This is a genomic window from Clostridium sp. 2218st1_F5_2218SCRN_220325 (assembly GCF_039062665.1).
Lineage (GTDB): Bacteria > Bacillota > Clostridia > Peptostreptococcales > Peptostreptococcaceae > Intestinibacter.
This window is the reverse complement of sequence record NZ_JBCLNH010000004.1, coordinates 57,672-173,014: the sequence shown is the minus strand read 5'-3', so window position 1 is coordinate 173,014 and position 115,343 is coordinate 57,672. Positions and strand designations below refer to the sequence as shown.

103 protein-coding genes and 1 other annotated feature (2 of these 104 cut by a window edge) are annotated in these 115,343 nt (G+C 27.3%); of the genes, 85 read left to right on the top strand and 18 right to left on the bottom strand.

Annotation, left to right across the window (positions count from 1 at the left end):
• From ABCM86_RS04285 to ABCM86_RS04250, 8 genes are all read left to right on the top strand, one after another.
• Window positions 1-786 carry the final stretch of a DNA topoisomerase III gene (locus ABCM86_RS04285; RefSeq protein ID WP_343003546.1) on the top strand. 1,329 nt of this gene lie to the left of the window's left edge, so 786 of the gene's 2,115 nt are visible here — the last part of the coding sequence; its start codon lies off the left edge, out of view; its stop codon occupies window positions 784-786.
• A 56-nt stretch (window positions 787-842) separates the two neighbouring features.
• Window positions 843-2,615: a PTS sugar transporter subunit IIA gene (locus ABCM86_RS04280; protein ID WP_295733054.1), complete on the top strand. Its 1,773-nt coding sequence runs from the start codon at window positions 843-845 to the stop codon at window positions 2,613-2,615.
• Window positions 2,616-2,831: 216 nt separating this feature from the next.
• Window positions 2,832-3,752, top strand: a complete 921-nt coding sequence (pfkB, locus tag ABCM86_RS04275; RefSeq protein ID WP_295677423.1) for a 1-phosphofructokinase — start codon at window positions 2,832-2,834, stop codon at window positions 3,750-3,752.
• 98 nt (window positions 3,753-3,850) lie between these two features.
• Entirely contained in the window at window positions 3,851-5,818 is a 1,968-nt protein-coding gene (locus ABCM86_RS04270; RefSeq protein ID WP_295677424.1) for a fructose-specific PTS transporter subunit EIIC, read from the top strand.
• 163 nt (window positions 5,819-5,981) lie between these two features.
• Window positions 5,982-7,511, top strand: a complete 1,530-nt coding sequence (locus ABCM86_RS04265; protein WP_343003544.1) for an FAD-dependent oxidoreductase — start codon at window positions 5,982-5,984, stop codon at window positions 7,509-7,511.
• A gap of 281 nt (window positions 7,512-7,792) precedes the next feature.
• Entirely contained in the window at window positions 7,793-9,163 is a 1,371-nt protein-coding gene (locus ABCM86_RS04260) for a GntP family permease (RefSeq protein ID WP_295734484.1), read from the top strand.
• A 446-nt stretch (window positions 9,164-9,609) separates the two neighbouring features.
• Window positions 9,610-10,716, top strand: coding sequence for a peptidylprolyl isomerase (locus tag ABCM86_RS04255; RefSeq protein ID WP_343003543.1), 1,107 nt, complete (start codon window positions 9,610-9,612; stop codon window positions 10,714-10,716).
• Between the two features lie 117 nt (window positions 10,717-10,833).
• Window positions 10,834-11,175 carry a cupin domain-containing protein gene (locus ABCM86_RS04250; RefSeq protein ID WP_295734488.1) on the top strand — a complete coding sequence of 114 codons (342 nt, stop codon included), beginning with the start codon at window positions 10,834-10,836 and terminating at the stop codon, window positions 11,173-11,175.
• A gap of 233 nt (window positions 11,176-11,408) precedes the next feature.
• Here ABCM86_RS04250 and ABCM86_RS04245 read toward each other — a convergent pair whose 3' ends face one another.
• Complete coding sequence (locus ABCM86_RS04245) at window positions 11,409-12,968, bottom strand: nitrite/sulfite reductase (protein WP_343003542.1); 1,560 nt, start codon at window positions 12,966-12,968, stop codon at window positions 11,409-11,411.
• A gap of 198 nt (window positions 12,969-13,166) precedes the next feature.
• Here ABCM86_RS04245 and ABCM86_RS04240 point away from each other — a divergent pair, with 198 nt between their 5' ends.
• Window positions 13,167-13,472 (top strand): hypothetical protein, encoded by a 306-nt coding sequence (locus tag ABCM86_RS04240; RefSeq protein WP_195930236.1) that lies wholly within the window; start codon window positions 13,167-13,169, stop codon window positions 13,470-13,472.
• A 279-nt stretch (window positions 13,473-13,751) separates the two neighbouring features.
• Window positions 13,752-14,798, top strand: coding sequence for a DUF6398 domain-containing protein (locus tag ABCM86_RS04235; RefSeq protein WP_307993835.1), 1,047 nt, complete (start codon window positions 13,752-13,754; stop codon window positions 14,796-14,798).
• Window positions 14,799-14,902: 104 nt separating this feature from the next.
• Here the strand turns inward: ABCM86_RS04235 and ABCM86_RS04230 are convergent, their stop codons facing one another.
• Window positions 14,903-15,961 carry a PTS sugar transporter subunit IIC gene (locus tag ABCM86_RS04230; RefSeq protein ID WP_195930234.1) on the bottom strand — a complete coding sequence of 353 codons (1,059 nt, stop codon included), beginning with the start codon at window positions 15,959-15,961 and terminating at the stop codon, window positions 14,903-14,905.
• A gap of 311 nt (window positions 15,962-16,272) precedes the next feature.
• Between ABCM86_RS04230 and ABCM86_RS04225 the strand changes: the two genes are divergently transcribed.
• The 15 genes from ABCM86_RS04225 to ABCM86_RS04155 all read left to right on the top strand — a co-directional run bounded on the left by ABCM86_RS04225 (window position 16,273) and on the right by ABCM86_RS04155 (window position 36,695).
• Entirely contained in the window at window positions 16,273-17,592 is a 1,320-nt protein-coding gene (locus ABCM86_RS04225) for a hypothetical protein (RefSeq protein WP_295575303.1), read from the top strand.
• Window positions 17,593-17,788: 196 nt separating this feature from the next.
• Window positions 17,789-18,901, top strand: coding sequence for a HAMP domain-containing sensor histidine kinase (locus tag ABCM86_RS04220; RefSeq protein ID WP_343003539.1), 1,113 nt, complete (start codon window positions 17,789-17,791; stop codon window positions 18,899-18,901).
• Window positions 18,902-19,011: 110 nt separating this feature from the next.
• Window positions 19,012-19,221: a hypothetical protein gene (locus ABCM86_RS04215; RefSeq protein ID WP_195931371.1), complete on the top strand. Its 210-nt coding sequence runs from the start codon at window positions 19,012-19,014 to the stop codon at window positions 19,219-19,221.
• Between the two features lie 12 nt (window positions 19,222-19,233).
• Complete coding sequence (gene cspBA, locus ABCM86_RS04210; protein ID WP_343003538.1) at window positions 19,234-22,572, top strand: bifunctional germination protease/germinant receptor pseudoprotease CspBA; 3,339 nt, start codon at window positions 19,234-19,236, stop codon at window positions 22,570-22,572.
• A 44-nt stretch (window positions 22,573-22,616) separates the two neighbouring features.
• On the top strand, window positions 22,617-24,302 hold the full coding sequence (gene cspC, locus ABCM86_RS04205; protein ID WP_295571844.1) for a bile acid germinant receptor pseudoprotease CspC: 1,686 nt from the start codon (window positions 22,617-22,619) through the stop codon (window positions 24,300-24,302).
• A gap of 122 nt (window positions 24,303-24,424) precedes the next feature.
• Complete coding sequence (locus ABCM86_RS04200; protein ID WP_022072257.1) at window positions 24,425-24,649, top strand: DUF3787 domain-containing protein; 225 nt, start codon at window positions 24,425-24,427, stop codon at window positions 24,647-24,649.
• 632 nt (window positions 24,650-25,281) lie between these two features.
• Complete coding sequence (larA, locus tag ABCM86_RS04195; protein ID WP_343003537.1) at window positions 25,282-26,550, top strand: nickel-dependent lactate racemase; 1,269 nt, start codon at window positions 25,282-25,284, stop codon at window positions 26,548-26,550.
• A 140-nt stretch (window positions 26,551-26,690) separates the two neighbouring features.
• Complete coding sequence (locus ABCM86_RS04190) at window positions 26,691-28,124, top strand: sodium:solute symporter family protein (RefSeq protein ID WP_295733330.1); 1,434 nt, start codon at window positions 26,691-26,693, stop codon at window positions 28,122-28,124.
• A gap of 234 nt (window positions 28,125-28,358) precedes the next feature.
• Window positions 28,359-28,598, top strand: a binding site (T-box leader).
• A 178-nt stretch (window positions 28,599-28,776) separates the two neighbouring features.
• Complete coding sequence (gene asnS / locus ABCM86_RS04185) at window positions 28,777-30,174, top strand: asparagine--tRNA ligase (protein ID WP_295677600.1); 1,398 nt, start codon at window positions 28,777-28,779, stop codon at window positions 30,172-30,174.
• 205 nt (window positions 30,175-30,379) lie between these two features.
• The gene (locus tag ABCM86_RS04180) at window positions 30,380-31,120 is read left to right on the top strand and encodes an alpha/beta hydrolase-fold protein (RefSeq protein WP_295677599.1); all 741 of its coding nucleotides are present in this window, start codon (window positions 30,380-30,382) and stop codon (window positions 31,118-31,120) included.
• A gap of 54 nt (window positions 31,121-31,174) precedes the next feature.
• Window positions 31,175-32,383, top strand: coding sequence for an ATP-grasp domain-containing protein (locus ABCM86_RS04175; RefSeq protein WP_295733328.1), 1,209 nt, complete (start codon window positions 31,175-31,177; stop codon window positions 32,381-32,383).
• 142 nt (window positions 32,384-32,525) lie between these two features.
• A complete protein-coding gene (locus tag ABCM86_RS04170) occupies window positions 32,526-33,404 on the top strand; it encodes an MBL fold metallo-hydrolase (RefSeq protein ID WP_295733326.1) in 879 nt (292 codons plus the stop codon).
• A 167-nt stretch (window positions 33,405-33,571) separates the two neighbouring features.
• Window positions 33,572-34,924, top strand: coding sequence for a zinc ribbon domain-containing protein (locus tag ABCM86_RS04165; RefSeq protein WP_295677597.1), 1,353 nt, complete (start codon window positions 33,572-33,574; stop codon window positions 34,922-34,924).
• Window positions 34,925-34,944: 20 nt separating this feature from the next.
• On the top strand, window positions 34,945-35,583 hold the full coding sequence (locus ABCM86_RS04160) for a zinc ribbon domain-containing protein (protein WP_295677596.1): 639 nt from the start codon (window positions 34,945-34,947) through the stop codon (window positions 35,581-35,583).
• 242 nt (window positions 35,584-35,825) lie between these two features.
• Complete coding sequence (locus ABCM86_RS04155; RefSeq protein ID WP_295677595.1) at window positions 35,826-36,695, top strand: alpha/beta hydrolase; 870 nt, start codon at window positions 35,826-35,828, stop codon at window positions 36,693-36,695.
• 59 nt (window positions 36,696-36,754) lie between these two features.
• On the opposite strand, the gene ABCM86_RS04150 is transcribed toward ABCM86_RS04155, so the two are convergent.
• Window positions 36,755-38,326 carry a polysaccharide biosynthesis C-terminal domain-containing protein gene (locus ABCM86_RS04150; RefSeq protein WP_337814698.1) on the bottom strand — a complete coding sequence of 524 codons (1,572 nt, stop codon included), beginning with the start codon at window positions 38,324-38,326 and terminating at the stop codon, window positions 36,755-36,757.
• A 147-nt stretch (window positions 38,327-38,473) separates the two neighbouring features.
• On the opposite strand from ABCM86_RS04150, the gene ABCM86_RS04145 reads away from it, so the two are divergent.
• Both ABCM86_RS04145 and ABCM86_RS04140 read left to right on the top strand, forming a co-directional pair.
• A complete protein-coding gene (locus ABCM86_RS04145; protein WP_195929702.1) occupies window positions 38,474-38,959 on the top strand; it encodes a sigma-70 family RNA polymerase sigma factor in 486 nt (161 codons plus the stop codon).
• Window positions 38,960-39,703: a DUF6241 domain-containing protein gene (locus ABCM86_RS04140; protein WP_343003535.1), complete on the top strand. Its 744-nt coding sequence runs from the start codon at window positions 38,960-38,962 to the stop codon at window positions 39,701-39,703.
• 64 nt (window positions 39,704-39,767) lie between these two features.
• On the opposite strand, the gene ABCM86_RS04135 is transcribed toward ABCM86_RS04140, so the two are convergent.
• Together ABCM86_RS04135 and ABCM86_RS04130 are read right to left on the bottom strand one after the other, a co-directional pair.
• Window positions 39,768-40,352, bottom strand: coding sequence for a hypothetical protein (locus ABCM86_RS04135; protein ID WP_195929704.1), 585 nt, complete (start codon window positions 40,350-40,352; stop codon window positions 39,768-39,770).
• A gap of 210 nt (window positions 40,353-40,562) precedes the next feature.
• Window positions 40,563-41,057 (bottom strand): prolyl-tRNA synthetase associated domain-containing protein, encoded by a 495-nt coding sequence (locus ABCM86_RS04130; RefSeq protein WP_295777915.1) that lies wholly within the window; start codon window positions 41,055-41,057, stop codon window positions 40,563-40,565.
• Between the two features lie 292 nt (window positions 41,058-41,349).
• Between ABCM86_RS04130 and ABCM86_RS04125 the strand changes: the two genes are divergently transcribed.
• Window positions 41,350-42,486 (top strand): XRE family transcriptional regulator, encoded by a 1,137-nt coding sequence (locus ABCM86_RS04125; protein ID WP_295573817.1) that lies wholly within the window; start codon window positions 41,350-41,352, stop codon window positions 42,484-42,486.
• Window positions 42,487-42,677: 191 nt separating this feature from the next.
• Here the strand turns inward: ABCM86_RS04125 and ABCM86_RS04120 are convergent, their stop codons facing one another.
• Complete coding sequence (locus ABCM86_RS04120; protein WP_295777514.1) at window positions 42,678-43,493, bottom strand: carbon-nitrogen hydrolase family protein; 816 nt, start codon at window positions 43,491-43,493, stop codon at window positions 42,678-42,680.
• A 282-nt stretch (window positions 43,494-43,775) separates the two neighbouring features.
• Between ABCM86_RS04120 and ABCM86_RS04115 the strand changes: the two genes are divergently transcribed.
• The 4 genes from ABCM86_RS04115 to ABCM86_RS04100 all read left to right on the top strand — a co-directional run bounded on the left by ABCM86_RS04115 (window position 43,776) and on the right by ABCM86_RS04100 (window position 46,189).
• The gene (locus ABCM86_RS04115; RefSeq protein ID WP_330643937.1) at window positions 43,776-44,324 is read left to right on the top strand and encodes an XRE family transcriptional regulator; all 549 of its coding nucleotides are present in this window, start codon (window positions 43,776-43,778) and stop codon (window positions 44,322-44,324) included.
• A gap of 155 nt (window positions 44,325-44,479) precedes the next feature.
• On the top strand, window positions 44,480-44,995 hold the full coding sequence (locus ABCM86_RS04110) for a hypothetical protein (protein WP_195931729.1): 516 nt from the start codon (window positions 44,480-44,482) through the stop codon (window positions 44,993-44,995).
• Between the two features lie 25 nt (window positions 44,996-45,020).
• Window positions 45,021-45,551: a hypothetical protein gene (locus ABCM86_RS04105; protein ID WP_295675167.1), complete on the top strand. Its 531-nt coding sequence runs from the start codon at window positions 45,021-45,023 to the stop codon at window positions 45,549-45,551.
• Window positions 45,552-45,820: 269 nt separating this feature from the next.
• Window positions 45,821-46,189 (top strand): hypothetical protein, encoded by a 369-nt coding sequence (locus ABCM86_RS04100; RefSeq protein ID WP_295573823.1) that lies wholly within the window; start codon window positions 45,821-45,823, stop codon window positions 46,187-46,189.
• Between the two features lie 128 nt (window positions 46,190-46,317).
• On the opposite strand, the gene ABCM86_RS04095 is transcribed toward ABCM86_RS04100, so the two are convergent.
• Window positions 46,318-46,752, bottom strand: a complete 435-nt coding sequence (locus tag ABCM86_RS04095; protein ID WP_295675163.1) for a DUF2383 domain-containing protein — start codon at window positions 46,750-46,752, stop codon at window positions 46,318-46,320.
• A 111-nt stretch (window positions 46,753-46,863) separates the two neighbouring features.
• On the bottom strand, window positions 46,864-48,348 hold the full coding sequence (locus ABCM86_RS04090; RefSeq protein WP_343003534.1) for a hypothetical protein: 1,485 nt from the start codon (window positions 48,346-48,348) through the stop codon (window positions 46,864-46,866).
• A 323-nt stretch (window positions 48,349-48,671) separates the two neighbouring features.
• On the opposite strand from ABCM86_RS04090, the gene ABCM86_RS04085 reads away from it, so the two are divergent.
• The 11 genes from ABCM86_RS04085 to ABCM86_RS04035 all read left to right on the top strand — a co-directional run bounded on the left by ABCM86_RS04085 (window position 48,672) and on the right by ABCM86_RS04035 (window position 59,936).
• The gene (locus ABCM86_RS04085; RefSeq protein WP_295777517.1) at window positions 48,672-49,994 is read left to right on the top strand and encodes a nucleobase:cation symporter-2 family protein; all 1,323 of its coding nucleotides are present in this window, start codon (window positions 48,672-48,674) and stop codon (window positions 49,992-49,994) included.
• Window positions 49,995-50,211: 217 nt separating this feature from the next.
• Complete coding sequence (locus ABCM86_RS04080) at window positions 50,212-51,000, top strand: FAD binding domain-containing protein (protein ID WP_295675157.1); 789 nt, start codon at window positions 50,212-50,214, stop codon at window positions 50,998-51,000.
• A gap of 2 nt (window positions 51,001-51,002) precedes the next feature.
• Window positions 51,003-51,482 carry a 2Fe-2S iron-sulfur cluster-binding protein gene (locus tag ABCM86_RS04075; RefSeq protein WP_195930643.1) on the top strand — a complete coding sequence of 160 codons (480 nt, stop codon included), beginning with the start codon at window positions 51,003-51,005 and terminating at the stop codon, window positions 51,480-51,482.
• Window positions 51,466-53,757, top strand: a complete 2,292-nt coding sequence (locus ABCM86_RS04070) for a molybdopterin cofactor-binding domain-containing protein (RefSeq protein ID WP_343003533.1) — start codon at window positions 51,466-51,468, stop codon at window positions 53,755-53,757. The genes ABCM86_RS04075 and ABCM86_RS04070 overlap by 17 nt, the downstream gene beginning before the upstream one ends.
• Window positions 53,747-54,325 carry a nucleotidyltransferase family protein gene (locus ABCM86_RS04065; RefSeq protein WP_295777521.1) on the top strand — a complete coding sequence of 193 codons (579 nt, stop codon included), beginning with the start codon at window positions 53,747-53,749 and terminating at the stop codon, window positions 54,323-54,325. The genes ABCM86_RS04070 and ABCM86_RS04065 overlap by 11 nt, the downstream gene beginning before the upstream one ends.
• 13 nt (window positions 54,326-54,338) lie before the next feature.
• Window positions 54,339-55,079 (top strand): selenium cofactor biosynthesis protein YqeC, encoded by a 741-nt coding sequence (gene yqeC / locus ABCM86_RS04060; RefSeq protein WP_343003532.1) that lies wholly within the window; start codon window positions 54,339-54,341, stop codon window positions 55,077-55,079.
• Between the two features lie 42 nt (window positions 55,080-55,121).
• Complete coding sequence (gene yqeB / locus ABCM86_RS04055) at window positions 55,122-55,934, top strand: selenium-dependent molybdenum cofactor biosynthesis protein YqeB (RefSeq protein WP_195930636.1); 813 nt, start codon at window positions 55,122-55,124, stop codon at window positions 55,932-55,934.
• A 12-nt stretch (window positions 55,935-55,946) separates the two neighbouring features.
• A complete protein-coding gene (locus ABCM86_RS04050; RefSeq protein WP_195930634.1) occupies window positions 55,947-56,993 on the top strand; it encodes an XdhC family protein in 1,047 nt (348 codons plus the stop codon).
• A 406-nt stretch (window positions 56,994-57,399) separates the two neighbouring features.
• Window positions 57,400-58,461 carry an SH3 domain-containing protein gene (locus ABCM86_RS04045; protein ID WP_195930632.1) on the top strand — a complete coding sequence of 354 codons (1,062 nt, stop codon included), beginning with the start codon at window positions 57,400-57,402 and terminating at the stop codon, window positions 58,459-58,461.
• A 255-nt stretch (window positions 58,462-58,716) separates the two neighbouring features.
• Complete coding sequence (locus ABCM86_RS04040; protein ID WP_295761193.1) at window positions 58,717-59,646, top strand: hypothetical protein; 930 nt, start codon at window positions 58,717-58,719, stop codon at window positions 59,644-59,646.
• A gap of 92 nt (window positions 59,647-59,738) precedes the next feature.
• Window positions 59,739-59,936, top strand: a complete 198-nt coding sequence (locus tag ABCM86_RS04035; protein ID WP_195930628.1) for a hypothetical protein — start codon at window positions 59,739-59,741, stop codon at window positions 59,934-59,936.
• Between the two features lie 162 nt (window positions 59,937-60,098).
• Here the strand turns inward: ABCM86_RS04035 and ABCM86_RS04030 are convergent, their stop codons facing one another.
• Complete coding sequence (locus ABCM86_RS04030) at window positions 60,099-60,662, bottom strand: hypothetical protein (protein ID WP_295733311.1); 564 nt, start codon at window positions 60,660-60,662, stop codon at window positions 60,099-60,101.
• 329 nt (window positions 60,663-60,991) lie between these two features.
• Window positions 60,992-61,246 carry a TM1266 family iron-only hydrogenase system putative regulator gene (locus ABCM86_RS04025; protein WP_195930621.1) on the bottom strand — a complete coding sequence of 85 codons (255 nt, stop codon included), beginning with the start codon at window positions 61,244-61,246 and terminating at the stop codon, window positions 60,992-60,994.
• A 265-nt stretch (window positions 61,247-61,511) separates the two neighbouring features.
• Between ABCM86_RS04025 and ABCM86_RS04020 the strand changes: the two genes are divergently transcribed.
• The 25 genes from ABCM86_RS04020 (at window position 61,512) to ABCM86_RS03900 (ending at window position 86,488) form a co-directional block, all read left to right on the top strand.
• Complete coding sequence (locus ABCM86_RS04020) at window positions 61,512-61,676, top strand: hypothetical protein (RefSeq protein ID WP_195930619.1); 165 nt, start codon at window positions 61,512-61,514, stop codon at window positions 61,674-61,676.
• Between the two features lie 179 nt (window positions 61,677-61,855).
• The gene (locus tag ABCM86_RS04015; protein WP_295733309.1) at window positions 61,856-63,109 is read left to right on the top strand and encodes a VanW family protein; all 1,254 of its coding nucleotides are present in this window, start codon (window positions 61,856-61,858) and stop codon (window positions 63,107-63,109) included.
• Window positions 63,110-63,323: 214 nt separating this feature from the next.
• Complete coding sequence (locus ABCM86_RS04010; protein ID WP_343003530.1) at window positions 63,324-64,259, top strand: protein kinase; 936 nt, start codon at window positions 63,324-63,326, stop codon at window positions 64,257-64,259.
• A gap of 24 nt (window positions 64,260-64,283) precedes the next feature.
• A complete protein-coding gene (locus ABCM86_RS04005; protein WP_195931562.1) occupies window positions 64,284-65,450 on the top strand; it encodes an AI-2E family transporter in 1,167 nt (388 codons plus the stop codon).
• A 215-nt stretch (window positions 65,451-65,665) separates the two neighbouring features.
• Complete coding sequence (locus tag ABCM86_RS04000; protein WP_343003529.1) at window positions 65,666-66,883, top strand: VWA-like domain-containing protein; 1,218 nt, start codon at window positions 65,666-65,668, stop codon at window positions 66,881-66,883.
• A 55-nt stretch (window positions 66,884-66,938) separates the two neighbouring features.
• Window positions 66,939-68,039, top strand: a complete 1,101-nt coding sequence (locus ABCM86_RS03995) for a MoxR family ATPase (protein WP_195931560.1) — start codon at window positions 66,939-66,941, stop codon at window positions 68,037-68,039.
• Between the two features lie 14 nt (window positions 68,040-68,053).
• The gene (locus ABCM86_RS03990) at window positions 68,054-68,944 is read left to right on the top strand and encodes a hypothetical protein (protein ID WP_343003528.1); all 891 of its coding nucleotides are present in this window, start codon (window positions 68,054-68,056) and stop codon (window positions 68,942-68,944) included.
• A gap of 1 nt (window position 68,945) precedes the next feature.
• Window positions 68,946-69,626 (top strand): hypothetical protein, encoded by a 681-nt coding sequence (locus ABCM86_RS03985; protein WP_295573855.1) that lies wholly within the window; start codon window positions 68,946-68,948, stop codon window positions 69,624-69,626.
• Window positions 69,627-69,651: 25 nt separating this feature from the next.
• A complete protein-coding gene (locus tag ABCM86_RS03980; protein ID WP_195930322.1) occupies window positions 69,652-69,996 on the top strand; it encodes a hypothetical protein in 345 nt (114 codons plus the stop codon).
• Between the two features lie 340 nt (window positions 69,997-70,336).
• Window positions 70,337-71,371, top strand: coding sequence for a potassium channel family protein (locus ABCM86_RS03975; protein WP_195930324.1), 1,035 nt, complete (start codon window positions 70,337-70,339; stop codon window positions 71,369-71,371).
• 114 nt (window positions 71,372-71,485) lie between these two features.
• Window positions 71,486-72,679, top strand: coding sequence for a D-alanyl-D-alanine carboxypeptidase family protein (locus tag ABCM86_RS03970; protein WP_343003527.1), 1,194 nt, complete (start codon window positions 71,486-71,488; stop codon window positions 72,677-72,679).
• A gap of 259 nt (window positions 72,680-72,938) precedes the next feature.
• Complete coding sequence (gene rpsB / locus ABCM86_RS03965; protein WP_195930328.1) at window positions 72,939-73,664, top strand: 30S ribosomal protein S2; 726 nt, start codon at window positions 72,939-72,941, stop codon at window positions 73,662-73,664.
• Between the two features lie 129 nt (window positions 73,665-73,793).
• Window positions 73,794-74,705 carry a translation elongation factor Ts gene (tsf, locus tag ABCM86_RS03960; protein ID WP_195930330.1) on the top strand — a complete coding sequence of 304 codons (912 nt, stop codon included), beginning with the start codon at window positions 73,794-73,796 and terminating at the stop codon, window positions 74,703-74,705.
• Between the two features lie 95 nt (window positions 74,706-74,800).
• Window positions 74,801-75,505 carry a UMP kinase gene (pyrH, locus tag ABCM86_RS03955; protein WP_195930332.1) on the top strand — a complete coding sequence of 235 codons (705 nt, stop codon included), beginning with the start codon at window positions 74,801-74,803 and terminating at the stop codon, window positions 75,503-75,505.
• 26 nt (window positions 75,506-75,531) lie between these two features.
• Window positions 75,532-76,086, top strand: a complete 555-nt coding sequence (gene frr / locus ABCM86_RS03950; protein WP_195930334.1) for a ribosome recycling factor — start codon at window positions 75,532-75,534, stop codon at window positions 76,084-76,086.
• Between the two features lie 2 nt (window positions 76,087-76,088).
• Window positions 76,089-76,292, top strand: coding sequence for a hypothetical protein (locus tag ABCM86_RS03945; RefSeq protein ID WP_195930335.1), 204 nt, complete (start codon window positions 76,089-76,091; stop codon window positions 76,290-76,292).
• Window positions 76,293-76,320: 28 nt separating this feature from the next.
• Window positions 76,321-77,052 carry an isoprenyl transferase gene (locus ABCM86_RS03940; RefSeq protein ID WP_195930336.1) on the top strand — a complete coding sequence of 244 codons (732 nt, stop codon included), beginning with the start codon at window positions 76,321-76,323 and terminating at the stop codon, window positions 77,050-77,052.
• An 11-nt stretch (window positions 77,053-77,063) separates the two neighbouring features.
• Complete coding sequence (locus tag ABCM86_RS03935; RefSeq protein ID WP_295734690.1) at window positions 77,064-77,843, top strand: phosphatidate cytidylyltransferase; 780 nt, start codon at window positions 77,064-77,066, stop codon at window positions 77,841-77,843.
• 253 nt (window positions 77,844-78,096) lie between these two features.
• Window positions 78,097-79,248 (top strand): 1-deoxy-D-xylulose-5-phosphate reductoisomerase, encoded by a 1,152-nt coding sequence (locus ABCM86_RS03930; RefSeq protein ID WP_343003526.1) that lies wholly within the window; start codon window positions 78,097-78,099, stop codon window positions 79,246-79,248.
• A gap of 12 nt (window positions 79,249-79,260) precedes the next feature.
• Window positions 79,261-80,367: an RIP metalloprotease RseP gene (gene rseP / locus ABCM86_RS03925; RefSeq protein WP_195930339.1), complete on the top strand. Its 1,107-nt coding sequence runs from the start codon at window positions 79,261-79,263 to the stop codon at window positions 80,365-80,367.
• 44 nt (window positions 80,368-80,411) lie between these two features.
• Window positions 80,412-81,488: a flavodoxin-dependent (E)-4-hydroxy-3-methylbut-2-enyl-diphosphate synthase gene (gene ispG, locus ABCM86_RS03920; RefSeq protein ID WP_195930340.1), complete on the top strand. Its 1,077-nt coding sequence runs from the start codon at window positions 80,412-80,414 to the stop codon at window positions 81,486-81,488.
• Between the two features lie 40 nt (window positions 81,489-81,528).
• Window positions 81,529-82,194: an AIM24 family protein gene (locus ABCM86_RS03915; protein WP_295573874.1), complete on the top strand. Its 666-nt coding sequence runs from the start codon at window positions 81,529-81,531 to the stop codon at window positions 82,192-82,194.
• Between the two features lie 281 nt (window positions 82,195-82,475).
• Window positions 82,476-83,612 carry an ABC transporter ATP-binding protein gene (locus ABCM86_RS03910; protein WP_195930342.1) on the top strand — a complete coding sequence of 379 codons (1,137 nt, stop codon included), beginning with the start codon at window positions 82,476-82,478 and terminating at the stop codon, window positions 83,610-83,612.
• Complete coding sequence (locus ABCM86_RS03905; RefSeq protein WP_195930344.1) at window positions 83,605-85,209, top strand: glycine betaine ABC transporter substrate-binding protein; 1,605 nt, start codon at window positions 83,605-83,607, stop codon at window positions 85,207-85,209. The genes ABCM86_RS03910 and ABCM86_RS03905 overlap by 8 nt, the downstream gene beginning before the upstream one ends.
• A gap of 667 nt (window positions 85,210-85,876) precedes the next feature.
• Entirely contained in the window at window positions 85,877-86,488 is a 612-nt protein-coding gene (locus ABCM86_RS03900) for a hypothetical protein (protein ID WP_295734696.1), read from the top strand.
• Between the two features lie 41 nt (window positions 86,489-86,529).
• Here ABCM86_RS03900 and ABCM86_RS03895 read toward each other — a convergent pair whose 3' ends face one another.
• The gene (locus tag ABCM86_RS03895; RefSeq protein WP_295573881.1) at window positions 86,530-87,450 is read right to left on the bottom strand and encodes a hypothetical protein; all 921 of its coding nucleotides are present in this window, start codon (window positions 87,448-87,450) and stop codon (window positions 86,530-86,532) included.
• A 214-nt stretch (window positions 87,451-87,664) separates the two neighbouring features.
• Here ABCM86_RS03895 and proC point away from each other — a divergent pair, with 214 nt between their 5' ends.
• The 6 genes from proC (at window position 87,665) to ABCM86_RS03865 (ending at window position 93,987) form a co-directional block, all read left to right on the top strand.
• Window positions 87,665-88,468 (top strand): pyrroline-5-carboxylate reductase, encoded by an 804-nt coding sequence (gene proC / locus ABCM86_RS03890; RefSeq protein WP_343003525.1) that lies wholly within the window; start codon window positions 87,665-87,667, stop codon window positions 88,466-88,468.
• Window positions 88,469-88,833: 365 nt separating this feature from the next.
• Window positions 88,834-89,538, top strand: coding sequence for a LytTR family DNA-binding domain-containing protein (locus ABCM86_RS03885; protein WP_295573887.1), 705 nt, complete (start codon window positions 88,834-88,836; stop codon window positions 89,536-89,538).
• Window positions 89,525-90,853 (top strand): ATP-binding protein, encoded by a 1,329-nt coding sequence (locus ABCM86_RS03880; protein WP_216571647.1) that lies wholly within the window; start codon window positions 89,525-89,527, stop codon window positions 90,851-90,853. Before ABCM86_RS03885 ends, ABCM86_RS03880 begins: the two co-directional genes overlap by 14 nt.
• A 146-nt stretch (window positions 90,854-90,999) precedes the next feature.
• Window positions 91,000-91,794: an ABC transporter permease gene (locus ABCM86_RS03875; protein ID WP_216571650.1), complete on the top strand. Its 795-nt coding sequence runs from the start codon at window positions 91,000-91,002 to the stop codon at window positions 91,792-91,794.
• A 224-nt stretch (window positions 91,795-92,018) separates the two neighbouring features.
• A complete protein-coding gene (locus ABCM86_RS03870; protein WP_343003524.1) occupies window positions 92,019-93,299 on the top strand; it encodes a hypothetical protein in 1,281 nt (426 codons plus the stop codon).
• Window positions 93,300-93,315: 16 nt separating this feature from the next.
• Window positions 93,316-93,987 carry an ABC transporter ATP-binding protein gene (locus ABCM86_RS03865; RefSeq protein ID WP_295733493.1) on the top strand — a complete coding sequence of 224 codons (672 nt, stop codon included), beginning with the start codon at window positions 93,316-93,318 and terminating at the stop codon, window positions 93,985-93,987.
• Window positions 93,988-94,048: 61 nt separating this feature from the next.
• Here ABCM86_RS03865 and ABCM86_RS03860 read toward each other — a convergent pair whose 3' ends face one another.
• Window positions 94,049-94,930 carry a DUF1002 domain-containing protein gene (locus ABCM86_RS03860; protein WP_295573367.1) on the bottom strand — a complete coding sequence of 294 codons (882 nt, stop codon included), beginning with the start codon at window positions 94,928-94,930 and terminating at the stop codon, window positions 94,049-94,051.
• Window positions 94,931-95,091: 161 nt separating this feature from the next.
• Here ABCM86_RS03860 and ABCM86_RS03855 point away from each other — a divergent pair, with 161 nt between their 5' ends.
• The 7 genes from ABCM86_RS03855 (at window position 95,092) to ABCM86_RS03825 (ending at window position 105,685) form a co-directional block, all read left to right on the top strand.
• Window positions 95,092-96,432, top strand: a complete 1,341-nt coding sequence (locus ABCM86_RS03855; RefSeq protein ID WP_343003523.1) for a hypothetical protein — start codon at window positions 95,092-95,094, stop codon at window positions 96,430-96,432.
• Between the two features lie 5 nt (window positions 96,433-96,437).
• The gene (locus ABCM86_RS03850) at window positions 96,438-99,143 is read left to right on the top strand and encodes a hypothetical protein (protein ID WP_007286666.1); all 2,706 of its coding nucleotides are present in this window, start codon (window positions 96,438-96,440) and stop codon (window positions 99,141-99,143) included.
• Window positions 99,144-99,153: 10 nt separating this feature from the next.
• On the top strand, window positions 99,154-100,974 hold the full coding sequence (locus tag ABCM86_RS03845; protein WP_343003522.1) for a hypothetical protein: 1,821 nt from the start codon (window positions 99,154-99,156) through the stop codon (window positions 100,972-100,974).
• Window positions 100,974-101,678: a hypothetical protein gene (locus tag ABCM86_RS03840; protein ID WP_343003521.1), complete on the top strand. Its 705-nt coding sequence runs from the start codon at window positions 100,974-100,976 to the stop codon at window positions 101,676-101,678. Before ABCM86_RS03845 ends, ABCM86_RS03840 begins: the two co-directional genes overlap by 1 nt.
• Before the next feature lie 288 nt (window positions 101,679-101,966).
• Window positions 101,967-103,259 (top strand): MBOAT family O-acyltransferase, encoded by a 1,293-nt coding sequence (locus tag ABCM86_RS03835; RefSeq protein ID WP_330360344.1) that lies wholly within the window; start codon window positions 101,967-101,969, stop codon window positions 103,257-103,259.
• An 18-nt stretch (window positions 103,260-103,277) separates the two neighbouring features.
• Window positions 103,278-104,471, top strand: a complete 1,194-nt coding sequence (locus ABCM86_RS03830; RefSeq protein WP_007286670.1) for a hypothetical protein — start codon at window positions 103,278-103,280, stop codon at window positions 104,469-104,471.
• Window positions 104,472-104,581: 110 nt separating this feature from the next.
• Window positions 104,582-105,685: a hypothetical protein gene (locus tag ABCM86_RS03825; RefSeq protein ID WP_007286671.1), complete on the top strand. Its 1,104-nt coding sequence runs from the start codon at window positions 104,582-104,584 to the stop codon at window positions 105,683-105,685.
• Between the two features lie 190 nt (window positions 105,686-105,875).
• Here the strand turns inward: ABCM86_RS03825 and ABCM86_RS03820 are convergent, their stop codons facing one another.
• The 3 genes from ABCM86_RS03820 to ABCM86_RS03810 form a co-directional block, all read right to left on the bottom strand.
• On the bottom strand, window positions 105,876-106,736 hold the full coding sequence (locus ABCM86_RS03820; RefSeq protein ID WP_343003547.1) for a DUF1002 domain-containing protein: 861 nt from the start codon (window positions 106,734-106,736) through the stop codon (window positions 105,876-105,878).
• Between the two features lie 435 nt (window positions 106,737-107,171).
• Complete coding sequence (locus tag ABCM86_RS03815) at window positions 107,172-107,603, bottom strand: DUF1002 domain-containing protein (protein ID WP_007286673.1); 432 nt, start codon at window positions 107,601-107,603, stop codon at window positions 107,172-107,174.
• Window positions 107,604-107,914: 311 nt separating this feature from the next.
• Window positions 107,915-108,352: a DUF1002 domain-containing protein gene (locus ABCM86_RS03810; protein ID WP_195929846.1), complete on the bottom strand. Its 438-nt coding sequence runs from the start codon at window positions 108,350-108,352 to the stop codon at window positions 107,915-107,917.
• Between the two features lie 572 nt (window positions 108,353-108,924).
• On the opposite strand from ABCM86_RS03810, the gene ABCM86_RS03805 reads away from it, so the two are divergent.
• Window positions 108,925-109,443, top strand: a complete 519-nt coding sequence (locus ABCM86_RS03805) for a hypothetical protein (RefSeq protein ID WP_343003520.1) — start codon at window positions 108,925-108,927, stop codon at window positions 109,441-109,443.
• 238 nt (window positions 109,444-109,681) lie between these two features.
• Window positions 109,682-110,566: a sigma-70 family RNA polymerase sigma factor gene (locus tag ABCM86_RS03800; RefSeq protein WP_195929844.1), complete on the top strand. Its 885-nt coding sequence runs from the start codon at window positions 109,682-109,684 to the stop codon at window positions 110,564-110,566.
• 310 nt (window positions 110,567-110,876) lie between these two features.
• On the opposite strand, the gene ABCM86_RS03795 is transcribed toward ABCM86_RS03800, so the two are convergent.
• The 3 genes from ABCM86_RS03795 to ABCM86_RS03785 all read right to left on the bottom strand — a co-directional run bounded on the left by ABCM86_RS03795 (window position 110,877) and on the right by ABCM86_RS03785 (window position 113,749).
• A complete protein-coding gene (locus tag ABCM86_RS03795; protein WP_195929843.1) occupies window positions 110,877-111,098 on the bottom strand; it encodes a hypothetical protein in 222 nt (73 codons plus the stop codon).
• Window positions 111,099-111,385: 287 nt separating this feature from the next.
• Window positions 111,386-113,512: a ferrous iron transport protein B gene (gene feoB / locus ABCM86_RS03790; RefSeq protein ID WP_295574857.1), complete on the bottom strand. Its 2,127-nt coding sequence runs from the start codon at window positions 113,510-113,512 to the stop codon at window positions 111,386-111,388.
• Between the two features lie 15 nt (window positions 113,513-113,527).
• Window positions 113,528-113,749, bottom strand: a complete 222-nt coding sequence (locus ABCM86_RS03785; RefSeq protein ID WP_195929875.1) for a FeoA family protein — start codon at window positions 113,747-113,749, stop codon at window positions 113,528-113,530.
• 132 nt (window positions 113,750-113,881) lie between these two features.
• Here ABCM86_RS03785 and ABCM86_RS03780 point away from each other — a divergent pair, with 132 nt between their 5' ends.
• Together ABCM86_RS03780 and ABCM86_RS03775 are read left to right on the top strand one after the other, a co-directional pair.
• The gene (locus tag ABCM86_RS03780; protein ID WP_243269559.1) at window positions 113,882-114,340 is read left to right on the top strand and encodes an iron dependent repressor, metal binding and dimerization domain protein; all 459 of its coding nucleotides are present in this window, start codon (window positions 113,882-113,884) and stop codon (window positions 114,338-114,340) included.
• 64 nt (window positions 114,341-114,404) lie between these two features.
• Window positions 114,405-115,343 carry the 5' portion of a UDP-N-acetylmuramoyl-L-alanyl-D-glutamate--2,6-diaminopimelate ligase gene (locus ABCM86_RS03775; RefSeq protein WP_343003519.1) on the top strand. It continues 516 nt past the right edge of the window, so only the first 939 of its 1,455 coding nucleotides appear in the window; it begins with the start codon at window positions 114,405-114,407; its stop codon lies beyond the right edge, outside the window.

The following is a 115,343-nucleotide window of genomic DNA, read 5'->3' as shown; positions in this document are numbered from 1 at the left end:
GAAACATATGACGGTATAATTGATATAAATGTAGATGAAGTATTAAAAGTGGAAAGTGTAAAAATAGAAAACAAAAAAACTAATCCACCTTCATATTTAAATGAAGCTACTTTACTTACAGAAATGGAAAAACATAATTTAGGAACTGTTGCAACAAGAGCAGATATAATTGAAAAATTATTTAATTCTTTCTTTGTTGAGATGAAAAATAAAGAAATTCATATAACATCAAAAGGAAGACAACTTTTAGATTTAGCACCTAAGGATTTAAAAAGTCCAGAGTTAACTGCTAAATGGGAAAAAACTTTAAATGATATTTCAAAAGGTAAGAGTAAGAAAAATGAGTTTTTAAATGAAATGAAAAATTACTCAAAAACTATCGTAAAAGAAATAAAAAATAGTGAAAATAAATTCAAACACGACAATCTAACAAGAAATAAATGTCCAGAGTGTGGAAAATTCATGCTAGAAGTCAATGGAAAAAGAGGTAAGATGCTAGTTTGTGAAGATAGAGAATGTAATACTAGAAAATTAATTTCACAAACTACAAATGCAAGATGCCCAAATTGCCACAAAAGGCTTGAACTAAAAGGCCAAGGTGAAGGAAAAATATTTACATGTAGCTGTGGACATAGAGAAAAATTATCTTCATTTAATAAGAGAAAAGCCGAAGAAAAAGGAAAAGCATCTAAAAAAGATATAAATAAGTATCTAAAAAATCAAAATAAAGAGCAAGAAGCATTCAACAATCCTTTTGCTGCTCTTGCTAATTTAAAAAATAAATAATATAAGTTTAAAGGGAATGTAATAGGAAAATAAACAGAGTTTTTAAGGGGGAGATTTTGATTATCTATAGTGTAAGAGCCTTAAATATAATTGAAATATTAAAAAATTCTCATGATCCTGTCAGCAGTTTAGCTCTTAGTGAAGAAATTGGATGTTCTACAAAGACTATACAAAGTGAAATAAAAGACATCAATAAAAATGGCAAAGATGGGAAAATAATATCAATCCGAGGAATAGGTTATAAAATAGAAGGCTCATTTGACGATATTGCTATTCCTAGTCAGTATTTAGGGAATGTAGATAGGATTGATTATATTATAAAAAATTTGATAAACTTGACGACTAAGCCAGAAAATACTGTGAAATTAGAGGAATTAGCTGACTCTATGTATATAAGCGTCTCTACAGTAAAAAATGACTTAAAAGAAGTAAAATCTATTTTGAAAAAGTACAATATATCCGTTGTATCAAAACACAAGCAAGGTATAGCAATACAAGCGAGTGAAGATGATATAACGAGTTTTATATTAGATATATGTTCAAAAAAAGACAATGAACTTAATCTAAAAGACTTTTTAAGTGAAAAAGTATCAAATAATATATTCAACTTAAAAAATATTATTTTGAATATGTTGGGAAGAGAACATTTAGTGCTTAGTGATACAGAATTTAAAAATTTATGCAGTATTATCTTTATAAAGCTAAGTAGAAGTAATCAAGATGAAAGTGAATTTATACAAGCATATATAAAAGATTATATAATTCAAAGAGAATTAATAATGAATGATGATAAAAATAAAGAAAAAATAATACGAGCAATAAAGAAATTCTGTAAAAACTTAAAAATTGCAACATCTATAGACTTAAGCCAAGATGAAATATTTGAAACTTGTCTTTACAACCATATAAATAGTATATATAAAAAGATGAAGTTGGGAATAAATCAATATGGAGTTTTACCTATTGATATAAGAATAAAATATCCATATGCATATGAATTAGGTAAAATTGCGAAGAAAACAATAGAAGAAGAATTAGGCTTAAAACTAGATGATGAAGAAATATCTAATATAGCAGTACATGTCGGTGGTGCTATTGAAAGGTCAGAACATAATCAAAAGAAAAAAGTCTTTAAAGTAATAATCGTCTGTGTATCTGGGATAGGTACATCAATGCTAGTAAAAAATAAATTAGAATATTTATTTGAAGGAAAAATAGAAATAGTTAAAATAATACCGGCATATTTAATCGATTACATAAATGTTATGGAAGTCGACTTTATAATATCAACAGTAGATATTAAATGTGAGAGGGTACCAGTTATAACAGTTTCTCCTCTTTTAAATGACAATGAAGTAAAAATAATAGAAAAGTTTATGAAAACAGGAAAGATGTATAAAGAAGTTGAGACGAGAGATTTATTTGACAGAAATTTATTTTTTACAGACTTAGATTTTAATACAAAGGAAGAAGTTATAGAATATATGGGTAGCCAACTTGTAAATCAAGGGGTTATAGATGATGAGATGAAAAAATCATTCTTTGATAGAGAAAAAATAGCTACTACAGAAATTGGACATATGGTTGCACTGCCACATGGAGCTAATGGAAAAATATTAAAAAACAAAATTGCAGTTGGTATATTAAAAAATCCTATACATTGGACATTAGATGATGTAAGATTAGTTTTAATTTTAGCTATTGATAAAGATGAAATATTTGATTATGAAAAGTTATTTTCAACAATATACAAGCAAGTCGGTTCAGTATCAAAAGTAATCGGTATATGTGAAAATAAAAGCTACGAAAAATTTATGAAGATGTTTTAGTTTATAAATTTAATATAAAATAAATGTTTAGGGAGATAAATAAATAATTTATCTCCCTAAATTATTTATTTATAAAAATGATAAATTTCTCTTTTAATTAAGAGAAATTTATTGACTTTCTGAAAACGTATTTTTGAATTACTATAGAGTTATAAGATAAATAAACGTAATAAAAAAAATAAAAATGAGCACTAATAATATAAAGGAGGCTTATGGATGATATATACAGTAACTTTAAACCCATCGATAGACTATGTTATAAAAGTTAAAGAGCTAGTTAAGGGTCATATAAACAGAGTAAATGAAGAACATGTATATCCGGGTGGTAAGGGAATAAACGTGACAAGAATACTAAAAAACTTGGATAATGATAATATAGCCTTAGGATTTGTAAGTGGATTTACTGGAGATTATATAATAAATTCGTTAAAAGAATTAGGCTTAAAATCAAACTTTATAAAAGTAGAGCAAGGTTTTACTAGAATTAATGTAAAAATCAAAAGTGAAGAAGAAACGGAAATAAATGGTCAGGGACCAAATATAAAAAAAGAAGAATTAGATGAGTTTTATAAAGTAATAGATCAACTAGTAGATGGAGATATTTTAATATTATCTGGAAGTATTCCATCGTGTTTAGATGAAAAATTATATGAAGACATAATGAAAAGAGTAGAACATAAAAATATAAAAGTCGTTGTAGATGCGACAAAGAACTTACTTTTAAATGTTTTAAAATATAAACCATTTTTAATAAAACCAAATAATCATGAATTAGCAGAAATGTTTAATGTAGAGTTAAATACAACTCAAGATATAATTTTTTATGCTGAAAAATTAAAAGAAATGGGAGCTCAAAATGTATTAATATCTATGGGAAAAGACGGAGCCTTATTAGTATCAGAAGATAATCAAGTACTTATAAGTAGTGTTGCAAAAGGTGAAGTTGTAAATTCAGTAGGTGCAGGGGATTCAATGGTGGCAGGTTTTATAAGTGGATACTTAAAATCACAAAACTACGAAGATGCTCTTAGATTAGGTGCAGCAAGTGGGGGTGCAACAGCATTTTCTTCTGACTTAGCTATTAGAGAATTTATAGATAAACTAGTAAAAGAAATAAAAATACAAAAAATAAAATAATATATAGTCTGAAAAAGTCAAAAAAATTATAAAGAAAAATAATACAAATATATAAAGGCAATAATACTATTTAATAATTATGAAAAGGAGTAGGAGTTATGAGAATTACAGATTTATTATCAAAAGAATCTATCAAGTTAAACCTTTCATCTAAAACTAAACCAGATGTAATTGATGAAATGGTAGATTTAGTAGATGCAAGTGGAAATTTAAACAATAAAGCCGAGTATAAAGAAGCAATTTTAGCTCGTGAGGAATTGAGTACTACTGCAGTTGGCGAAGGAATAGCAATCCCTCATGCAAAGACAAAAGCAGTAAAAAAAGCTTGTCTAGCAGCAGGTATAACAAAAGATGGTATAGACTATGAAGCATTTGATGGAAGTTTATCTAATTTATTCTTTATGATAGCAGCTCCAGATGGTGCAAATAATACACATTTAGAGGTATTATCAAGATTATCTACAATACTTATGGATGAGGAATTTAAAAATAGTTTAATAAATTCAACAAGCGTAGATGAATTTTTATCATTAATAGACAAAAAAGAAACTGAAAAGTTCCCAGAAGAATCAAAAGAAGTTAAAACTCATAACGAATCTCAAAATATTAAAGAAAATAATAAATATCCTGAGGTCTTAGCTGTAACTGCTTGTCCAACAGGTATAGCGCATACATTTATGGCAGCAGAAAACTTAAATAATAAGGCTGAAGAAAAAGGAATAACAATAAAAGTTGAAACTAATGGTTCTGGTGGAGTAAAAAACGCTTTAACAAAAGAAGAAATAGAACATGCAAAATGCATAATTGTTGCAGCTGATAAAAAAGTTCAAATGAATAGATTTGATGGCAAAAAAGTTATAATAACTAAAGTTGCAGATGGAATACATAAAGCCGATGAATTATTAAATAGAGCAATAAAAGGTGATGCTCCTGTATATCATGCTGATGGAGTAAGTAATGATTCAGAAGAAAGTACGGATGAAAAAGAGAGTTTAGGAAGAAAATTTTATAAAGATTTGATGAATGGCGTATCTCACATGTTACCATTTGTTGTAGGTGGAGGTATATTAATAGCAATAGCATTTTTACTAGATGATTATAGCATAAATCCAGCTAACTTTGGTAAAAATACTCCGATTGCAGCATTCTTTAAAACTGTAGGTGAACAAGCATTTGGATTTATGTTACCTATATTAGCAGGTTATATTGCAATGAGTATAGCTGATAGACCAGGTTTAGCAGTAGGTTTCGTAGGTGGAGTTATAGCGAAAGATGGATATACTTTTACAAATGTAATGGATTTTGCAAATTCTAATCCAATAAGTTCAGGATTTTTAGGTGCTTTATTAGCAGGTTTTGTAGCAGGATATATAGTACTTTTGCTTAAAAAGATATTCTCTAAATTACCAGAATCACTAGAAGGTATAAAACCAGTATTACTTTATCCAGTCTTCGGTATATTATTAATGGCGATATTTATGATGGCTGTCAATCCAATAATGGGTGCAATAAATACAGGACTTAACAACTTCTTATCATCAATGAGTGGAAGTAGTAAGATATTATTAGGTGCTGTATTAGCTGGAATGATGGCTGTTGATATGGGTGGACCATTTAACAAAGCTGCATATGTATTTGGTACTGCACAACTTACAGTTGCAAATGCAGGACCTGAACAATTTGAAATAATGGCAGCAGTTATGATAGGCGGTATGGTACCTCCTATAGCAATAGCACTTGCAACTACATTCTTTAAAGATAGATTTACTGAAAGCGAAAGAAAATCAGGTATAGTAAATTATGTAATGGGATTATCATTTATAACAGAAGGTGCAATACCATTTGCAGCAGGAGACCCAGTAAGAGTAATACCATCTTGTGTAGTAGGTTCAGCAATAGCTGGTGCATTATCAATGGCATTTAGCTGTGGATCTAGAGCTCCTCATGGAGGAATATTTATATTACCAGTTATAAGTAATCCACTAATGTATTTTGTAGCATTAGTAATAGGTTCAGTATTTGGAGGATTAATACTAGGATTATTAAAAAAGAAAAAAGTAAGTTAATTAGGTTAAATTGATAAAATACAAATTAACTCATATATAAACACAACCCTTGATGCCACGAGTTTTACTCGTGGCAAATTTTATTTATACAAAATTAATAAATATATTTTCTAATATTGGAAACAATACAATAGTATAAAAAATTAAGGAAAAGGTGTTTAATATGGAAAATTCATTTTGGATAATAAATAATCAAGGTGAAAGTTATCCCACTTTAGATAAAGATATAGAAATAGACTACTTAATAGTAGGAGCAGGTCTTACAGGCCTTCATACAGCCTATATGTTAAGCAAAGAAAATAAACAAACAATAGTTATAGAGTCAGATAAAGTTGGATATGGTTCATCAGGAAGAAATACTGGAAAAATAACATCATCACATGGATTGATTTACGAAAATATAAGCAAAAAATATGGAAAAGAAAAGGCAAGACTTTACTATGAAGCTAATGAAGATGGACTTAAATTAATTAAAGATATAGTAAAAAAATACGATATAGATTGCAATTTTGAAAATTTGCCTAATTACATATTTACTGAAGACGAAGACTATTTAAATCAACTAAAAAATGAATATAAAATCTGTGAAAAACTACAAATACCATACGAATATTTAAATAGTATAGAAGACTTTCCCCTAGATATAAAAGGCGCCCTTAAATTAGACAATCAAGCTCAATTTAACTCTAAAAAATATATGGATAGTCTAGCAAAAGTTATTTCAGAAAAAGGTATTGAAATATATGAAAATACACCAGTAGTAGGACTTGAAAAACATAAAGATTTTTATATTGTAAAGACAAGAAACGATAAAACAATTAAGGCTAAATCAGTTGTAATAGCATCATCAAATATATGGCATGATGAATTAGGACTTTATTTTACAAAAGAGCAGGCATATAGATCATATTTAACTGTTTCAAAGCTAAATAAACCTATCGCAAAAGGCATGTTTATAAATATAGAAAAGCCATCAAAAACTGTAAGAACGTATACTGATGGAGATAAATCTTATTTAGTATGTGGAGGATTTGACCACAAAACTGGTAAATGCGATAATGAAAATGACATATTTAACGATATTGTAGAATTTGCAAAGAATAACTTCAAAATAGGAACATTAGAATATAAATGGTCTACACAAGATTATATAACAACTGACAATATACCTTATATAGGCCATATAAGCAAAGATGAGCCCGATATATATATTGCTACGGGATTTTGTAAGTGGGGCATAAGTACATCCGCTGTTGCAGGTATCGTTATAACCGATTTAATTTTAAATAATAAATCAAAATACCAAGAATTGTTTGACCCATCTAGAACAGGAAGTTATTTAAATTTAAACTACTTAAAAGAAAATACCATTATGGCTTATGACTATATAAAAGGCAAAATTAAAAAGGGAAGTATGGAGCTAAATATACAAAAAGAAGAGGGAAAAGTAGTAGTTATAGATGGGGATAAATATGGAGCATATAGAGACAAAAATGGAAAATTATTTGTTGTCGATATAACATGCACACATTTAGGATGTGAACTAAAGTTCAATAGTTTTGAAAAAAGCTGGGATTGTCCATGTCATGGGTCTAGGTTTAATTATGACGGAAGTATCTTAAATGGACCAGCGCTTAAACCATTGAAATTGATTGGAATCGGGGATAATGATATTGACCTTGATTTAGTATAAGATTATTAAAAAACTTAAACTTGACACCTATTTGTCACCAAAATTTAAAATAAGTCAGAGATTATTGGAATTTCACTAGCTTATTTTTATTTAATATTTATATCCATTTTCTATAAGTATAGTAGCAAGAGTATGCCTTAAATCACAGAATTTTATAGATAAATTTAAATCTTTACAGATTAAATCTGGAAAAATAGATTAAATATAAAAAATTGGGGAATTTATAAAATATAAAAGAAGTATGGAAGGAGTAGTGTTGTTACTACAACACTAAATAAAAAATGTTTAGCATTATAGGATTAATTTTATCACTTGTACTCATTATGCTTTTAGCATATAAAGGGTATTCAACAATAATCACTGCACCAATAGTAGCACTATTAACACTTATAGTAACTACTGGTTTTGATAGCCATCTGATGGCATCTTATACAGAAGTATATATGTCAGGCTTTTCGAGTTTTGTAAAAAATTACTTCCCGTTATTTATGACAGGAGCCATATTTGCTATATTAATGGAAAAAGCAAATTATGCAAAATCTATTTCTCATTTTATAACAAAAAAATTAGGTAGCGACAAGGCTATATTATCTATAGTTTTATCGGGAGCGCTACTTACATATGGAGGAGTTTCTTTATTTGTAGTTGCTTTTATATCATATCCTATAGCGAGGAGTTTATTTAAAGAAGCAGATATTCCAAAACGACTTATTCCTGGATGCATTGCATTAGGTTCATTTACTTTTACAATGACAGCAGCTCCAGGCTCACCAGAAATTCAAAATGTTATCCCAATGAAGTACTTTGGAACAGATGCTTTTGCAGCGCCTTTACTTGGTATAATTGCAAGTTTGTTAATGTTAGGATTAGGAATGATTTATTTAAGTAGAGAAGCTAAAAAAGCTAGAAATAATCATGAAGGATATGGAGATTATATAGAAAATGAAAAATTAACTGATGAAAAACTACCAAATATACTTGTGGCAATTGTACCTATTTTAATTATATTTGCATCAAACTTATTTTTCTCAAAAGCATATTATCCTTCAGTTGATGGAGCCTATTTAGAAAAGTTTAATACAACTTTAGGTAATGTATCTGGAACATGGAGTGTTATAATTTCAATAGTTATAGCAGACTTATTTTTAGTTATTACTAATTTTAAAAAAATCAAAAACATAAAAAGTGTTTTAGATGAAGGTGTTACTAATTCTTTTAGACCTTTATTAAATTCATCAGCAATTGTTGGGTATGGCAGTGTGATTAAATCATTGGCTATTTTTTCAGTAGTTCAAAATTTTGTATTTAATATTTCGTCAAATCCTATAATATCAGAAGCCTTATCTGTAAATTTAATTTGTGGACTTACAGCATCTGCTTCTGGAGGATTAACAATTACTTTAGATGCTTTAGCACCTACTTATCTGCAAATGGCGAGTGATTTAAATATTTCACCTGAAATTTTACATAGAATAGCTTCTCTAGCTTGTGGAGGTCTTGATACATTGCCTCATAATGGAGCAGTTATTACAACTCTAGCTATTTGTGGTCTTACTCACAAAGAATCATACAAGGATATATTTGTAACATCTGTATTAATTCCGATAATTGTAACAGCTATAATTGTAATAGGTGTGAGTATATATATTTAAAATAAATGTAAGCCAGAAATTTTTATAACTTTCCTGGCTTATTTTATTATCTTAAATATATCTTTTAACAATTTCCTCAAACAGAGGCTTAATTTCTTTTAAATCATCTATTTCATCAAAGTCATATTTGATAGTGTCTTTGTTTTCATTAGATAATAACAAACAAATAACTAAGAATAAATTAAGGTTTTTATTATAAGGTAAAAACGGACAAAATCGTTAGCGCCATGAACAAAGTGAATTTTAAGCAACGGACGAAGTCGTTGGCGCCATGAACAAAGTGAATTTTCGTTAAAACTTATTTTACTATTCAACAATTTGTAATATTTTTTTAAAAAAATCATGTAAAAATAATGATATAATACAAATGTTAAATTTTATTAAATAATTAAAATAAATCTGTCGATATTAGATTTTAAAATATATAAATTATTCAGGAGGATAGAATGTTCAATAAAAAGAAAAAGGTAGAAGATACTTCTAAAGAAATAAATAAAGATTTAGAAGATAATAATCAAGAAACTAAAGAAACACCAAATAAAGTTGTAATTATGACAGAAGATGAGAAAAAAGAGCGAAAAATAATGAAAAAAGTAGCGCTAGTATGTGCTTTAGTTGCTGTAGTTGGAGGAGCTTTCTATGGAGGTTTATCATATGGAAGAGTTTTACCTGCAAGCCATAGATATTATTCTAATAGCGAAGTTTATGCAAGTGTCGGTGATAGCAAAATAACAGGAAAAGATTTAAAAAGTGTTATGGATCCTATTTTTTATGCAAATGGGTTACAAAAACTGACTGAGTCACAAATTTCTACATATGAATCGACAATGTTGGAGTACTTAGTAAATATTGAGGTTTTATATAAAGAAGCTAAAGAAAACAAGGTTGAAATAACAGATGACCAAGTACAAGAAAATTATGATACTACTATAGCAAATATCAACTCTCAGTACAATTTAACAGAAGATGAGTACTTTGAAAAATTCAATCTTACAGAAGATAAATTAAAAGAGCGTATAAAAAAGGAATTAATGGGTGCTAAATATCTAGAAGAATATAGCGAGGTAAGTGAAGAAGAGGCAAAAAATTATTATGAAAAGAATCAAGATGATTTCCAACAAATTCGTGCATCACATATATTAATTTCAAATTATGACAGCAGTAATAAAAAACTGAGCGATGAACAAATAGAAGAAAACAAAAAAACTGCAGAAGCTGTTTTAAAAATGGCATTAGATGGAGACGACTTTGCAACATTGGCAAAAGAGTATTCTGATGACTCTAGTGCATCTAGTGGAGGGGATTTAGGATATTTTACAGAAGATGAAATGGTAAGTGCTTTTTCAAAAGCTGCATTTTCATTAAAAATAGACGAAATATACCCAGAGGTTGTAGAGACGAGTGCGGGATATCATATAATAAAGAAAACTGGTGAAAAAGTACAAGATTTTGATGATGTTAAAGATGACCTAATAAGTACATTAGAAAAGACAAAACAAACTACTTTAATGAAAGATTTATATACAAAATACGATGTTCAATTAAAAAGTTAATATAAAAACATAAAGCATTATCTTTAAATAATTTAAAATTTAGATAATGCTTTTATATTGTAAAATTGTGATGTATTATTTAATTAAATGGAAATAAAATTTAAGGGGGATATACAAATGATAAGAAGAAAAGATGAATTGACAAAGGTTGTTGGTCCTATAGAAGGGGGAAAAGGAAACATAACTCGTGAATTGTTGATAGAAGGGGATGAGCTAAAAAATAAAGCTAAAGTATTTGCAAAATTAAGTGTTCCAGTTGGCGGTTCAGTTGGATTACATGAACATAATAAGGACTATGAGGTTTACTATATATTAAGTGGCAAGGGAGAAGTTTTAGATGGTGATAAAATAGTAGAAGTAAATGAAGGAGATGTTGTATACGCCATTAATACTAAACACTATATCGAAAATATAGGAGATGAAGAATTAGTATTTTTAGCTGTTATAATAAATTTATAAAATAAATAAAACTGTAGAAATATATATTTTATTTCTACAGTTTTATTTATTCTAAAGAAATTATATATTATCTGGTTTATGGATAATGTATAATTTCTAATCTATTAACTAAAGCAACTGAATCTTTGATTCGTTGGCGCCATGAGCGAAGCGAATTTTAAGCAACGGAACGAAGTCGTTGGCGCTATGAGCGAAGCGAATTTTTTATAATATATATAAAGTTTTATAAGAATTTATATTTTGTATTTATTAATTATTTTAGAAAATTCTTTTTTATAATTATTTACGAAATTAATAAAATCAATATTATTTTCTATTAATTTTTCACTTATTTCATATAGCATAGGTGAAATATCAAAGCTTTTGAAACATCCTAATGATTTTATTTGGATGGATTTATTATCATTTAAAAGTTTATTTATATTCATTTCAAAACAATCTACATTAACTTTATTGATGCTTTTCATTGTTCCGACTAAAGTAATACATCCGATTTGTTGGAATCCACATACGTTTTTACAAGAAGATATATATAGTTGTGGCATAACTTTTAAATTTTCTCTATCTTTGCTATTTATTTTAAAATAAGTAATAATATCAGACAGTAATTTTTGACTATTGCAAATACCCATTTTACAAATAGGTGTACCGATACAACATATGCTGTTTTCTAATGCTGTACAGCCGTTTATACATTCTGTAGTATCTAATATTTTTTTAGCCTCTTGCCCATCTAAATTTAATATATATATTTCTTGGTTCATTCCTAAACGAATAATAGGATTTTTAATTTTATCTAGTTCTTTTAATAAACATTTGAAGTCTTTTAATTTGTACATACCTCCTAATGGATGGATATAGACTGAATATAATCCTTGTTGTTTTTGTTTAAATAATCTAGGGTTATCACATTTGATATCTATTCCTTGTTTATTATAATTGATAGGAGTTGGATTTATTTTTAAATTTATATTTTGCCTTTGTTTATCGATGTATAAGTACAGTCTTTTTAAAAATTCATCTTTTCCTAATTTATCAATCATATAACTTATTTTTGATTTATGTTTATTTTTATAATCTCCTTCTGATTTAAAAAATTCAATCATGCCTTCGATATAAAATAATGCATCGCTAGGATTTATTAGATGTGGAAGTTTTAACCCTACTTTAGGTTCTTTTCCCAATGAACCTCCAACATATACTTCAAAATAAGGCTTATTTTCTTTTAGAGTAGCTATAAATCCCATATCTTGAGTAATAGCATATGCATAGTCATTTTGTGAATTTGAATAATAAACTTTAAATTTTCGAGGAAGATTATAAGTATTTATTTTATTTAAAAAATATTTATCAGTAGCTAGAGCATATGGAGTAACATCAAAGCTCTCTTTAATATTTACTCCAGATAGGGGAGAAAGACCGACGTTTCTAGGAAAATTACCTCCGCTACCTTTAGTATAGATGTCATTTTCTATTAATTGTTTCATTATATTGACGGTACTATCCATGTCTAAGTCTTGAAATTGAATTGACTGTCTAGTAGTTATATGTATAGATTTTAAATTGTTTTTATTAGCGATTTGATAAATTGTATGAAGTTGCGATCTAGACATAATCCCACACGAAATTCTTAGTCTAATTAAAAATAATTTTTTGTTTAATTCAGAGTAAACTCCATAGCCTGCTGCAAATTCTTTATATTGCATTGTAGATATATTTCCATTTAAATAATTTAATGTATAATCTCTAAATTCGGGAATTTCATTTAATAGAGTTTTTTTGAAATTATTCATAAGTACACCGCCTATTTTAAAATCTGATTAATAGTATCTCCAATAAAGTGAGTTTTATCCTAATATAGAGATTTTATAAAAACTATATTGAAAATAAAAGAAAAATTGTTAGTAAACTTACTTTTGTATTACAATTAAAATATGTAGTATTTAATTATGTATGTCATAAGTAAAAATATAATAAATTGGAGGAATATAATGGAGGTATATGAATCTATAATAAATAAATTGGATAGTATGTTAGATGAAATTGAAAATAATATAATAATGCATAAAAAGAATAAGGTGTTAATTAATAAAGATTTGAATAAAATTATTAAAATTGCAATAGATACAAAGGATTTTTTTAAAACAATATATTATGATGAAAAACAAGAAATAGTACTAGAAGAGATAAAAGAAGACGAAGCTAATATAATCTTTTTAAGACTTACGGAATGTGTTGCAAGGGGAGCTTTTTTAAAATCAATTATTTACATGTCAGATTATACGAAAAATTGTTAATAATTGATGAAGATTTTGTATATAAATAAATAATATTCTGAATCAAAAAACACTTTTTAAAATTATATTTTAACAGTATACAGTTAAACTTTGACATAGGTATACAATATATGATAAATTATATAAAGTATGTTGAAAATAAACATAAGTTTATAACCTTAGGAATTTAGACTTAAATTTAATTTTAGGTAAAATATATATTTTATACTATTTAAATGAAGACTTTTTAAGAAAATGATATAATAATAGAGGTTAAAAATTTGATTCGGGAGGATATTGATGAAAGACAGAATAAATGAAATTAGAAATGCAATAGTAGAATATTGCAAAGAAAATCTAAACGAACAATACAAAGATATGAGTTTAGATCTTCTAGCAAAAATAGAGCAAAAAGACGGAGAACTATTAACTTCATCTAGATGTGATATATGGGTAGCGGCTATATTAAACATGGTATTAGAAGATGCTGAAATGTTTAAAAGATCACATCCTATGTATATCACAAAAAAAGCTTTCTCTGAAAAAACTGGTGTTAGTTCAAAAACAATAAAAAGTAAATCAGATGCATTAAGAGTTTTATTTGAAGGTGAAGAAACTGTAGTAGCTGAAGCAGCAGTAACTGCTGAAAACACAGTAGAAGTTGTACAAGCTGAAGAAGTAAAAGTTGAAGCTACAAAAGAATTAACAGAAGATGAAACTAAATCTGCAAAATACAAAGCTTTAATGGGACTTGCTCACGAAGATTTACCATTTGAAGATAGATTAGACTATTTAAGACAAGCTATGGCTGTTGCAGAAGAAATGATAGTTGATAGAGAAAATACAACTAACTACTGGAATAATGAGTCTGCTAGACCATACATGATAGCAGCTCAAGATTTAGCTACTTTATTAATGAACAACAAAAATCACAAAGAAGCTAGAGAAATGTTCGAGTTATTATTAAAAATGGACGAAAATGATACTCAAGGAAACAGATACAAATTAATAAACTTATTAATAGCAAAAAATGATAGAAAAGCAGTAAATGACTTATTCGCAAGATTCAAAAATGAAGACTCAGCTCAATGGGATTACTTCAAAGCATTATACTACTTTAAAAATGGAAACTTATACTTTGCTAAATCTGCAATAAAAGACGGAGTAGAAAAAAATAAATACATAGGATTATTCCTAATGCAATGGACAGCTGCTTTAAGAATGTCTGGTTCAGTAATAGATCCTGTGTTATATACAGAAGCTACTTACTACTACAATGAAAACTTCGCGTTATGGAAAAGTACTAAAGGCGCATTAAAATGGTTAGTTAATGCAGTAGTAAAATAAAAAAAGGCTATTAAATAGCCTTTTTTGGTTTGAATATATTGAGAAATTATATTTATTTCAACTATAGATAAGTATAATTTCTTTTTTTATTCTATAAAAAATATTTATATATCTAGTTTTAAATCGCCAGGTTTAATCCAATTTTTAGCTCTCATAAATTCTGATATTATTAATGTTACAATAGCAGGAAGAATAAAGTGAAGAAGTAATATTCCAACCCACATCATACTTGATGTATTTCCTGATTCAGTCATTGCAGTTATTGTACCAAATTGTCCTACTAAACCACATGTACCCATACCAGAACCAATTGCGATATTTTCCATTTTAAATACCATAGTTGATAGAGGACCTAAAATTGCTGAGGCTAATGTTGGAGGAATCCATATTTTCCAGTTTTTTATTATATTAGACATTTGTAACATAGATGTCCCCAAGCCTTGAGCAAATAAACCACCGACTCCATTTTCTCTATAACTCATAACAGCAAATCCAACCATTTGGCAACAGCAACCGACAGTAGCGGCACCTCCAGCAAGTCCACTAAGTCCAAGCATCATACATATAGCAGCACTACTTATTGGAAGTGTTAGAGCTATACCTACTAATACTGCGACAATCACGCCCATTAAAAGAGGTTGCATTTCAGTAGCACTCATTATAACATTACCAAATCCCGTCATAAATGCAGAAACAGCAGGTCCAACGGCTTCAGCAATTAACACACCTATTAATATAGTTACAGCAGGTGTAACTAATATATCTATTTTTGTTTCTTTTGAAACTAATTTACCAAATTCGCAGGCAAAAATAGTTGCAACAAATGCACCTACAGGTCCACCTAACTCATTACCACAAGCTCCGACCAATGCACAAGAAAACATTACTAGTGGTGGTGCTTGAAGCCCATATGCAATTGCTACAGCTATAGCAGGTCCTGTAACTTGTTTTGCAAGAGGGTTAATAACATCAGTAAATAATGATATATGAAGATTTTGACCTAGAGTATTAAATATTGTGCCTATTAATAAAGATGCAAATAAACCAGAGGCCATAAAACTAAGCGCATCTATTAAGTATCTTTGAACTGATATTTCAATATTTTTGTCTTTTGCAAATTCTAAAAAACTCCTTCTTTGTTTAGTTTGTCTTATTTGTTCCATTTAAAATAATTCCTTTCTATACCATTTAGGTAATATATTTCTAAAAATAATCCTAGGTAAATTATAGTATTTTTTAGCTGACATTACAAATGAAATTACAGTGAAGTTTACAACATATTTAAAAGAATTGTTAAAACAAATTATAGTATGTTTAAAATAAATAAATTTTGCCAATAATTTAATAAGTATAATTGAAACTATTGAGTAAAATAAAGGTATTTGCACTATTGATTTTGAATATATTTGAATATAAATAAAAATATATATAAGAAATAATTATTAGTTAATTAATTTGATGAGGGAGTGATTATATGAAAAACATAAAATTAAATAGAAACAAAAAAATAATAATAATCATATTACTTATTCCCCTTCTATTTATTTCACAATATTATTTTTTTAAGCTTGGAATATTTGAACCACAAATAAAAGGAATTGAGGTAAATGCAGTAAAAGGGAAGTACATAAAAGATATAGATAAGTATGTTATCAAATTGAATAAAGGAGTTGTATTTTCAGCTGGTGATTATGTGAAATTTCCATCATATGCAAAAGATCCAGTAGTTGAATTTAAAAGTCTAGACGAAGATAATAAAGTAGAAATAAGAGACAACTCTAAAAATATTAAAAATACTGTCAAAATAACAGGGAAAAAAGAAGGACTTACATCTATCGCAATAGTTCAAAATAATAAAATATTAAAGCGATTTAACATATTAGTAGTAAATCCTAAAGTTGTCAACTTAAATGCAGAAATAGATGGAGATTTAAAATATGTAGGTGATATGGCAAGTATAAAGGACTATGTAGAAGTAGACTTTGATAGATTCAACGAAGAATACAAAGTTGAATATAAAAGTTCTAATGAAGATGTATTAAAAGTAGATGATAATAAAATTTATGCTGTAGGTGTTGGAAATGCAACAATTACAGCAAGAGCAGATTTTAAAGAAGAATCATTTAAATATAATATAGTTGCAAAATTAAAAAGTATAAGTGTTAAGAAAAACATAAGTCTAGATATTGGAGAAACAACAACTATACAAGCATCTGTTACAACAGAGCCTCAAAATTTAAAAACACCAAAAGTAAAATATGCGTTTGCAGAAAATAAGCTACCAGTACAGAGAAAAATAAGATTAGATAGCAATGGTCAAATTGTAGGTATTAGAGAAGGCGTAGAAAAACTAGTAGTATCATGTGGAAGTGGTGAAAATAAAGTTAAAAAATATGTATATATCACAGTAAAAGAAATTAGCATAGAAGATAAGGCTGTCGAAGGATTTTATTTAAGTTATTATTTTATGGAAGATGATTTGGTACTAAATTTAGAATGGGATGAAATGAATGATGCACAAACATATGAAGTATATATAAAAGATAATAAATTAGAAAATAGTGACTATGAATTAGTAAAAACTATAGATAAAGACAATATTACAAAACGAGATGGCAAAATAAACGAAAAAATTACACTTGATTCTAAAAAATCGAAAGAATTTGACTATGATATATATGTAGTTGCACGTAATAAAAATCAAGTCTCACAAAAAAGTAAAATTTATAAAGTAGAAAACAGTGAAAATAGCGATGATTCAGAGAAGACTGATTCAGATAATGATTCAAATTAAATTTTAATTATTATAATAAAAAATATAATAGCAAAATAGAATTAACATATTTTGTAAAAAAACATAAAAAATACTTTTTTTGTGTTATAATCAGAATGAATAAGTAAACTTATATAAAACTAGTCTGTTTCAAAATATAAATATTTCATACATGGGGATTATGTAGGACATTATAACTAATAGGGGGATTTAGGTTGTGTGTAATTATAAAAATATATTATTAAAAAGTCCGACACCATTGGTAATAGTTGAATTCCAAAATAATCATGCGATTATAACGGAATCAAATGTAGCATATAAATCAGTTATAACAGAATCAGCTTCTTACATTATAGAAGAGATTATAACTGACTGTATAGTAAATTCTAACTCTAGACAAATAAAAATAGAGCAAAACTTCTATAATTTACAAATAGAAAAAATAGATGAATGTAAATTTAGTGTTTTGTTTTATAAGATAGAGTGTAACTCTAAAAATATAAATGAAAAGTCATCAACTGACATAACAAATATAAGGAATTATTATAATTGGGATAAGGGAGAAGTTATGTGTTTTATATCACATGAAATAAAAAATCCTTTAAATATGATATTGGCTACTATGCAACTTATAGAAAAGAAAGCTGAGAAAAATATATATCCAAAAGATATTTTACAGCATGTAGAATTAGTTAAAAGAAATTCATTTAGAATTATGAAGATAGTAAATGATTTATCATCAAAATCAAAAATAGAATTAGGATATGAAACATTTAATCCTACTAACCAGGACATTGTTTATTTTGTAGAGGATATATGTGAGTCTGTAAGAGATTTTGTAAATATAAATGAGATGAATATTATATTTGACACAGATATTGAAGAATTAGTGGTGGGATTTGATTCGGAAAAGATTGAAAAAATAGTACTAAATCTTATTTCTAACTCTCTAAAATTTAGAAAGAAAAAAGATGGTATAGTACTTGTTTCATTAAGTCATGATAAAGACTTTGTATATATAAAGGTTAAGGATAATGGCATAGGAATATCTAAAGAAAATGCAAAGAGAATATTCAAAATATTTGAAAGAGTCAATGATAAGAGAAGCATTGTCAAACAAGGCACAGGAGTTGGACTTTCTTTAGTAAAGACTTTTGCCAAATTACACAATGGCTCTGTATCTGTAAAAAGTAAACTAGGACAAGGGAGTGAATTTACCGTAAAAATAGCAAATACATTAACAAGTAAAGACGAAACGCAAGATGAATATGAATTGACAAAAGATGAAAGAATACAAAATATAAGAGTAGCTTTTTCAGATTTACATTAAATTTTAAATATTTAATATATAAACAACAAAACAGATTATTACCTAGATTAGGTATAATCTGTTTTTTTTACGAATAATATTAACAAAAAGATTAGATAGGGGTAATTTTTGTGATAAAAAGAGCAAAGAGAATTAATGAATTGAGTGTAAAGCTTGCTGAAGAAGCATATAAAGCATATACAGGAAAAAAAGATTACAAGAGAGCTTTAGAGATATATAGTATGCTCGCTACTTATGAGTGTATTCCAAAAAATATATCCAATTATTCTAAAAATATGATGTCTAGACTAGGGAAAAAGATAAAAGAAAACAACAAATAAAATTTGATTGGGGTGATTAATATAGAATACGAAATAATTGTGAAATACAATGGAGATATATTAAAACTAGAAGACGAATTGAATGTAAGTATCGAGATATTAAACGACAATTTTGCCATTATAATATCAACTGATCCAAATTTATTTGATCAACTTTTAGATTATACAGAGATAGAATATATAGAAAGACCATTTATACTTGAAACACAAGATGAACAGAGTTTTTCAACATCTGGAATAACATCTTTTAAAAATAGAACAGGTTTAAGCGGAAGAGGCACTTTGATTGGTCTTATAGATTCTGGAATAGATTATACACTACCAGTATTTAGAGATGTCTTGGGAAATTCCAAAATACTTTTTTATTGGGATCAATCTATTGGAAATAATCCGCCAGAGGGTTTTAAAGAAGGAACTTTATATACAAACTCTGATATAAATGAAGCTATAAATGGAAATAAAGATATTCCTGTATCAATAACTGCAATGCATGGGACACATGTAGGTTCTATATGTGCACAAATTGCTAACAATGCTGAATTTATAATTGTTAGAGTTGGCAATAGACAAACAGATATTTACTCAAGAAGTACTGAATTTATGAGAGCAATTAAATTTATATTGGAAAAAGCTTTAGAACTAGGTAAACCAATAGCTATTAATATGAGTTATGGAACAAATGAAGGTTCCCATACAGGATTATCATTATTTGAACAATACATAGATGATATGTGCTTATATTGGAAAAATAATATGGTAGTTGCGGCCGGCAATAATGGAAATAAGGGTGGACATAAAAGAGTGGATATTAAAAATTCTAATGAGCAGATAGTTGAATTTGTCGTTGGTCAATCAGAAACAGTACTTAATATAAATATTTGGCCTAATTTTGTAGATCAATTTACAATAACTTTAATAGATTCATCAAATAATAGAACTCAAGAACTTTCAGCTAATAATAATGAAATTTCCAATAATATAAGGGGAACAACAATTTTAGGTAGATTTTATGAAATAATGCCTTATTCACTTCAAAGAAGAATAACAATTAGACTTAGTTCTGATAATCAAATCACACCTGGAATCTGGAAGATTCAATTTTCACCAATAAATATCGTAGATGGAATAATAGATTTATATTTGCCTACATCAGAAGGTTTAAATCCAGATACCAGATTTTTATCTCCAAGTAATATTTTAACAGTAACAGTGCCAGGAACGGCAAGTAGAGTTATAACAGTTGGAAGTTATAATTCTAGAACAGATGTAGTATCAGCATTTTCTGGAAGAGGAGATACAATGCAAGGTATTTTTAAGCCAGATTTATTAGCACCTGGTGAAAATATAGTTTCTTATTTAGTTGGTGGAACGACAGGGGCGCTTACAGGAACTAGTATGGCAACTCCTCATGTAACGGGATGTTGTGCGTTATTGATGGAATGGGGAATAACTCAGAAAAATGACTTATATTTGTATTCACAAAAACTAAAGGCATTATTACTTCAAAATGCACGACGAAGTAGAAATGGAACATATCCATCTGATTCAAATGGATATGGTTTTTTAGATATGTCTTCAATTTATTTTAATAGAAGTGATAATGACTTATCTGTAAAAACAAAACAACAATATAAGAGATTAGAGTATATTAATAATTTCATAAAAAAAAATAGATTAAATTTTAAAAGACAAAATAATTCATATGTAAATTCTGCTTTTGTATATTTTAATAATCCAGAAGGATTTTTTAATAGTTTAAAAATATCTGAATTGGAAAGTAATTTTAGACGATTAAGTGAAAATAGTGGTATATTTTCAGAAACAGATACTGAAATAATACTTTCAGGAGAGTTTTCTAAGATTGAAGAAGTTGTAATTGTTGAAAGCTTATCAGAAATGAGTTTATTATCACAAGTATCTTCGGGGACATCAGGGGGATTTGCCATAAATGAAGATGAAAATATAAATTATATAAAAAATAATCCAAATTTAAATCTTACTGGTAGAAATGTCATAATAGCTATTGCAGATACAGGGATAGATTATCTACATCCAGATTTTATAAATGCAGATGGAACTAGTAAAATACTTTATTTATGGGATCAAACAAAAGAAGGAAATTCTCCCGAAGGATTTTATTTTGGAACAGAATATACAAGAGATGATATAAATAGAGCTATTAGTGAAAATGACAGTACATTATCTACTGATGAAGTTGGAAGTGGAACTTTATTAAGTGGTATTTGTGCTGGTCTTGGAGTAAGTAATTCCCTTTATGAAGGTGTCGCAAAAGATAGTGAGCTTATAGTAATAAAACTTGGAACAATAGATGGAAAATATAATAATGCATATTACTACGTAGCAAGAGATTATGCTAGAAAAAAAGCTAGAGAATTGGAAAGACCATTAATAATAAACACATCTGTTGGTACTAATAGTGATGTAGGATTTATAAATAGAGCAACACAATCTACAATATGGTATCAATATAGGGAATGTGAAATTGCGGGTATAGGAAATGAGGGAAATACACAGACACATGCAAGTGGAAAAATTTCATCTAAAGGTGAAACTCAAACTGTTGAAATTGAAATTGAGGAAGAAGAGGAGTTTTTAAGGATAGAATTATGGATTTGTCGTCCAGATAGAGTTAATATAAAAATTATCTCACCTACAGGAGAAGAAAGTAAAGATGTAGGTCTAGGTTATTATACAAATGAGAGTGGTATTTTTAATTTTGAAAATACTACCTATGCAGTTTTTTATGTATTCCCAACATCATACTCAGGTCAAGAATTTATAACTATAAATTTATATAATGCATCGCCTGGAATTTGGAAAATAAATTTAACAGGTGTTTATATTAATAGTGGGTGTTACAATGTATATCTTCCAAATAGAAGTTTAATAAATCAAAATACAAGGTTTTTAGAACCAGATCCTTTTTATACAGTAAATTTTCCAACTGTAGATAGAAATATATTTACAGTTGGGGCTTATGATATGATAAATAATTCTATGTGGCCACCATCTTCTAGGGGTCCAAATATACGAAATATCCAAAAGCCAAATATAGTAGCACCTGGTGTAAATATAATTTCAGCTTATCCACATAATAGATATGGAAATATTACAGGAACATCAGCCGCCGCCGCCGTTACATCTGGAGTAGCAGCATTATTTTTACAATATGTAACACAAAATAATCAATATAAACGTCAAGGATTCACACAAAGTATATATTCATTTTTCCAATTAGGGGCAGATAGAGAAGATAATATACAATACCCTAATTTCATTTATGGATATGGTCTTTTAAATGCTAGAAAAATTTTTGAAGAATTTAGATAAATTAAATATAAAAAAATCAAAAATAATTAATAAGGAGAGTAAAAATGCCAATATTAAATAGTGAAATAAGGTCGTATAATATAATTTTTACTGGAAAAAAAGAAAGGTTAATACAATCACTTCAAGAAAATAATTTAACACAGTATATTTTTTTAAATGATTTGTTAATGGTTTTATATGTGGAATCTAATTTTAACGAAAATATTTTTAATAATATAAATCAGATAGTATGGTGGGAAAGATCATATGCGATGAGTTCTCTAATAAATATAACAAATAATTTATTGCAAGGTGTTCCTGTGCGACAAGCTACAGATATGGCATATATGGGAAATAATTTGTACAATAGTTTGGAAGGAAGAGGAACTGTAATTGCGATTATAGATTCAGGAATAGACTATTTAAATCAAGATTTTTTAAATGAAGATGGAAGTAGCAAAATTTTATATTTATGGGACCAGGAAAGTAATTATAAATCTCCTCCAGAAGGTATGTTATTTGGTAGTGAATTTACTAGAGATGAAATAAATGAAGCTATATCAAATAATAATGGTGATTTAAGTAGAGATGAAATTGGAACGGGAACTGTGACGGCTAGTATAGCTGTTTCACAAGGTAAAAATAATATAAATTATAAAGGAATTGCACCAAAAGCTGAGTTAATTGTAGTGAAATTACGAAGTTATATTTCGCTATTCAAGGAAGGTAGAATAAATTATCAAAATACAGATTTTTTAGTAGCTATATCCTATATAATCAAAAAATTTAAAGAGATAAATCGACCTATAATATTAAATTTTACAGTCGGAACAACATCTGGAAGAGATATATCACAAGCTTTATTAAATACATTTGAAGAACTATATCAATCAGGATTTATATTAGTGAGTGGCGCTGGAAATCAAGGTAATACAGATATACATTATTCGGGAAATATATCAAATGGAGAATCTGTAGATATCGATTTTCAAGTTGGAGACGATAAAAATTTAAATATAATAATAGACGGATACAAAGTAGATAAGTTTGAAATAGCATTAATTTCTCCTTTTGGTGAGATTAGTCCAACTATAAGTTATGCGCCAAATTTTTCCTTATACGCAGGAAAATTTAATCTAGAAAATGTAACATATAGTATTTCCTATAGTTATCCTTGGATTTCAACAGGTTCTATGCAAGTATCTATAAATTTAAAAAATGTATATTCGGGAATATGGACACTTAGAATAACTGGCCAAAATGTTATAAATGGGGAGTTTAATGCATATCTTCCGAATAAAAATTTAATCTCTGACAACACTAGATTTATAGATAGTGATTCTAATTCAACAATAACGAGATATGGATTACTGAGAGAAGTTATAACTGTTGGAACATATAATACAAAATCAAATATTATATGGATTGGTTCATCAAAAGGACCTGCTGAAACATTAGATATGGTTGCACCAGGAGTGGATATAATATCCAATTATTTAGATAATACTTTTAATACAGCTACAGGAACGGGAGTAAGTAGCTCAGTAGTATGTGGTGTTATAGCATTGTTAATTGAATTTATAATAAATCAAACTGAATTTTATAGATTATCTATATATAGTGAACCTATAAAAACATATTTGATGCTAGGAGCTACACAAAAACCTATATATACATATCCAAATACATCATATGGATATGGGATTTTAAATTATCAAAATACTTTGCAACGTATATCTGAAAATTTATAAATGAATATAATTTTTACTGTGAAAATATGTTATTTTAAGACACAATTTTACAGCTTTCGATTCTATGAATTGATAATTAATTTTTGGATAAAATAATTGAAAAAGAATTGGGAGGTGTAATTGTGCATAAAAAAGGATATGATGAACATGAAAAACATCACGGTATAAGTAGACAATTAAGTGGAAAAAGGAATGCAAGGTTATATTCAAGTGTACCTGTAGAAAATAACTATACAGCTGCATGGACTGACCCTGGTTATATTTACCCAGAAACAAATGTAACTGCTCCATCTGAAGAAATGACAGAAGAAGCAAAAGATTGGGTAGATAATGGAAGTAAATTATAAAATATAAAGAATTTTTTTAGAGGTTACTTCAAAATTGTTTTGAAGTAACCTCTAAATTTTATAATGTATAGGAAATTATAATCAGCTTTATATTTTGGATAAATATAATTTACGTTAATGCATTTCAAAAAAATCTACAACTTTAAGGGGATTTAGAATAAAGATTTATTATTTATAATAAAATTTTATATAAAAATAAAACTATAAGTTGACAATTTATGGAAATGAATTACAATTAACAGTATAAAATATTTTTAAATGGAGGAAAATAATATGAAAGGAATGAGAAGAGAATTTACAAAATTATATAGCTATTTATATTTCATATTCTGGGGCTTTTATTTTAGCGCTGGCTATTTTTATTGCAAAAATATAAAAAGTAAATCTTTTCTAGGGAGTTCATATTTGACTTGCATTTAAATTTAATAAATTTTAAACTGGCCAAATAATATTAAATTATGATATTTAAGAGAACTCTGAGAGGGGTTCTCTTTTTTTATCTATATTATTTAGAAAAATAGGAATTATTAAAAATTTTAAAGGGTAATAGTGTATTTAGAATTAAATCAGTATAGATATAAATATTTGTTTTAAATTTACTATTTGGTTAAAGACAGTAAGGGGGAGACAAGATGTTAGAATTAAAGTATGGTGACTCAAAGGTTGATATAGACCTTTCGAAAGCTAAGTCAGTAAAAGTATTAAATGAAAATCCAATGGATGAAATTACAGATCTTAAGTCAGAATTTATTAAAGGTGTAACTACTAATATGATAAATTCAAAACCTTTAAGAGAAGTAATTTCAAAAGGGGACAAAGTAACAATAGTTATAAGTGACTTAACTAGATTTTGGCAGCGTCAGGACTTAATATGTGAACAATTAGTAGATTATTTAGTAGAAGAAATAGGCATAGATTATGATGATATAGCTATAGTCGTAGCTATAGGGACACACAGAATGCAGACAGAAGATGAACTTTGCCAATTAGCTTCTAAAAAAGTTTATGACAAAGTAAAAGTTGTAAATCATGATTGTGATGCAGATGATTTAGTTTATGTCGGCAAAACACAAATAGGCACAGAAGTATATGTAAATCCTCTAGTAGTTGGAAGAAAAGTAATAATGATAACAGGAACAGTTCACCATATAATGGCTGGATTTGGTGGTGGAAGAAAGAGCGTTATTCCTGGAGTTGCAGGAAGAGAAACTATAAAACAAAACCACATAAGATGTCTATCAAAAACAGAAAAGAAAACTGACCCAAGAGTAGCGAGTAGACTTTTAGAAAACAACCCAGTAAATGAAGATATGAATCAAGCTGCAGAATTAGTCGATGTAGCGTTTGGGATTAATATAGTCGTAAATACAAAATCAAAACATAGCAAATTATTCTGTGGAAATTTCCACGATACATGGCTTGCAAGTTGTAAATATGTAGATGATTGCTACGGTGTAAAAATAGAAAAGGAAGCAGATATTGTTATTGCAAGTTGTGGTGGATATCCAAAAGATATAAATCTATACCAATCTACAAAGAGTATATTTAATGCAGCAAGAGCAGTTAAAAAAGGTGGTACAGTTATATTTTTAGCAGAATGTAGAGAAGGAGGAGGTGCACCGGATTTCTTCAGTTGGATAGATCCGCTAAAAAGGGGAGTACTTGATGAAGAATTAAGAGCAAACTTCACAATTGGAGGATATATATTCTATGCATTATGTGAAGCTATTGCAAAATCAGATATGCTTATGTTGAGTGAAATCGATCCAAACTTTGTAAAAGATTTAAATATAGATTCTTATAAAAACATAGATGAATTATTAGAAAAAGTTGATTTTGAAGGAAAAGATGTATGTATATTGCCTTATGGAGGTAGTGTAGTTCCACTTCTTCAAAAATAAAAAAATAGAGAATAATTAAATTTAAGGGATAGAAATAAAAATATAAAGAAAATAGATTATCTAGAATTAAAAGATTATAAAAGTGGAAATTTTAAATTTTAATATTATAAATTTATCTATAAAGGAAAGGGGATTATATTATGAATACGCCATTAATAATAGTAATATTATACGTAGCATTCTTATTAGGTTTAGGAATATTTATGTCAAAGAAAGAAAAGAAAGATGGGGAAAATTTCTTATTATACAAAGGTAAAAATGGTACTTGGATTACAGCAGTTACAATTGCAGGATTAGCAATCGGTGGAGCATCAACCATAGGTATAGCTCAAAATGCATTCGTTGCAGGATTATCAGCTGGATGGTATAACGTAGCTTGGGCATTTGGTGCTATAGTAGCGAGTTTCTTAGTTGTTAAACGTTTCAGAAATAGCGGACATAATACAGTGACTGGACTTGTACAAGATTTATTTGATAAAAAAACTGGGGTAATGATGACAATAGCTATGATTTTAATTCAATGTACAATAATAGCACTTCAATATATTGCAGGTGGATCAATATTAGCTAGTTTGCTTCCAGATACATTTAATATAGCTACAGGAACATTTTTCAGTTTTTTAATATTCATGTTAGTAGCATTTGTTGGAGGAATGGGTTCAGTTAGTTTGAGTAATATTATAAATATATCATTAATTTATTTCGGAATTATAATAGCTTCAATTATGGTATTTTTCAACCAAGGTGGTTGGGATGCAGCAATGCAAATGGCAAGTACTTCAACTGATGTTCCATACTTAAGTTTCACAGATGGTATGGGAATTCCAGCAATAATAGCTTGGATGATAGTTATGTGTGGTAATACAAACTCAATTCAAGGTGTTATACAAATAGGTCTTACATCAAAAGACGACAAATCTGCAGTAAATGGATTTAGATTAGGTGCTTTAATGATGATACCAATAGGTTTCTTATGTGCGATGCTTGGTATATCTTCAAAAGCATTAATCCCAGGTGTAGATGCGACATTAGCACTACCAATGATAATATTATCATTGCCACCAGTAATTGCAGGTCTTACTTTATCAGCTTTATGGGCAGCAGATATGTCTACTGCTTGTAGTATGCTAATAGGTTGCTCAACAACAGTTAGTCAAGATATATTCTTTAAAACTAGTATGGGTAAAAAATACAAAGATAAAGCATTTATAATAAACAAAGCTATAATACTTGTAGTAGGTCTATTAACTTATATATTATCTTCTCAATTAGGCTCAATATTAAATGCTATGAAGGTTTGTTTATCTATGGCAATAGGAACATCAATTGTTGTATTAGGAGGATTATGTTTTTCTAAATTTGCTGGAAAAAATGCAGGATTCTTTACTATATTAGTATCAGTATTATCTGCTGGAGCATGGTTATTTGTACCGGGAATCCAAAATGTTTTCTCAGATGTAGGTTATTTAATGTTATTAACTACTGGAGTTACATTTGTAGTAGTTAGTATATTTGATAAAAATAAAGTCGAAAATAATAAAAGTTTAAATAAACAAAAAGTAGCTAATAATTAATAAATAGATAATAATTAATAAAAACAATGATTAAAATCACTCTGAATATATAAAATATTTGGAGTGATTTTATATTGCCTGCGCTACAAACACGCGAATCCTAAGCAACGGACGAAGCCGCCCGCGATGAATTTTTGTTTTTTATATTAAAATATAAAAATGTAATTAAAATTATTTATTGACAAAAATTATTTAATGAGTTAAAGTAATGTTAATGAGATTTAAAATATTATTAAAAAAGCTATGAAGGGAAGAGTAGTTATAAAACTGAGTTAGAGCGAGCTGGTTATGGTGGAAGTCCAGCACAAGGTCTATAATGAAGAACATCCTGGAGCTACTAACCGAAATCACAAAGAGAGTAGACTTAGTCGGAGCCAAACCGTTATAATTGGTGATGTATATTAGTACATTAAAGAGGTGAACTTTTTAGTTAAATTAGGTGGTACCGCGGAAGTACAGTCTTTCGTCCTATAGATGGATGAAGGGCTTTTTTTATTGCAAATTTTTATATTTTAAATTTACGAATTTAAATATTTTTAATTAGAATAGATTGTTAGAAATAGTATAAATAAGTAAATTTAAGTTATAATTATAATATATTTAAAAAATTAAAAAAATTAAAAAAACAGACGATATAATTAGGAGGTATTCTATGCAAAAGGAATTCATAGAAATTAAACAACTTTATAGAAATAAAGATGAGTACATAGATAAGAAAGTTAAAGTTGCTGGATGGATAAGAACATCTAGAATGTCTAAAAACTTTGGGTTTATAGAATTAAACGATGGTAGTTTCTTCAAAAACATGCAAATCGTTATCGATGAAAAATTAGAAAACTTCAAAGAAGTTGGTAAATTACCAATAAGTACTTCTCTATTAATAGAAGGTACATTAGTAGCTACTCAAAATGCAAAACAACCAGTTGAAATACAAGCTACAAAAATAGTTGTAGAAGGTGAATCAGATAATTCATACCCACTACAAAAGAAAAGACATACAGTTGAATACTTAAGAACAATAGCTCACTTAAGACCTAGAAGTAACCTGTTCTCTGCAGCTTTTAGAGTTAGAAGTGTTGCAGCATACGCTATACATAAATTCTTCCAAGACAGAAACTTCGTATATGCTCACTCTCCAATCATAACAGGAAGTGACTGTGAAGGTGCTGGAGAAATGTTCAAAATAACAACTTTAGACTTAAACAATGTACCAAAAACTGAAGATGGTAAAATAGATTATTCACAAGACTTCTTCGGAAAAGAAGCTAACTTAACAGTTAGTGGACAATTAAATGGAGAAATAATGGCATTAGCATTCAGAAATGTATATACATTCGGACCAACTTTCAGAGCTGAAAACTCATACACAGGTAGACATGCTTCTGAATTCTGGATGATAGAACCTGAAATAGCATTTGCTGATTTAGAAGATAATATGGAACTTGCTGAAGATATGATCAAATACATAATCAACTATGTACTTGAACAATGCCCAGAAGAAATGGAATTCTTCAACAGCTTCGTAGATAAAGGATTACTTGAAAGATTAAACAACATAGTAAACTCTGAATTTACAAAAATAACTTATACTAAAGCTATAGAATTATTATTAGAGTCAGGACAAAAATTCGAATATCCAGTTGAGTGGGGATGCGATTTACAAACTGAACACGAAAGATATATAACAGAACAAATATTCAACGCTCCAGTATTCGTAACTGATTATCCAAAAGAAATAAAAGCATTCTACATGAGAATGAATGAAGATGGAAAAACAGTTAGAGCTATGGACTTATTAGTTCCAGGAGTTGGAGAAATAATCGGTGGTTCTCAAAGAGAAGAAAGATACGATGTATTACTTGATAGAATACATGAATGTGGTCTAAACGAAGAAGATTACTGGTGGTATTTAGAACTTAGAAAATACGGTACAGCTACACATTCAGGATTCGGTCTTGGATTTGAAAGAATAATAATGTACTTAACAGGTATATCTAACATAAGAGACGTAATACCATTCCCAAGAACTCCTAAAAACGCTGAGTTCTAGAAATTAAATAAAATATATAAAAGACTATGTTGAAATAAAAATGACAACATAGTCTTTTTTTTCAACATAATAATTAATTTCTTACGTGTTATAAAAAATTTTTATAAAAAAATTTATGTATACTTTAAGCTTTATTAAAATAACTCAAATATTATGCTATCATTATAAATAAGCATGTAATTGAATTTAGATAAGGGGTAGATTTATGGTAAAAAATTATTATAAAGAATACAGTAGTAATTTAAATAGAAATATGGAGTTTAATGTATATGGTTATGCAGGACTACCTGTGCTAGTATTTCCAGCGCAAAATGGTAGATTTTTTGACTTTGAAAACTTCGGTATGTTGGAAAATGTAAGGGATTTAATCGATAGTGGAAAGATACAACTATTTTGCTGTGATAGTATAGACAGTGAAAGTTGGTCTAATGAAAATGGGGACCCAAGATTTAGAATATGTAGACAAGAGGCGTGGTTTAATTATATAGTAAATGAGCTTGTTTCAAGAATACATCAAATAAATAAAAGTGGGAAAAAAATAATAACAACTGGCTGTTCTATGGGGGGAACACATGCAGTTAATTTTATGTTTAGAAGACCTGATGTATTTGGAGGAGTAATATCGCTTAGCGGATATTTTGATTCAAATATATTCTTTGGTGGTTATTGTGATGATTTAGTATATGCAAATTCACCTATAAAATTTTTACAAGGAATGAGTTACAACCATCCATATGTAGAGATGTATAGAAAGTGTAAAATAATATTATGCTGTGGCCAAGGTGCATGGGAAGATGAAATGCTGAGAAGTATATATAGAATGAAGGAATTATTACAATATAAAAATATACCAGCATGGATAGATATATGGGGACATGATGTAAACCATGATTGGAATTGGTGGCAAATACAGTTTTCATACTTTATAAGAAATATATTGGATTAATTATAAGACATTTAGATATTGAAATTTATTGTAAAAATTGAGGAGGCATTATAAATGAATGTTGTTTTTATTTCACCAAATTTTCCGCTTTATTATTATAACTTTTGTAAAAATTTAAAAATAAGAGGTGTTAATGTATTGGGGATAGGTGATGCACCATATGAATCTTTGCCACAACATATGATAGACTCAGTTACAGAATACTATAAAGTTGGAAGTCTTGAGAATTTTTATGAGGTAGAAGAAGCGTGCAGATTTTTTAATCAAAAATATGGAAAATTAGATTGGATTGAATCTCAAAATGAATATTGGCTAGAAACAGAGGCAACTCTGAGAAAAATATTTGGTGTAAATAGTGGGACTAAGATAGATGATATGGCGCCTATGAAGTATAAATCAAAAATGAAAGATGTATATAAATCATGCAATATACCTGTAGCTAGATATATATTAATATCAACTTATGAAAATGCTATAAACTTCACAAGAGAAGTTGGATATCCAGTAGTAGTAAAACCTGATAATGGTGTGGGAGCATCTAGTACATATAAACTTGAAAATGACGATGAGTTATCATATTTCTTTGCTACTAAAGATAACAACACTACATATATAATGGAAGAGTTTATAAATGGCCATGTCGAGACATTTGACGGAATTACAGATTCAAATAAAAATGTTTTGATTTCAGCAAGTCATGTTATGTTACATTCTATTATGGATACTGTAAATACATGTTCTGATACTGCATTTTATTTTCAACCTTTTGAAGGCAAAGATATTGAATTTATAGGCAAAAAAGTCGTAAAAGCATTTGATACAAGAAGTAGATATTTTCATTTTGAATTTTTTAGATTAGAAGAAGATAAAGAAGGTCTTGGTAAAAAAGGAGATCTTGTTGGTCTAGAAGTAAATATGAGAGCGCCGGGGGCATATATACCAGATATGATAAATTACGCTTATGATGTAGATACATATGCCTTATGGTCAGATGTATTGATTTACGATAAGATATTTGTAGATGTAAATAGAAAATATGTAGTTGGATATGCTAGTAGAAGAAATGGAATAGATTATACACATTCATATGAAGAGATTAAAGATAAATATAAAGATAAAATAAAAATAGATACTGAAGTACCAGAAGCTCTAGCAGCAGCAATGGGAAATCATGTATTTATATTTAGAACAGAAAAAGAAGAAGAACTTATAGAAATGATAAGATTTATATTAAAACGAAATGGAGATGGAAATTGGATATAGATCTTTGATAATATTTAAAAATAACCACATCTTAGGTAAATAAAGACTAATATGTGGTTATTTTTTATTTTTTTAATACTATTTTAATTCTTGTTATGAAATACTTTAAGTAAGTCGATATTATATTTAGGAGGTAATAAAAATGTATAATTTAAATAAAGTAGGAGAAAGAACATATTATATAGATAGCCCCACAAATATAGGTATATACAAATTAAATGAATCAGATATTTGTTTAATTGATAGTGGAAATGATAAAGAGGCAGGAAGAAAAATAAATAAAATCTTAAAAGAAAATAATTTCAATCTAAAATATATAATAAGTACACATTCAAACGCCGACCATATAGGAGGAAATGAATTTTTACAAAAGAGAACTGATTGTAAAATAATTTCAACAGAAATCGAAAATTTATTTATTAAATATCCAATTTTAGAACCTTCATTTTTATATGGTGGTTATCCTATAAAAAGTATTAGAAATAAATTTTTAATGGCAAAAGAAAGCAATCCGACTGACACTATAGAGAATTTGCCAAAGGGGCTTGAGTACATAAAACTAGGTGGACACTTCTTTGATATGATAGGAATAAAAACTTCTGACAATGTATACTTTTTAGCAGATTGTGTTTTTGGAGAAAATATTATAAAAAAATATCACATATCATTTATCTACAATGTAGATGAGTTTTTAAAGACACTAGATTTTGTAGAAAATTTAGAAGGAAATTTATTTATACCATCACATGCGCCGATTTGTGAAGATATAAAACCACTAGTTAAAATCAACAGAGACAAAGTACATGAAATAATAAAAACTATATTAAGGATATGTGAAGAAGAATTGATATTTGAAGATATTTTACAAAAGTTATTTATACATTATGATTTAAAAATGGATCTAAACCAATATGTTTTAATAGGGAATACACTAAAATCTTATTTATCATACTTATACGATAATGAAAAGTTAGAAATAGAGTTTAAAGAATCTAAATTATATTGGAAGACAAAGAGCTAAATACATAAAAGTGCTAGATATTTTATTCTAGCATTTTTAAATTCTAAGAAAATTAGATATTATTTAGTTTAAAAATATTTGTCAAATTTAAGCGTAATTTAAGATTTGATTGATATAATTAACTACATAATAAATAGATATAAATTAATAGTAATGGAGGAATTAATATGCAAGTTAGAGGTTCAGACGATACACTACAATTTGCGGATAAATTTAGAAATTATTCAAAAGAAGATGGACATGCATATAAAAAAATGAACAACAAAAAATTCGTTCTTAGAAGAAAAAGTAAATTATATTGTCCAAATTGTAAAACAAAAAATAATTTAAACAGTATTTATTGCAAGGAATGTGGAACTTTATTAGAAGATATTAGCAAGAGAACTTATGATTTTAGTATATCAAATATATTATCAAACATAAGTCTAAAAGATAGTTTTAAGGTGGCGGGATTTGCAACGTTAATACTATTTGCTATAAGTATAGTATTAAAATTAATTTTAAGGGTGTCATTAGGAAATTATGTTTCTTACATAAGTACTTTTGATTTACTTTTATTAATAAATGGTGGAAATTTAAATATACTTACTAATGCAAATAGTATGATGAACTACGGTAATTATTATAATTTTGCATTTCAAATTTGCTCATTAGCGCTTTTAGTATTGCCAGTGATATGTATGGTTGTTTCTTATAATATATTTATGAAACAAAAAAATACTGATGAATTAACATTAGTTAGACAAGCTATAGGAGTAGGAGTGATATATGGAATAATACTTACAGTATTAGCTCTTGTGTCTAAAAATAGCTTATCTATAGGTGGAGGATATCTATCTTCGGGATACAGTTTAGTATATGGAGTTAGTTTTTTAAGTGTTTTAGTTAGAGGTATTTTATTAGGATTTTTATCAATTTTATATATTGGAACAAAAAAAGAATATATACAAAACAACATGTATTTAGGAATATTTAAACAAGTAGTAAATACAGTATTTTTAGGATATTTTATAGTATTTGTACTTTTAGTTTTAGGATATTTTATAGGTTTAAGTTATGTATATGAATTTGGTATTTCAGGTTCTATCTCAAATATAAATATATTCGTAGTAATTAGCCAATTGGCAGCATATATTTGGGGATTTGCAAATTTAAATCCTGTAACTATAGGAAATCAAAATTTATTCTTAACAAATATATTTTCAACTTCCTTAAGTATAGATTTTAAATTATGTTTAATAGCATTTATTGCTCTATCAGCTTTAATATTATTGATATCAGGAATAAAGCTAAACAACAAATATAAAACTCACGCTAAAAAGACTACATTAATATTTAGTGGATTTTATGCAATCTTAATGGGAGTATTAGCTGTATTTACTTGTGTAAATGTAAATGGAGGCTCATTATTGGGATATAATGTACAAATGAATATGAGCATAATTTTTACACTTATAATAAGTTTTATTTACAGTTTTATAGTAACTTTTATAGGATTTAAATTAAATAATTGGGATTAATAAAAGAGAGGTATATAATAATGAAATCAAATGATAAAACAATAAATCGTAAGTTTATAAATATAGAACATAGATCGAAAAAATCTCAAATAGAAAAAGAAATTCAAGATTTTGAAGACAAAAAAAGTGAAAAAATTATGGAGCTTGGAATCTCAGCATATGAAAAAATAAGAAGAGGTCTTATAGATGAAAGTATATTTGGAGAATTAACTTATGAAATAAAAAAACTAGACTTAGAAATATACAACAGAATGTTAGATATAGCAAATATAGAAGGCCACGATGAACATACACCTATTTGTGAGTGCGGTTATATATCAAAAAATAATGAAAAATTCTGCCCTAATTGTGGCAGGGAGATAAAAAAAGATAGGGAATTTATATTATGTGATGTTTGTGCAAGCAAGATAGATTCTGATTCTAAGTTTTGTACTTGTTGTGGCTCTAAAATAATTAAAAAGAAAGATACAGACTTAAATAAATACGAGTATGACTGTGAAGAACAATTTGACTACAATGAAGAAGTAGCTGAAAATGATGATGAAATACAAGTATATGAAGGTGACGATTTTGAAAATTATACAGAACCTAAACATATAATTGAGATAAAAGAAAATAATGATGATTTTGAATTTGATAAAGAAAAATTAAATAAATAAGGTTTATCTAATAAATAATGTGAATTAGGATAAAGTAAATCAAAACTTATAGCATTATATATAAATACTCTCTGATATAAAACCATAAAGGTTTTGATTGGAGAGTATTTTTATTTTATACATAATCAAAAAGTTTACAAAAACTTAAAGAAAAAGATACAAAATTGAAAGGTTTCAGAAGGTGAAAAATATATTTAACTGTGTTAAACTATAATAGTATGAATAAACTTGGAGGGATTAAAATGAAGAAAGATAAAGTAAGGTCTAAAAAAAGGGAATACGACACCTGTAGTATTACTATGGAGCTAGAGAAGCCTTTACTTTACGAGGAAGAGCAAGCAGAAATTGCAAAAAAAAGAAAAAAGCTTAAGAAACAATCGATGAATAAGGCTATAATAAAAGCCGTTTTAATTTTATTGATTTGTTCAGTGTTAGGTTTTTTTATTTGGCTAACTAGCTACTATGCTCCAACATCAGAAGCAGAAACTTATTTGAAAAGTGATGATGCTGTAACAGTAAGCATAGACAATAATTTTATATGCTTTACGCCTACAAACATAACACCAACAAAAGGATTCATATTATATCCAGCAGCAAAAGTAGATGCTAAGGCATATGCAAAAATTTGCAAAATGATATCACAACAAGGTTATCAAGTTGTTGCTGTAGATATGCCATTTAATTTCTCTGCATTTGGTAAAAATAAAGCCAATGAAGTTATGAACAAATACAACAATATAGAGCATTGGGTTATAGGTGGTGATTCACTAGGAGGTCTTGTTGCGACAAGATATGTAAATTCAAAGCTAGATAATATTGACGGTGTTGTATTAATATCTTCATATCCATCAGATTCATATTTAAAAGAAGTTAATATGAATGTTTTATCAATTTGGGGTAGTAAAGATGGTGTAATAGATTTCCAATCTTTAATAGATGCGAAAGAAAAATTACCACCAGATACTACTTATGTTGAAATTGAGGGTGCAAATCATTCACAATTTGGTGATTATGGAAAATACAATAATGATGAGAGTGCTTTGATAAGTGGAGATGATCAAAAACAAAAGACAGTTGACAGTATTGTAGAATTTATGAAAAATATAGACTAGATAAAAGATTGATATAGAAGTTTTAATATTTAAATTTCTACATCAATCTTTTTTTATTTTTAGATTTGTTTATATAGATTTAATGCACTCCAATTGCTCTTTTTAGGGTCTTTTTTAAATGCATCTATAAACCAAGTAATGTCTTTTTTAGAAATGCATTTTAATAGACATAGTAAAATTACATACACTATAAAAATAAGGATACCTTCAACAATTAAATTATTAGTATTTAGAAAATGAAACAACTCTTTTATAGCTAAAGATGAAATAGATATAGATATAATCGGTTTTATAATCCAATTAAAAATAGAAAAATCCAGTTTTGTGACTTTTAAAAGTCTATTAGCGCTTAATGAGAAGTTAAGTGTTGTACTTATAAATAAAACCATTATAAAGCCCTCTATACCGAACATAGGAATTAATAAGTTTATAATAAGTATTCTAACTGTCATATCTATTAAGTTATATCTCAATGTATAGACTTGTTGATCTAATGCATTTAAACTACCATCTACAATTCTATCGAGATACATAAAAGGTATTAATGGAGCTAATATTTTAAGCATAAGACCGACTTCGCTATTGTGATACAAACTTTGTCCTAATTCGTTTGAATAAACCATAAAAAATCCCGTTGAAAATAATGCTATTATAAGCGTGAATTTTATTACTTTTGATATTACAAAATTAACTGATTTTTGTCTGTTTAATACGTTATATTGTGCAATTTCAGGTATTATAAGCGTTGAAAATGAAGCTAAAAATATTGATGGAAAATTTAAAAGTGGCAATGCCATACCTTTAATTACACCGAATATTGATAGAGAAGTTGCTGTTGATGAACCGTATGATTTTAATGCTTTAGGTATTAAAATATCTTCTATTGATCTTAAAAATGTCTGTACATATGCACTTCCCGCAATAGGAAGGGCAACTGAAATTAATTCTGTAAATATAGTTTTTTTCGATGTTCTCATTTTAATAGCAGGCGAATTTTTCTTTTCAAATATGTACATAAGGTAAGCACAAAAACATGCTATAATACTTCCTAAAGTCATGCCGAGAGTTATGTAAGAACAAGTATATTCTAAATTTGCAGTTGAAAAAGAAGTTATAAAAAAAGTAACTATAACCATCATAGTTATATTTTCTATAAAATCAGCAGTAATACTTTTTATAACTTTTCTACAACCATAAAAATACCCATTAAAACAAGCAGAGATACCTATAAAGGGCATACTAAATGAGAGTATTTCTAGAGGAACTTGAGCTCTAATATCTCCTATTAATACCGTACTTATAAAGTGAGAGCCATAATATAAACCTAAGGCAGATATAGAACTAAAAAATAATGTATATATAAAACCACATCTAAGTAAACGCCTAATTTTATCTTTGCTACTTTTTTTACCGATTTCTTCAGCAATAAGCCTTGTAAGTGTAACCCTAATACCAGAAATAGCTATAGTCCATGCAAAAACATTGATGCTCATAATTAATTGATAAAGTCCCATACCTTCACTACCAATTTGATTAGATAAATATATTCGAAATACCATACCTATAAGGCCTAAGGTCATGGTAGAAAAGGTCAATAAAAATGTGTTTATAATTAGATTTTTTCTCCTCATAAGTTTTTCTCCTTTAAATTCAATATATTTATTTATATGATTTATAATTGAAAAAAATTTATGAAATTTATAGTACATATTATATTGTTGATGAAAATGTAAAAAGAGTGTAAAATTATTTCTAATAGAAGGAAAAGGAGAAATGGTTTGGATAATATCTCAAAAGCTAGAAAAGGAAATAAAAAAGCTATAAAGCAAGTTATAAAAGATAATATTGAACAGATGTATAAATTGGTATTTTTACATACTAAATATGAAGATGATGCTAAAAGAATATTGACAGATACGATGTATTTTATTGAGGATAATATGTCTAAATTAGATGAAAACCAAAATATTATATTATGGTTGTACAAAATAACTATTATAAATACAAATAATTTTTTAAAATATGTTGGTATGCTAGATAAAGATAAAAGTTTAGATAAATATTATTGTGATGGAAAAATAAATTTATATGAAGCGATTGATTTATTAGATGTAAAATATAAAAATGTAGTTATTTTTAAATGTTATTTTGATCTGTCTGATGAAGAGATAGGGGAAGTATTAGATTTAAATACTGATACTGTTAAAATTTATTTTAGACAATCATTAAAAAAAATAAAAGCAAGTGTGGGTGAATATTTATAAATGGAGGAAAAAAAGTCGTATAATATGAAAAGTGATATATCTAATATTGACATAAATATAGATGAAGATATAAAAAAAGATATTAAGGATTTCTATTTTTCAAAGAAAGATTTAGAGAATATAAAGATTCCACTAGATTTAGATGATATAATCGATGAACCTTTTAAAGAAGAAAAAAAAGAAAAAAAATCTTATTATTTTAGTTGGTTTATTGATTTATTATTAGTATGCATAATATTATTGCCGATAATAGGAATAATTAAGCCAAATATATTTATGAAGTTTGGTAATATATATCCTATATTTCTTAGAACTCATAATTTCTTAGAAAAAGATAATTTAATGAAATTATTAGGTGGAGAAGTAGAGTCTATGGATTTAAATAATGCTAAACCAAGTCTAATAATTAAAGAAGATGAGGTAAAAGATCCTACTTCCAATGCAGATGAATTAAATTTAATACATTCACTTGCAAATACGCTTATAAAAGCTGAATATAAGTGGGAATGTACAGAAGTCACGCCAAATACAATTGAAAAAGCACTTTCAGGTATTGATTATATAGAAGATAGATATCAAAGGATTTATTTTAGAAGCAGCTTGGAAAGTTGGAAAGAAGGAAATTTCTCAAATGCTATAGAGGTACATAATAAAGTATGGTCGATGCTTGAAGGTAATGTAGGTGAAGCGTATGATTTGGATGAAGAGAGTATAGAAAAGATAAAAGAGAAATATTTTAAATAAAAAACTGCCTTATATTAGAATGGATTTTGTAATATAGGGCAGTTTTTATTTGATGTAAATTATATTATTTTAATTCTGTTAATGCTTCTCCACTTAAATCATCTAAAGTATTTCTACTTAAAGGATAATAATAATTTTTATCTTTTGCTTCAATTAAAATAGCTTTTTTAGCAATATCAGAGTCTACTGAATGTAAAAAAACAAGAGCATCACAATTTTGTATAAATTCAGTTATTAATTGTTTTGAATTTTTATTTATAGAATATGTCTTTTTTTGTTTATCATATTTACAATCAACTAGATAAATTGGACCTATTTTTTGGTTCGTTTGTATAATTGCGGCACTGTTGTAAGTGGAAGATAGCTGACTATAAACAGGTTTTTTATCTTGTAGATTTACTTTTTTCATAATTTGTTCAAAATCTACATCGCCATCATTAATTGATAATATATAACCTTTTAGTTTTAAATCAGATATTTTTTGATTAGATTTATCTTCGCTATCATCAATTTTAGTTCCAGAAGGAGAATCTAATTGATCAGTTTGCGCTTCTAAGGTATTACTTTTTAAGTTATTTTTTATAACGAATCCACTGATAAGTATAATAGCTAGAAAAATTATAATATATACTACTCTTCTTTTTTTCATATAATCACCTCCTGTATAATTATAGAATTTTTAAAAATAGAATAAATTTATGTATCTTTAAAAGTATAACACAAAATGCCAATAAATTCCTATAAAATCGAATGTGAATTTTAATTAAATAAAAATATTTAATGTAGAAAATATTAAAATAAAAATTTATTTAAAAAGCATTTACTTAATATTATTATAATTAAATAAATGCTTTATTATTTATACTTTTATGTAAGTAATTTGATTGCCATGGTTTTGTATAACTTTTACAAGGTCTTCTAGTGAAATCCATAGAGTAGACGTATTTGTATTTGGATGTACTCCGATTTTCTTTTCGCCTATTAAATCCTCGTCTATTAAAACCTGTACTTCACAGTTTGTATCATTTAAGATTCCAAGGGGAGTTACAGAGCCTCTTGTAAGATTTAAATATTTTTTTAGCCTTTCTTCAGATGCAAATTTAAGTGAAGTAGAATTGATTTGAGTTTTTATTGATTTTAAGTTTGCTTTTTTATTTTTATCCATGACTAAAAGATAGTGATTTGTTCCATTTGAATTTCTTAAAAATAGATTTTTAACGACATTTCCTTCAAGCATAATTCCAAGTGTATTCATATCTTCTATAGTAAATACAGCTGGATGCTCGGTTATATCGTATTTGATATGTAATCTGTCTAACGTTTCTAATACTATTTGTTCATTATTGTCATTCATATAAATTCACCCCTAATACATTTAATTTAAGTTTTAAAAATCTTAAATTAAATATTTCCTAATTAAAACAAAAATATACTACATATAAAAATATAGTATAATAAATATATTGATAATAATACTATATAAAAGAAATAGTTACAAGATTTATGGATTTGTAAGATTAAAATATTATTTGATATTATAGCTGATATTGAGTATAATTGAAAAGGTTAAAAAATCTAAATCAAACAAAATTCTATTTATAATCTATAAAAGTTTTTTGTTTGATAATGAAAGAGAGTAAAATAAAATGAAAAAAGATTTATTTAATGGAAAAAGATTAAAAATTGCTAGGGTATATAGAGGCAAAAGTATAGATATTTTAGCAAAAGAAACAAATATAAATAAAAAAGATATATTAGCTTTTGAAGAAAATAAATATAAACCAACTTTAGAAAATGCATTAAAATTATCTAATATACTTCATTTTCCAAGAGAATATTTCTATGATAATGAAAATATAAAAGTTTTAGTAGAGGATTCACACTTTAATCCAAATTCTACACTGCCAAGAATGGAAGAAATATCATACAAAGAAAAATTAATTATGTTAAGAAAATTATTTTTATTCTTTGAAGATTATATAGGTTTCCCACAACTAGACTTACCTAATAATTTACATAGAGGAGATTCTATGGAAGTTCTTTCTCAAAAAATAAGAGAGCATTGGGACTTATGGGATGACGAAAAACCAACACCTTTAAATTTAGGTGATATAATGACGGCAAAAGGTATAATAATAAGCTATATGAATGTTAATAGAAGGGGTGCAAGTCCTTTTACTCAAAAGCAATCAGTAGATAAAAATACAAAATACGTTATTGCTTTAGGTGGAGATAAAAATATTGCGCCTATAAGAAATCATGACTTAGCTTGTGAATTAGGATATATAGTTAGTGATATACTAAATATACCTTTAAAGAAATTTGACTGTGAAGAATTTGCTGCTGAATTTTTACTTCCAAAACAAGCATTTTTAAATAGTATTCAAGAAGCAAATGAATTAGAAGACTTTGTTAATCTAAAAGCTAAATGGGCAGTACCTGTTAGTTTATTAGTTTATAGAGCATATAGTCTAGGTGTAATAAGCTATAAAAAATACAATTATCTACTTAACGATTGGCAACAAAGAGGTTGGAATAAAGTTGAACCACTAGATGATAAGTTTAAATTAACTGACTCATCATTACTAAAAATGGCATATGAAGCTTTAATAGAAAATCATATAGTGAGCAATGCAACTTTAATAGATAAATTATATTCTCAAGGGATAACTTTATATCCAGAGGATTTAGAGATATTAATGGATTTAAAACCAAATACATTACAAACAAAAAACAATAAAAATAATGTAAAAAAAGTTGATTTTAAAAGAAAAAGAGCGTAAAAAATACCCCCTTGTTTTAACAAGGGGATTTTTTAATCTTAAGGAAATTATATATTATCCGGTTTGTGGATAATGTATAATTTCCAACATATTAACTAAAGCAACGGAATCGCCGATTCGTTGGCGCCATGAGCGAAGCGAATTTTAAGCAACGGACGAAGTCGTTGGCGCTATGAGCGAAGCGAATTTTTTTATTTGTACAAATCAACTCTTCTAGCAGACAGAAGTGGGAGTTCTTTTCTAATTTTGTCTACATAATCTAAGTCTAATTCGATTATTTTATATCCTTCTTTTTCATTCATTTTATATAAAATATCGCCCCAAGGAGATACAACTAAAGAGTTGCCATATGATATATAACAACTATCAACATCTCTGCTAGGTGCACAACCTATTGTATAGACTTGATTGTCTACAGCTCGTGATCTAAACATTAAATCCCAATGGGCAGGACCTGTAGTCATATTAAAGGCAGCGGGAACAATTATAATTTTTGCACCATCTTGTGCCATTAATCTTCCAAGTTCGGGAAATCTAAAATCAAAACAAATACAAAGTCCTATTTTTCCAAACTCAGTATTAAATACAGTAATATTATCGCCAGGTGTCAATGTATCAGATTCTTTAAATGCTTGTCCCCCTTTTACATCTATATCGAATAAATGAACTTTTCTATGTTTTCCTATTTTTTCTCCACTTCTATCAAATACATATGAAGTATTATAAACTAGATTATTTAAATCTTTTTCAGGGATAGAGCCACCTACTAAATATATATTATTTTCTCTCGCCATATTAGAAAGTTCTATAAATGATTTTTCACCTTCAAATTCTGCATATAATGGGAAGTTACTTGTTTTATAAGGAGTAGTAAACATCTCTGGAAGAATTGCTAAATCACAACCATCATTAGCAGCCTTATTTACAAATTTTCTAGCTGTCTGTAAATTCTTATCTTTATCTTCTTCGACATGCATTTGTATCAATGCTACTTTTATTTTATTCATATTTCTATTATCCTCCTAGACTTTATATATTTTATATTTATTAATAAAATGGTATATAAGATTTTTATCAATGTCAAACGAGTGAGAATTAATTAGCGAGAAAAACTATATATAAATATACATACAAATATATATTTAGAAAATTCAAAAATATGCTCGATTAATATACATATCCGGGTAAAAGTATAGTATAATGATAGAAATATACATGATAGTATATAAAAGGGGGAATACTTATTATAATTAAGTAGTTATAAATAAAAAGCAAGGAGATAATTTATTATGTCACAACTTCCAAAAGTGGGACAAAATCTTAGACGATTGAGAAATGGTTTAGGGTTGAGTTTAGATGAAGCATCAAAATTGACAGGCGTTAGTAAAGCTATGCTAGGGCAAATTGAAAGAGGAGAATCAAGTCCAACTATATCGACATTATGGAAGATTTCATCTGGATTAAAAGTTAATTTTATATCTTTATTGGACGATAATAGAAATCAACTAGTTTTAGTAAAAAAAGACGAAATACATCCAATTAAAGAGGAAAATGGTAAAATGATAATATATCCTATATTTCCATTTGATTCGAAAAATGGGATAGATGTATTTTTAGTAGAATTATATCCAGATTGTAGTCATGTATCAGCTATACATAAAAACGTCTTAGAAGAAATGATTCTCGTATCAGAAGGGACATTGACTATCCAAGTAGAGCAAGAGGTATATGAATTAAATAAAGGAGACAGTTTAAAATTTGGCGGGGGATTAAATCACATATATATGAATAAAGGAAATGAAAAAGTTTTATTTCATAATATAGAAATATATAAATAATAAAAAATGGGCTAATCTTAATAAAATTAGTCCATTTTGTTTTTACAAAGCTTAAAACAGGTATCATAATTTTATAAAAAAATCATATAAACAACTAAAAATTAATAACTTATGATATAATTATAAACATGTAAAATAATAGGGGGAAATTTAATTTGAAAAAGAAACCAATTATATTTTTGATATTGATTTTATTAATTTGTTCTCTATTTATGCCACTTACTGTTAACTATACAGGTCAAAGTAAAATCTTTAATTCTAGTAGGTTAAATAGATATACTTCATTAACTAGATTAGAGAATATTTCAAATCAATATATAACAAGTTATAAACAAAATGTAGGATTTGAATTAAAAAATGATCTAGGATTAGTTGAAGGAATTAAAAATGGAGTAGTTGTATTTGGAAATTATTTTAGAAATATTATTACAGGCACTATTTTAGATTATAAAAATGGCTTTAATAATGTAAGTGGGGATATGAAGATAGTATGGATATTTTTCGGGCTATTTGTTGAAATAGCTAAGAATATATTATTTTCATCTTTAGAATTAGTTGCAATTATTTTAATATTATTATCACAGGCAACTAGTAGCTATAATTATATATTATCTTATTTACTTACAATTTTATTTATAATAGGAATTACATACGTTTTTAAGAAAAAATAATTTAAAACTTGTGGAGGAATATATTATGGAAAGAAGTACAATAAGTCAAGCAATGTTAAGAGTATCTGAATTAGAGAGAATATACAGAGATAAAATGTATACTATGATGAGACTTGAAAATATAGTACAAGAGTATATATTAGAATCAGATGGAACTAGATATGATTGTAATGAGGTTGTCGACTTTAATAGAGAATTTGAGCTTATAATAGAATTAGGTCAAGAGATTTCTACAATAAAAACTAATATATCTAAGGCAAATAATGAAAATTATATAGAAACAAAAAACGGTAAGCTAAGCCTTCAAGGCACATTAAATAGAATTAAATATCTAAGAGAGCAAGTCAATAATTTTGAAAATATTTTAGATGGTGTTAAATCATCAAAAGAAAGAAAAGTAGATGCAGCGGCAACTTCTGTTTATTATAGAGTTAAAGAACCGAATTTTAATAAAAAAGAGTTGAAAAAGTATTTAGAAGATAGAAATGAAGAAATCTTAGAGCTTGAAATTGCATTAAATAAAGCTAATAATGAGATTTTAATAGATATAGATTAATAGAATTTTTATTCTTTTAATAAATATGTGTGCAAATTAAAATACTATCTTTAGTATACTTGAGGTATAAATGAATATAACAATTCACAAATTAAAATATAACATTTAAACCACATATATTTTTTAACAAATTAAAATTTATAAATTACAAGTAATACAAAGGGAAAAAATTAAAATTATATAAAATTAAAATTTAATTTTGCACACATAAGGCACAATATATAATTTATATTGTGCCTTTAATTATATAAAAATTTTAGGGGGATTTTATGAGAGAGATTGAATTATTGAAAGAATCTAGAGATTTATTAGAAGAGGTAGATAAATTAATAAGTCAAATGGGGAGTTTTGAGATGGACAAAACAGAGTTTGATATAGATGAAAAAAGACAGTTATTGATAGTTACTGTCAATAATTCAGAAACTGATGTATTTACATACAAAAATGCATATGAGTTTTTATATGAATATATGTTAAATATGCATAGTGATAATATAGAGTATTTAAGAGAGAAATATGAAGATTTATTTGATGAGATGGATGTAAATGACTGGATTATGAAAAGGGGATATATTGAATATATAAACTTGAGAATAAAGAAAATATATATAAGGCTTATGGAAATTTCAGAGCTATAATTTTTGACAATAAAAAATGCCATATAACATATAATATTTGGCATTTTTTATTGTAATATTGTGGATAAATATGATTTCCTTAAATATGTTTAAAATAAATCTACTTTTTAGGGTGTTTAAATGAAAATTTATAAATAATGTCTTATATCTTTTGCAAAATTTTCTTCAAGTTCTGCTAAATCATAGCATAGTCCTTTTATAGATTCTAATGCAGTTGGATATTGATTCATATATTTATTTATAGATTTTATACCCATATTACATCCCTCTGTCATTAAATCAGCGATTTCTTTATCGTGTTCACCTTTTATAAGTTTAAAATTTATTTTCATATGGCTCATAGCTTTAGCCATAGTGCTAGGTTGTTCCTCTGCACATCCAAATTCATTTAATTTATCAGTTATTTTATTTTGAAGTTTTTGGTGATCATTTAAGTATTTTACTATAATATCGTATAGCTTTTTATTTTCTACTTTATCTAGGATTTGCTCGATAGAATCAATACCCATCTTACAACCTGCGTCACATTCTTTTAGTAAGTTAATTGTATCTTCGTTAGGCATAATAAACTCCTTTACTTTTTATTATAGAGTTATTATTTCACATAACAATTATTTTTATAACATAATAAGAAATTAAAAAATTCTCTAGATATTATCTAGAGAATTTTTGTTTTACAACTCACTACTTGACTGTGTATCCGGATTTGGAGTCGGAGTCGGATCTGGAGTCGGTGTAGGATCCGGAGTAGGAGTTGGATTTGGGTCAGGTGTTGGCGTAGGTTCAGGAGTAGGTGTTGGATTTGGATTTGGTTTATTATTATTGTTGTTATTATTGTTACTATTATTGTTGTTATTACTATTATTATTGTTGTTGTTAGTATTATTATTACTGTTGTTATTACCATTTCCATTATTACTACTATTATTATTGCTGTTGCCACCTGTAGTACTATTGTTATTTTTATTTATTGTAGTACTGTTTTCTTTTTTCGTATTACTTTCAGTTTTAGAATCTTGTTCTTCAGTATTAGAGTTAACTGTATTTTTATCATCTACAAATTCTTTGAAAGATAAATCTATAGAATCTACAATTTCATTATTATAAATTACTACTAATTTAGTTTTACCTTCTTTTAAACCTGTGATAGTACATTTTTTATCATCATTTTTAAGTGTACAAATAGATTCGTCATCTATTTTAAAGCTTAATTTAGATAAATCTAACTCTTTTGAATTACTGCTTTGTATTATAACATTTAAATCAGTTTCTTTATTTATAGGTAATACGTAAACACCGTCTTCTATCTGGTATTCTGTAGTTATAGAAACACCGGATACAACTGCTTGGGCTTCTGTAGTTAAATTTTTGAACATAAAGAATCCTATACAACCTAAAACAAGTATAGATGCAATTATTAATGATATTTTTTTGAAATTAGGACCAGATTCATATTCATCATCGTAGTCATCATATTGGTCTTTATATTCAAAACTATGATTTAAGTAATATTTTGAATTAGATTCTGATTCTGGATTATTTCTATGGATATCTAATTTTTGAGTATCATCTTGGTCTAGAGTACTTTCTACAGGATCTTTTTCAGTAGAAGATAAATTTTTTTCTTCAAAATGAGTAGGTTCGACTTGTGAAGTTTTATTTTCATTAGTTTCAGCAGGCATTTGTTTGTTTAATGATATAATTGGTTTATTTTTGTTGTGAGCTTGTGAACTAAGCTTTTTGTCAAATGCTTTATTTTTTTCTTCTTCGCTAATAATTTCAGAAATTTTAAAGTCTTCATCTGATAAATCTTCATAATCAGGGAAGTCATCTACCCAGTCAAGCGCGTATAAAAAACAATCTAGTATGTATATTGCACCTTTTTCTGCGACTCCATTTTTTGTAAGAATAGTCTTTGCACGTAAATAAGCAAAGTTTCTATCTACATCTCTTTGATTGTGAGCGTTTAATATTGTAGAGATTGCATTTTTTTCAATTGCAAACTTAACTAAAGATAACTCTTCTTGTAATGTAGGTATTAAATTATCTAGAGTAATTAAAAATTTTTGAGAATCTAGGAAAATATTCATACCATAATTATCAAACATATATCTAAGAGCATAACTTAAGTTATTTTGCAGTGTTCTTTTTTTACTCATAAACTACCCCCTTCATTTTATTTAGATATTACTGTATATAAAATTTATCATAATACTTTTTGAAGATTTTATCAATATTTTTATACCTTAAATTTAATTAATATCCAAACTATTAAGTGGAAATTTAATTGAAAAATAATTAAAATAAGAGCAAAATTAAATAAAAACACGAATTGGATTTGTAAAATATAGCGTAAAAATGCAATTTAGTGTAAAAAAATACGAAAAATATAAAAAAAATATAGAAATACGTTTGTGTATGTGGTATATTTTAGTAGTAGTTATTTCGAAGTATTTAGTAAATATTTAAGAAGGAGCGTATTATGAAAAAAAAAGGGTCAATTTACGAATTAGATGGAAGAGTAGAGCTTAAAAGGGCAGTGCCTCTAGGTATACAGCATGTTCTTGCAATGTTTTTAGGAAATATTTCGCCACTTATAATAGTGTGTGGTTTATTAAATATAGATTCTAGCTTAAGATCAATGCTTATTCAAAACTCTATGTTTGTAGCAGGAGTAATTACATTAGTTCAGTTATACCCTATAGGACCAATCGGGGCAAAACTTCCTATAGTAATGGGTACAAGTTCAGGATTTATCGGTACAGCTCAAGCAATTGGAGCACAGTATGGTTATGGTTCTATAATAGGTGCTACATTAGTTGGAGGTATAATAGAATTAGTTTTAGGTTTTTTTATAAAACCACTTAAAAAGCTATTCCCACCAATCGTTACAAGTCTAGTTATAATATCTATAGGATTATCTTTATTACCAGTTGGAATTAAGTATTTTGGAGGAGGGGCAGGAGCCAAAGACTTCGGTTCATTAAACCATCTTTTAGTAGGAACAACAGTTATAATAGTAATATTAATACTAAAACAATTTAAAGGATTTTTAAATGATTCATCTATATTAATAGGTATAATAGTTGGATACATATTAGCTATATGTTTGAATATGGTAGATTTTACTCAAGTAAGAGAAAGTGCTTGGTTTTCTTTACCACATCCAATGGTAGTTCCATTTGAATTTAATATGGAAGCTATAATAGCTATGGGTATTATGTTTATAGCTACTACAGTAGAAACTGTTGGAGATATATCAGGAATAACAAATGGTGGACTTGATAGAGAAGCTACTGATAGAGAATTATCTGGTGGTGTTATGGCAGACGGAGTAGGTAGTTTAGTTGCCGCTATATTTGGAATATTACCAAATACATCTTTTAGCCAAAATGTAGGTCTTGTAACTGTTACTAAAATCGTAAATAGATTCGTAATAATGACAGGTGCGCTATTTTTAATTTTATGCGGATTTTGTCCTAAATTAAGTGCATTATTTTCAGTTATGCCTCAATCAGTATTAGGTGGAGCCGCGGTTATAATGTTCTCTATGATACTTGTAAGTGGGATACAATCATTATCTCGAGAAAATTTAGATGCAAGAAATAGTCTTATAGTAGCTTTGGCTATAGGAATAGGTGTTGGAATTGGAAATGTTCCAGAAGTTTTATCACAATGTCCAGCTTGGGTATCTAATATATTTGCAGAAAATGGGATAATAATGACTTTTGTTGTGGCTACTGTTTTAAATTTAATTTTGCCTAAAAATAATGAACAAAAAGACGCACAAAAAGTTGGAGCATAAATACAAAATAAAAATTACTAAATATATAAAATAAGATAGAAGTAAGTATAATGCTATGGTAAAATAAGTTAAGTTTAGATATGAAGTTAAAATGTAGTATTTAAATATAAGGGGAAAGAGAACGTTTGAAATTTAACGTATCTCTTTTTATCAAAATAGACAGACTTATGGGTTTGTCTTTTTTTATGTAAATACATTTAGAAAGTAGGAGGATTTAATGTTTACAATTAAAAAATATGTTGTTGTAGATAGCTTAGAAGAAGCTTATAAATTAAATAAAAGTAAAAAGGCGAATGTATTAGGCGGACTTTTATGGATGAAGATGGGTAAAAAAACTATTCAAACAGCTATAGATTTATCTAATTTAAATTTAGATAAAATAGAAGAAAATGATGAGTGTTTTGAAATAGGAGCAATGGTAAGGCTTAGAGATTTAGAAGTCCATGAGGGATTAAATAATTATTTTAATAATGCAATAAAAGATTGTGTAAAAAGTATAGTTGGAGTCCAATTTAGAAATTGTGCAACTGTAGGTGGCAGTATATTTTCAAGATTTGGATTCTCAGATCCTCTTACATGTTTATTAGCTTTAGACAGCTATGTAAAACTTTATAAAGGTGGAATGATTCCAATGAAAGAATTTGTGAATATGCCTTATGATAGTGATATATTAGAAAAAATTATAATAAAAAAAGACAATAGAAAAATAAGTTATATGTCTCATAGGAATATATCTACAGACTTCCCTGTACTTACTTGTGCAGTATCAAAAATAGAAGATAAATTTGAAGTGGCGGTTGGCGCTAGACCACAAAAGGCAGCTTTAATATTAGATGAAGAAAATATTCTAAGTGATGAGCCTACAAAAGAAGAAATAGAAAAATTTGCAGATTATGTAGAGTCTAAATTAGAGTTTGGAAGTAATATGAGAGCTAGTAAAGAGTTTAGAAGTCATTTATGCAAAGTGTTAGTTAGAAGATGTATAAATGAAATTGGAGGTATGTAGATATGGAAATTAAGTTTTGGTTAAATGGAAAAATGATAAAAGATGAAATAGAACCGGATATATTATTACTTGAATATGTTAGAAGTAAGGGCTGTTATTCTGTTAAAAGAGGATGTGAAACTGCAAACTGTGGTCTATGTACAGTTTGGGTAGATAAAAAGCCAGTTCTTTCATGTTCAACACTTGCAGCTCAAATAAATAATAAACATGTAGTAACTCTTGAAGGAGTTCAAGATAGAGCTATAGATTTTGGGACATTTTTAGCTAAAGAAGGAGCTGAACAATGTGGATATTGCTCTCCAGGATTTATAATGAATGTTCTTGCTATGGAAGATGAGTTAGAAAATCCAACAGAAAGAGAAATAAAAGAGTATTTAGCAGGAAATCTATGTAGATGTACAGGATATCAAGGTCAATTAAGAGCTATAAAAAAATATTTAGATAGAAATAAGGAGACAGTAAACCATGAAGTTTGTAAATAATCGTGTTATGAAAAAAGATGCAATGTCACTTGTTACAGGAAAACCTGTATATACTGATGATATAGCACCAAAAGATGCACTTATAGTAAAGGTACTTCGTTCACCTCATGCTCATGCATTAGTTAAAAATGTAAAAAAAGATGTGGCGCTTAAAGTTCCAGGGATTGAATGTATATTAACATGGGAAGATGCTCCAAATTCAAGGTTTACAACTGCAGGTCAAACTTATCCAGAACTTAGTCCATATGATAGAAAAATATTAGATGAGAGAGTTAGATACGTAGGGGATGCTGTTGCAATAGTAGCTGGTGAAAATGAAAAATGTGTAGATAGAGCTTTAAAAATGATAAAAGTAGAGTATGAAGTTTTAGAGCCAGTACTTGATTTTAGAAAAGCGTTAGATAATGAAGTTGTAGTACATCCAGAAGAAGATTGGGAAGTAAAAGTTCCGATTTCACCAGATGTAAAAAGAAACTTAATATGCCATGATGTTATGGAAGAAGGCGATGTAGAAGCTGAGTTTGAAAAATGTAAATATGTAATAGAAGAGACATATTTAACAAAGGCAAACCAACAGACGATGATGGAGACTTTTAGAGCATATACATATAAAGATCCATATGGTAGGCTTGTTTGTGTTGCAGCGACACAAGTACCGTTTCATGTTAGAAGAATATTAGCAACTGCACTTGAAACATCAAAGTCAAATATAAGAGTAATAAAACCTAGAATAGGTGGGGGATTTGGGGCAAAACAAAGTGTAGTAAATGAGATATTCCCCGCATTAGTTACGTGGAAAACTGGTAAACCAGCTAAAATAGTATATAGCCGTAAAGAAAGTCAAATAGCATCGAGCCCAAGACATCAAATGCAAATAACTGTAAAACTAGGTGCCGATGAAAATGGAAACTTAAAAGCAGCCTCACTTTATACTTTATCAAATGCAGGTGCTTTTGGAGACCATACACCTACAACTATAGGTTTAACTGGTCAAAAATCATTACCTCTATATACAAGTCATGTAAATGCATTTAAATTCTCATTTGACGGTGTTTACTCAAATACTATTCCAGCAGGAGCATATAGAGGATACGGTGCGACACAAGGTGTCTATGCATTAGAGACGACTATGAATAAATTAGCATTGAAAATGAATATGGACCCTATTGAGTTTAAGAAAAAGAACCTTATACACGAAGGCGACTATATGCCAGCTTATCATGGAGAAACTGCCAACTCATGTACACTTGAAAAATGTTTAGATAAAGTAAAAGAAATGATAAATTGGGATGAAAAATACCCATGTAAAGATTTAGGAAACGGAAAAGTAAGATCTGTTGGTCTTGCTGTAGCTATGCAAGGTTCAGCAATAAGTCATGTCGATGTTGCTAGTGTAACTATAAAAGTAAACGACGATGGATTCTATTCAATGATGATAGGTGCAACTGATATGGGTACAGGATGTGACACAATACTTGCTCAAATGGCAGCCGATTGTCTAGATACTTATGTCGACAATATAGTAGTTTATGGTGTCGATACTGACATATCTCCATATGATTCTGGTTCTTATGCATCAAGTACAACATATTTAACAGGAAATGCAACTATAAAGACTTGTCAAATGCTTAGAGAGAAAATAATAGCTGCAGGAGCTGAGATGTTAGAAATAGATATAGAAGATGCAGATTTTGATGGAGAAAAAGTATACTCTGTAAAAGAAGAAAAAAGCATAACTTTAAAAGATATAGCAAACAATGTAATGTGTTATAGCAACCACACATTAACAGCAACAGCTAAGGAGAAAACTCCAGTATCACCACCACCATATATGGCAGGTGCTGTTGAGATAGAATTAGATAAAGAAACAGGACATGTTGAAATAATAGATTATGCGACATGTGTAGACTGCGGAACAGTAATAAATCCAGCTCTTGCAACAGTACAAACAGAAGGTGGTTTAGTACAAGGTATAGGTATGGCTCTATACGAAGATGTTCAATATGACAAACGAGGAAGAATATTAAACGATTCATTTATGCAGTATAAAATACCTACAAGACTTGATATGGGTAAAATAAGAGTAGAATATGAATCAAGTTATGAGCCAAGTGGTCCATTTGGTGCAAAATCAATAGGTGAATTAGTTATAAATACTCCATCTCCAGCATTATGTCATGCAATATATAACGCTAGTGGAGTTTGGATTAATGAGCTTCCTATGACTAGTGAGAAAATTGCGATGGGAATATTAAAAAATAACCTTGAAGCTTAGCATAATCGTTTTAGCATCTGGAAATAGTAAAAGATTTAATGGAAATAAGTTGCTACATAAAATAAATAAAAAACCAATGTATTTACATACATTAGATAAACTTATAGATTTAAAAAAAGTCAATGACAATATAGATGAAATAATTTTTGTCACAAAATACGATGAAATAATAAATAATTTAAAAAATAAAGATATAAAAGTAATAAAAAACAACAATAGTGAATTTGGAATTTCTCAGTCTATAAAACTGGGAATTTCAAATTCATTTAATAATGCGTACATGTTTATTGTATGTGATCAACCATATATTAAAAAAGAAACAATAAATAAATTTATAAATGAATTTATAAGAAGTAAAAAGAATTTAGGTTGTGTAAGTAATGACGGTATTTTATTAAATCCAACTATTTTTACAGATAAATATAAAGATAAATTATTAAAGTTAGATGGAGATAAGGGCGGAAAAAAAATAATTTTAAAAAATATAGATGATTTATTTATATTTGATGTTTTAGAAAAAAGAGAACTTATTGATATAGACTATAAAAGTCAATTAGAAAATAAATAAAAAGGTGATTTTTATGCAAGTTTATTCTTATAAAAACAACAATATAGTAAAAGAAAAAAGTTTAATAAATGCACTAGATATAGATTTAAATAAAGATAAAGTTATAACTGTAGTTGGAGCAGGTGGAAAAACAAGCACAATATTTGAGCTTGGAAATGAATTATCAAATTTAAATAAAAAAACAATTATAACAACAACTACACATATGAAATTAGATAAAGATTTTTTATTAATTGATGAAGATTTTAATATAGAAAACCTTAAAAAAATTTTGCAAAAAAACAATTTAATTAAAATAGGTAAAAAAGAAAGCGACTATAAAGTAAAGAGCTTAGATGAAGATACATTAAAAAGATGTATAGATATTTCGGATTTTTTATTAATAGAAGGTGATGGCTCAAAACGACTACCTCTAAAAGCGCCGAAAGACAATGAACCTGTAATAATACAAGAAACAGATTTAGTAATTGGACTTATTGGATTTGACAGTTTAGATAAAAAAATTGAAGAAACCTGTAACAGGCCTGAATTAGTGTCAAAATTACTTCACAAAAATATAAAAGAAAATATAAATATATTTGATTTAGTAGAAATAATAAAAAATAAAAATGGACTTAAAAAGAATGTAAATTGTAAGTATAAAGTAATTATAAATAAAGTTGATAAATTGGAATATCTAGATAAATGTAAAAAAATAGCACAATTATGTCTTGAATTTAAAATAGATGTTATTTTTACAAGTTATAAAATATAAATTCATAAAAATATAAATAGTAATATAAGAAAGGAAATGATTATGGATAATATAGTAGTAGTCCGTGGTGGCGGAGATTTGGCGACAGGAGTTATTCATAAATTACATAGATGCAATATAAAAGTGGTAGTACTTGAGTGTAAACATCCGACAGCAATAAGAAGAACTGTGTCGTTTTGTAATGCCGTATTTGAAAATGAGATGGTAGTTGAAGGAGTAAAATGTAGATTAGCATCAAATATAGAGGAAATATATCAGATTTTAGAAGACGGAGATATCCCTTTAATAATAGATGAAAAATGTGAAATGTTAAGTCAGATAAAGCCAGTAGCATTGATAGACGCCATAATAGCTAAAAAAAATATAGGGACAAATATAGATATGGCTCCTATTACTATTGCTTTAGGTCCTGGATTTGAGGCGGGAAAAGATGTGCATGCAGTTATTGAAACAAAGAGAGGACACAATTTAGGAAGAATTATATATGACGGATTTGCAGCAAAAAATACAGGAGTTCCAGGTGATATAAAAGGATATTCAAAAGAACGAGTAATACATTCGCCAGGAGAAGGAAATATAAATAATATAAGTAAAATTTCGGATTATGTAGAAAAAAATCAAATTATAGCGACAGTTGGTGGCGAAAATGTATATGCATCTTTAAGTGGAATTTTAAGAGGGATAATATACGACAATACATATGTTAAAAAAGGTCTTAAAATTGCAGATATCGATCCAAGAAAAGAAGAACTACAAAATTGTTATAAAATATCGGATAAAGCAAGATGTATAGCAGGAGGAACTTTAGAAGCATTATTAAATATGTGCTTTACAAAAAATATAAAAGTACTGTAAAAAGGTGATAAAATGAGCGGACAAATATATCAAACACTACTAGAAGATTTAGATAAAGGTGAAGAAGTAGCACTTATAACAAAATATAATTTAGAAACAAAAGAGATAGAAAAAAAACTATATAAATTAGATGAATTAGATAAAGAAAATTTAGAATATGTAGATAAAGCTATTAAAAAGAATTTAATTGCCAATATAAAAATTAATGAAAATGAGAGTGTATTAGCAGAAGTATTTAAAAGAGAGCATAGGCTTATTGTATTTGGTGCAGGTCATGTTGGATACCATTTATGTCATTTTGCATCAAAAGTAGGGTTTAATGTAACTGTAGTAGACGATAGACCGTATTTTGCAAATAAAGAAAAATTTGGTGATGATATCAATGTGATATGCAATACATTTGAAAATGCATTTAAAATATTGGACATACATAAAGAGGATTATGTCGTAATAGTAACACGAGGTCATAAGCACGACAAATTCTGTTTAGAAAAAATACTATCTCTAGATGAATTAAATTATATAGGAATGATTGGCTCAAAGAGAAGGGTCAAAATCATGAAAGAAGAGCTAATAGAAGAGGGATATCTAAAAGAAAAAATAGAAAATATATATTCACCAATTGGGCTTAATATAGGAGCTGTAACCCCAGAAGAAATAGCAATATCAATACTTGCAGAATTAATAAGTGTAAAAAGAATAGGTAAATTAGCTGCAAAAAATGAAAAAATTAAAGTAAATAACTCTTGTGAGTTAAATAAAGATGTATTAGAAATTTTAGCCCAAAATAAAAATGACAAAATAAGTCTTGTAACTGTTATATCTACAAAAGGATCTACACCTAGAAAATCAGGAAGTAAGATGATTGTATATGATAGCGGAAAAATAATTGGAACAATAGGTGGAGGATGTGCTGAAGCGAAAATTATAACAGATGCAGCTTATATGGCTGGCAGTAAAAATTTAAAAATAGAAACTATAGATATGACTGGTGAAGCTGCAGAAGAAGAGGGTATGGTCTGTGGTGGAATGATGACAGTTTTAATAGAAGGAATTTAAGTAAAAAACTTCCGGGTTTTTGCAGTAATTTCCCCCTAAAAAGTAAAAACAATGAAAAAAATAAAAAAAAATTTACAAAAAAGATTACAAAAAAATTACAAAATCTAAAAATAGTCATTACGTTGAAATTACTGGGTTTTAGAGGAAAAAAATTAGAAAAGCCTTAATTCAAAAAAGTAACAACGATGTAACTTTTTTCAAAAAAAGGGTTTTAAAAGTTACGAAAATGTAATATGATATATATATCAGCAGGATAAAAGCTGAAGTAATTTAAGAAAATAGAAATTACTTAAACAAGTTTTAAGGAACAAGTTTTAAGGAAATCAAAATCAAAAATTATTTATAATAAAAAGTATTTATAATAAAGATTTTCTTAATAAAAAACAATTTAGGGGGAAAATAATTTATGTTAAAGAAATTTGTTAAAACTACAGCGATTATAGGAGCAGTAATGACTACATTAGGAGTAACAACTCCAGTAAGTGCAGCAAGTTGCGGAACTGTAACAGCTAATTCACTATATGTTAGAAGCGGTGCTTCAACATCACATAATATTTTAGGAACAGTAAGTAAAGGTAATACAGTTGAAATAAAAGATACACAAAATGGATGGCATAAAATAAGCTACAATGGAAATGATGGATGGGTTAGTGGAAAATACATCTCATCTACTTCAGCTGGGTCATCAACTTCAACAGGAACTACGCAAACAACTAAAACAGGAACAATAACAGCTAGTTCACTATATGTTAGAAGTGGAGCTTCTACATCACATAAAGTTTTAGGAACAGTAAGTAAAGGTAAAACAGTTCAAATAAAAGATACTCAAGATGGATGGCATAAAATAAGCTATAATGGAGACCATGGATGGGTTAGTGGAAAATATGTATCAACTACTTCTTCTTCAACAGGAGGAACTACATCAGGATCAACTTCAACAGGAACTACACAAACTGTTATAAAAACAGGAACAGTAACAACTAGTTCATTAAACGTTAGAAGTGGGGCTTCAACATCATATAGCAAAATAGGATCAGTATATCAAGGTAAAAAAGTTTCTATATATGCAGAAAGCAATGGATGGTATAAAATAAGCTACAACGGTGGATACGGATGGGTTAGTAAATCATATGTATCAACTGGAACAACATCAGGCTCAACTTCATCAGGAAGTTCAAGTACTGTAAATGGATACACTGTTAAGAGAACATTAAATGTTAGAGCAGTAGCTTACACAGGTGGTACTATGACAGCATTAGGAACACCAGTAAGATACGGTGTTATAGCAGTTGACCCAAGTGTAATACCATATAGATCAAAAGTATATATAAAAGAATTAAACAAAGTATTCGTAGCAGAAGACTGCGGTGGCGGAATAAAAGGAAACATAATAGATATATACATGCCAACTTTATCTCAATGTTACAGTTGGGGATCTAGAAATATAACAATACAAATATTAGGATAATCTAACCATTAATATATATAAAAAAGTGCACTTTAAGGTGCACTTTTTTTATATAGATAACTATTTTTAGTAGAGATTAAAGTAAAGATTTTTAACTGTAGTGATATAAAATTAATAAATTGTGATAAAATATATGTATAGTATATGCCATGCATGTATTTTGTCTTTGTAATAATTATTTTATACAATGGTTAACTTATACTTAATAAACTATTGTGATACTTTTTCTAATGCAATATACGAAGGGGTGATTTTATGCAAAGGATAATATCAGATAATTTTATTTATGATTTACAAAGTGGTATTTTAAGAAATATCTTAAAATATGTAAAATCAGATACTACTTTAGCAATGGAAATTAGAAAAGATTGTATAAATATCTATTATAGAGGAGGCAGTCTTTTAAAAGTAAAAGAAGTAGGAGAAAATATATATAACGGTTATTTTGATAAAAATTACATAAAAGCAGAAAATAGTCAAAGTGTAGTAGTAGAATGTATATCAGGAATTAATAATTTATCTAAGGCAAATAAATTAATAGAATATATACCAAAAATAAAACAACAAATGGATTTATGGATGAAGATAGAAATGCCTGATGGAGGTGAGAGAGAATATAAACATATTGTAGCTAAAGAAAATAATTATGGATTAATCGGAAAAGAAAGCGATTATTTTATAGGGGATATAGAATATAGAGGTTGTCTAAATAATTATTTATTCGATATGATAGGGATTAAATGGGCGGTAGAAAATGAAAATACCGATAACTTAGATTTAGCTTTATTTAAAATGTATTATGGATATAAAAATTTAAAATCATCTAAAGAAATTATAAATGATCTATATAATATGGCTAATTTCTTTGAAAACGACGATAATTTAAATCTATTAAAACAAGATTTAATAGAAATATACAAAGCAAAAACTATGTTGGGTCTTTTATATCCATATAAAGAATTAAAAATTGGTTTTTCAGATAAAATAGAAATAGTATATATCTTTGGAAATCAAAGCGATGAAAATCAAGTATTAAAAAATACATTAATAGAAATAAAATCTTCTAAAGAATATGAAGAAATGTCTAAATTTATAGATATAAAAGTGGCCAAAGCTGCTTTTATGGGATATGGACTATATGAAAAAAATATAATTGATTTAGACGAAGCCATTAAAATGTTATAATTTGTCACATATTTAGTAACTAAATCAAACCTCAAATCATAATATATAAAAAATACTTTAGATTTTTTAATCACAGGAGTTGAGTGTATATTATGAATAAAATTACAAAACCTGTATCAGATGTAGGTAAAGAACTAATAAATGGAGTAGGTTCTATAGGCAAAGAATTGATAAATGGAGTAGGGACTATAGGAAAAGATGTAATAGGTGGAGTAGGTTCAGTTGCTAAAGAAACTATACAAACAGGAAAAAATGTAGGAAAAGCAGTAAAAGACAATGTAAAGAGATAAATAACTATTAACTTAATTTAGTAACAATAAAAAAGAGAAATGAAAATTCTTCATTTCTCTTTTTTGCTTATAAAAACTAATATTTCTTTTATGATTGATTACAATTGCTATACATATATTTTGAAATTTTTCTTTATTGAGAATATTTTTAATAAAGAGTATTTATTTTATGTATTCATTTCCGTTAATTATTAAAGATGTAGGCGAATTATCTTGCAAAATTAAGTCATAATTTACATTGCCTTCATTAGGTACGCTAAAATATCCTTGAGCATATACTAAGTTTCCATTTTGATGTAGTTCAGAAACATATACATTATAGCTTGTATTAGTGTATTTACCTACGACTTTTTTTACAGTTGCTTTGTAAGCTGAACTATCGGACTTATTTATTTCAGAACTTTGTGCTACAAATGTATTAGAAGGAACTTCACTTTGTGAATTTTGTTTTAGAAATGTAGTGATAAATATTAATAAAAATAAAGCTATAATAACTACTAAAAAGATTTTATTTTTTAGTTTATTTTTATTAGTATCTACATGGCCTTCTTTTTTAAAATGGTTTTTTTTGAATTTTAATCGCTTATAAGATGATAATGAAATAATTTCAGCATTTTTATCTTTTAGTGCTTTATGATCGTGGAAATTATGATTATCTTTACTGTTTTCAAACTCTTTTTTCTTCTCACTAAAGAGTATTGTATTATTTGCATTAGAATTTCTCATCTTGTTGCCCCCCTATACTATATCCCTTTTTTATATCATACTATATTTTAAGTGAAAAGCACAATAAAAATGTTAAATATTTGAAATACATGTAAAATTATGATAATTAATGAAAATAAAAACATCAGAAATAAATAAAAGAGGCATAGATATCTCTTTTATAAATTATAAAGAAATCTTTATTCTAAAGACATTTTACAAGATAGATTTCTTTGAAACACATGGACGAAAATTATAATTATCTATAATTTAAAAGGAATATAATTTCCTATGTGTTATAAAATATGTGTTATAAAAAAATCTTCAAATGAAGATTTTTTTAGTTTGAATTATTCAACTTCTTTTTTTGAAATGCTTGTTTTAACAAGAACAGAAGGTATTTTACCAAGTTTACCAGTTAGACTATTAATTGAATCTAATTCCCCTACAACTACAATACTTATAACAGATATGTTTTCAACTTCACAAGGTATACCCATTCTACCTCTAATTATATTTTTATATTTAGATACGATTTGATTAAATTGTTGTTGGCAGGTATCTGGATCTTCTAGTATTGCGCTTATAACTGCAACTCTTTTCATATTAACTCCTCCTAACTCCTTTCAGATTAGACAAACTTTTCTGGCAGGTATATATAAATTGTAGTCTTTAAATTATAAAAAGTCTATAAAGAGGATAAATTTTATAATGACTAATTTTACATTAAAAACCAAAAAAATATTGAAATAGAACTTATGTTTGGTATATAATTAACTTACAGAACATATGTTTGGATAAAGAGATAGGAATATTTTTTAATATAAATTAATATGATGTAATAAAATTTTAATTTTAGGAGTGATTAAAATGACTGTGAGATACGAAAGAAAATTAGAAGATATAACTTTTTTAAATTTACAAAAAGGTGAAGTTACATTAATGCAATTAAATGAAATTTACAATAAATTTGGTTTTATATTTATAGGAAGTTCAGGGAAATTTAAAGGAATAAAAAAAGAAAAGAAGAATTAAGAAATATGGAAAAAATAAAAACCTATTGTTATAAAAATAGGTTTTATTTTGTTTTTTTATAAAATTTTGGCATTTAAGCTAATATTTTAGTAACAATATAGTTACATTTGTAAGATTTTATTGTTTTAATTTCCTAATTAAAATATAATCTAAAGAGTACATAGGAATGGGGTGAAAGAATGAGTGAAGACACTACTGTAAAGAGAAAGGGTATTTCAAAAAAGAAAAGAAATATGATTATTGCAATTATTTCTGTGATAATTATTGCCTTTGTATTTGGTATAAATCATTTGACATCAAAACATTTATATAATGGAAGAATAGCTAAAAATATTTATATAGAGGATATTGATGTATCTAACCTGACAAAACAAGAAGCACTAGATATTGTAAATGCTAAATATCCTATAAAAAATCTTAAGTTATCTTATAATAATGAAGAATATACTATAAATGCAAAAGATGTGGATTTATCGTATAATACAAAACAAGTAGTAGATGAAGCCTATAATTTAACAAGAGAAAAATCATACTTGTCAAATGTAATGACTTATATGCGTACAAAATTTGGGGGACATGATTTAGGCATAAAAGTATCTTATGATGAGGATAAATTAGATAAAGAAATAGGACAAGTATCTAAACAAATAAATAAAAAATATGTAGATGCTACAATTTCAGTATCAGGTGGAATTACAGTGAAAGAATCACAAACTGGTCTTAAATGCGATGATGAAACTAATAAAAAAGCGATTCAAAAGGCTTATAAAGATAAAAATTATGAGACAGTAGCTTTAAAAGTAGATGTTACACAACCAAGAGTTAAAACAGAAGATGTGAAAAGTATTGACACAGTACTTGGATCTTATTCAACTACTTTTAATCAATCTCAATATGGAAGAAATTATAATATAGCCTTAGCATTAGATAGATGTGATGGAAGTGTAGTAATGCCAGGAGAGACTTTCTCTTACAACGATGCAACAGGTCCTAGAATTGTAAGTAATGGATTTAAATATGCATCAGTTATAGTTGCTGGAGATTACCAAGACGCACCTGGTGGAGGTGTATGTCAAGGTTCTACAACTTTATTTAATGCAGTTTTACTATCAGGACTTGATATAACACAAGTTAGAAACCACAGTAAAAAAGCAGCATATGTTCCTGTAGGAAGAGATGCTATGGTAAATGACGGCGACAGTGATTTTAAATTTACAAATAACTTTGATCACCCAGTATATATATCTGCATATGCAGGTGGAGGAGTTGCTGGAGCTCAAATTTATGGATGTTCTAAAGATAGAGTTGGCGTAAGTATAAAAACTACAAAGTTTACTTATAATGGCTTAGAAGGGGCAAAAACTTATAGAACAATAACTAAAAATGGAAAATCAGAGACAAAACAAATTTATACAGCTGTGTATAATGGATAGATAAAAGAGACAAGCATATATGCTTGTCTTTTTTTAATTCTAAGAAAATTATACATTATTTGGTTTGTGGATAATGTATAATTTTTAAAATATAGATTTAAATAAAAATATACAAAAATTTCATTAAGAAAGTCTTAAGTTTTAAATAATTTCCATTTAGCGACATACTTTTATGATATAATATGATGAAGTTATTTTGAAAGAGGGAGATAAAGTGTTAATTATAGATAATAGATACAAAATTGATAATGAAAAAGATGAAGATTTACAAATAGATAAACTATACAGAGCAAAAGATTTACAATTAGATTCAGATGTATATATAAAAGTTATAAGGGACAATACTACCATAAAAGATACTTTTATAGCCAATCTAGTAGATGAATCTATGATGATGTCAAATATTGATTGTGACAATGTAGCAAATATTTTAGATGTAATAACTGATGAATCTAAATATTATATTGTCAGTGAGTATTTTAATGGAATAAGTCTATTTGATTTAGTAAATAAAAATAATATAACTTTAGATAATATTATTTTTATAATGAAACAAATGGTGACTTCTATGAGGATGTTTGATGAAAAAGGTTTTTATCATGGAGGGATTAGACTAGATAATATTTTAGTTGATGAAAATTATAATATAAAAATATATGATTTAGGGATAACAAAGGCAAATGGGGGAGTAAATATAAGAATGAACGACAATATTTCATTTTTATCACCGCATCAATTAAATATAAATTATACAGATATAGAAAGTGATTTTTTTGCAATAGGAGTTGTAATGTACTATTGTCTATTTAAAAAAATGCCATTTAAAATAGCAAAAACAGAATTTGATATGTTAAAAAATATAGATAAAGGCATAAACTTAGACCCCAAAAAAATAACTATTTTTAATGAACCACTAATAAAAATTATAAAAAAATTGCTTGATAGAAAAGATAAGTATAATAATTACAATGAAATTTTAATTGACTTAACTGAAATAATGTATGTAAAAGCAGATATTGTTGAAAATAAAGATATAGACTTAGAAGAAGTTTATTATGAAGAGCCAAAGAAGGATAATTCTTTTATGGTCAAATTAGTATCAATAATTATGTGCATTATTATTCTTATCATGATAATCATGCAATTATAATAATTGGCGAGAAAGGAAGGAAAAATGAAAGTAAATTGGAATAGCAAATATAATACAGTTGCTGTATACTCTTTAATTGTTATATGTATTAGTATTTTATTTTACTTTTTTGCATCACAAATAGGATCATTTAGTGCTAAAATAAGTTATTTAATTTCAATATTATATCCATTTATTATTGGCTTTGTATTAGCATATTTATTAAACTTTATTCTAAAATTCTATGAAGAAAGAGTATTAGTGAATATAAAAGTTTTTAATAAAATAAGACAAAGTAGAAAAAGAATGATAGGGATATTACTTACATATTTAACATTTGGAGTTATGATTTACCTTAGTATACATTTTGTATTCCCACAGCTTACAGAAAGTGTGGTCGGTATAGTAAATCAAATTCCACAATATATGGAAAATGCACGAAGTATAACACAAGAATTAATTAATAATTTTGAAATAAATGATCAGCTTGCAAATTTTGTGAATGATAAGTTAGCAGAAATATCGGCAAAACTAATAGCATTTATAAGTGAAATAGCTCCACTTATAGCAAATATAATTATGACTTTAGTATCTAGTATTTGGAATATAATATTAGGTCTAATAATATCAGTTTATCTATTATTAGATAAAGAAAAATTCTATGCATTATCTAAAAAGATGGTAAATGCAATGTTTAGCAGAAAAACTGCAGATAGAATATTTGAATTAACTCACAGAAGTAACAATACTTTTGGAAAATTCATAAGTGGTAAAATTATAGATTCAGCTATAATAGGTGTACTTAGTTTCATACTATTCTCAATAGCTAAAATGCCTTATGCTGTATTAATATCTGTAATAGTAGGTGTTACAAATATAATTCCATTCTTTGGACCATTTATAGGTGCAGTACCTTGTTTTGTACTTGTATTATTTGAATCACCGACAAAAGCAGTTGTATTCTTAGTATTAATATTTATAATACAACAAATTGACGGAAATATAATAGGACCTAAGATATTAGGAGACTCTATAGGAATTTCAGCATTCTGGATATTATTCGCTATATTAGTGGCGGGAGAATTATTTGGATTTATTGGAATGATAATAGGAGTTCCATTATTTGCAATTATATATTCTATAATTAAAGAAAATATAGAATATAAATTAAAAGAAAAAAATTTACCTACAGATACGAAAGATTATATGTAGATTTATAAATAGCCCTTATAAATTATTTGATTTATAAGGGCTATTTTTGAAATTATATTCATTTATAAATTGTGGATAATTTTAAGGTGTGTAAATATATATAAAGATAAATTAGAGTTTTAAAAAGTTTTTAAAATAAAGATTTTTATAAATTTATTGTTAAAATATGTAAAAGAGTTATAATTAAGTCATGAAAGTAATTAGGGGTGGTTGATTTGACGATAGAGGAGAGTATTAGTAAATTAAAGATTAATTTAATAAAAAGAAGACCGTTTTACGGTGTGATTTTGATGAAATTGGATGAGTTAAAAGAAAGTGATACAACAGATATTGCATCAACAGATGGTGAGATAATATTTTATAATAGGGAGTATATGGAGAGTTTAAGTGAAAGTGAGAGGAATTTTTATATTCTTCATCAGCTTTATCACTGCATTTTTATGCATCCAACTAGAATGGCAAATAAAGATATTAAGATTGCAAATGTAGCTGCGGATTATCTTGTAAACTATTATATAGATATGGAAAAAGAAGAATTTAGGCGAAATCAAATTATGATTACACCTCCAAAAGACTCATTAATGGTAGATAGTGATGAAGATAAAGCATTACTAGAAAAACTGTCTTTTGAACAGCTTTATGAAATTCTATATAAAAATATAAAAAAAGATGATGATATCTATGATAATAGCCAAAGCAATGGTCAAGGCAAAAGTGGTTTAGGTCAAAATATAAATTATCAAAATATAACAGAAGACTTAATTAGACCTAAAAATATACAAAAAACTTCATCAAACATGAGAAGGATAATCCAGGAGAGTATTATCACTAATAAAATGCAGGGAAATAAATCTATGGGGGATATGCCAGGGAGTTTAATTAGAAAAATTGAAGATTTAATCGGTACTAGACTTCCATGGTACAAGTATTTAAGGCGATATTTGAGTAATATCGAATCTGATGACTTGTCTTTTGATACTCCAGATAAAAATCATCTATATAGAGAACTTATTTTACCTGGTGCTTATGAAGATGAAAATAAACTAGAAGATATATTATTTGTAATAGATACATCAGGTTCTATTTCTGAAAATGATTTAAAAAACTTTATGTCACAGGCTTATAATATATGTAAGGATTTTAATGCTACGGGAAAGGCAATATTTTTTGATAGTATAGTCCAAGATGTATTTGATATAGATAAAGATAATTTTAAAAAAGCTAGACCCGTTGGAGGAGAAGGAACTAATGTAGATAGTGCATTTTATTATATAAAAGATGAAAAATTAAAATATATATGTGCTGTAGTTTTGACTGATGGCTATTTTCCAAAACCAAATGTTTTAATTAGAAATGTTATTTGGTGTCTCACAGAAGATGCCACTACAAAAAATATTGAAGGATATAAGGGTTCTAAAATAATAAATATGTAAAAATTTTAGTAAGTAATCATATAAATTTAAAATTAAAAAATAAAGGGGTTAAAATATGTCTACTATTAATATAGAACAATTTGAAAAAATAGTTGAGTTTAATATCGATAATAATATAAAAAGAGCTATCCTAGGTCTTGGAGCTTCGGGGATAGGAAAGTCTGCAGTAATAAAACAAATAACAGAAAGAAAAAATATGGGTCTTATAGATTTAAGGCTTTTATTATATACAGAAACAGATCTAAAAGGTATTCCTTTCCCAAACGAAGATAAAACTAGAACAAAGTGGCTTCCAAATGATATTTTGCCAAATGTAGAAAGAGATGGAGAGAGGGGAATTTTTTTAGTAGAAGAGCTTACATCAGCACCTAAAAGAGTTCAAGCTGCTGCATATCAATTAATACAAGACAGAAAATTGGGTGAATATATACTGCCAGAAGGGTGGTTTATAGTTGCACTTGGAAATAGAGAAGACGACAACGGTGTATTTGTTCAGATGCCATCACCGCTGGCAAATAGATTTGAAATCCACGATATAGGATATGATTTAGATATATGGAAGAAAAACTTTGCATATAAAAATGGAATCAATTCTTTTGTAATAAGCTACTTAAATTTTAAGCCAGGGGCACTACATAATTTTGTACCGGAAAGCACTTCTATGATATTTGCATCACCGAGAACATGGCACGCAGTAAGCGATATATTAAATACAAATATATTCGATTTTGATGACGATATACTTAGATATAAAATAGAAGGAAATGTTGGCGAGATTGAATGTAATAGTTTTTTACAATTTTGTAAATTGAAAGATGAACTTATAAGTGTAGACGATATACTTTCAGGTAAAGATATAGAAATTCCAACAGAACACGATAAGATATATCTATTAATCGGAAGTATAATATCTCGATTAGAATGTTTAAATAAAATTAAATCTATAGATGATATAGATGATATAGATGAAGAACTTATAGAAAAACTTGAAAATGCAATTAATTTCTTCTTAAAACTAAAGCCAGAATTTACAGTACTTGCACTTAAAGACTTAGTCTCACTAAATAGAAAAATCGTAAAGAAATTATTTATAGAAGAATTAGATAATGACGACATAATAGACTTTATAACAGAAAATGACTATATTTTTGAGTAAATAGAAGGTGGAGTATGAATAAGAAAGAACAGATAAAAAGTATAATTTTAGAATTTGACAAGATTATAAATTTTTTATTCGATGAATACGATTTAGATATAAGTCTGCCAATTGAAAAATGTCTTTCAAATGAAAGTATAAAAGATATAGTGCTCACTGAAGAAAGTACAATACTTGATAGTTTAGACAGTATTTATTATAAAAATACAAAGGATTTATTTCATGAGCTTAAAAAAATAGAAAAATTAGGTTCACCTAAACTACATTATTATAAAGATAATACGATAAAAGTTACGTCTTCTTTAATAGATACTTATAAACTAGACGGACATAAAGATAATTTATATGATTTTAAAACTACATATTTATCTAGGCTAAAAGAGTTTTTAGAAGGTATAAGCACTATAAAATATATACAGTATTTAGTAGATATTGAAGGGCTTATTTTAGAATTAGGAGAACCTAAATTGACTATAGACGGTGCTAATATAATTTTTAGGTATCCTTTTAATATAGATGATATAGATGATTGCGTTCAATTTATAAAAAGTGAATTTGAAAATATGAAGATAGAAGCTTTATCATGTGTAGTTGTTTTGAGAAAAACTAAAAATGAAATATATATTCCAAATAAATATAAAGATTACTATTTTCCAAAGTGTTTTGAAGATGCATTAGATGATTTAGAAATAAAAACTTTATTTAAGTCTAAAGTAGTAGAAGTTATTATTGATGGTGAGTTTCAAAGTTTATATTATTTTAGTGCTTATGAATATATGAATAATAAAACAAATAAACCATACTGCTACATATATATAAAAGACAATAGACTTTGTGATTTAGAAAAATCTCAACTAATAAATAAATTATTAAAATTACAAGATAATTTGGAAGCAGGTATTTAATATGATAGATAGAAAAACAATGATAAAGAGAATAAATGAAGAAATAGATAAATTAAAACATAAAGGCATAGTTGTAAATATAAAAATGCCTATAAAAGAAGAAGATAAGTTTTCTACATATAGTACTCATGAGTTAAATTCTATCTCATATCAAGTTATTTATGCTCCAAAAGACATCTTATTATATGAAGACGAATATTATATAAATTTCTTTTTAAATTATTTAATCAATTTATATACTAAAAGTGATAAGATACTTTATCTTCTAGAAAATATAAAAGAAGATGCATGTGTTAGTTTGGGACTTGTAGACTATAATAGTTATTTTCACTTTACAAAAGATAAGGTGATAGTAAATATAGATACTTTTTCACATGACAATAAAATATTTAAACATCTTATAGATATATATGATAAAAATCCAAGGGTATTTATAAGGAATATAATTAAAAATTCACTTATAAATGAGTTTAATGATCTATTAAGAAATGGTAAAATGAGATTTTTTAACTCAACTATTTTTAATGTAAAGATGAAAGGCAAAAAATACGCTGTATTTACAACTTCTAATTCAAAAGAAAAAATAATGTATATATTAGATGAAGAAAATAACTATATAGATTTATTTGATGAGAGATATTCAAAAATACTAAAAAAACTATCTTTAGTAAATAGTCTTTAAAATTAAGTGAATTAGGGGAGATATTATGTACTATATAAATAAAACGTATCTATATTCTAAAAAGAATATAGCTGGATTTGAAATATTAGATAATGAAGATAAAGATTTTAGAGAGCTTTTACATGTAGATGAAGCTATAGAATTTATAAAAAATAAAGGTGGTAAAATATATAATGCAACTTTATATAAAAAGAAAAAAGACAAATTTGATAGAGTAATTTACGATATAAAAGCAGATGGAGAAAATTTAAAAGATTTAAAAGATAGAAATATTATTTTTAACTTAGCTATAATATTTAATGATAGAGAAAGATATTACGAAGAATATAAAGAACTCTTTATGAAATATCTATGTATTGCTAATTTCTAATATTGAATAAAAATGAGATAAATAGGAAAGGATATATTTATAAAATCGATTTTATAAATATGTCCTTTTTTAATTCTAAGGAAATTATATATTATCTGGTTTGTGGATAATGTATAATTTCTAACCTATTAACTAAAGCAACGGACGCAGTCGTTGGCGCCATGAGTGAAGCGAATTTTTTATATTTATTTATAAATATAATTTATTAAAATGAATTGAATGAAATCTAAATCTTAAAATCTATAAATAAAGATTTCTTTATTGAGATAATAATATGTTTAAATTTAAGTTTTTTGTAAATAATCACAATGAAAGGATAATTGCCCAAATTTAATCTTATATGAAATACAAAGCGAAAAATGATAAAGAATATAATGAACATGTAAAATCTGAACATATATCTATTTTACATAAAAACAATAAAACTAAAAGGGAAAAGATACTATTTAAACATTATATTAAAAAGAAAAAGATAACAGATTTTATAAGGTTTCATTTCGAAGAGGATTTTGATATAAAAGAAATCTTAACATATGAGTATACTTATTTAAAATTTGAAAATTGTATTTTTTATAAAAAGGTAGATTTCTCTAATTTTATTTTTAATGGGAAAATAGAATTTTTAAATTGCAAGTTTTTAGGCGATATATTATTTTTTGATTCTACTATAAATGCAAACTTAGTTATGAACAGTAACTATTTTGTAGAAAAAATAATAAATAACAAAATATTTAAAAATACAAATATAAACTGCCAGAGTTTTGAATTGATTGGAAATATAAATTTACCTCGACTAGATGGAATTACATTTTCAAAAGAAACTAAATTTACATTAAAAGACTGCCACTATACTCCAAACTACAACTATATAGGCAAGGTAAACTATACTATAGCTGAGATACAAGCTGAAAAAATACATGATGATAAAAATATAGGATACTATACTTATTATGAAAGAAAATACAACACTATAAATAGAAGTGATTTTTTAAACTATGGTGAGTACTTACTATCTAAAATACTAAACTATATAGCTAGAGAATTGATGGGATATGGTGAGCATTTAAGTAAATTTTTTTTATACATTATATCAATAATAAGTATTTTTGCGTTTATATACATGTTAATAGGGGTCACAACTACATCTGGAGACATAATAAAATTTAATATTAAAAATATAAACTCTATATTTGAAATCTTTAAGATGTATATTGAGTTTTGGTATTTTTCGGTTATAACATTCTCAACAGTAGGCTTTGGAGATATGATGATAAATGGCATAATAGGCAAAATTCTAGTATGCCTTGAAGTTTTTATTGGTATTACAATACAAAGCACATGGGCTGCACTAATAATAAAAAGGATGTTTAGATAAATTAATAATACTCTGAGATAAATAAATGAAGGTAAGTAAATAATTACTAGCTTAAAAAATCATACCTTGTGAAAAATAATAAAGTATTTATTATTAACTTGGAAGGTGAAAGACTTGAAAAAATTTGTTTCAAAAATATTATTGATATCTATACTCCTAAATATTTTTACCTTTAATACTTGTCTAGCTTATGACAATATTGATAGGTATTCAAAAGGATCTATATTAATAGATCAATTGACAAATAGAACACTATATGAAAAAAATCCTGATAAAAAAATGCCTTTAGCCAGTTTAAGTAAGATGATGACATTTTTAATAGCTATAGAGTCTATAAAAGAAGGCAAAGTAAAAGAAAATGACATCATAGAAATAGATGCAGAGATAGCTAAAGTAAAAGGTTCATCTTATAAATTAAAAGTAGGCGAGAAAGTACCTCTTATAGAACTTATGAATGGACTTATGATTGTATCGGGAAATGATGCGGCAATAGCAATCGCAAAACATATAGGTGGCAGCGTAGATGACTTTGTAAAAATTATGAATAAAAAGACTAAAGAGCTTGGAATGAAAAATACAACATTTATAAATCCAAACGGTCTACCAGTTTATAATTTGAAAGAGCCTTCAAAACCTCCTATGGAAAATATATCTACACCAAGAGATATATCTATACTCGCTAAGTATATGTTCGATAATTATGAAAAAGAAGTAACATCTATAACAGATAAAGAAATATACTCTTATCCAGAAAGGGGCTTTTGTAAAAACAATACAAATGTATTACTTCAATTAATCCCTGATGTTGATGGAGTAAAAACAGGCTATACTGGAAATGCAGGATATTGTCTGTGCTTTTCAATGAAAACATATAAAGGAAATAATAAAAGCGATTGTGATAATAGACTTATAGGTGTTGTGTTAGGTACAAACCATAAAAATAAAAGAACGCAAGCGTCTATGTCGCTTTTAAAATATGGCAAAGAAAATTTTGCTACAAAAAACATAATTCAAAAAGATCAACTAATAGGCAAAAAATATATATATGGAATACCAGAAATGGAAGTGTGCTTAAAAGCTCAAGACAATCTATATATAACTTGTAAGCAAAATGAAAATATAAAAAGTGAAGTTACATTAAAGGAAATAAATTATCCAATTAAAAAGGGTGATTCATTGGGAGTTATAAAATACTATAATTCAGATGGAATAGAACTTGGAAGATTAGATATAATTAGCGAAAATAACTTAGAAGAAATAACATTTAAAAATAAAATGAAAATATTTCTAAGAGAGCATGGTTTTTAATTTTAAGTATAAAATAAGATAAAAAAAGTATTTTAATAATAGTAAAATAAAGGTTTCTATAAAAAAAATAATATGAAATAAATTAATAAAAATATATTAAATTAAAGTTATTGAAATTTATTTTTTCTTATGATATACTACAGAAGGTAAAAAAATAAAAAACAAAATTATTACACACGAAAATGGGATCCTTAAAAGGTGCCAGTAATGGTCGATTAGGGAGTTGAACATTTCGGAGGTATAAAACCAGGAGGTAAAAATGGCAGTAATATCAATGAAACAATTATTAGAAGCTGGTGTTCACTTCGGACATCAAACAAGAAGATGGAATCCTAAAATGGCTAAATACATCTTCACTGAAAGAAACGGAATCTATATAATAGATTTACAAAAAACAGTTAAAAAAGTTGAAGAAGCTTACAACTTCATGAAAGAAGTAGCTGAAACTGGTAAACCAGTTTTATTCGTAGGAACTAAAAAACAAGCTCAAGAAGCTATAAAAGAAGAAGCTGAAAGATGTGGAATGTTCTACGTAAACGAAAGATGGTTAGGTGGTATGTTAACTAACTACAAAACTATCCAAACTAGAATCAAAAAATTAAGAGAATTAGAAAGAATGGAAGAAGAAGGTGTATTCGAAGTTCTTCCTAAAAAAGAAGTTATAAAATTAAAAGCTTTAAAAGAAAAATTAGAAAAGAACTTAAACGGTATAAAAGAAATGCCTGAATTACCAGGTGCTATATTCGTAGTTGACCCAAGAAAAGAAAATATAGCTATACAAGAAGCTGCTAGATTAGGTATACCAGTTGTTGGTATAGTTGACACTAACTGCGACCCAGATGAATTAGATTATGCTATACCAGGAAATGATGATGCTATAAGAGCTGTAAAATTAATAACTGGTGCTATGGCTACTGCAATAATCGAAGGTAGACAAGGTGCAGAAGAAGAAGTTGTTGAAGAAGCAGAAGAAGTACAAGAATAATCTTTTATAGAATATTAATTAACTTTGATACGAGAAATTGTATTTTTTAATACAATTTCTCAATAATTAAAAAAAATTAATGGTAAGGTTTCTCCTTGCCATTTTTAAGATAACAGGAGGAATTTAATTATGGCTAACGTAACTGCTAAAATGGTTAAAGAATTAAGAGACAGCACTGGAGCTGGAATGCTTGACTGTAAAAAAGCATTAGTAGAAGCTGATGGAAACATGGACAAAGCTGTTGATATATTAAGAGAAAAAGGTTTATCTAAAGCTGCTAAAAAAGCTGATAGAGTAGCTGCTGAAGGTTTAGTTGCTATAAAAATAAGCGACGATAACACTAAAGCAACAGTAGTAGAAGTAAACTCAGAAACTGACTTCGTTGCTAAAAACGAAGATTTCAAAACTTTCGTAGCTGATGCTGCTGAAATGGCATTAAACACTACTGCTACAGACATAGAAGCTTTATTAGAAGAAAATCATGCAGAAGGTAAAGCTTTAAAAGACGTATTAAACGACAGAATAGCTACAATAGGAGAAAAATTAGACTTCAGAAGATTCGAAACTATAACTTCAGAAGGTCAAGTATCAGGATACATACATGGTGCTGGTAAAATAGGTGTTTTAGTTGAATTATTAACTGACGCTAGAGATGAAAGAGTATTAGCATTAGGAAAAGATATAGCTATGCAAGTTGCTGCTATGAATCCTAAATACGTTTCAAGAGATGACGTTGATGCTGAATACTTAGCTCATGAAACAGAAGTTTTAACTGCACAAGCATTAAACGAAGGAAAACCTGCTAACATAGTAGAAAAAATGATAAAAGGTAGATTAGAAAAAGAATTAAAAGAAGTTTGCTTATTAGAACAAACATTCGTTAAAGATTCTGATTTCACAATCAAAAAATTAGTTGCTGATGTAGCTAAAAATGTTGGTAGTGACATAAAAGTTGGTAGAGTTGTAAGATTCGAAGTTGGCGAAGGTATAGAAAAGAAAGAAGAAAACTTTGCAGAAGAAGTTGCTAAGCAACTTAAATAATCGACGACCAAAAGAGAACACTTACGTGTTCTCTTTTTTGTAAGTACCAAAACTTTAAATTTTAATTAGTAAAATATACGTTTAGGAGGATTTCTATGGATAAACCAAAATACAAAAGAGTATTATTAAAACTAAGTGGGGAAGCTTTAGCTGGAGATAGAGGTATTGGAATAAACAACGAAGTTGTTAACGAAATCGCAGTAGCTATCAAAAAAATAAGAGAAATAGGTGTAGAAGTAGCAGTAGTTGTTGGAGGAGGAAACTTCTGGAGAGGTAGAACTTCTGAAGGAATGGACAGAACAACAGCAGACTACATAGGAATGCTAGCTACAGTTATGAATGCTATGGCTTTACAAGATGCTCTAGAAAATATGGACGTAGCAACTAGAGTTCAAACAGCTATAGAAATGAGACAAATAGCAGAACCTTATATCAGAAGAAAAGCTGTAAGACATTTAGAAAAGGAAAGAGTTGTAATATTTGGCGCAGGAACTGGAAATCCATACTTCTCAACAGATACAGCAGCGGCATTAAGAGCGGCAGAAATGGAATCAGAAGTTATATTACTAGCTAAAAACGTAGATGGTGTATATGACAAAGATCCAAAAGTACATGCAGATGCAGTAAAATTTGACCAATTAACTTATCTTGATGTTATACAAAGAGAGCTTAAAGTTATGGACTCAACAGCTACATCTTTATGTATGGATAATAACATTCCAATAAAGGTATTTAAGCTTACTACGGAGAATATATTAAGAGCAGTATATGGAGAAAATATAGGGACAACTGTAGAATAACTTAATAAAAATTAGGAGGAAGTAATATGAAAGAATTACAAAAAAAATTACAAGCACAAATGGACAAGACTATCGAAGCTCTTAAATTTGAATTTTCAACAATAAGAGCAGGTAGAGCAAATGCACAAATGTTAGATAAAATAAGAGTGGATTACTATGGAACACCAACACCAATAAACCAAGTAGGTTCTATATCTGTTCCTGAACCAAGAACTCTTCTTATAAACCCATGGGACAAAAGTGCAATGAAAGACATAGAAAAAGCAATAATGAACTCTGATTTAGGTCTTAACCCAACTAACGATGGTGATGTTATAAGATTAAACATACCAGCTTTAACAGAAGAAAGAAGAATAGAGTTAACTAAACAAGCTAAAAAAGCTTCTGAAGAATTCAAAGTTAGAATAAGAAACGAAAGAAGAGACGCTAACGATAAACTTAAAAAAATGCAAAAAGACGGCGAAATAACTGAAGACGAATTAAAAAGAGGTCAAGACGACGTTCAAAAATTAACTGATAAATATACTAAAGAAATAGATGTATTATTAGCTGCAAAAGAAAAAGATATAATGGCGGTATAATCTTGAAAGAATACAATAGACTATTAGGACTTCATCTAGATGAGGTAAAAACATTTTTTGAGAATGAAAATATTAAATATACTATTACAGAGATCCGAGGAAGAAAAGATAAAGAGAAACTTATAATTCCTAGAGTTATAAAAATTTCTCAAAAGGAAAATAGTATAGAATTAATTGTAACTTATTTTTCTGACTCCTTATTATAGGAGTCAGAAATTGTATTGGAGAGAAAATATGGACAATATGTTTTTTGATATAGATATAAATAACTTGCCTAAACACATTGCAATCATAATGGACGGTAATGGAAGATGGGCAAAGAAAAGATTTTTACCTAGAACAGCTGGACATAAAGCAGGTGTTGAAACAGTTAGAAAAGTTATAACAGAATGTAAAAGATTAGGTATAAAACATGTTACATTATATACTTTTTCTACAGAAAACTGGAAAAGACCAGCACTAGAAGTAGAAACTCTAATGACATTATTACAAAGTTATTTGAAAAAAGAAGTAGAAGAATTAAATATAAATAATGTAAAATTAACAGCTATTGGAGATATAGAAAAATTACCAAAGTCGTGCTTAGACGAGCTAAAAAGAGCTATGGAATTGACAAAAGATAACGATGGACCAAATTTAAACTTAGCTTTAAATTATGGTGGTCGATATGATATCACAGAGGCAGTTAAACAAATTTCTAGAGATATTGAAAATCATACGTTAGATTCTGAAAGTATAACAGAAGAAACTATAAAAAATTATCTAAGTACTAAGTCGCTTCCAGACCCAGATTTAGTTATAAGAACAAGTGGGGAACAAAGATTGAGCAATTTCTTGCTTTGGGAACTAGCTTATGCTGAGTTGTATTTTACTGATGTATATTGGCCTGATTTTGATGAAAAAGAGCTTCAAAGAGCTATATATGCATATCAAAACAGAGATAGGAGATTTGGGGGACTTAAATAAGGAGTGTCTTTATGAAAACCAGAATTTTAGCAGGGCTAGCCTTAGTTCCATTATTACTATTAGTTATTTTGGGTGGATTACCTCTATATATAGGCGAATTTATAATTATTTCAATAGCGATTAATGAATTTTATAAAGCCTTTAAAGTTAAACAAATTAATCCAATATTTAGCTTAGGATATATATTTGCATTTTACTTATTTATAAAAAACTGTTTCGGTTTAAGAATGAACTACACTTATATAGTGATGTTTATTTTATTTATATGTTCTATTATACCTATGTTACAATGTAAAAGAAATATTATGGATATAGTAGTAACATTTTTCGGCATTTTTTATGTTGGAGTTCTTATAGACTTTATAGTACTAACTATGGATGGTTTTGTAGATGGTAAAAAATTAGTTTGGCTGATATTTATAATAGCATTTATGACAGATACTTTTGCGTATTTTGCTGGATATTTATTCGGTAAACACAAATTAATACCAGAAGTGAGCCCTAAAAAGACTATAGAAGGTAGTATAGGGGGTATACTTGGAAGTACAATATGTTGCTTAATATTTGGATACATATTTAAATTAGATATAGTAATGATGATAGTAATTGGGAGTATAGGAAGTATAATCGCACAAATTGGGGATTTATTTGCATCTTCAATAAAAAGATATGTAGGAATAAAAGATTATGGTAATTTAATACCAGGACATGGTGGAATATTAGATAGATTTGATAGTGTAATCCTTGTTGCACCATTTGTTTATAGTGCCATAATACTTTTTATTAAATAAAAGCTGGCTCAAACTTTTTGAGGCAGCTTTTATCTCGTATAGGGAAAAATGATTTAAAATAATTAAATTATACAGATTTAAAATACAAATATATTGTTGCTTTTTAAACAAAGTATTATAATTTTTTTTAGACTGAACATATTAAATTATAGCAATAATATTATAATAAAAATTTAATATATTCAAAATAAAATAATGATATAATACATTTGTATAATTAATTGTTTATTATAAGGGAATGAGGTGAATGAATATGAAAAAGATTACATTACTAGGTTCGACTGGATCTATAGGAACACAGACGTTAGATGTAATTAGACAAAATAGAGATAAATTTGAAGTAGTAGCTATATCTGCAAATAGAAGTGTAGATTTAATATTAGAACAAATTTTAGAATTTAAACCAAAATATGCTGTACTATATGAAAGAGAAAGTGCAGAAAAATTAAAAACTATGATACCAAAAGACATAGAAATAGAAATACTAGATTCTATAGACGGTCTTGAAAAAATATCTACACTAGATGAAGTAGATATAGTATTGACAGCATTAGTTGGTATGATTGGTCTTATACCGACTATGAAAGCAATAGAACATAAAAAGGATATAGCTTTAGCAAACAAGGAAACACTTGTAACAGCTGGGGAAATAGTTATGAAGGCTGCTGAGGAAAATGGAGTAAAAATACTACCTGTAGACAGTGAACATTCGGCTATATTCCAATGTTTAAATGGAGAAAATAAAAAACAAGTAAATAAACTTATATTAACAGCTTCTGGAGGTCCATTTAGAGGAAAGAAAAAAGAAGATTTACTACATGTTACAAAAAACGAAGCATTAAAACATCCTAATTGGAGCATGGGTCAAAAAATAAGCATAGATTCTTCTACTTTAATGAATAAAGGGCTTGAGGTAATCGAAGCAAAATGGTTATTTGATGTAGATCATAAGGATATAGATGTAGTTGTGCATCCACAAAGTATAATACATTCTATGGTTGAATATATAGATACATCTGTGATAGCTCAGTTATCTATGCCAGATATGAGACTTGCTATTGAATATGCGCTTACATACCCAGATAGAATACATAGTAATTTTGAAAGAATCGATTTCAAAAAACTAAGTACTCTTACATTTGAAGAACCAGATATGAATACATTCCCATGTTTAAAATTAGCATATGATGCTTTAAAAGAGGGAAAAACATATTTAACAGTATTAAATGCTTCTAATGAAGTGCTTGTTGAGAAGTTTCTAAAAGACCAAATTGGATTTTATGATATACCTTATTATATAGAAAAATCTTTAGATGCTCATAATAGTATATTAAATCCAAAGTTAGATGATATCTTAGAAGTTGATAGATGGACTAGAAGTTATATAAATGATTTACTAAAATAGGAAGGTGAATATATGACAATAGTAATTGCATTATTATTATTTGGGATAATCATCCTAATACATGAATTTGGACATTTTTTATTAGCAAAGAAAAATGGTGTAACTGTCCATGAGTTTTCAATCGGGATGGGACCTAAAATCTATAGTAAAGAAAAAAACGGAACTGAGTATTCACTTAGGGTTTTACCAATCGGTGGTTATGTAAGCATGGAAGGTGAAGAAGACGGTTTCGATAGATCTGAAGAAGATGAAGAAAATTCAGGTAAGACTTTAATAATAGACAACGAAGACATAGAAGATAAAGATGGACATTCTGATGAAGATACAGTAAATGAAGGTTCTTTTGCAGAAAAAACAATCTTACAAAGAGCAAGTATAATATTTGCAGGACCATTTTTTAACTTCTTAGGTTGTATAGGTTTTTTAGTAGCCTTATTTTTAATGATAGGTATTCCTACAACAAAAGTAGGGACATTAGTAGATAATGCTCCTGCCCAAGAAGTAGGAATAAAAGTAGGAGATGAAATCAAATCTGTAAATGGTCAAACTGTAAACTCATCTACAGATATAACAAATATAATATCATCTTCTAAAGGTGAAAAAATAAGTATAGTAGTAGAAAGAGACAATAAAGAAATTAAATTCGATATTAATCCTACATACAATAAAGATACTAAAACATATATAATCGGTATAACTTTTGATAGAACAAAAAATATAATTAAATCATTTACAACTGCCTTGACTACAACATGGGACATAACTGTTCAAATGGTTGAGTTCTTAGGACAATTAGTTACAGGTAGAGTTGCAGGAGGAATATCAAATTCTGTCGCTGGACCAGTTGGAGTAATAGGTATGGTTTCAGATGCAGCTAAAATGGGTATAACTAATTTATTATATCTAGGTGCAGTAATAAGTTTAAACTTAGGAATTATGAACTTAGTTCCATTCCCTGCCTTAGATGGTGGTAGACTACTTTTATTATTAATAGAAGCTTTAAGAGGTGGTAAAAAACTAGACCCAAGTAAAGAAGCTATGATAAATATAGTAGGTATGAGTGTACTGATGGCATTTATGCTATTTATAACATATAAAGATATTTTAAGATTATTCTAATTATATGTGATTACAATTATTCTAATCAAAATAGAAGGTGAACTATGAGTTACAAAAGAAAAATTACTAGAGAAGTCAGAGTTGGGGATGTGAAAATTGGAGGAAATAATCCAATTTCTGTTCAATCTATGACTAATACAGATACAAGAGATGTTGAAAAGACAGTAGCACAAATAAAAAGGCTTGAAGAAGCTGGATGCGATATAGTTAGGGTTGCTGTTGTAGATATGGATGCAGCAAAATGCATATCAAAAATAAAAGAGCAGGTAAATATACCTATAATTGCAGATATACATTTTGACTATAGATTAGCCCTAGAAGCTATTGAACAAGGTATAGATGGGATAAGAATAAACCCAGGAAATATCGGAAGCATAGAAAGAGTAAGAGCTGTAGTTGAAAAATGTAAGGAAAGAGATTTAAAAATAAGAATAGGTGTAAATGGAGGTTCACTTGAAAAAGAACTTCTTAAAAAATACGGCTCTCCAACACCAGAAGCATTAGTTGAAAGTGCTATGGGGCATATAAAAATACTTGAAGATTTAGATTTTCATAATATAGTTATATCATTAAAATCTTCAAACATATACACAGCTGTAGAAGCATATGAGCTTATGAGCCAAAAGGTGGACTATCCACTTCATATAGGTATAACAGAAGCTGGAGGAGTTAGAGCTGGAACAATTAAATCTTCAATAGGGATAGGTTCTCTACTTCTAAAAGGAATAGGGGATACTATGAGAATATCACTTACAGGAGACCCTGTAGAAGAAGTTAAAGTAGGAAAAGACATACTAAGAAGTTTAAATTTATTAAACGACAAAATAAAAATAGTATCTTGCCCGACTTGTGGTAGATGCAATATAAATTTAATAGAAATTGCAAACGAAGTGGAAGAAAAAATACAAGATTTAAATAAAAATATGACAGTTGCTATCATGGGATGTGTCGTAAATGGTCCAGGAGAGGCTAGAGAGGCTGATATTGGTATAGCCGGAGGAAATGGCCAAGGAATACTATTTAAAAAAGGTGAAATAGTTAAAAAAGTTGCCGGAGATAAATTAGTACAAACATTAATGGAAGAAATAGAAAATTTCGAAGATAATAAAGAAGATAAATAAATGATGTTAATCAATTTATCAACAAATCAGGGGGAATTTTATGATTAAATTCGATGTAACTAATGAGCTAATGTGTATAGCTAAAGGTAGTGGAAGATTCTATGCTAAAAAAGGCGCTATGGTCGCTTTTAAGGGCGATTTTAGATTTGAAAAACTATTACTAGGTCCTAATAATGGAGGCGGTCTAGGAGGGGCTTTATTTGGACATCTACAAAGAAGAATAACAGGTGAAAATATGCCTATAATGTCTGTTGAAGGACAAGGCGAAGTTTACTTAGCAGAAAATGCATATCATGTAGATGTTGTTCATTTAGAGCCAGGGGATTCAATAAATGTAGAAAGTGAAAATCTATTAGCATTTACAGAAGAGCTTACATACTCTACAACATTTGTAGGTTCTGGAGTAATATCTCAAAGAGGATTATTTTCTACCCATTTAAAAAATAATACAAATTCAGTACAAGATGTAGCGATTATAACAGATGGAAACCCTCTTATAATTGAAGCGCCTTGTTGTGTAGATCCAGATGCAATAGTAGCATGGACAGGAAGAAAGCCAGAAGCTAAGGTTGCACAATTGTCATGGAAAAACTTAATAGGTCAAGCATCAGGTGAATCATATCACCTGCAATTTAATGAGCCAGGACAACTTGTCATAATTCAACCATCAGAGAGGTTATCAGGGCTAAATATTGCAGTAGACTAAAATATAATTTATAAATAAATACCTTATACAAAGACATAAAGTTGTCTAACTGTATAGGGTATTTTTATAACTAATTTTAAAATAAAACTTAATGGAAATATTTTCTAATTATTAATATTTATGTAATAATTCTGTATTATTATATTTTATATAAAGAAAAAGATAAAAAGTGATACACAAAAAGTTACAAAAGTGTAATTGTTAGAAAACTGATAATATGATATCATTATATTAATAACAACTTATATTGTATATATAAGTTGTAAAAGGGGGGCGAAAATATGATTGAAATTAAGAATATTGTGAAAACTGCAGGTGAAAAAGTTATACTTGATAATATATCCCTAACTATTGAAAGTGGAAGTTTTGTAGTTTTAATAGGGCCCAGTGGGTGTGGTAAAACCACCACATTAAAACTAATAAATAAACTTATTGAGCCTACAAGTGGTGAAATATACATAGATGGGAAAGCGATATCAAAAGAAGATCCAATCAAATTAAGAAGAAATATAGGTTATGTAATCCAAAATATAGGCCTATTTCCTCATCTCACTATAAAAGAAAATATCGAATTAATTCCAAAATTAAAGGGCGAAAAAACCGAACAAGAAATAAGTGACAATACAGAAAGACTTATAAAAATGGTAGGACTTGACCCAGATGAATTTCTATATAAATACCCTAGTGAATTGAGTGGTGGTCAGCAACAAAGAATAGGTGTTATAAGAGCGATTGCAACAGATGCAGATATAATTTTGATGGATGAACCTTTTAGTGCATTAGACCCAATCACAAGAACACAACTTCAAGAGTGGCTTTATGAACTGCAACAAGAACTTAAAAAGACGATTATATTTGTAACTCATGATATGGATGAAGCCTTAAAATTAGCTGATAAAATCTGTATTATGCAAGGGGGAAAAATACAGCAATATGATACAGCAGAAAATTTATTAAAACATCCAGTAAATAACTTTGTAAAAGACTTTATTGGAAGTGATAGATTGTGGAGTGCTCCAGAATATATAAAAGCTAAAGACATAATGATAAAAAATCCTGTAAAAGCAATTGAGACTAGAACAGTTATACAAGTTATGGAAATAATGAGAACAAACAAAGTCGATAGTATATTAGTAACTGATAAAAATAATTTATTAGTTGGAATTTTGACAGTAAAAGAATTAAGACAAAACGGAATTCAAGATTATTATATATATAAAGTAATGAATAAAAATCCTTTATTTATTTACGATGATTGCAATTTAATTGAAATCCTCAATATTATGAATAAAGAGAATGTAGGTCATATACCCGTAGTTTCAAAGGATAGACAGTTGGTAGGTTTGATAACAAGAAGTAGTTTACTTTCTGTTTTAAGTGAACAATTCTTGGAAATGGAGGTGAGTATCCTTGACTAGTTTTATGAATTATTTAGTCAGCGAGAAATCAAAGATATTGAGCTTATTATTACAACATGTTGAATTGACAATTATAGCCATAGTCTTGGCTATAATTATAGGTATTCCTCTTGGTATATTTATAGCTCATTGTAAATCGGTTAGAAAATATGTATTAGGATTTATCAATATAGTACAAGCAGTGCCATCAATGGCATTTCTAGGACTATTAGTACCTGTATTAGGGATAGGTAGTACGCCTGCTATATTTATGGTAGTGCTTTATTCTCTACTTCCTATAGTAAAAAACACGAGTACTGGTATTACCGGTATTGATTCAGGAATATTAGAATCAGCGACAGGAATAGGACTAACTCCTAGACAAATACTTTTTAAAATTCAACTTCCGCTTGCACTACCTATAATTATGGCTGGGGTAAGAATATCAGCAGTATCTGCGGTAGGTCTTATGACTTTATCAGCATTTGTCGGAGCTGGTGGACTTGGATATTTAGTATTTTCAGGGGTACAAACTGTAAATAATACTATGATTTTAGCAGGGGCTATACCTGCGTGTATATTAGCTTTATGCGTTGATTTTGTATTCTCTAAAATAGAAGTAGTTGCAATTCCAGACGGAATAAGTACAAGTAAAAGTAAGAGAAGCAGACATGCTAAAAATCCTAAAGAATATAGAGACCCTAAATATAAAGCTAGAAGAAGAAAAGTTATAGGAGTAGCTACAGCTCTAGTAATTATTTTTATAGGTTGTGGTAGATACTTCTTCTCAAGTTTCGCCCAAAAAGAAACTATAGTTGTAGGTTCTAAAGATTATACTGAACAACTTATACTTGGAAATATTTATGCAGATTTATTAGAAGAATATACTGATTATAATATCGAAAGAAAGATGAACCTTGGAACAAGTGTACTTTGGAATTCTATGGTTGAAAAAGAAGTAGATGTTTGTGTAGATTATACAGGAACAATATTAGTAAATATAATGAAAGAACAACCAGAGGGAACTGCTGACGATGTATATAATCATGTAAAAGAAAGTGCGCTTAAAAATTACGACTTACAATTATTAGATCCATTGGGATATAACAACACATATACATTAGCTATGGAAGAAGATGTGGCAGAAAAATACAATATAAAAACTTATTCTGATTTAACTAAATACTCAGATGAATTTGTATTTTCGCCAACATTAGCATTTGAAAATAGAGAAGACGGTTTACCAGGTCTTACAAAAACTTATAACATGAAATTTAAAGCTGTAAAATCTATGGATGGTTCTTTAAGATATCAAGCTTTAACAAGCGGAAAAGCACAAGTAATAGATGCTTTTTCAACAGATGGGCTTTTAGAAAAATTCAAATTAAGAGTATTAGAAGATGATAAAAACTACTTCCCACCATATTATGCAGTGCCAATAGTAAACCAAGACATAATAGAAAAATATCCAGATGTAGAAAAAGTAATTAATAAATTAGCAGGAAAAATAGATGAAAAAACAATGATTAATCTTAACTATAAAGTAGATGAATTAGGTCAATCACCAGAAAAAGTAGCACATGACTTTTTAGTAGAACAAAAATTAATTAAAGAGTAATCATATGTATTATAAGGACGTAAACATAAAATAAATAATATATAACTTACTTATAGCAAAAAATAAGTTGTCAATTAATTAAACTTAATTGGCAACTTTTTTTAGTTAGTTATTCAAAGGTTTAAATTTTTATGTGCAAAATTATAATTTTCTTTGAGGTATATTTATTCGATAAAAATTAAGATAATAAATCTACATTTTAACTTAAGCAACGGACAAAGTCGTTGGCGCCATGAACGCAGTAAATTTTTTTATGAGTATAAGCTTTTATTTAAAATTAAAAAACTTTTCTAATAGTCTTTAAACTAAAAGAAAAGTTGTGAAATCTTAAATCATTAAATAAAGTAGTTTTATATCACTAGTTTCCTTTCAGATTAGAACAAACTTTTCTGGTAGGTATAAATAGCTTAATTTTTTCGATTCTAATTAAAGAAATTAAAATATCTCTAACTTAGAAAATTATATATTAATATTGTAGTACTATAATTGCCAAAAATCCACATCATATATATTAAATATATAAAAATCTAATTAAGAAATATTATCGTATACAATACTTTTTAATTTTTATACCAAAAATAATTTTAAAATTTTTTGTTAAAAAAGTATAATAATCTAAATACGTTAAATAATAAAATAGAAAATTAATTAAAGCGGAGGACTTAATATGAAAAATAAATTTTTAGTTTTATTATTAGCGTTAGTAATGGTTTTAGGCGCAGTTGCATGTAGTAACAAAAAAACAAATGAAAACACAAACAATACTGCAAACAAAGAAGAAGATGTAGCAGATAAAGTAGTTGATGAAAATTACTATAATGTCTACACTAAAAACTATGAATCTAGTATAGTTCCACTAGAAGAAAGTTACTATATTTATGGTGACGTAGACAGTGCAGAAAAATACTATAAAGACCATGATTATCCAGGTAACAAAGAATACTTACAAGAAGTAAAAGATGCCTTAATAGATAGTAAAGCAAAAGTTCAAGATTTCATAGATAATATGGAAAAAGAAGGTACATCTGACAACGATAAAGTAAATAAATTAAATAAAGAAATGATTGATGATGGTAAAAAATTAATAGAAGATATAGATAAAAGACTTAAAAAGTTAGATGACATAAGTGATAAAGATCTTGAAAAATCAGATGCTGAATTTAGACGTTTAGTAGGAGATCATATAGTTCTTGAAAAAGAAGGAGACCATGAATTTAGAAAAATCCTTAGAAAACTTGATAAAGAATTAAATATAGAAAGAAAATCTCCAGAAAAATAAAAATATAAATAATAACCTAGCTATATTTTATATAGCTAGGTTTATTCTTCTAAACAACTAAAAAATATTCCTTCTCTAATTCCATAATTATTTATAATAACTTTTTTACTATGTGTATAAAGCATAAAGTACTTCATAAAATTAGAACTAGCACATATTACATCTGCTCGTTTTTTTGATACACCTTTTATATTTACTCTTTCATTGTAATCTAAACTACAAATTCTATTATTTATATAAGATATTTCTGAATAATTCATTTTAAAATTGTGTAAACAAGGCTCTATATAAGTATCGCTATTACAGATATGAATTTGAGCTATATTTTTTATAGAACCTCCAATCGTCACTATTGGTAGGTTTCTTACTTGTTTTAACCATGGGTATTTGTTAAATTCCCTATATATATAATTTTTAAATTCATTCCTAGTAAAAGGAGATATCCTATTAAATAAATTAAATCTACTAGAAAGAGGAATAGGCCCTAAAGGCAGGCTAGCATAATTTTTAAATTTTTTGTTTTTTACTAAAGCTATTTCTATACTTGCTCCACCCATATCCACTAAAAAATAATTATTATAATTTAAGGTATTTATTGTCGATATATAACCCAAGTAAGATTCTTCATAACCTGAAAGTATCTTAACATCTAATCCTGTTTCTTTTTTTATTTCACTTAATACAATATCTTTATTAGCACATTTTCTAAGTGTCTCAGTTGCAACTACAATTACTTTATCACAATTAAACGATTTACACTTTTCGTTGAAATTTTGTATGCTTAAAACTAATTTATATATTCCTATCGCCGATAAATTCGGTATATCATCAATATAATAATCGCTAAGTCGTATTTGATGCTTTCTTTCAAACAGTACATTTATATTATTTGAATGTCTCTGTTCTGCAATTAATAATTTTAATGAGTTTGATCCTAAATCTATAATTCCTATTGACTTCATATTAATTACATCCCCACCTTTGCATATAGATTAATTATATACAAATATTTTTAAAATAGGAAGAATTAAATAGATAAAAAATTGTAAAATATTATTTTATATTATAAAAATAATAAAAAAAGGTGTATTGATTAAAATTTAATATTATAATTGGTTATAGATAAGTATAATTAAAAATTTATTTGCTAAACTTGCAAAAGAAAGGACAAAATTAATGAAAAAAATAGGATTTATAGGTGCTGGTAACATGGCAGGAGCTATAATAGGCGGAATAATAAAATCAAACTTAGTAGAATCACAAAATGTTATAGCATCTGCTAAAACAATGACAAATCTAAATAAACTAAAAGATGAATACAATATAAATGTAACTTTAGATGCTAGAGAAGTTGTAAAAAATTCAGATATAGTTTTTATGGCTGTTAAACCGAATATATTTGATGGTGTTTTAGAAAGTGTAAAAGATTTAATTGGAGATGAAAAAATAGTAGTTTCAATAGCTGCTGGAAAAAGTATATCTAGCATGGAAAATATAATTGGAGATGACAAAAAAATAATCAGAACTATGCCTAATACACCTGCCCTTGTAAATGAAGGTATGTCGGCTTTATGTCCAAATAAAAACATAGAAGATGAAGAATTAAAAATAGTAAAAGGTATTTTTGACTCTTTTGGAAAAAGTGAAGTAGTAGGTGAGTACTTAATAGACTCTGTAATAGGAGTTAGTGGGTCTTCACCTGCATATGTATTTATGTTTATTGAAGCTATGGCTGATGCTGCTGTTGTTGGGGGAATGCCAAGAAAACAAGCTTATAATTTTGCAGCTCAATCAGTGCTTGGTGCTGCAAAAATAGTGCTTGAGAGCGGGAAACATCCAGGAGAATTAAAAGATATGGTTTGTTCGCCAGGAGGAACTACAATAGAGGCAGTAAAAGTTTTAGAAAATGAAGGGATGAGATCATCTGTAATAAATGCAGTTTGTGCTTGTATAGAAAAATCTAAAGAAATGAGCAAGTAAATTAAAAAGGCCAAAAGATTAATCTTATCTTTTGACCTTTTTCTTTTATAGCAATTACGTTTTCAAATATTTAATATTATAGAATAACCATAATTATAATGTAATTATGGTTATAAATCATTGTAAACACTTACTTGTATATTTCTATATTATTGATAATTTATAGAAATGTATGATATACTAAGCGATACTAATCAAGATGCAAAACTATTTTTGGAGGGAGAAATATAATGGCAAGAGCTAAAAGAACTATAGATACTAGCAATGTTTTAAGCTTAAAAAGAGAAGAGCGAAGAAAGAAAAGAGATGATTTATTTTAATTAATATAGCAGAGTAAAATCTAAGGCGGAGAGGAGATATTAAAGTTGAAGATTTTGATAGCAGAAGACGATAAAAATATTAGCAATATAATTTCAGAGAGCATAAAGGAATTTGAAAAAGATATAGATATTGTAGTTTTTGAAGAAGCACAAAAAGCATTAGAGCATGCAACAATTAATGCCATTGATATATTTATTTTAGACATACAATTAAAAGACTATAAAGGAACACATTTAGCAAAACAATTAAGGGAAATAGACAGATATAAATACAGCCCAATTGTTTTTGTTACAGCTCTTGCAAGTGAGGAACTTTTAGCTTATAGAGAGCTAAAATGTTATAGTTTTTTAATAAAACCATTTACTAAAAGTGAGATAAACGTTGTTCTTGATGATGTTATTGGGTACAAAAAACAACTAAAAAGTGTTTCTAAAACAATAAGAATAGAACAAAAATCTTTTGTTTTTGAATATAACTTAGAAAATATTATTTATATTGAATCTTTCGGAAAAAAACTAGAACTTAATTTATGTAATGATAATAAGGATACTAAAGAAATGATATCAGGATATTCATTAAAAAAACTTTTAGAGATGATTAATGACTCTAAATTTATACAATGTCACAAAAGTTATATATTAAATACAAATTATATAGAAAAAATAGACAAGGCAAATAATTTAATATATTTAAGAAATAATATGGGAACTATTCCTATAGGAAAGAAGTTTTTAGATGGAGTATATTAAACTAATTTCGCAAACACTACTTGATAGTAGTGCTATGTTCTTATTATGTAATTATCTATCTAACAAAAGAATAGAAAAATCTAATAAAAACTTATCTTGGATTATATTTATTAATCTAGTGTATATATTTTCTAGATGGAGTGTATTAGTTACAGATAATTATATACAGCCAACGGTGGACTTTATAGGATTTGATATATTACCTGTTAACTCTTTATATGGAACATTTCTTTTATGTATATTTTTAATGATAGCAAATAGTATATATCTAAACATGGAAAATAGCCAAGCATTTTTTGCAACTATAGCTTCTATTATAATATGGATTTTTATAAGAATACTTGCAGTAGTTCCATTTAAATTAATAAGTGTTCAAAATATTAATATATATGAATATGGATATAGAATAGTTACATTACTTTTAATATTAATTTTTGTTTTGAAATTACCGTTATATAAATTTAAAGAGTATTTAAAGAATAACAGTTATATAACTAAATTAATACTATTAAATTCACTGATAGCATTATTAGTATTAGTTTGGAGCTTTCAATTTGATGTAGATATTCTTATAAAAAATTTAGCTATAGTAGTATTTGTGTTTTTTATGTTGTTAGTTATTAATATATGGTCAATAGTTTCTCAGCGAAATGTTATAAATCAGCAAAAACGTGTAGAGGTTATGGAACAATATATTCCTGTAATCGATGATTTAATGTCTGAAGTTAGAGCTAGGCAACATGAGTTTAATAACAAACTTTTAGCTATTTATAGTATATTAGAAACGGCAGAGACTTTAGATGATGCTAAGTTAAAAGTTGGAACATATAGTAAAGATGTATTGATGGATGATAGTATTAAGGAGTTATTTATATGTGACAATAAAGTTATATCAGGGTTTATTTATTCTAAAATAAAATTAGCCAATTTAAAAAATATAAACATCGAACTTAATATCTGTGCATCTCTAAAAAAGATATACACAGAAGAATATGAAATAGTAGAAATTTTAGGAATTCTTATTGATAATGCTATAGAAGCAAGTAAAAGTGGTGACACAATATTTATAAAGATGAATAAAATAGATGACAAACTTGAAGTTACTGTGTGTAATCCACACCCTCAACTTTCTAATACAGAGTTTATGGAATTATTTGAGAAAGGATATTCTACAAAAGATAATGGAAGTAAACACAGAGGATATGGTTTATACAATGTAAAGTTAATTACTGAAAAATGTAGAGGAAAAATTATATTTAAAAATACAAGTATAGATAATGTTAATTACTTAAATATAGGTATTTTAATACCTTAAATAAATTCATAAACGATGACTTTAGAGGAATGAAAAAATATTTATGCCTTTAAAGTCATTACTTATTTCTAAAGAATTGTAATAGCAATTTATTTATCATATACTACGTTCATAACTTAAACATTAATAATAGGAGGACGAAAAAATTGTATTCGTTAATTAAACTAGAATGGAAAAAGGTAAAAAAGCCAGTATTTTTAGCTGCAATTCTGGCAACTATTTTTATAGGTGTTATGACTTGTACATTATATAAAAACTATTCGCTACAAGTTGATTTAGAGGCATGGGAAATAGCAACAGAATTTATATCAATGTTATTTCCGCTTATAGTAGTTATACCAAGTTGTTGGACAATTTATTATGAAAGAAAGAATAAGTTTTTATTATACACTCTACCGAGGGTATCAAAGAAAAAGTACTTACTATCGAAGTGGATAGTTGTTGCATTAAGTTCGGCGACTATTATGTTTGTATCAATGTTTATTGGAGCATTAATTGCATTATATATAAAGCCAGAAATAGTGCCGTATATAGGAACTTATGATATGGTAACTAATGAACCGATACTTATTCAAGATAGACATATATTAGGTAATTTATTTATTAACCAACCACTTATGTATAGCTTTTTGATTAGTATTTGGAGAAGTTTAATAGCAATAATAATAGCAACTATGGGATTTGTATTATCTCTTTATATTGATAATATATTTATAATACTAACAGGTCCTTTCATTTATACTATTTTAGAGAACTTTATATTGTCAGTGCTTAGAGTACCACAATATAGGTTAGTAACATCTTTTGACCCAACTATAGTGGATGAAAAAATGATTACTGTATTTTCTATGATTGCAGGTCCTATGATAGCTATATTATTCATAGGCTTAATAGTTGTTTTCAACTCAAAGATAAAAAAGACTTTGATATATAAGGTATAGGTATCATTATGAAAACATTGATAAAACTTGATCTAAATAAATTAATTTCGAATAAACTTTTATTTTTGCTATTTGGGTTAACTATATTTAGCATGGATGAAAGAATTACTCAAACTTTATCATCACAACAATTTATATTATATATTTTTACAGAGCACTACTATTTGACCTATCTTATGATGCCAATTTTTATGTTGTCAATATATAGCAGTCTGGATGATGATATGGAGTATATTTTGATAAGAAGTACATCTTATTGGAATTATTTTAAAGGTAAATTGGCTGTATATGGAATATTTTCATTTATGTTTGTAATAGCTCAGTTTGTGGTAGCATTTATAATGTCAATAGGTCTAAGAAGTGATAATAACTTTAATGTACCAAATAATCCAAGTTATGAATTATTTGGATACTATTCACAACACTTTAGCAGTGTAACACAAGCTATTTTTATAAATTGTATATATATGATAGCAGGATTATTTATAGTATCTATTGCATTCTTTACTATAAATAACTTCTTTAGTAAAAAGGTTTCAACTAAAATCATGATAATAGCATATATTCTAATGATATTTGGTTTAAAGATTGATAAAGTAAATAACTTACCTATAGTTTTTATTGATAATTATATAATTTTTCATAGAAACTTTGGCTATGACTTAAAATTATTTATAAATATATTAACTATGACGACAGTACTTATAGTTGTTTGTATATTAAATAAAAAATATTGGAATAAAAAGTTAAAAATTAAAGATATAAGGAAAAATAAGATAAGTTATTATAAAAGACTTCTATTTTCAAGATATAATATAGTTATGATATGTAGTGTATTAATATTAATGTCTTTTTGGGGGCTTCTGAAAGGTAATAGCTCTTTTGAATCAATGAACGATTATTTAGTAAATCTATTTGTAGGACATCCAGTCAATAATATTCGAATTATTGAATTCTTAGAAATGTTAGTTTTAAATACAACTCCAATATATATAATAGCTATATTTCTAGAACAAGAAAGTAGTGAGAGAAGTTTATTTATAAACATAAGATTTGGAAAAGGGATAAAATGGATGAATTCTATTTTAAAGACTTCAATGCTATTTGTAGTTAGTTATGTATTATTAAATATAGCTATTCCGATTGCAATTGGTATTTTTAATAATATACCAATTACTTCTCAAGTAATACAATTAAGTACTAATATCTTCATAATTAAAGTTTTAGATTTAAGCTTACAGGTATTAGTATTAATCTTACTATACAGTTTAAGTAAAAACATGACCTTATCATTTTTAAGTTTACTATTATTAAATAGTTTATGCTTTTTACCTTTTAAGTGGTGCTTATACTTGCCATTTGGAATTTCAAGCTTATCACGATTTAAATATATAGGAGATTATGGCTTAACATTGATCCCTGTAATTATAGAATTATCAGCGTTTATTTTATTAAGCTTTATTTATATAGAAAAATTTGCGTATAAAAAAATATTAATTGATTAGAAAGGTTGAACACATTATGGAAACTGTAATAAAGTTAGACAGAATTTCAAAAGAATATGATGGAATAAATATTTTAAATAATATAAATCTAGATATAAAAAAAGGTAGTACTGTAGGTATTGTAGGAGCAAATGGTAGTGGAAAATCTGTTTTATTTAAATTAATATGTGGATTTACCTCACCTGATAGTGGGCAGGTTTATATAAGGAATGAAAAATTAGGAGATAAAGTTGATTTCCCCCAAAATGTAGGTGTATTTATTAATGAACCTGGATATATCAGTATGTATAGTGGACTAGACAACTTAAAATTCCTAGCTGGAATTAATAATAAGATTAGTAATGATAAAATAATACAAACTATGGAAAGAGTTGGATTAAATCCTAATAATAAAGTTAAGGTTAGTAATTATTCATTAGGGATGAAACAAAAACTTGGTATAGCTCAAGCTATTATGGAAGACCAAGATATACTTATTTTAGATGAACCATTTAATGCTCTTGATTATAAAACGTATCAAGATATAAAAGAAATAATAAAAGAGCTTCAAAAAGAAGGACGCACTATTCTCCTAACTAGTCATAATTTTGAAGACATAGAACAACTTTGTGATAATATATATGTTATTGATAATGGTAACTTAAAAATCATTGACGAAGAAAGTATAAATATATACAAAAAAAGATAAATAGAATTAGAAAAGGGCCATCGCAAATTTTATTTTGCGACAGCCTCATTTTGTTTTAAATTTATTGGTTAGTATCGAAATGTTCTGTATCAGTTTGTACTTCTGGATTTAATGTATTTTCATTTGATGAATTATTATCAGTGTTTTGATTTACATTACTATCAGAATTACTGTCGTTATTAGAATCAGTATTTGTATTGCTATCACTATTATTAGTGTTATCATTGTTACTATCGCTACTATCTGGGTTCATCATTGTAGAACCGTTGTTTTTATTTAAATCATCAGAACTATTATTAGAATTGTCTGATGAGAATAAACTTTTAAACCAATTAACTATTTTTGTGAAGAAACCTTGAGCTTCTTCTTTTGAAGGTAAATTTTCAGCAGCTTTATTAGTTGCATCTATTATAGAATCACTACCTAACATAGAATCATTTGTTTCACCTAATATACCTAAATCTTCAGAACTAGAAAATAAGTTAGAGAACCAGTTTCCTATAGAACTGAAGAATGAACCAATAGAACTTAATATTCCTGAGTTACCTATATTTTCACCAGATTCTTTTAAGTTATCTTGCACAACATCAGACACGTTATTTAAAGTAGCTTTCATCTCATTATAATCATAGTTTTGTGCAGCTATTTTTTGCATTAAAGCTATTATTTTATCAACTTGAGCATCTGTTAAAGTTACATTATAGTTATTAGTTATATTGTTTATTGTATTTGCAATTTGTGTTTTATCACTTGTATTATTTTTTATAATATCAGCTTTAACATCATTTATTATACCTGTAGCCTTATCTTGACCTATTTTATCACCTAAATCTCCTGTAGTTATTAATTCTTCAGAAGCAAGTTCTTTTTTATCTTCATCAAGAGTTTCTCCAGTAGCATTTTCAAATGCCTTCATAACACCAGTTAAGGCACCAGTCCTTATCTGTATAATATTATAGAATAAAGGTTATATTATGATTATAATGGATATAAAGTGTTGTAAATACTAACTTATGTATTTCTATATAGTTATTGATAAGTTGTAGAAATATATGATATACTTATGTTAAGTTAAAAAGATAAAAAAGAGAGGTAGGAAGATGGATGATTATATATAAAGTAAAGGAACAAGTGATAAATGATATATCAGGATGGAAACCAAAAGATAGATATGCAGTATTAATAGTAGAATCAGATGAGGCAAATCCATTGGTATGGAAACCTAGTCCTCTAACTGAATTTCTAGAAGTATATATGTCAGAAAAAGCTGTTAATACAAAAATTCACTATGGATATGTAATATGTGATTTTCTCAATTACTTAAAGCTACAAATAGAATTAGGTGAAGATGAATGTTTTGACATATTACAAGAAGAAGGTATATATGGTTTGAATTTTATTCATGCATCTAAATACTTAACATATATAGGAACAAGAAAGACAAAGGTAAATAAGCAAGGAGAAGAAGAACTAGTAGTAAATAATTATTCTACAGTAAAAAGAAAAGAAAATATACTTATATCATTTTACACGTTTTTAAATAAGAAAAAGATACTTACAAATAAAGATGCTATAGTTGAACATAAAGTAGTACCAATAAAAAACAGGGGGAACGTAACATCAAAAGGAAAGAGAGTATCAATATCTCCATTTAAAGATAGTCTTGAGTATAAAGTATTTTATCCACCTACTAATCCAACAAATAGCTATGGAGAAAGTATTAAGGCGATAAAATTAGCAGATATGAAAAGAGCAACATGGGAATTGTTCTTAGAATATGCAAGAGAGAATTATCCTGACATAGCACTAGGTGTAGCTATGCAGTTTATGGGGGGATTAAGATTAGGTGAAGTTGTAAATTTAACTATAGATGCAGTAGAAGTAAATAGAGATAAAGATAAGTTATTTTTAGATATAAATGATAGGCAATTATTTTTATTTAAAAGTTTAAAGAGTAAAAAATCACAAGTTAAATTCGCAAGGGAAAATCAAGTTGTATTTAATTGGAATCAAGAATTATTTAACACATGGGATGAACATATGAAGTACTTATCTAAACTAAAGAAAAGAACTAATATTAAAGCTTTATTTGTTAATAAAAAGGGAAATCCGATGACAGGTGATGTATACGAAGAAAGATTTAAAAAATTAAAATCAGATTTTATAGAATTTCTTGAAAATTCTAAGCCAGTTGAAAGCAAGACTCTTAAAAAATACGCATGGTCTACTCATATAGGTAGACATGTATTTACTAATTTTATAATAAAAACTGGATTAGCTAATAACTCTATGGGAGTTCCTGATGCTAAAATAGTTGCAAGTCTTAGAGGAGATAGGAATTTATCGTCTGCATTAGCTTATATAGATAGCATAGCAATGGTAGAAGCTATTGATGAAAACTTACAAAATTTAAGCAAAGAAGCCTTAAAAGAAGAAAGGGTATAAAGTATATGAGTCATAAACTAAAATATGAGTTTGATAATAATGAAGATAAAGCGAACTATGTAAGTAAAGAAGAATTTTGCAATATGTTAGATATATCAGAAAAATATTTTAACGATGTAAATAAAACTGTAGCTAAAGTTGTAAGAATGTTTAATATAAAGAAATTAAATATAAGTAGGTTTGAGGTTTACTATAATAAGGATGATATACAAAAATCAATAAATGAATTGTGTGAATTTCAAAATACTCATATAAATGGAGCTGAAGCTAAGAAAATGTGTTCTAATTTATCGGAAGAAGGAATCAAAAGTATTTTAATTCCTTCGCATTATAAGTTGATTTGTAGAGACACATTAAATGAAATTTGGAACATAAAAGTTGTATATAAAAAATCAGAAATAGATGATTATATACAATCTAGAGCAGAAATAGATAGAAAAATAGAGTCAGGGGAATATTTATCTACTAGTGATGCTAGTAAGATGCTAAATATGAGCGACAGAATGTTTTTAAAGCTAAAACAGTCTATTGATATGAATGAAATAAGATATTATCAAGGATTTTATTTTGAGAAAAATGTAATAGAAAAACTAGTGAAAGAACAGGAAGAATTCTTTTCTGAATATATACCAAAATCAGTTGTAAAAAATAAATATTTTACACCTAAAACATTTCCTTCACATGAGGAAAAATTAACTAAATATGAAGCACCTAGAATAGCCTATACTTTAGAATATACTTCAACTATGATTAAAGATAGCTCATGGTTTAAGATATCTGAGGTTGAAGAATTAGCTAAAGAATTAAGTGAAAAAAAGAGAACCATAAAAAAAGAAAGAACTAAGGCTAAGAAAAAAGAATCAGAAAAAACAGAAGAAAATGCAGTAATAAATGATAAAGAGTTAGAATTTAACATGGTACTTACAAAAATAGATTACAATTCACCTGGGTATGATATAAATCATGATATATTGGGTTCAACGTATTTTCATACTTTTCAAATTAGACTCAATGAATTAAATGACTGGAATGGATTTAATCCAAACTCAGAGTACACAAATGGAAAGTGGTTTGGGTATATAAAAGATAAATTAGATTCTATGAGAGCTAATGAAAAAGTATCAAATGCTAGAGTGAATCATTATGTTAGATGTACCTTAGCACTAAAATCTATGTTAGATTATTATGGATTAGATGAAGTTTACTCTCTTACAACAAACCAAATAAATACTTATTTTAATATAATAAAAACTAATATTATCAGGATAAATATCTATGAATTTTTAGGTCTAGTCAGTAAGGATGTACAGTTAGTTTCAGGGAATAAAAGATGCGGATTTAGAATGGATAAAATATATAGCCCTCATAGAAGAGAGTCTTCTAAAACAATAGATGATATATATGATTTTGATGTGTACTCAGATTTATTTAAATACTTAGTAGATATAGACTTGCACGTTAAAAATAGTATATATGATATTAAAGTTAAAAATAGCATAAGATACGCATCCACATGGTTATATGTAATGTTGCACATGAACAATGCATGGAGAAATGGCGATGTTACTGAGTTTCCTAAATTAGATATAGATGATTTGTTAGACGAGTTTAAAATTTATGAGTATAGTTGGTTTGAAAATAATAAACTTAGCATAGCAAAAGCTAGAGCTGTAATATCAAGGGTTATACAACATGAATTTAAAATATCAAAAACGCAAGTGAAAGGAACTTTCTTTTGCTCGGATGAATTAGCTCCTTCTATGGCTACTAACATTCTGATTTTAACTTTATACCATAAAAGTAGAAGTATAATTTCAAATAATAGCACACTAATGGATTTTGGAACTAAATATAATAAAGTTGGAGATAGTCATTTTAATAAATTCTTTAAAGAATTCAAACATAAAAACTTTAAATTCTTATCAAGGACTATGAATAAAACAGTTATGACATTTGTATACTATTTAGCTAATTTATCAGGTGATTCTAAAGCATTGATATATGCACAAAAACTGAGAGAACATTTGTCAGAAGATTCAACTCTTCATTATTTAAACTTAGACAAAAGTAAGATAGAAAGTTTAAGTAAGCAATTATTTATGAGAGGTGAATTTGGATATATAACTAATATGCTACTAACTAGAGTATATGATGAAAATGTAACTAATTTTGAAGAAGCAACAGAAGCTATAGTAAGAATTAATGATATATTTGGAGATGTATTTAAAATTCATTCAACGGCAGGATTTTTAAATACTATTAGGGTTGAGAGGCAAGCGGTAATAGATACCCTGGCAGAAAAAAGCTTTAATGAATGTCAAGAAATATTAACAGACTTATTTGCAAGGAAACTGCCTTCGAGAGAAGATAATGTACAGTGCTTAGTATCTAAAGAAGGCTGTAAAAGAATAGACCTTAAATCATGCTTTGAGTGCCAATACCATATACCATCAATATATGCATTAACAACATTATGTGAAAGTATGATAGAAGATATGAAGAATTATCATAATGTAAAAGGTGTAAAAAAATATAAGCTTGCATTATCTATTGATAGAAAAAGTATTCTCTTGAAAGAAGCTATGGATATACTAACTCCTGAGTATGTATATAACTGTTTAGGTTTAACTAGGGATGAATTTAAATCACAATTAAATTTAATTGATATGCCTGAAGATTTTTTAGAAGATAAAGAACTTTTAGAAAGGTAATAAATTGTATATGAGTAGATTAATTGATAAGATAGATATAAATTTAGTAAAAGAAGAAATTGTAGATATTGAAGAAATAAAATCGAATCTTAATAAACGTGTTGTACAAAATGATATATTAAGAAAAGAGAGTAGAACGGAAACATCAGATGCTACATTTGACAGTGATATATGGATAATAGATAAACCTTTAACCCAAGGATATATAAATTTAAATATGACTTTTCTTTCAGAATTAAAAACTTTTAAAAGAATTACAGATAAAGAAATAACAGCATTTAGATGTTTCTTTGCAGAAAAGATTTTAAATAAATATAATACAAGCATAGGTTCTGAGCTGTCAGTTATAAGAGACTGTATAATGGTTACTAATAATTTTGATTTAGAGACTATAGATTCTCCATATGGAAATCCTATAAATCAATTATTATATACTTATAGCGGTAAAACTAAATCAGACAAAATAAATAGTATTTTAGAATATTTATACTACTTAGATGAATTAGATATTTTAACAGAAGGACAAAATAAAGCAATTGAAACACTAATGACTATGGATACATCAAGGCAAGATAATGCAAGAGAACTACCTAAGGAAAAAGATATAATGGCTTTTGATTATTATTTAAAGCGATTTTATAAAGATGAATTATTTAGTGAAGATATGAAAATGCTTTATATGCCACTATTAATATGGTGGAAAGTTACAACCGTTATACCTATGAGACCATCAGAATTATGTAGTAAATTAACTAGGGCGTGTTTGATAGAAGAAGATGAAAAGTACTATATTTATGTAAATAGAATAAAAACAGGTGATATATCTAATAAAGGTGTTGTTAGAAGAGGAAGAATACCATTACTAAATAAAATTCAGATAACTAAAGAAATATATGATTTGATAAGTGATTATATAGAAAAAACTAATGAGTATGGTCATACAGAAACATTATTTTCATATAAAGCTCTATGTGCTTTTAGAAAAAAGATAGCTATTGAATTTGGAGAAGAATACGGCTATATAACAATACCTGTGGAACAAAAAATAGATGAAGAGTATTTTTCAATAAATGTACTTGGTCCTATGCTGAAAGGGTTTTATAAAAGAATAATATCAAATACTTATAAATATGAAGTAGAAAGACAACTTAATATAGGTGATACAAGGCATATAGCTTTTACATCATTGTTATTACAAGGGGTTTCGCCTATAGAAATAGCTATGTTAGGAGGTCATACTTCCTTATCCTCACAAGACCATTATCAAGGAAATTCTTCATTTTATGCTGATTCAGAGATGATAGATTTTGTGAGTTCTAAAATGCATAGACGTAGTATATCTACAAAGGCTCTTAAAGATATTATATTTAATAAAGAGAAGTCAGAAGAAGCTCCTAGAAATTTAGAGCAGTGTATACAAACAGAAGACGGTGTAGGATATTGTACAATAGATATAGATAATGATATATTAGCTTGTGGAGATGAAGAGTTCTGTATAGGATGCAAACATTGGTGGTGTCCTAAAACACAGGAAAGTTTTATAGAAGTACAAGAATACTTAGAAAATAACATCGCTTCATCTTTACATGTAAAAATACAGCGAGAAAAAGTATTTCTACAAAAGTTATTATCAAAGCCTAAGACAAAGCAATTAAATGGAGTATTAGACTTAGATAATGATTATGAATATAAATTAAAGACTTCCATTAATAAATTGAATAGAGAGCTATCTAGACGCTCAGATGTAGAAGGGATATTACAGATTAATAGTGGATTGAATATAAGGTATGCTAATCAAGATGTAAAACTATTTTTGGAGGGAGAAATATAATGGCAAGAGCTAAAAGAACTATAGATAAAGAAGAAATAGATGAAATAATATATTTAAAGCTAAAAGAGCTAGGTGGTATGAAGAAAAGACTGACGTATAATTCAGTCTTTACCTTCAATAAAGAAATTGCTAATAATCCTAAATATAAAAGAAAGAACGGAGAGTTATTTACTTTGTATGGATATGATTTCTGGGCTAGTAGTTATAATAACGAAGATTATTATGGAAGACAAAGAATAAATGAAATAAAAAATTCTTCTAATATAGTTGTAGCTGGTAAAGAGTTTATTCCAGAAATAGGAGATATCCATGCATTAGTAAATGAATACTATAAAAAGCCTGAGGTGCTTTATAAGAAGTTAGCTAAAGTGTTTGAAATGGATAAAACCAAGTTAAAAAACTTAGAAGAAGAAAATAAAAAGTTGAAGAAAGAAAAAGAAGATTTACAAAAAGCTTTACAATTATTTGAGCGTGAATTTGCAAGTATATTTTGTAATAGTCGCTTAGCTGATAATTCATTAGTAGATGTTATGTCTATGAATAAATCAAAGGATTCTCTGGTCTATGATGGTTTAAAGAATATGTTTAATGATGAAAAATTGGTTGAGTTATCTAAAACGAATGGAATAAATAATATAGATACTAATAATGTTTTAAGTTTAAAAAGAGAAGAGCGAAGAAAGAGAAGAGATGACTTATTTTAGAAACGTTGAGGGGAAAAATATTTATTATATTCGACAAGTTACTACAAAAAAATCAAGGGGCAATATGATAAAATTCTGTATAGAAAAAATATTAGTGAAGATTAAAATATGAAGGGAGGAAATATCAATATTTAAATTATTGGTATATAAGAAATGGTATTTAGTAGTTTGATTTTTTTATTTTTATTCTTGCCATTAACATTAAGTATTTACTATATATCAAATAGTAAAGCAAGAAATTTAATATTATTAATAGCAAGTTTGTGTTTCTACGCTTGGGGAGAGCCTGTGTATGTATTTTTAATGTTATTTTCGACAGTAATTGATTATATAAATGGATTAAAAGTTGAAAGGTTTATAGAATTAGGTGAAAGAAAAAAAGCACTGATGGTGGTTATATCTTCAGCAATTATAAACTTATTTGTTTTATGTTTCTTTAAATATAGTGACTTCTTAATTGAAAACATAAATAATATATTTAACTTAAATATAGGTTTGTTAAACTTACCATTACCTATTGGTATTTCATTTTATACTTTCCAAACGATGTCATACACTATAGACATCTACAGAGGAGATGCTAAAGCTCAAAAGAGCATACTAGACTTTGGAGCATATGTAGCATTGTTTCCACAATTAGTTGCAGGACCTATTGTTAGGTATCAGACTATAGCAACACAAATAAGTAAAAGAGACCATTCAATAGAAAAATTTGCAGATGGTGTAAATAGGTTTGTTTGTGGACTTGCTAAAAAAGTTATATTATCAAATCAATTAGCTGTAGTAGCAGATGGTGTATTTTCAACTAATTTAGCTAATGTTTCGATATTAGAAGCATGGCTAGGAATAGTTTGCTATACTCTTCAAATATATTTTGATTTTGGTGGATATAGTGATATGGCTATAGGATTAGGTAAAATGTTTGGATTTGAGTTTCTTGAAAACTTTAACTATCCTTATATATCACAAACAGTTTCAGAGTTTTGGAGAAGGTGGCATATTTCATTAGGAAGCTGGTTTAGAGATTATGTATATATTCCATTAGGTGGAAGTAGGGTTTCTAAGTTTAAGTTGTATAGAAATTTATTTGTAGTATGGTTTTTAACTGGTATGTGGCATGGAGCAAGTTGGAATTTTATAATTTGGGGATTATATTTCGGAGTATTTATAGCTTTAGAAAAAGCATTTTTAGAAAAGGCTTTGTATAAAACTCCTAAAGTTTTAAGACATACTTATCTACTTTTGATTGTAGTTGTAGGATGGGTATTCTTTAGGGCTAATGATATAACACAGGCATTTGAGTTTTTAAAGGTCATGTTTGGATTTAATGGAAATGATGTTATTAATAGTTCGGTTAATATTTATTTAATCGATTATTGGTACATATTACTTGCATCTATAATACTATCTACACCGATTGTAAAAGGTTTGAAACAATTAATTTTAAAGATTAATAAAAATGCATTAGATAATGATATAGCATATTTAATGCATGGACTATCACTAGGTATATATATGTTTATCATTATGGTAATGTTAAGCAGTTCTACTTATAATCCATTTTTATATTTTAGATTTTAGACTTAAAGGGGAATTTTTATGAATAAAAAGAAGGCTAGGTATATAATAATACCATTTTTAACTATAATTTTTGGTTTTTTTATTTTAAATATTATAGTTCCAGATAAAAAGTATAGTATTGCAGAAAATAGGAATCTTGAAAAGAAGCCAACGTTAAAAGATATTGAAGATAAGGAGTTTGCTTCTAAGTTTGAAAGTTACTATAATGACCAATTTGTTCTTAGGGATGAAATGATAAGCTTAAATAAAAAATCAGAGGCAAAATTAAATAAAACAAAAGTTGGTAACTACTATCTAGTTGATAATAACTGGATTTTAGGAATGTTTCCAAAACTTTTAAGTGAAGAGCAATTAGATGATTATTCAAATACAATCAATGAATTATCTGAAATAAGTAGTAGCTTAGGAAAAGATGTATATTATACAATGATGCCTCATAAAACCAATGTATTAAAGCATTTATACCCTAAGTATATAGACAATACAGGAAATATAGATATAAATAAAAGTGAATTTAGGAGTAGATTAGAATCGGATATAGTAACATATATTGATATGGATGAGTATTTGTTAAATAATTTTAGCCAATATGAATTAGAAAAGCTATATTTTAAAACAGACCATCACTGGACAGGTATAGGTGCGTTTGAAAACTTTAAAATGATGGCTTCAAGGATGGACTTAGGGATATCACAGGATGAGTTAGATAAACATTTTGCTAGATACAGGGAAACTACTGTGAAAGACAAAAAATTTATAGGTAGTTACAATCAAAACTTAGACATGCTAGTTAAAGAAGAAGAATATGTAAATTATATGTATATAGATAATGCAAAATATACATATGAATTAAATGGTAAAAGTAAAAAAGAAGAAGAGATTATTGCAACTTCAAGAAATAAAAAAAGCTGGGATTACGGTGGAGCATATATTAGAGGAGCACAGACTAATATATTAAATATTAAAAATGACAAAGCCTTAGTAGATAAAAAGATATTAATATTTAGAGACTCATATCAAGCTCCAACTACATGGCTATTTGCAGATTTATTTAGTGAAGTTGAAATAGTTGACCCAAGAAATATAGATAAAATAGATAAGACATATGAAGAAATAATAAAAGATAGTAATTCTGATATAGTAATGTTTATGTATAATAGCTCTGGATTTGATTCAATGGTTAAGGCTATGATAGACAAAGGCATAAAATAAAAAATAAAAGTCGTAAGTTTTACAGCAATCTAAACTTGCGACTTTTATTTTTTTATTATAAGGGAAACATAATTTTATCACGATAGTTGAACATTAAAGGAGGAGTTATAATGAAAAAAAATAAGTTAATATATTTAGTTGTTACATTAATACTTATTACTGTTAGCTTTTTTGGTATTTCTAAAGTAACTGATAATATCTATAAAAGTGAAAAGTTAGTATTTAATGAAAATAATACAACTGAGTTAAGTGAACAGAGCAAGTATACCGTGGGTAATTATTACTTGGTCAAAGATAATTGGATACTTGGTAAATTTTCTAAAATTATACAAGATGATAAAATGCAAATATATGCAGATGCTATAAATACTTTGAGTAATAATGCTAGAACTCAAAATAAGGATGTGTATTTTATATCTATGACTCACAAAACAAATATGCTAAAGCATCTTTATCCTGACTTTGTTATGAATAAGGAAAATATAGACTTAAATAAACAATCTTTTAAATCAAAATTGGATAAAAATAATATTTCATTTATTGATATTGATGGATATTTTTTATCTAACTTTACAGAAAGTCAAAGGGAAAAATTTTATTTTAAGACAGACCACCATTGGAATGGATTAGGAGCATTTGAAGGATTTAAATTTATGATTAATAATGTAAATTTAGGTTTATCAAACGATACCATTAATAGTTATCTTGATGGATACCGAATTAAAGAAGTCAAAGAGAAAGAATTTTTAGGAAGTTATAATAGAAAGCTAAATTTAATAGTAAAAGAAAAAGAATTTGCAAATTATGTGTATAGAAATGGTAGTAAGTTAGAGTATTATATTTGTGATGGATACACAGATAAAAAAATAAGTGAAAAAAATATAATGGCTACATTGAGAAAGAAAGACAGTTGGGATTATGGTGGAGCTTATATGAGGGGAACTAATTGTAATATATTAAAAATAAGAAATAAAAATTCATTAAGTGATAAAAAAGTATTGGTGTTTAGAGACTCATATCAAGCACCTATGACATGGTTATTAGCTGATGTATTTAAAGAGGTTGAAATAATAGACCCTAGATATATCGAAAATATAGATATGACATATGAAGATATGATAGTCAACAGCAAATCGGATATAGTAATGTTTATGTATAATAGTTTTGGATTTGAAGGAATGATTAAAGAAATGATTGAAAAGGGAATTGAATAAATTGATTTTACAAATATGATTATATAAAGTATAAAATAATGCGAAGGATACCTTATTTATAAAAAATCAAGCCTCCTTCGCATTAATAATCAGTAATAATTAGCATCATGCACAAAAGCTTATATTATTAAATGTGATGATTATATTATCAAAATTAATTAAATTAAACTCAAATTTCATTCAACTAATATTAATTAATTGTTTCCTCATTACTACTATTACTATCAAGCGTATTTAGGTTATCAAGATTACTTGAATCATTTGTATTTTCATTATCTTGAGGTTCATTTTCAACCGAAGAATCAGGTTGAACATTTTCATCAACAGTAGAGTTTTGCTCTAATGAGTCTACAGAACTATCTTCTGTAGAACCGCTATTAGATTCTTCTTTTGAAGAAGGCGTTGTATTATTATCTTCTACTTTATTAGAATTATCACTATTAAATAATCCTGTGAACCAGTTCCATATCTTAGCGAAGAATCCTTCAACTTCTTCACTAGAAGGTAAGTTTATAGCATCTTTATCAGTTGCATCTATGATAGCATTCTCTCCTAACACACTATCATCAGTAGAACCTAATATACCTAAATCTTTATCTTCATTTCCACCAAATAAACCAGCGAACCAATCGCCTATACCGCTAAACCAATTTTTAATAGAGTCAAAGAATCCTTGGTTAACACCTTCTCCAAGTTCATCTAATTTTTCGTTAACAGTTTCTTTTATACCATTTAAAGTATCTTTCATTTGATTATAATCATAATCTTGTTTAGCTATTTTAGCCATTAAATCTTCTAATTGTTTTTGTTGTTCAGGTGTTAATGTAACATTATAATTATTAGTTATATTATTTATAGTGTCAGCAATTTGAATTGTATCACTAGTATTGTTTTTGATTATTTCTGTTTTTATATCATTAACTATACCAGTTGCTTTATCAGCACCTATATCTTCACCTAAGCCTCCTGTTATTATTAATTCCTCAGATGCTAATTCTTTCTTTTCCTCTTCAAGAGGTTTTCCAGTAGAATCCTCAAATGCTTTCATTATTCCAGTTAAAGCCTTTATGTTAACCTAATAAGGCTAACAATTTTTATTATAAGTCGCTACACTTACAATGTCATTTCGATTACTCTAATGACCACTTCTTTTCAGAACGTGAGAAGACTATTTCTTCACCCTCGACTCATACGTTAGGGGCAACCTATTTCCACTACCAATAGCTTGTAGTGTACTCCCATTTCAGGGATAGTCGTTGGAGGTTCTCCATATCTGTTGACTTAGGAGCTTCCCTGCATGAACACCCATTGTTTTAGAATACTTAGGATTTAACCTTATATTCATCTCTACGTTTTTTCTACTTTCGTACCATCATATATTCTTTTCAGATATATTGTGGTGTAGAGCTTTAGGGATTACCTGCAATTAAAGTTGTGTCCTATGCAAATTTCTTTACATACGGAGCTTATGTAATATAATGATATATTATAATATTACTCCTGTACCACTAACTGGAAAAACACTGGCAACAACAACATCAGCATCTGTCATACCAGTAGTTGATAATGTACTTGCAACCATTGAAGATGTTAACCATGTAAGGTTAGCAGTTTTAACATTTATACCGCTACCAGCCTTAGTAGGTTCAACATAAGCACATGAGTAAGTCTTTTTACCTAATTGAGCTTCAGTAGCAACACCTTCTAAATATTTTCTTTCCTCTTGGTTATTAACTTCTAGTATTACAACTTCATTTTCGTTAACCCCAAAGTATTTAAGAATAGTAGCTCTTTGTTGTTCATTTAAATTTGCACCTAGAGTAACAACTCTAGCTCCATCAGCAAAAGCAAAGTTTATACTTCCTATGAATAAAGTTCCACATATAGCTAGTGAAGCTATTCTTTTTCTTAAATTCATAATCAATCTCCTTTATAACAACTAAAATTTGTAAATTGAACTATATAATATCATATATACTGTTCACTTCTATAACCTTTATGTATTTTAAAAGTAATAGAAGTCAAAATTATATAAAAATATACTATCCGTAATAAAATAAAATCCTAATAAAATTAGGAGAATTTGATATCTATAAAATTGAGTTAATAGCAAAAATAAACTATAAATTCAGATATTTATAACTCATTTCTATAACTTTATTGATATGAAAGTTATAGAAATCAAACGTACATAAGTAATAAGGATAAAAAAAGCTATTTCTATAAGTTTTATATGCAGATACCTGTCCCACTTACAGGAAATACAGCAGCTATAACACAGTTAGCGCCAGTAAGACCAGCAGTTGATAATGTAGTAGCAACCATAGAAGATGTTACCCAAGTTATATTTGCTGTTTTTACATTTATACCGCTACCTTCTTTTGTAGGTTCAACATAAGCACAAGAATAAGTCTTAGTACCTAATTGTTCTTCTGTAGCAACCTTTCCTAAATAAGCTCTTTCCTCTTTATTATTTACGGTTACAATTTGTACTTCGCTTTCTTTTACACCAAAGTAATTTAAAATAGTCTGTTTTTGTTCTGCAGTATTATTTACGCCTATAGTAACTACTTTTGAGCTATCAGCAAAAGATGTACCTATGCCAAAAGAAGAAAACATTAAGCATGTAGCCATTAATACAGAAACTATTTTGTTTTTAATCTTCATTTTACTTCCTCCCAATACATACCTTGTATTATTTCCTAAAATATATAATTGTAAAATTATAATTTGCTCACATTAATAATATATAGCTTTTTAAAAATAAATACGATTACAATGTTGTAACATGATTATATACTAAAAAAATTAAAATATCTTTATTTTAAGGAATTTTTAAGAAAAAGACATAAAAATGAAATTATATATTATAGAGAATTAATATAGCATAAAATGGGTATAACTATAAAGATAGGATTAGATGAAGAAATATATTTTAATTTAAAAAGTAAATTTTTCATTCCTAAACTATAAAAATTTGTATTTGAACTTTAAAAACATACCAAAATCTTGAATACTATATAAAATAAGTAATAAATAAGATTGAAAAATTTTTAAATCTATTATATTATAAAGAAGAAATATGGTATTTTCTAAGTAAAAAGACAAATAATTTTGTGTATTTTATAATGTATTGATAGTATTTTTTTAGTTTAAATAAAATATATCAGTATGTTAAAAGAAAATATACCTTGAAAAGAATCAATAAAGAGGTTTTTCTTAAAAGAAAGGAGAAAAGTATGTCAAAAGAATTTGTTAAAGAAAGAGTATTAAAATATCTAATGGAGGATTTACTAGTACCTCAAGATATGATAGACACTAATGTGCCTTTAAGTGAATTTGAAGAAGGAGCTGAAGGTGTTTTAGACATAATAGTAAATGTTGTTGTTAAAGAAGATGGAGAAGATTTCTACGTTCCAGTTTTAATAGCTACATGCGTTGATGAAGACTTTGTAATGGAAGGAGCAGCATTACAAAAAGAAATAGATTTCCTTGAAGATGTAGATAACATAACTACTGCTGGTAGAATGATACTTACAAACGGAAATGAAATGATGTATGCTGATTGGACTGGGGAAGAATACGATACAGAAGCATCTCTTCCTACATATGATCAAATGAAAAAAGAATTCTTTGAAATGGAAGAAAAAATAAAAAGAGAAGAAATGATGCACGGTCATGAATGCGGTTGTGGTCATGATCACTCTCATGAACACAATCATGAAGATGGTTGCGGTTGTGGACACAACCATCACTAAGAGTTAGTTTGCAAGAATTTTATTGATAAAAAGTTTGTAAATAAAGAATTTATCTATGTATATCACAAAAATGCAAAAATTTGTGAAAAAATAAAGGTTTTTACAAAAAAACGTAGAATTATATTATAGATAAAGTAATTGACATTTTGAGTAAATGGAATTACATTTTTTTTATTTACAAACATATAATAGCTATATAAGATTTAAATAAACTATGTGTAAAAGAAGGGGTTATATTATGGGGGCTAAAAAAGAAAATACTTACGAAAATTATGTCCATGCAGATACTTCAGGATCATCAAATGCAATGAAAATGTATTTAAAAGAAATTGAAGCATATAAAATGCTGTCTGCAGTTGAAGAAGTTGAATTGGCTAAAAAGGTTAACGAAGAAATACCTGAGGCAAAAGAAGATTTTATAAACGCTAATTATAGATTAGTTGTAAGTATAGCCAAAAAATATAGAAAAGAAAATGTTGATATGCTTGACTTAATACAAGCGGGGAATATAGGTCTTATCAAAGCCGTAGAAAAATACGACTATACTAAAGGGTATAAGTTTAGTACGTATGCTACTTGGTGGATAAAACAAAGCATTACAAGATATATAGACGATTGTGAAAATACTATTAGAATACCAGTTCACCTTCATCAAAGAATTAATTTTGTTAAAAGAAAAAAACAAGAACTTTCAAATGTTTTACAAAGAGAGCCATCACTAGAAGAGTTGGCTGACATTTGCGATATGGACGTCGAAAAAGTTATTGAAATTCTAAAACGAGACAAAAATGTTGTATCACTAGATACACCAATAAAAGAAGATGAAGACAGTAGTTTAGTAGAATTTATACCTTCAGATGCTAACTTTTCCGATGTAGTTATGCACGAAGTGGAACAACACAATTTAAGGGAGAAAATAAATGAATTATTAACAGGACTTAGTGATCAAGAACAAAAAGTTTTAAGAATGAGATTTGGTCTTGATGATGATGACCCTAAAACTTTAGAAGAAATAGGAAAAGTATTTGGAGTTACTAGGGAAAGAATTAGACAAATAGAGGCTAAGGCCATAAGAAAATTGAGACATCCAAGTAGATTGAATCAATTAAAGAATTTTTATTAGGACTAATTTTATATAATAACAGCCTGTTTAAAGTAAAAAAGTGGGATTATATCCCACTTTTTTTATTCTAAGGAAATGAGATTCCTTTATATTTTATATATCGTGGGTAAGTATAATTTACATAAATATAATTCAAAAAAATATTTTTATGATATTTAGAACAGAGATTTTGATTAAATTTAACTTAATACTTTTTATGTAGATTTATGATGTATACAAAAAATAGATTTTAATAGCTTTGATATAATTATAATGTATACACTAAATTATATTTTTATACAAAGATAACGTTCTCTCGAAATATGATTTCTTATAGTTTTGCAGAAACTTTATATAAAAACATAGCGCACTTCTTAATGAGATAACTAAAAATATCCCCAAAATCATCGTCATTATCGTACAGTTTAGTAACATCCATGCCAAGCTGCAAATTAATTTTATTAATACGCGTAAACTGAATACTTACCATAAAAAGAAAATAAATAAAACCTATACCAAATAAAACAAATAATAAAATGAATAATTTATCCATAATAATCCCTCCGTAAAAATTATATTCTATATATTATAATTGTACTATATTGACAAAAATTAATCAGTAAAAAGTAGTGGATTTATTAGAAAATTTGGAATTATTGAAATAAATATTAAAAAAATAAATTATAAAGCCGTATCTTGTATCATAAAGATATCAAGATACAGCAAAATATTTATTTTTATAACATATATAAATTTATATTTACTTTAAAAAATTAATAATTAAAATTTATATTAATATTTTAAAAAAATCTAAAGTTTTAAAAATTAAGTTTTACTACTTTATATAATAAAAGTCAATATATCATATAATATTCTAGTAATTGTGCATATAAAGAATGCTATAGCTGTTGGAATTAAAAATCCAAGAGCAGTCCATTTAATACTCTTTGTTTCTTTTTTTATTGTCAATAATGTAGTTGTGCATGGCCAATGAAGTAAGCTAAAAAGCATTAAGTTAAGCGCTGTTAAATAAGTCCAACCATGGTCAGTAAGCAAGTTGCCTAATTCTTGAAGACTTGTGTAGTCTGTCATAGAACCTGTAGCCATATAAGACATTATTAAAATAGGTATTACAATTTCATTTGCAGGCATACCCAAGATAAATGCCAAAAGTATAAAACCATCTAATCCTATAAATTTTCCTATTGGGTCCAAAAACAAGGCTATATGGTTTAATATTGTCATATCCCCAATATAAGTATTTGCTAAAATCCATGTTATTATACCGGCAGGAATAGCAACTATAACGGCCCTACTCAATACAAATAAAGTTCTATCTATTAAGGAAGTATAGATGATTCTTCCTATTTGTGGCACTCTATAAGGTGGCAGCTCCAACGTAAATGTGGAACTTTCTCCTTTTATAAGTGTTTTAGATAATAAATAAGATACAAGTAAAGTTATTCCTATACCTATCAAAACAATTAAAGTAACAAAAATTGCAGTAGATATGCTAGAAAAAAATGTATTGTTAATTGCAGAGGTAAAAAATATAGTAGATATTGCGATTAAAGTAGGAAAACGACCATTACATGGAACAAATGTATTTGTAAGAATGGCTATTAGTCTCTCTCTTGGTGAATCAATAATTCTACACCCTATAACTCCACAAGCATTACAACCAAATCCCATACACATTGTCAAACACTGTTTACCATGAGTTTTACATTTTTTAAATAAATGGTCTAAATTAAATGCAACCCTAGGCAGATATCCTAAATCCTCTAAAAAGGTGAACAAAGGAAAGAAGATTGCCATAGGTGGCAACATAACAGATACAACCCATGCAAATGTTTTATATAATCCATAAACCATCATATCGCAAAACCATTTTGGAACATTTAAACTACTCAAAAAAGAGTACATACCAGGTTCAATGCTAAATAAAAGATTGGATAAAACTTCAGAAGGATAATTTGATCCAGAAATAGTTATCCATAAGATTATAGCGAGCATAACAAGCATTGTTGGAATTGCAAAATATTTTGACGTAATAATAGAATCTATTTTGTCGTCAATATCTTCTTTATCATTTTTTTGACTTACTACATTTTCAAATAAGCTTGAAGCATAGTCGTAATTTAGCTTTGAAATTTCATCTCTTATTCTTTTTTTGTCTAAATTTTGAGGAAGTTGATGTTTTATATATTCTAGAGTATCTTCAAAATCTCCTTCAATATAGTTGCTTAAAGATGAAAATAAACTTTCATCACCATCTATTATCCTAAGACCTAGCCATCTTGAGTTTATTTGGGGAAATGTGTTTTCTAAATCATCTTTAAAAGACTCCACCAAGGATTCGATTTCATCATTATATACTACATAATTTTTATTATCGACTTTTTCTTGCAAAACAACTTTTTCTAGTGCATTTTGCAATTCATCCATTCCAATTTTATTGCGTGCACTTGTCAGTACGACTGGAATACCAAGTAATTGCTCCATTTTTTCTTTATTTATCTTTATAGATTTTTTTTCGGCTTCATCTATCAGATTAACGCACAAAACGACTTTGCTTGTTAATTCTAATACTTGAAAAAGTAAATTTAAATTTCTCTCCAAACACGTTGCATCGCATACAACAATAACGGCATCTACATCACCAAAACATATGAAATCCCTAGCTACAACTTCTTCTTGAGATAGGGCAAATAGAGAATATGTTCCAGGTAAATCTATAAGGTTGTAGTTGATATTATTGTATGTGAATTCACCTCTTGCAGTTGCTATTGTCTTTCCAGGCCAGTTACCAGTATGTTGCTTTAATCCAGTTAAATAATTAAATACAGTACTTTTTCCTGTGTTTGGATTTCCAGCTAATGCAACTATATATGAATTTTCTTTTTGTTTTATATTAAAGGAATCTTGCAGAGATTTGATTTTACAATTTTTATATGTCAAACCCATTTATATATCCTCCTATTATTTTACTAAAATTAAATTACTTTCCTCTTTTCTAAGGGCTATTTTACTACCTCTAACCTTATATACAGTTAGGTGATCTTTAGGACCCTTTCTCAATACATCTATAAGAGCACCTTTTGTAAATCCAAGTGCTAACATTCTTTCTCTCAAATTACCATCTGATAATAAATCTTCAACTTGAGCTGTTGTTTTTATTTTTACATCTGTTAATCTTTTCAATTTTAACTCCTCCTTAAAAATTTTAGCCTAAGCTAACTTTTCTAATTTTAAGGTATGAAAATAATACATAGATTGTGCAAAATAGTAATAAATTTTCTAAAAAAAAATAATAAATATATAGGAGGTGTTTTTTTGAGTGAATATTTTACATTTAGTGAATATATGAAAAATAATAAATTAACACCTAGTGAAGAAGATTATGTAGAGATGATTTATAGAATATATCTTAAAAATGGGAATGTAAAAGTAAAAGACGTTGCAAGTGAATTAAATATAAAACCTGCATCTGTCACCAAAATGGTCAAAAAGCTAGATGAAAAAGGTGTATTAGAATATAAAAAATACGATTATATAAAGCTGACAAAAATGGGATATAAATTGGGAGATACATTACTAAAAAGGCATAATACAATTTATAAATTTTTAGAAATTCTAGGTTTAAAAGAAGATATACATGAAGAAACAGAAAAAATAGAACATACAATAAATTACGATACACTTGAAAAAATAAATACATTGATAGACTTTTTTTCAAATAATGAAGATGTATATTCCTTATTGATAAACTTTAGAAAAAATAGGGAGTGCTAAATACATAAGCAAAATAGTGTTAATTATTAATTATCGAGAGGGATTATCCTCTAAGGGGGAGTTTATGAAACTTTTAAAAATGTTGCAGTCAGTTGATATTTTAGCAATCAATGGGCCAGTAGATGTAGAGATAGAAGATATTTCATATGATTCTAGAACTGTCATAGAAGGTAGCATGTTTATATGTATAAAAGGAAATAACGTAGATGGGCACGACTTTATAGATGATGCGATAAAAAGGGGAGCAAAGGTAATATTAATTGATAGAAAAATACCTTATAAAAAAGATATAACATATATAAGAGTAGAAAATATTAAAAAATCTATGGCCATAATTGCAAAGAACTTTTTTGATAATCCATGTCAAAAAATAAATTTAGTTGGGATTACAGGGACAAATGGAAAGACAAGTACAGTGAGCTTTATAAGGCAGATACTTGAATATGACAGCAAGGTGGGAAGTATAGGGACTATAGAAATATACGATGGAGATAAAAATACAATATCTAAAAATACAACTCCAGAGAGCTTAGACATACAAAGAAATTTAAATAAGATGATAGCAAATGACTGTAAATACTGCATTATGGAGGTTTCTTCCCATGCTTTAGTCTTAAATCGAGTAGATTGTATTGATTATAAAATAGGAGTTTTTACAAATTTAACTCAAGATCATCTAGATTTTCATAAAAATATTGAAAACTATAAAAATGCTAAAGAGAGATTATTTTATAAAACAAATTCAGTAAATATTTTTAATATAGATGATGAAGTAGGAGAAGAATTCTTTGAACACAGTTTAAAACGAGATATAAAGACATATACTTATGGAATAAATAAAAACGCAGATTTTAGAGCGAGTGATATAAAATTATACCACGACAAAACAGAATATACATTAACTACAAATGAAGATAAATTTAAAGTATCAATACCTATATTAGGTTATTTCAACGTATACAACACATTAGCAGCAATAAGCACTTGTATATCACTAGGTGTA

Coding starts and splice junctions, on each gene's coding strand:
- ABCM86_RS03880 (WP_216571647.1), top strand. CDS start 89,525: ATGGAGTATATTAAACTAATTTCGCAAACACTACTTGATAGTAGTGCT.
- ABCM86_RS03825 (WP_007286671.1), top strand. CDS start 104,582: ATGAAAAAAAATAAGTTAATATATTTAGTTGTTACATTAATACTTATT.
- ABCM86_RS03980 (WP_195930322.1), top strand. CDS start 69,652: ATGTACTATATAAATAAAACGTATCTATATTCTAAAAAGAATATAGCT.
- ABCM86_RS04080 (WP_295675157.1), top strand. CDS start 50,212: ATGTTTACAATTAAAAAATATGTTGTTGTAGATAGCTTAGAAGAAGCT.
- ABCM86_RS04035 (WP_195930628.1), top strand. CDS start 59,739: ATGAATAAAATTACAAAACCTGTATCAGATGTAGGTAAAGAACTAATA.
- ABCM86_RS03830 (WP_007286670.1), top strand. CDS start 103,278: ATGAATAAAAAGAAGGCTAGGTATATAATAATACCATTTTTAACTATA.
- pyrH (WP_195930332.1), top strand. CDS start 74,801: ATGGATAAACCAAAATACAAAAGAGTATTATTAAAACTAAGTGGGGAA.
- ABCM86_RS03895 (WP_295573881.1), bottom strand. CDS start 87,450: ATGAAGTCAATAGGAATTATAGATTTAGGATCAAACTCATTAAAATTA.
- ABCM86_RS04005 (WP_195931562.1), top strand. CDS start 64,284: ATGAAAGTAAATTGGAATAGCAAATATAATACAGTTGCTGTATACTCT.
- ABCM86_RS04265 (WP_343003544.1), top strand. CDS start 5,982: ATGGAAAATTCATTTTGGATAATAAATAATCAAGGTGAAAGTTATCCC.
- pfkB (WP_295677423.1), top strand. CDS start 2,832: ATGATATATACAGTAACTTTAAACCCATCGATAGACTATGTTATAAAA.
- ABCM86_RS04070 (WP_343003533.1), top strand. CDS start 51,466: ATGAAGTTTGTAAATAATCGTGTTATGAAAAAAGATGCAATGTCACTT.
- ABCM86_RS03815 (WP_007286673.1), bottom strand. CDS start 107,603: ATGAATTTAAGAAAAAGAATAGCTTCACTAGCTATATGTGGAACTTTA.
- ABCM86_RS04020 (WP_195930619.1), top strand. CDS start 61,512: ATGACTGTGAGATACGAAAGAAAATTAGAAGATATAACTTTTTTAAAT.
- ABCM86_RS03910 (WP_195930342.1), top strand. CDS start 82,476: ATGATTGAAATTAAGAATATTGTGAAAACTGCAGGTGAAAAAGTTATA.
- ABCM86_RS04260 (WP_295734484.1), top strand. CDS start 7,793: ATGTTTAGCATTATAGGATTAATTTTATCACTTGTACTCATTATGCTT.
- rpsB (WP_195930328.1), top strand. CDS start 72,939: ATGGCAGTAATATCAATGAAACAATTATTAGAAGCTGGTGTTCACTTC.
- ABCM86_RS04040 (WP_295761193.1), top strand. CDS start 58,717: ATGCAAAGGATAATATCAGATAATTTTATTTATGATTTACAAAGTGGT.
- ABCM86_RS04015 (WP_295733309.1), top strand. CDS start 61,856: ATGAGTGAAGACACTACTGTAAAGAGAAAGGGTATTTCAAAAAAGAAA.
- ABCM86_RS04190 (WP_295733330.1), top strand. CDS start 26,691: ATGAATACGCCATTAATAATAGTAATATTATACGTAGCATTCTTATTA.
- ABCM86_RS03915 (WP_295573874.1), top strand. CDS start 81,529: ATGATTAAATTCGATGTAACTAATGAGCTAATGTGTATAGCTAAAGGT.
- ABCM86_RS03865 (WP_295733493.1), top strand. CDS start 93,316: ATGGAAACTGTAATAAAGTTAGACAGAATTTCAAAAGAATATGATGGA.
- larA (WP_343003537.1), top strand. CDS start 25,282: ATGTTAGAATTAAAGTATGGTGACTCAAAGGTTGATATAGACCTTTCG.
- ABCM86_RS04075 (WP_195930643.1), top strand. CDS start 51,003: ATGGAAATTAAGTTTTGGTTAAATGGAAAAATGATAAAAGATGAAATA.
- rseP (WP_195930339.1), top strand. CDS start 79,261: ATGACAATAGTAATTGCATTATTATTATTTGGGATAATCATCCTAATA.
- ABCM86_RS04125 (WP_295573817.1), top strand. CDS start 41,350: ATGAAAAAAGATTTATTTAATGGAAAAAGATTAAAAATTGCTAGGGTA.
- ABCM86_RS04180 (WP_295677599.1), top strand. CDS start 30,380: ATGGTAAAAAATTATTATAAAGAATACAGTAGTAATTTAAATAGAAAT.
- feoB (WP_295574857.1), bottom strand. CDS start 113,512: ATGGGTTTGACATATAAAAATTGTAAAATCAAATCTCTGCAAGATTCC.
- ABCM86_RS04160 (WP_295677596.1), top strand. CDS start 34,945: ATGAAATCAAATGATAAAACAATAAATCGTAAGTTTATAAATATAGAA.
- tsf (WP_195930330.1), top strand. CDS start 73,794: ATGGCTAACGTAACTGCTAAAATGGTTAAAGAATTAAGAGACAGCACT.
- ABCM86_RS04150 (WP_337814698.1), bottom strand. CDS start 38,326: ATGAGGAGAAAAAATCTAATTATAAACACATTTTTATTGACCTTTTCT.
- ABCM86_RS03995 (WP_195931560.1), top strand. CDS start 66,939: ATGTCTACTATTAATATAGAACAATTTGAAAAAATAGTTGAGTTTAAT.
- ABCM86_RS04050 (WP_195930634.1), top strand. CDS start 55,947: ATGAGCGGACAAATATATCAAACACTACTAGAAGATTTAGATAAAGGT.
- ABCM86_RS04245 (WP_343003542.1), bottom strand. CDS start 12,968: ATGAATAATTTCAAAAAAACTCTATTAAATGAAATTCCCGAATTTAGA.
- ABCM86_RS03985 (WP_295573855.1), top strand. CDS start 68,946: ATGATAGATAGAAAAACAATGATAAAGAGAATAAATGAAGAAATAGAT.
- ABCM86_RS03870 (WP_343003524.1), top strand. CDS start 92,019: ATGGAGTATATTTTGATAAGAAGTACATCTTATTGGAATTATTTTAAA.
- ABCM86_RS03800 (WP_195929844.1), top strand. CDS start 109,682: ATGGGGGCTAAAAAAGAAAATACTTACGAAAATTATGTCCATGCAGAT.
- ABCM86_RS04085 (WP_295777517.1), top strand. CDS start 48,672: ATGAAAAAAAAAGGGTCAATTTACGAATTAGATGGAAGAGTAGAGCTT.
- ABCM86_RS03845 (WP_343003522.1), top strand. CDS start 99,154: ATGAGTAGATTAATTGATAAGATAGATATAAATTTAGTAAAAGAAGAA.
- ABCM86_RS04135 (WP_195929704.1), bottom strand. CDS start 40,352: ATGAAAAAAAGAAGAGTAGTATATATTATAATTTTTCTAGCTATTATA.
- ABCM86_RS04090 (WP_343003534.1), bottom strand. CDS start 48,348: ATGAGTAAAAAAAGAACACTGCAAAATAACTTAAGTTATGCTCTTAGA.
- ABCM86_RS03935 (WP_295734690.1), top strand. CDS start 77,064: ATGAAAACCAGAATTTTAGCAGGGCTAGCCTTAGTTCCATTATTACTA.
- ABCM86_RS03840 (WP_343003521.1), top strand. CDS start 100,974: ATGGCAAGAGCTAAAAGAACTATAGATAAAGAAGAAATAGATGAAATA.
- ABCM86_RS04255 (WP_343003543.1), top strand. CDS start 9,610: ATGTTCAATAAAAAGAAAAAGGTAGAAGATACTTCTAAAGAAATAAAT.
- ispG (WP_195930340.1), top strand. CDS start 80,412: ATGAGTTACAAAAGAAAAATTACTAGAGAAGTCAGAGTTGGGGATGTG.
- ABCM86_RS03855 (WP_343003523.1), top strand. CDS start 95,092: ATGATTATATATAAAGTAAAGGAACAAGTGATAAATGATATATCAGGA.
- ABCM86_RS04170 (WP_295733326.1), top strand. CDS start 32,526: ATGTATAATTTAAATAAAGTAGGAGAAAGAACATATTATATAGATAGC.
- ABCM86_RS04270 (WP_295677424.1), top strand. CDS start 3,851: ATGAGAATTACAGATTTATTATCAAAAGAATCTATCAAGTTAAACCTT.
- ABCM86_RS03990 (WP_343003528.1), top strand. CDS start 68,054: ATGAATAAGAAAGAACAGATAAAAAGTATAATTTTAGAATTTGACAAG.
- ABCM86_RS04140 (WP_343003535.1), top strand. CDS start 38,960: ATGGAGGAAAAAAAGTCGTATAATATGAAAAGTGATATATCTAATATT.
- asnS (WP_295677600.1), top strand. CDS start 28,777: ATGCAAAAGGAATTCATAGAAATTAAACAACTTTATAGAAATAAAGAT.
- ABCM86_RS04235 (WP_307993835.1), top strand. CDS start 13,752: ATGAAAGACAGAATAAATGAAATTAGAAATGCAATAGTAGAATATTGC.
- ABCM86_RS04120 (WP_295777514.1), bottom strand. CDS start 43,493: ATGAATAAAATAAAAGTAGCATTGATACAAATGCATGTCGAAGAAGAT.
- ABCM86_RS04030 (WP_295733311.1), bottom strand. CDS start 60,662: ATGAGAAATTCTAATGCAAATAATACAATACTCTTTAGTGAGAAGAAA.
- ABCM86_RS04230 (WP_195930234.1), bottom strand. CDS start 15,961: ATGGAACAAATAAGACAAACTAAACAAAGAAGGAGTTTTTTAGAATTT.
- ABCM86_RS03810 (WP_195929846.1), bottom strand. CDS start 108,352: ATGAAGATTAAAAACAAAATAGTTTCTGTATTAATGGCTACATGCTTA.
- ABCM86_RS04115 (WP_330643937.1), top strand. CDS start 43,776: ATGTCACAACTTCCAAAAGTGGGACAAAATCTTAGACGATTGAGAAAT.
- ABCM86_RS03805 (WP_343003520.1), top strand. CDS start 108,925: ATGTCAAAAGAATTTGTTAAAGAAAGAGTATTAAAATATCTAATGGAG.
- ABCM86_RS04130 (WP_295777915.1), bottom strand. CDS start 41,057: ATGAATGACAATAATGAACAAATAGTATTAGAAACGTTAGACAGATTA.
- ABCM86_RS04100 (WP_295573823.1), top strand. CDS start 45,821: ATGAGAGAGATTGAATTATTGAAAGAATCTAGAGATTTATTAGAAGAG.
- ABCM86_RS04105 (WP_295675167.1), top strand. CDS start 45,021: ATGGAAAGAAGTACAATAAGTCAAGCAATGTTAAGAGTATCTGAATTA.
- ABCM86_RS04155 (WP_295677595.1), top strand. CDS start 35,826: ATGAAGAAAGATAAAGTAAGGTCTAAAAAAAGGGAATACGACACCTGT.
- ABCM86_RS04225 (WP_295575303.1), top strand. CDS start 16,273: ATGAAAAACATAAAATTAAATAGAAACAAAAAAATAATAATAATCATA.
- ABCM86_RS04045 (WP_195930632.1), top strand. CDS start 57,400: ATGTTAAAGAAATTTGTTAAAACTACAGCGATTATAGGAGCAGTAATG.
- ABCM86_RS04165 (WP_295677597.1), top strand. CDS start 33,572: ATGCAAGTTAGAGGTTCAGACGATACACTACAATTTGCGGATAAATTT.
- ABCM86_RS04095 (WP_295675163.1), bottom strand. CDS start 46,752: ATGCCTAACGAAGATACAATTAACTTACTAAAAGAATGTGACGCAGGT.
- ABCM86_RS03850 (WP_007286666.1), top strand. CDS start 96,438: ATGAGTCATAAACTAAAATATGAGTTTGATAATAATGAAGATAAAGCG.
- ABCM86_RS04175 (WP_295733328.1), top strand. CDS start 31,175: ATGAATGTTGTTTTTATTTCACCAAATTTTCCGCTTTATTATTATAAC.
- ABCM86_RS04250 (WP_295734488.1), top strand. CDS start 10,834: ATGATAAGAAGAAAAGATGAATTGACAAAGGTTGTTGGTCCTATAGAA.
- yqeC (WP_343003532.1), top strand. CDS start 54,339: ATGCAAGTTTATTCTTATAAAAACAACAATATAGTAAAAGAAAAAAGT.
- ABCM86_RS03900 (WP_295734696.1), top strand. CDS start 85,877: ATGAAAAATAAATTTTTAGTTTTATTATTAGCGTTAGTAATGGTTTTA.
- ABCM86_RS03930 (WP_343003526.1), top strand. CDS start 78,097: ATGAAAAAGATTACATTACTAGGTTCGACTGGATCTATAGGAACACAG.
- ABCM86_RS03940 (WP_195930336.1), top strand. CDS start 76,321: ATGGACAATATGTTTTTTGATATAGATATAAATAACTTGCCTAAACAC.
- frr (WP_195930334.1), top strand. CDS start 75,532: ATGAAAGAATTACAAAAAAAATTACAAGCACAAATGGACAAGACTATC.
- ABCM86_RS04025 (WP_195930621.1), bottom strand. CDS start 61,246: ATGAAAAGAGTTGCAGTTATAAGCGCAATACTAGAAGATCCAGATACC.
- proC (WP_343003525.1), top strand. CDS start 87,665: ATGAAAAAAATAGGATTTATAGGTGCTGGTAACATGGCAGGAGCTATA.
- ABCM86_RS04240 (WP_195930236.1), top strand. CDS start 13,167: ATGGAGGTATATGAATCTATAATAAATAAATTGGATAGTATGTTAGAT.
- yqeB (WP_195930636.1), top strand. CDS start 55,122: ATGGATAATATAGTAGTAGTCCGTGGTGGCGGAGATTTGGCGACAGGA.
- ABCM86_RS03975 (WP_195930324.1), top strand. CDS start 70,337: ATGAAATACAAAGCGAAAAATGATAAAGAATATAATGAACATGTAAAA.
- cspC (WP_295571844.1), top strand. CDS start 22,617: ATGCCAATATTAAATAGTGAAATAAGGTCGTATAATATAATTTTTACT.
- ABCM86_RS03795 (WP_195929843.1), bottom strand. CDS start 111,098: ATGGATAAATTATTCATTTTATTATTTGTTTTATTTGGTATAGGTTTT.